We start from the raw sequence: 115343 nt of genomic DNA on the forward strand, positions 1-115343 counted from the left end.
CTTGGTTTGATTGAAGAAGGCAAGCAACAAGGGGCGGTGTGTGAACTTGATGGTAGCCAATGTGAAGTGGAAGGCTTCCCAGAAGGTAACTGGGTCGGTCCGACTTTATTCAGTGGCGTCACTACCGAGATGTCGATTTACACCCAAGAAATCTTCGGGCCTGTTTTGGTGTGTATTGAGGTCGACACGTTACAAGAAGCGATAGAGCTCGTGAATCGCAACCCATACGGCAACGGCACTTCCATCTTCACTGCGAATGGTGCGGCGGCGAGAAAGTATCAACATGAGATTCAAGTCGGGCAGGNNTGCCAATTCCAGTGCCTTTGCCATTCTTCTCGTTTACGGGTTGGCGCGGCAGCTTTTACGGTGATTTGCACGCCTACGGCAAACAAGCGGTGCGCTTCTACACAGAGACCAAAACCGTGACGGCTCGTTGGTTTGATGACGATATCCCAACCGGTCCAAACTTGACTATTAATTTGCGCTAACGAAGTAAGGAGATCATATGGATTTTGAACTCAACGAAGATCAACGTATGTTTGCCGACACCGCGCAGCAGTTTGCGGCAGAGCGTTTAGCGCCAATGGCAGCAGAGTGGGATGAGAAACAAATCTTCCCCAAAGACATTCTACGAGAGGCAGGAGAGCTTGGCTTCTTGAGCCTCTACACCCCAGAAGAGCAAGGCGGTTTGGGCTTAAGCCGTTTGGATGCGTCTATCATCTTCGAGCAACTCTCGATGGGGTGTACGTCGACCACCGCATTTATGACCATTCACAACATGGTGACTTGGATGGTCGCGAGCTTTGCTAGCGAAGAGGTAAAAGACGCGTTCTGCCCCAAACTTATTACGGGTGACTTTCTCGGTTCTTACTGTTTAACCGAGCCAAACGCAGGTTCGGACGCGGCATCTCTAACGACTTCTGCAACTAAACAAGGCGATAACTACATACTCAACGGCGGCAAAACCTTTATCTCTGGCGCAGGCGATACCGACGTTTTAGTCGTGATGGCGAGAACCGGCGATGCAGGTGCGAGAGGCGTATCCGCGTTTGTTGTCCCCGCCGATGCAGATGGCATTAGCTACGGACGTAAAGAGCCGAAAATGGGCTGGAACAGTCAGCCAACACGCGCGGTAACGTTCGACAATGTTTCTATTCCTGCGTCACATTTGCTCGGTGAAGAAGGGCAAGGGTTTGTGTTCGCCATGAAAGGTTTGGATGGCGGACGCATCAACATTGCGACCTGCTCTGTCGGTACGGCTCAGCAAGCGTTGAATCAAGCGGCGCAGTACATGCAAGAACGTAAACAGTTCGGCAAATCATTAGCTCAATTCCAAGCATTGCAGTTCAAACTGGCAGACATGGCAACCGAGCTTGTCGCTGCTCGCCAACTGGTGCGGTACGCCGCTAGCAAGTTAGACCGAGGTGATCCAGACGCCACGACTTATTGTGCCATGGCAAAGCGCTTTGCAACCGACGTCGGCTTTCAAGTCTGTGACCAAGCACTGCAACTTTACGGTGGCTACGGTTACATCAAAGAATACCCAATGGAGCGCTATTTCCGTGATGTTCGAGTGCACCAGATTTTGGAAGGTACTAACGAGATCATGCGGTTGATCATCGCGCGTCGATTGCTCGCAGAGGAGTCGGCATTGCTATAAATGCGCCGACAAGCTCTGCTTTTATTCATAAAGCTCAGGTCATTTTCATCAAGAAAGGATTCAGAGATATGTCACTAACAGAACAACAAGCGATTCAACATACCATCAGCAATCATGTTGCGGTGGTGACCATGAACAACCCGCCCGCTAATACTTGGACGTCACAAAGCTTAACCGCATTGAAAGAGCTAGTGCTGGCGCTAAACGACAATAAAGACGTTTACGCTCTAGTGCTCACTGGGAATGGAGAGAAGTTTTTCTCTGCAGGTGCAGACCTCAAGTTGTTTGCTGATGGCGATAAAGCGGTTGCGTTAGAGATGGCGCGTATCTTTGGTGAAGCCTTTGAAACGCTCTCTGCATTTCGAGGGGTTTCCATCGCAGCCATCAACGGCTATGCCATGGGAGGCGGATTAGAAGTCGCATTGGCGTGTGATATTCGTGTAGTGGAAGAGCAAGCCGTACTGGCACTGCCAGAGGCGAAAGTGGGCTTACTGCCTTGTGCTGGTGGTACGCAAAACCTAACCGCATTGGTCGGTGAAGGTTGGGCGAAACGCATCATATTGTGCGGTGAACAAGTCGGTGCAGCACAAGCGCGAGAACTTGGCTTAGCGGAAGAAGTGGTGGAAAAAGGTGGAGCGCTTAATAAAGCCATTGAGCTTGCAGAATCGGTTGCCAATCAATCGCCGTCCTCGGTAACCGCATGTAAAGCACTTATCCAAAACATGCGTTCAGCGCCACTCAAACATGGTCTGATTAAAGAGCGAGAACTATTTCTAAACTTATTCGATACCGAAGATCAAACCGAGGGGGTTCGTGCCTTCTTAGAAAAACGTAAACCCAACTGGAAGAATCAATAGGAGGTCGCATGACAGGGAAAGTAACCATTAGCGAAATAGATTGCTTAGACGGCGTGCACCGAATTGGTATCGCTACGTTAGACAACACGGCTTCTTTGAATGCGTTGACTTACGACATGTTGGCAGAGCTCAACGACCAACTTATCGAATGGCAAGATGACCCTGATTTGGTGTGTGTCATCCTCTACGGGGCGGGTGAAAAAGCGTTTTGTGCAGGGGGCGATGTACGAACCATGTACCACGTCATGCACGACAAAAGCAAAGAAGAGACTGCCGAGTTCTGTTCTAACTACTTCTCGCTCGAATACGAATGCGATTACCTGATTCATACCTACCAAAAGCCAATCATTGGTTGGGGAGAGGGCATTGTGATGGGCGGTGGCATGGGCTTATTTATGGGCACCAGCCATAGAGTCGTCACGCCTAAATCTCGTCTCGCGATGCCAGAGATCAATATCGGACTTTACCCGGACGTGGGTGGTACTTGGTTCTTAAGCCAAATCGACCCAGAGGTTGGTTTGTTCCTTGGGTTAACCGGTGCAATGGTGAATTCAAGTGACGCTGTCACTATAGGGTTGGCGGAATGGTTGCTGCTGGAAGAGCAATATCCGGAACTGTTAGAAGAGCTGAAACAAGTCGATTGGAGCTCTGCCGATGCCAAATCGCTTGTCAGTGCGTTACTTCAATTGATGGAAGATCAAGTCATCGACAGTAAGCCGACAACTCAGATTTGCCCTTATCTCGACCAAATTAAAGAAGCCTGCAAAGGCTATGACTTAAATCAGATTGCCCAACGTATTCAAGCAATGGAAGGCGAGACTCAATGGCTTGAGAACGCACAAAAATCGTTTGTTGCGGGCAGTCCGATCACCGCACATATCTGTTTTAGACAAGTCAAAGAGTACCACCGTTTGTCGTTGGCGGATTGTTTCCGTCTAGAGCTAACCTTGTCAGTTCGTAGCGCATTACTCGGTGAGTTTGAAGAGGGCGTGCGCTCTCGATTAGTTGATAAAGATGGCAATCCAAAATGGATGTTTAACAGCGTCAGTGAAGTCGATGAGAGCGTCATCGAGACCTTGTTCACTTCTCTTTGGTCAGAAGAGGAACATCCACTTGCACAGCTAGGAAAATAAGGAGAAACAACATGAGTACCATTGCATTTATTGGCTTGGGCAACATGGGCAGTCCAATGGCACAAAACCTATTGGCGTCAGGGTTTCACGTGCAAGTGTTCGATGTGGATGTGAACGCGGCGAAGCAACTTGAACCGTTTGGCGCAGTGGTTGCCAGTACGTTAGAAGAAGCCGTAGATGGCGCAGGAACGGTCATCACCATGCTACCAGCAGGTGCACACGTGCGCGCGGTGTACTTAGGGGATTTACACGGTGGTGTTGGTTTGCTCAACATTGTGCAGGACAACGCATTGCTGATTGACTGCTCGACCATCGATCCAGATTCCGCACGCTTGGTGGCGAACGAAGCTCAGAACAAACGATTGTTGTTTGTCGATTCTCCCGTCTCTGGTGGTGTAGCAGGCGCAAAAGCAGCAACGCTGACCTTTATTGTTGGTGGTTCGGACGAAGCGTTCTCCAAAGCCAATGCGATCTTGCAATACATGGGTAAGAACGTGTTCCACGCTGGTAAAGCGGGCGACGGTCAGATGGCAAAAATCTGTAATAACCTGATGTTGGGCATTTTGATGTCAGGAACCTGTGAGGCGCTCAATCTCGGCATTGATCATGGTCTCGACCCGAAAGTCTTATCCAATATCATGCTGCAAAGCTCTGGTCGAAATTGGGCGTTAGAGCTCTATAATCCATGCCCCGGCGTAATGGATTCTGCGCCAGCGAGTAATCAATACAACCCAGGCTTTATGAGCAAGTTGATGCTAAAAGATCTTGGCTTAGGCTTGGATGAGGCGCTGCAAACCAACTCTTCTGTCCCGATGGGGTCTTTGGCTCGTAATCTTTATGCATTTCATAACGCAGCAGGTCATGCCGAACTCGATTTCTCAAGCTTGTTTGAATTCTATAAGAACCAGAAGGGCTAAAAGTGAGATTCCCTATCAGGCGTTTAAACATGGAAGTTATCCAGTAATGGAGTACAGATATGGATTTAAAAAACAGTGTCATTGCAATTACAGGTGCGGGGCAAGGGTTAGGGCAGATGATGGCGGTCAGCCTTGCTCAAGCGGGCGCGGATTTAGCATTGCTTGACGTTAACGAAACGGGACTGCTGAATACCCAAGAACAATGCCGGATGCTCAGTGCCAAGGCGTTGATCTATCGACTTGATGTGACCAATGAATCTGAAGTGGAGGATACCTTTAATGAGATTCTTCAAGACTTTGGGCAGCTAAATGGCTTAGTTAATAACGCTGGCGTCTTGCGAGATGGGTTATTAGTCAAAGCCAAAGACGGTGAGATCACCAAGATGTCGCTTGAGCAGTTTAACCTAGTGATGAACGTCAATGTCACGGGCACCTTCTTGTGTGGTCGAGAAGCGGCAGTCAAAATGATCGAGAGTGGCTCGAAGGGCGCCATCATTAACATCTCCAGCGTCGCAAGAGCGGGCAATATTGGGCAAACCAATTACTCTGCATCGAAAGCTGCCGTCGCAACCATGGCAACAACATGGGCAAGAGAACTCGCCAGATATGGTATTCGCTCTGCGGCTATTGCGCCCGGTGTCGTCAAAACGGCAATGGCAGATCAAATGAAACCAGAAGCCATAGACCGGCTGCAAAAGATGATACCCGTCGGTAGGATGGGGGAGACGAGTGAGATTGCTCATGCTGTGAAATACATTCTTGAAAACGACTACTTCACAGGGCGAGTGCTCGAAGTGGATGGCGGGATGAGAATGTGAAGAAAGAGCCGATTACGGCTCTTTCTTGTTTTTGAGTGTCTCAATTTTGTGTGTGTAATAAGCATTTTGGAAGAATGCCATTCCGAACACGAAATAAAACAAACCAGTTTTAGTCGAGTCGTCTGCATCAGACCAGAACCACACTGTAAAAGAAAAAATGATGACGTAATTAAACGTTATAATAAGAAGTTTGGACATGACCGTAATGCCTGATTTTTCACCGTAATCAAACAATAAACTCATCGTAAGCCTAACAAAGACTGTTAGCTTCCTAGCCTCGAATGAACTCACAAATTTAAATGTACAGAATGAAATGTTCTCAAGCTAAAGACGTCGCTACTTAGTGTTAAATTGAGTTAACAGTTCAGTGGGCGTTTTCCCCGTTACTCGTTAAAACATAGAGTTCGTGAATGATATGTCGTTCGCGGTGATTGAAATTTGAAATGCCATGTAAATAGTATGTGAATTCATAACTATGATACTGGTCACGCTTTCCTTAATTCGTACTTTCTAATGTAGCTCACACTCTCGTGCCGAATACGCAACTGATTACTCTCCTCGTTTACATTGCTTAAGTTACTGTAAAGAAAAGAATATGTGCTGTAGTACGTTAATGTTGTGCACCTGTTTTGCTATTCCTTTATCAATATTAGCTTTCATAAATGGAACGTTAGTTTCCATCTGTGGCTAATGAGCTTTCCTCTTTCCCTCCGCATAATGCGCTCGAATGTAACAATGTATTTCAAAGTGTAACAATAAACTCACGTTGTGAGTGTGGTTTTAACCATCAAGCAACTTGATACCTCCCACCAAGAAGTCCATTGCTGCACAAGCTCAACACAAAAATATTCTAATGACCAAGACAACCAATCGCAGGGCTTGCTCTGTTGTTGGCTAACCATCGAGAAAGTTAATGGAAGCTTCAAGATACAAACGCATCTTAGCGAGGATAAGTTTGGCAGGAACCATTCTTATGCTTTCAGGGTGTAACTCTGCTCTACTTGATCCGAAAGGTAGTATTGGCGTTCAGGAAAAAGAACTGATCATTACAGCGCTTTTACTGATGCTGATTGTCGTGATCCCCGTGATTTTAATGACAATCTATTTTGCTTACCGCTACCGAGAGTCGAACACTGGCGAGGAATACGCTCCAGAGTGGGCGCACTCGACCAAGATCGAAGTGGTGGTGTGGACTATTCCAATCATCATCATTGCGATTCTGGCAACCATCACTTGGCGTTCTACTCACGAGTTAGAGCCATCCAAGCCCATCGCAAGTGACGTCAAACCCATCACTATTGAGGTGGTGTCACTCGACTGGAAATGGTTGTTCATCTACCCAGAAGAGAACATTGCGACAGTGAACTACGTGGCGTTTCCGAAAGATGTGCCGGTTCAGTTCAAACTGACCTCAGACAACATCATGAACGCGTTCTTTATCCCGCGTCTCGGTACTCAGATTTACGCGATGCCAGGCATGGTGACCAAGTTAAATCTGATTGCGAACCACACTGGGGATTACAAGGGCTTTGCTTCTAACTACAGCGGTAAAGGTTTCTCGCAAATGAAATTTACCGCAGCAGCAATGGAAGATCGCACTGCATTCCTGAGTTGGGTACAGCAAGTGAAAGCCAGCCCTGATCGAATCGAAGACTGGGAGCAATTCCGTGCGCTTGCATCACCAACGGTGGCGGAGCCTGTGAAGATGTTCTCTAGTATTCCACCATTTTTGTTCACCGACGTCGTGACCCAGCATCCGGGTTCAATGAACTGTTTGCCGGAAAATCTAGGATAATCGCAATGTTTGGAAGATTAACACTTGAATCAATCCCTTATCACGAGCCGATTATTGTCGTCACTCTAGCGGTGATCGCGATAGTTGGTTTGGCTGTCGTTGCGGCGATAACCAAAGCGGGTAAGTGGCAATACTTATGGAATGAATGGTTTACTTCGGTAGACCACAAAAAACTAGGCTTTATGTACATCGCCGTGGCAATGGTGATGTTGATTCGTGGCTTTGCTGATGCGGTCATGATGCGCAGCCAACAGCTGCTTTCTGCGGCAGGCGAGAGCGGTTATTTGCCACCACATCACTACGACCAAATCTTTACTGCCCATGGCGTAATCATGATTTTCTTCGTGGCAATGCCGTTGGTGATTGGTTTGATGAACATCATCGTACCGCTGCAAATTGGTGCGCGTGATGTGGCATTCCCTTACCTAAACAACCTGAGTTTCTGGCTGTTTGTTGTGGGCGTTATCCTCACTAACATGTCACTTGGCTTGGGAGAGTTTGGTCGTACTGGTTGGTTGGCGTATCCACCACTGTCTGGTATTGAGGCAAGCCCCGGAGTTGGGGTGGATTATTGGATATGGGCGCTGCAAATATCCGGTGTCGGTACCACGCTGACGGGCGTGAACTTCTTTGCAACTATTTTGCGCATGCGTACGCCGTCTATGCCAATGATGAAGATGCCAGTGTTCACGTGGGCGTCCCTGTGTGCCAACATCCTAATCATCATTTCATTCCCAATCCTAACCGTAACCATCGCGCTACTAACGTTGGATCGCTTCATCGGTACGCACTTCTTCACCAATGACCTTGGCGGCAACGTAATGATGTACGTCAACCTGATTTGGGCATGGGGTCACCCAGAAGTGTACATCCTGATCTTGCCTATTTTTGGTGTGTTCTCTGAGGTAACGGCAACCTTCTCACGCAAGAAGCTATTCGGTTACACCTCGCTAGTATGGGCAACCATCGTAATCACGATTTTGGCGTTCGTCGTTTGGCTGCATCACTTCTTCACCATGGGCTCAGGTGCAAATGTGAATGCATTCTTCGGCATCGCCACCATGATTATTTCCATCCCTACCGGGGTGAAGATCTTCAACTGGCTATTCACCATGTACAAAGGGCGTATCCGCTTTACCACGCCGATGATGTGGACAGTTGGCTTCCTGATTACCTTCTCTGTAGGTGGTATGACGGGCGTACTAATGGCGGTTCCGGGCGCGGACTTTGTTCTGCACAACTCCGTGTTCCTGATTGCGCACTTCCATAACGTAATCATTGGTGGTGTGGTATTCGGTTGTTTCGCGGCGATCACTTACTGGTTCCCGAAAGCGACAGGTTTCACCATGAACGAAACATGGGGCAAACGTGCATTCATTTGCTGGATTGTTGGTTTCCTAATGGCGTTCCTACCGCTTTATGCGCTGGGCTTTATGGGCATGACGCGTCGTCTAAGCCAAGATCTTAACCCAGAGTACTTCCCACTGTTAGCAGTTGCTGCAGCGGGTACGGCAGTGATTGCGCTTGGCGTAGCTTGTCAGTTCATTCAAATCTACGTGAGTGTTCGTGACCGCGAGCAAAACCGAGACCTAACAGGTGACCCATGGGGCGGTCGAACCTTTGAGTGGGCGACGTCTTCACCACCGCCGTTCTACAACTTTGCCCACCTACCAAAAGGTGATGTGCTAGACGCGTTCTGGTACCAAAAGCAGAGTGGCGAATTCGATCCAACCAAAGAAGTGGAATACGAACGCATTCACATGCCGAAGAACACACCAACAGGTATCTATGTGTCTGCATGGGCATTGGTATTTGGCTTCGCGATGATCTGGTACATCTGGTGGCTGGCAGCAGCAAGCTTTGTTGGCATTATCGTGACGTGTATCCAACACAGCTACAACGACGACGTGGATTACTACGTTGAAGTAGAAGAAATCAAAGCGATTGAAGCGGAGCGTCGAGCTCAACTTGAAGAAGCGAAGAAAAACGAAGTGAAAGACAACGATAAAAAAGACGATCTGGAGGTGACCTATGCAAGCTAATGTAGCGGTTCACGACCACGATCATCACCACGATTCTGCTGGCATTAAGCTGTTTGGTTTCTGGATTTACCTAATGAGTGACTGTGTATTGTTTGCGACTTTGTTCGCGACTTACGCAGTGCTAGAAAGCGGCTCTATTGCGGGTCCAACCGGTAAAGACATTTTCGAACTGCCGTTCGTGTTTGTAGAAACCATGTTGCTGTTGTTCAGTAGTATCACGTTTGGCTTCGGCATGATTGCGATGAAGCGCAAAGACGTTGCAGGGTTAAAACGTTGGTTAAAAGTGACCTTCTTACTTGGTGCTGGCTTTATCGGGATGGAAGTGTACGAGTTTCATCACCTGATTGTTGAAGGCTATGGTCCACAAGAAAGTGCATTCCTGTCGGCGTTCTTCACTTTGGTCGGAACACACGGTCTGCACGTAACCTTTGGTTTGATCTGGCTAGCCGTGTGCTACCACCAACTGTCAACCAAAGGCCTGAACGATAACATGTCGATGCGATTCCAGTGCTTGAGCTTGTTCTGGCACTTCCTAGACATCGTTTGGATTTGTGTATTCACCATCGTTTACTTATTGGGGGTTATGTAATGGAACAACATCTAGATACAGGTGCCTCTGATTACGCAAAAGGCTTTATTGCGTCTCTGATCCTGACCGTGATTCCTTTCTACTGTGTGTGGGCGCAAGTGCTGCCAGATACCGCAACTTATGCTGTGTTATTTGGTTGTGCGATTGTGCAGATCTTCGTGCACTTTAAGTACTTCCTGCACATGGAAGTGAAAACGTCAGAAGGTCAGTGGAACGTGGTGTCACTGATGTTTACCGCCATTGTTGTGTTGATTCTGATCGCTGGCTCGATCTGGATCATCTACAACATGAACGTCAACATGAAGTTGTAGGCTAGGGTATGCTGAAAAGTTATTTGTCTATTACTAAACCGGGCATCATTTTCGGCAACCTGATTTCTGTTGCGGCGGGGTTCTTCCTCGCCGCAAAATCAGAACCCGCTAACTTTCTGTTGTTGCTGACAACGTTAGTTGGTGTCGGGCTTGTGATTGCATCAGGGTGCGTGGTGAACAACATCTTCGACCGCGATATCGACCAAAAAATGAAGCGCACACAAAACCGTGAATTGGTGATGGGAAACATCAACATCGACGCGGCGTTTGTCTACGCTTTGGTGTTGCTGCTTAACGGCACAGCGTTATTGTTCCAATTGGTGAATCCGCTCTCGGCTGTGGTTGTACTCTTGGGTTACGTGTTTTACGTCTTCTTCTACACCATGTGGTACAAGCGAAATTCGGTCTACGGCACTTTAGTCGGCAGCATTTCTGGCGCGGTTCCTCCGCTGGTGGGCTACCTTGCTGTGACGAACTACATCAGCTTAGAAGCGATTTTACTCTTCATTATGTTTTGCCTCTGGCAGATGCCGCACTCTTACGCGATTGCCATGTTCCGCATGCAAGATTACCGCGATGCAGGCATTCCTGTTCTTCCCGTTAAAGAGGGCATTACCAAAGCGCATCAACATATGAAGGCGTACGTGGTTGCTTTTGGTGTGGTTGCTATCGGGCTGTTTATGTTGGGTGAAGCTGGGTACGAGTATTTAGCAGTCTCGGCGGCGGTGTGCTTTATGTGGACACGAGTGACATTCCAAAAAGTGAATTACAACAACTACATCCAATGGTCCAAAGCGGTGTTTAAGGTGTCGTTATTGGTTGTAATGAGCATCAGTGGCGTGCTTGGTTTAGAGTTGATTCCACTGCCGTTTATTCATTAAAGGACAGTAAATCTGAGTTAACGATTGATGCCATCAGTAGTAGTGATGAGAACAAAACCAATGAATGCGGAATCGGTGAGCTATCTCACCAAACCTTAATCCAGATTAAAGTTTTGCCGCAGTTTCGGCGGTAAGGTTCGCGTCGCTCATCGCACTGAACAGAAATTCAGAGAAGGAACAGCCATGCTTTGTGTATCGCTGTTCCTTTTTCGTTCCTGCTCGGAAGTGATGCATCTAAAAAGACAGATTATAAGAGGACTGGACTTGAGCATTTTGTTTTCAGAAGCCCGCATTGGTAACATGACACTAAAGAACCGCTTTGTACGTAGTGCAACGTGGGAAAATATGGCGACAGAAGACGGTCACATGACCGAGAAGCTGTACGACATTTATGAAGAACTTGCCAAAGGTGAAGTGGGGCTGATCGTTACTGGCTACGCAAACATCGTAGAAGAAGAGAAGCCTAACGCAGGCATGATGGGGATCTACAACGACTCTTTCATCGATGAATACAAAAAGCTGACTGACCTTGTTCATGAGCATGATGCTAAGATCGTTATGCAGATCGCTTACGGCGGCACAAAAACAACATTCAACGTTGGCGAGCGTGTGATTTTTGCTCCAAGTGAAGTGCCAGAGCGTGGCACCAAAACGGAAGGCAAAGCGATGACTCAAGATGAGATCGACTACATCGTTAAAGCATTTGCGCTAGCGAGCAAGCGTGCGCAAGATTCTGGCTTTGATGGTGTAGAAATCCACGCAGCGCACACGTACTTGATCAACCAGTTCTTAAGCCCATATTACAACCGTCGCGAAGACCAATACGGCGGCAGCCTTGAGAACCGCATGCGTTTCCTTATGGAGATCTATGCCGAAACACGCAAGCTAGTTGGTGATGACTTCCCAATTCTGGTGAAACTGACAGCAACGGAGTTCTTCGATGGTGGTTTGACGTTCGATGAAACGCGCATTGTTTGTAAGAAGCTAGAAGAAGTGGGCGTGGATGCGATCATCGTATCGGGTAACATTCACGGCAACGCAAGCACCATGGTAGGTGAATCGTTCGACGGTTACACGCTACAAGAAGAAGGCTACTTCCACGAGTACGGTCAAGTGATCAGCCAAGATGTGAACGTACCGGTAATTACTGTAGGTGGCTTAAACGACTTCTGCGCGATTGAAGACTTGGCTGAAAATACCAAGATTCAGTTCTTCGCGCTTTCTCGTCCGTTATTGGCAGAGCCACAATTGATCAAGCGCTGGAAAGACGGCAATCGTGCTGAAGTGGACTGCGAACGCTGCTCTAAGTGTCGTACCAAGCGCGGCAACTTCTGCGTGGTTTACAAGCGCAGAAAGTAACGTGTTCTGACTCATGAAATTTTAAAAGCTCCTGATGCTTAACGTGTCAGGGGCTTTTTTATGCCTATGCAGTTTCGACTTCTTCTTGGTAGTTCAAGTAGTGAATGCACAAATCATGAAATGCTTTTGCCTGAGGGGAGATGGTTCTATCCGTCAGAGTAAAGATGCCAACTTGCCTCTCCAAAGGCGGATCGATCAGTGGAATCCAAACCAGCCGAGTTTCGTTGGTCGGAAACGCTAATTTTGGCAAGGTGGTGACACCAATACCAAGCTCAAGAACGGAGAACAAAGACGTGATGTTTTCAACAGAATACAAAGCTTGTTCACTCAACGCGCGCGCAGGAGTGGGATCGAGTAGGGTGCAAGTTCCGTTTCGAATAAAAGGTTGTTCCAGCAGCGTTTGCCACTCAATCCCTTCTGGATGCTGAGCAATAGGGTTATCCTTCAAACACACCACGCCAATGGGGTCAGAGATTAACGGGGTAAACTCGATACCGCCTTCGTCTAAATGTGATGGGTTACCCAGCGCTAAATCGACTTCGCCTGATAACAAACGCGCTTCAACCCCAGCGGCGTTATCATCAATCAAGCTGACTTCTACATTCGGGTATCGTTCGCAGAATGCGCCGAGCACACTAGGAATCAACTTGGCTGCAACAGAAGGGACACTGGCGATGCGCACTCGACCTTGTTGTCCTGCGGCGGCGGCTTTTAGATCGTTATCTAGAGCGTTATAGATGTTGAGAAACTGAATGATCTTAGGCAGGCAGATCTCACCGAATGGAGTGAGTTTGGATTTATTGCCCGGCTCAAATAGGGTTTGACCGAGTATTTTTTCCAGTTCTTTGATTGACGTTGACAGCGCAGCCTGAGAACGGTTCGCTCGATGTGACGCTGCTCTAAAACCACCTTCCTCGACCACCATCACAAAATGCTTTAATTGTTGAAGCTTGATACTCATAGCGAAACCTCTGCAATCCCTTTATTTACCTTAGTTTTAATAAGGTGATAGATTTTTCTTATCAAATGTAAAAAATTTACCGTTCGATTTATCGCCTGTCAATGTGCAGTATTTAACCATCTTGAAACAAGGTTGTTACAAAGGTTGAAAGGCACGTGAATACTTCTACGAAAAAATACCCAGTCAAAACCGCATTGTTTGCCTCTAAAGCGCCGCTGGAATGGGCAATTGTTAACAATGGCACGTTATACACCGCGCAAATCCCGATTGATGATACCGGAGCTGTCGTGGAAGGCGGTATCGAAGCCCAAACTCGTCAAACCTTTAATAATCTCGTTCACACGTTGGAGTGTGCAGGGGAGCCTTTAGATTCCGTTCTGCAGGTGCTGATTTATGTGACGGATCGTGAGTACTTAAAAACGGTTAACCAAGTCTACGCTGAGTATTTTGAAGCGCCTTACCCTAATCGCGCCGCTATGGTAGTGGCGGGACTAGCTCGTGAAGAGATGCTGGTGGAGTTTGTGGTGTACGCATCAGCGACTCAGCCAGAGTAAAGAATAATAATCAAAGCCTTATTACCGGGCTTTGTCAGTGAGATTAGTGAGCTGGTGTCGATCACCAGACGTCAGGAAGAATAAGGACAGAGCAATGACTATTATCAATAATGTTCAAGCAGAGAAATCTCTCTACATTGCAGGCGAATGGCAATCTGGCATTAATACGGTTGCGAACATTAACCCTTCAGACATCAGTGAAAACTTAGGCAATTTTGCTCAGGCGAGTGAAGGTCAAGTAGAGCAAGCTATTCAAGCCGCCAAAGTTGCGCAGCCAGAGTGGGGAAAAACGCCAATTGAGCGTAAACAAGCGGTTTTGCAGGCGATTGGCGATGAGCTGATTGCTCGTTGTGATGAGCTTGGCACGCTGCTTTCACGTGAAGAGGGAAAACCTTTTGCTGAAGGTCGTGGTGAAATCTACCGCGCCGGTCAATTCTTCCAGTATTTCGCGGCGGAAGTGCTGCGTCAAATTGGCGATAACGCAGCTTCTGTCCGTCCAGGTGTTTCCGTTGAGGTCACTCGTGAAGCCGTCGGCGTTATCGCCATTATCTCTCCTTGGAACTTCCCAACTGCTACGGCTGCATGGAAAATCGCGCCAGCGCTTGCGTTCGGTAACAGCGTAGTATGGAAGCCCGCTAACCTAACGCCTGCTAGTGCGGTTGCACTGACAGAGATTATCCATCGTCAAGGTTTACCGGCAGGCACATTCAACCTTGTGTTGGGCAGCGGCTCTCAAGTGGGTAACACGCTTATCAACTCGAAAGACGTAAATGGTGTGAGCTTTACTGGCTCTGTTGATACCGGACGTAAAGTAGCGGCAGCAACGGCACCGAATTTTGTTCGTTGCCAGTTAGAGATGGGCAGTAAGAACGCACTTGTGGTTGCCGATGATGCAGACATTCAAATCGCAGTTGAAGCGACCATTGCAGGCTCTTTCTCTGGAGCAGGTCAGAAGTGTACCGCGTCTTCTCGTCTTGTCGTCATGGACGGTATTCACGATGCCTACGTGGAAGCACTGATCAAACGTATGAGCGAGCTTAAAGTCGGTCACGCTTTAGAAGACGGCGTTTTCATGGGACCCGTTGTTGATGGAAACCAATTGAATGCGAACTTCGAATGGATTGAGAAAGCCCGCCAAAGTGGCGCAGAGTTAGCATTCGGTGGCGAGCGTTTGAACTTAGAACATGACGGTTTCTACATGTCACCAACCCTTTTCCTCAATACGCAAAACAGTTGGGAAGTGAACCAAGAAGAAGTGTTTGCGCCAATGGCAAGCGTGATTCGAGTTTCTGACTTGGATGAAGCCATTGCAGTAGCAAACGATACTCGCTTTGGCTTGACAGGCGGCATCATCACGCAAAGCCTTTGTAATAGCGCCATCTTCAAACAACAAGTGCAAACTGGCTGTGTCATGGTCAACCTACCAACCGCAGGAACGGATTACCACGTGCCGTTTGGTGGTCGTAAAGAGTCGAGCTTTGGTCCTCGCGAGCAAGGTCAATATGCAAAAGAATTCTACACCGTGGTGAAAACCGCTTATCAACGTCCTTACTAAGTGAAATAGGGCAGCCGAGGATTCCGCTGCCCACCCTTAAAGGCTCATTAACGTTTAAGGAGTGGTTATGTACCAACAACGGATTGTGATTGATGGATTGCAGTACTGCAATTGGGATCGAGAATACTTCCAAACGCTGAAGGCGAGCGGCATTACGGCTGTGCATGCGACGATCGTTTATCACGAAAATGCACGCGAGACCTTAACTCGCTTTGCTGAATGGAACCTGAGATTCGAACAAAATGCAGACCTGATTATGCCTATTTACTCGATGGTTGACGTCGAGAAAGCAAAGGCTGAGGGTAAGGTCGGCGTCTTTTTTGGTGCGCAGAATTGCTCTCCAATTGACGATGAAATCGGCTTAATAGAAGTCATGCGCCGTCAAGGTTTGCTGATTATGCAGCTGACCTATAACAACCAAAGCTTGCTGGCGACAGGGTGCTATGAGCAGAACGACTCTGGTGTCACGCGTTTTGGTAAACAAGCCATCGAAGAGATGAACCGTGTCGGGATGATCATCGATATGTCCCACAGTGCAGAGCGCTCAACGTTGGAAGCGATTGACCTTTCTTCACGTCCCATTTGTATTAGTCACGCGAACCCAACGTTTGCTCATGATGCTCTGCGCAACAAATCGAACAAGGTCATTAAAGCGCTCACCGAACGTGGCGGCTTGATTGGCTTTAGTCTTTACCCATTCCATCTTCCAAACGGAAGCCAATGCACGCTAGAAGATTTCTGCCAAATGGTCGCGAAAACTGCCGATCAGTTCGGTGTGGATCACTTAGGCATCGGCAGTGATCTTTGTTTAAACCAACCACAGCAAGTGCTTGAGTGGATGCGCAACGGTCGTTGGTCCAAAGCAATGGATTATGGTGAAGGCTCCGCCAGTAATGCGGGGTGGCCTGATGCTTTGCCTTGGTTTAGTGGCAGTAAAGGGATGGAGAACATTTACAACGGCTTAATGCGTCATGGATTCAGTGAATCCGAGGCAGGAAAAATCCTAGGTGAGAACTGGTTTAACTTCCTTAAAGAAGGGCTGGAGGCGAGCTAGGTCGTAACCCAAATAAACATGGAATATCTCGCTCAAAAAATAATAACAAGGCGAGTGTTAAAGTCACTTTTTGTAGCCGTTATGGCAGCTGCAATAAACCTCTGGAGTCAGAGTATGTCTGATCTAACCAATAGCATGAAAGCTTCAACGATGAGCGTGTCATCAAAGAAGCAACAAGCAAAACACAACGACACTTCAGCAACGGAAAATTCACCGGATAAGTTAGGGTTAAGTAACCCGGCACTTTGGTATAGCGGTGGCTTTATTGCCTTGTTCGTCGCTATCGCGCTTTACGATGGAGAGTTGCTATCAACGTTAGTTAATACGGGATTTGCGTGGTCAGTAAAAGTCTTCGGTCCGTACTGGCAGATACTGCTTCTTCTCACTTTTCTTATTGGTCTTGGCTTGGCTGCAGGGCGAACAGGCAAGGTGATTTTAGGCGGAACAACGAAGCCTGAAATGGATGGTTTTCGTTGGATGGCAATCATCTTCTGTACGCTTTTAGCTGGCGGCGGCGTATTTTGGGCGGCGGCAGAGCCTATCGCGCACTACGTGAGTCCTCCACCTTTGTATGGTCCGCAAGACAATCCTCAGCAAGGTGCCATTAATGCGTTGTCACAGTCGTTTATGCACTGGGGTTTTCTCGCGTGGGCTATTGTTGGCAGCTTAACGTCTATCGTGGTCATGCATTTACACTACGATAAAGGACTGCCGTTAAAACCTCGTATCTTGCTTTATCCAGTGCTGGGTGAGCGAGCGCTAAAAGGTCAAACGGGTGCGCTGATTGACGCATGTTGCATCATCGCCGTAGCGGCTGGAACCATTGGACCGATTGGGTTCCTAGGTTTACAGGTTAGCTACGCGTTAAATGCACTGTTTGATATCCCAGATGGCTTTACCACACAGTTGATCATCATCTTATTTGCGATTGTGTTGTACACCGTATCTGCTTTGAGTGGCTTAAACCGCGGCATGCAAATGCTAAGTCGCTACAACGTGATTCTTGCGCTGGTATTGATGGCTTACATCCTTCTATTTGGCCCGACAGACTTTATCTTCAATGGTTACATTCAAGGCGTGGGCAGCATGTTGGATAATTTCATCCCAATGGCAACCTACCGTGGTGATGAAGGTTGGCTGAGCTGGTGGACAGTATTCTTCTGGGGCTGGTTCTTGGGCTACGGACCGATGATGGCAATCTTCATTGCACGTATCTCTCGCGGTCGCAGTATTCGTCAAATCATCTCGACGATCAGCATTGTTGCTCCGCTTACCACGTGTTTTTGGTTCACCATTGTTGGTGGCTCTGGCCTAGCGTTTGAAATTGCCAATCCGGGCAGTGTGAGCGCGGCATTTGAAGGCTTCAACTTACCGGGCGCGTTACTCGCAGTGACTCAACAACTGCCGATGCCAATGTTGGTTTCCATCTTGTTCTTGATTTTGACCACCATCTTCATCGTAACCACCGGTGACTCAATGACGTACACCATCAGTGTTGTGATCAGTGGTGAGACAGAACCAAATGCGATTATTCGTACCTTCTGGGGCGTGGCTATGGGTATCACGGCGTTGATTCTCATCTCACTTGGCTCTGGCGGTATATCAGCCCTGCAATCCTTCATCGTGATTACAGCCGTTCCAGTGTCATTAATACTGTTACCGTCACTTTGGAATGCTCCGCAGATCGCTATGAAGATGGCAAAAGAGCAAGGGCTATAACAACGGTTATAACAAAAAGATCAAACCCAATAACGTGGCGCTTGTGTGGGTGAATCCTCCCCACACCCTCACAAGCCCTTATTCTTACAATAAAAAATAAGTGGTGAGCAAAATGGATGCACATCGTTCTACTTACACTGAAACAAAACTTCGCAACGCTGCAATTGTGATGGCGCCAGACAGGCTAGGGGCTATGCACCAAAATCGAATCAGCTTTGTGCGAAGCTTGATCCGAAAAATGGCGAGTCAGGAATGGCAAGTGAGCAAACATGAGTGGCAATTGTGTCCATGCGGTTTTGGTCATGTGATTTACAAATTAGCGACGCCGGAACACGTTTATCACTTGGTTGTGTTTTGCGATGAAATTGCTGATGAAGAGCGTAACGACCGAGTCATTGCTGAGAAATGGGACGTAACCTTTGCGTTGGTCAAAGGCGAGGTTAATGTTGAACTGTTAGAGCAACTTCGAGCCAATGTACCTTTGCAAGAAGCGGGGCGCAATCCAAACAACGTGCTTGTTCTTGCTCGTGCGAATAAGAGCGTTCGTGTGTTTGAGCACATTGTAAATTCGCTTTCTAAAGGTGAGCAGCCAGAGCCTTCAGAGCTGGCAGAAGTGGGGTATATCCTAAGAACCACCGCCGTTTATGGTAACGGTAAATTTGGCATTGCCGATTTTAAACTGCTAGAGAACAACCCTGATTTCAACCAGTCATTTAGTGCACAGATGTGTGCCGTTTATATGCTACGTGAATTCAGCTTAGATTGGGTTCATTACCTTGCTGCGCAAAAGGGCGGAGATAACGCCATTGCACTTCACAAAGGTTTGCAGCGCTATCTTGGTGTGGGGAATGCAACTGGCTTGGGTATGGCGCCATATTTAATCAATCATCCATGCATCGTCGACCAATGGATGACATCACGTGAGCGTGCGATTGCCAACGTGATTGCTATGCCATGTGAACCTACCGAGCTGGAGCAACCATTAAAAGCTCTGCTTAAAAAAGCACAGCGACACTTAGAGCAAGTGATAACAATCAATGAACATCAAGATCAGCTTAACCATCAAGCCATTGCTGATCTCCAAGCGCTACAAATCAACTTAAATGCTTTGATGGCAGAGCATTCGAATTGGGCAAGCTTGATCAAACAAACCACAACAATGAGTTTGGAAGCCCAAGAAATCCTAACTTCATGTTTGATCGAGCTTTACCCGTCTTTGGTTGATGAATTTGAAAACCAAATGAACACCGACGAATCACTCTCTATTCCAGGCGGAAAAAGCGTTCAAGATGTTTTGCAAATACTAGAGAGTAAGTACCGATGGTCAATCGATGCTGACTACACGTTACCAGAGAACAACTATTGGTTCTGGTATCGCTCGCAAGACAAAGAAGAACCAAGGCTAGGCGTTCGTGGAGAAGAAATCGGTGAAGAACGTGAGTTGCCACTCGATATAGGGCGACAAGTGAACCGCCTCTACCATGCGCTGCAAACGTGCCAGCCAGAAACATCGTTGGCGGAGTTCTTACTGCAGCATCCGCAGTATCGTGCAATCACTCGTCGTGTATGGACGCTCGGCAACCGAGAAATGGGTGATATCCAGATGAACGTGCTACGTGAAGACGCACTGCCTATGCATCTACTGCGTTGTAAGTTGGCTATCTTTGGGGCGACCAAGTTCGATCCACGTTCAGACCGATGGGTGCGTGTGACCTTCTTTCAAGGCGCACCGCTGCTTGATGAGATTCAGGACCCGCGTTTCAGCGATACGTGGATTTTCCCAACTATGCCAGAGCGTGAAGAAATCGCGCAAAGCGACAATCAAAAAATCAGTGGAGGTTTTGCATCATGATCGTCTCGCATAACGAGCTGGTAGCAGCAGTAAACAAAGCTTTTCTTGGTATGCGCCGTCATTGCGGTGAAGCTGATGTGATTGCCAATATGGTTGCGGATCTGCAAATGGTGGGTTTGCACGGCGTGCGTCACTTCAACAACGCCAGCCTGTTTCTCAACTTAGATTCAGATTGCGCGGTCAGCATTACGAGTAACACGGACTCTCATATCGAAGTTGAGTTACACAATGGCAGTATCGCCTGTCATTTACCTGCGGTGTTGGATTTTGCGCTTGAGAAAATGGTCAGCAGCAAGAGCGTTACCATCACACTGAAACAATGCCACAATCGCTGGTTAGCATTTAGTGAGCTAGTTAGGCTCTCTGCCAAAGGCATTGCATGCCGTGCTCAGTGGGTTAATGGCACTAGTCCAAAGCGAACTTTGTATGTGTTAAACCGTGGGCGGATTGCACCAGAGGTATTCTTTTCTGACCAGATTGAAGATAACAGTACCGACTATCACAGTATGACGATAGAGCTTGCCGTAACGGATTTTGATATCGAAGCGAGCTCTCAAGGTTACGCAATTCATATTGATGGTGAAGAGCTGAGCCGTGCGCAGAAAACATCATGGGAAGAGGGCATCTTTGTTGAGGACGCAGAGTGGAACGCGCTTAAACAAACTGCCACGGTTTTCCTTGTCGAGAACAGTGAACGCTCGGTACAAGGTGCTGGCGAATTAGCCTGATATTGATGCATTAACGAATTAAAGTGTGAGGCTGCCCAAGGGTAGCCTTTTTTATTGTCCTAACCTTGCTCTCTGGTTTATGTGTCTTTAACCTCGTTTATAATATTAAATATAACGTTTTTGATTCATTATTATTACATTGGATTTATTTGTTTTTGTTCTAACCAATAAATATGAGCGTTGTTATTATTGGTCTCGCCAAATTTTTTCTGTTACCTATTGTTTAAAACGTTGTTTATTATCATCTCATTTGTAATTTATCTATTCATAATTAATGCCTTTATATTCTGTTTGCTGTTGTTCTTGGAAAATACCCTTTATTTTAATGTGGAATTTGGTGGGCGGTATAAACTATAGTATTACTTGATCCTTTCAATTAAATAGGCTCCAGTGCTGTTAAAACTCTTGCTTTATAGGCGTTTATTCAATTGGGATGGCATTCATTCTAAGTTCAAATGCAATATTTGAATTTTGATTGTTATATTTGAAATCATAAAGTTAATTGTGCTAAATTCCCCGTCCAGCCTAAGGCTACTCCTCATTGTATTCATCTAATCATTTAGTCGTAGTAGTATTGTTTGTTTATAATTAGATAAAATAAACAATATTTTTAAACAAAAATATCTAGTGATAAAAATAGTATTTCTTGATTTTATAAATGAGATCTTCTTTCCTAAAAAAAGCCATTGAAATAAAATTGTAATTTTCATTTTTACCAGTTTCATGGATTTATTTAATTGATGTATCACAACTATTTTATTGATCTTAATTATCGACTCCGGTGTGTTTTTTTCTGATAGATTCGACGCGAACACATCAAGGAGATAGATAAATGAAAATCAAAAAACGTCTGATAGCTATCGCTGTTGCAGGTGTCATGACGATGTCAGTTCATGCCGGTGAATCAGTGACATTGAATAAGCCAGTCAACTTTACCAACTTCTCTGGGCTTAATTCACAATTGGGTGTTAATAATGCATCGAGCTTTAAACAGGTTAAGAGCATTCACCTTAAAAACCGCGGTGTTTATAAGGTAAAGATTCAGCAAAATGTTTGGGGTATTCCTGTTTGGGGACATTCACTGAACGCAACCCAAAGCTTTAAAGGCGGCGCTTTAAAAGCCTTGCAAGGCAATTATTTGCGTGTAAATGACTTAGATCGAAGCTTTGTAAAACCTAAGTTGAACCGAGCAGAAGCGCTAAAGGTTGCGTCAAAGAACCTTGAGAATAAAGGCATCGCAGGTAAGTTTCTAAGAAATGTCGAAGATGAGTTATTCATTTATCAAGATGGCAAACAAACACGATTGGTTTACGTGGTTTCTTATCTGCTAGCAAACAGCCTTCAACCTTCTCGCCCATTTACCATGTTAGATGCGCACAGTGGTGAAGTTATCGACCGTTGGGAAGGGATTGCTCATGCGCAAATCGGTACGGGCCCTGGCGGCAACGAAAAAACAGGCATGTATGAGTATGGTACTGACTACCATTATCTCGACGTACAAGAAGATGGCAACAATTGTGTGATGGAGTCGGAGAACGTCATCACGGTTAACCTAAATGGTGCCACTGAAGGTTCTACACCATACAGCTACGAGTGTCCTCGCAATGAATTCCAAGAAATTAATGGTGCTTACTCTCCACTGAACGATGCTCATTACTTTGGCAATATCGTATTCGACATGTACAAAAATTGGTTCGATACTGCGCCGCTCACTTTCAAATTGATGATGCGTGTTCACTACGGCACGGGTTATGAAAACGCCTTCTGGGATGGCCAAGCGATGACGTTTGGTGACGGTGAGAGTTATTTCTACCCATTGGTTAGTCTGGATGTTTCAGCCCACGAAGTGAGCCACGGCTTTACTGAGCAAAACTCGGGGCTAGTGTACGCAAACCAATCAGGTGGTATGAACGAAGCTTTCTCGGATATTGCAGGTGAAGCCGCAGAGTTCTACATGAAAGGTGAGAATGACTGGATGGTTGGCAAAGACATCTTCAAAGAGGAAGGGGCATTGCGTTATATGGATGATCCTTCACGAGATGGTTCGTCTATCAACCATGCGCAAGACTACTATGACGGCTTGAATGTGCATTACAGCTCGGGTGTTTTCAACAAAGCTTTCTATCACTTAGCAACGACATCCGGTTGGGATACCAAAAAGGCGTTTGAATTATTTGTGCTCGCGAACCAAATTTACTGGTCACAAGACAGTGATTTTTGGCAAGGCGCATGTGGTGTGAAGAACGCAGCAAACGACCTAGGGTATGACGCATCTGCGGTTGTGGATGCTTTTGCTGTTGTCGGTGTCGAGCCATGTGCAGAGCCACCGCTGCCGCCAGAGCCAGAATATCAGCGTCTTGAAAACGGCCAATCAGTCACAGTAAATGGCGCTACTGGGTCGAAAACCTATTTTGATATCGAAGTCCCAGAAGGCCAACCGCAGCTTACAATCAATCTTACCGTGCCAAATGGTGACCCAGATATTTACGTAGGCTTCGATTACGCGCCTTCTTCAACTGAAAATATTTGTTCTAGCTTGTCCGTTAGCGATGAAGTGTGTGTGATTGAGAACCCAGAGCAAGGTCGCTACACGGTGAACGTATTTGGTTACGCTGAATATGACAACGCAGAACTAACGGCAACGTACGACGATAGCAGTGCAAACCTTCCTCCAGTCGCCGCGTTTGATCAGTCTGTATCTGGTAAGACTGTGACACTTCACAGCACCAGTAGCGATAGCGACGGCAGCATTGTTTCTTACCAATGGAACCTAGGTGATGGCAGTTCGCAAACTGGCGAAATGGTGACGCACACTTATGCCGCAGCAGGTGATTATGCGGTGACGTTAACCGTAACGGACGATGCAGGCAGTGCGACATCAACCACACAAACGGTGACGATTGAAGAAGGCCAAGCAGAGGCGTTCCCGCTGAAACTCAACTTCGGTAACAAGTTCCCGAATGGTAAGGCTCGCGTGAAGTTGTCTTGGAAGTACGACACCAACGATTACTTCATTGTTAAACGTAACGGTAAGAACGTTGGTGCAACAGACTTTAAGTCTTATGTCGACCAGTTTGAACACAACGGCACTATCGACGTGGAATACCAAGTGTGTACTTCGGGCAACGTATGTTCTGAAACCAAGCGTTACCGATTCATCAAACCAAACAAATAACAACACAATAGCAAAGGGCTCCAGACGGAGCCCTTTTTTCGTCAGTAAGGTTAGTAAAGGAAAATACCAACATGAAAAAGAGTCTTTTAGCATTGGCATTGTTGAGCAGTACGTTGAGCAGCAGTGTTGTAGCCAATGAATTGACCGAGCAAGAACAAGTTTGGATCACCACCGATGCGGATGCGTTGGATCTGATTACCAAACACGGAGCCACGGTTTATTCTGATTTCTTTGGTGCTCGTCCCGCCGTGGTCGCGAAAATATCGCCAGATCAGTTAGCGACGCTATCCAGTCACATGCATCATGAAAAGCATCGCTGTGGTGGTTATATGGTGCATCCAGACAAAGCCAGTGCATTGAAAGCCGCAACCATGCCAACCACATTGAAGACGTTTACCAAACCGGTGATCAGCCACCATGACACGGTTGAAGCTCTCATCAATCAAGTAGAGCCGACGAACTTGGTGAAGACCATAGAAGGCATGACGTCATTTACCAATCGTTTTTATACCACCGTTACGGGTGTTGAAGCCTCTGATTGGTTGCTGGCGCGTTGGAGCCAAGAAATTGAAGGTGTTTCTTATGCTTCTGCGGAACAAATTTCCCATCGCGGATACCCCCAAAAATCCGTCGAAGTGACGTTGTTGGGTGCGAAATATCCCGAAGAAATTGTTGTCGTGGGTGGGCATCTCGACTCTACAGCTGGCGCATGGACAGAAGAGGGAACCATCTCTCCGGGCGCAGATGACGATGCTTCTGGTATTGCAACGGTGACTGAGTCACTTCGCTTAATGATTGCCAGCGGTATCCAACCAGACAGAACCATCAAATTCTATGGCTATGCCGCAGAAGAAGTTGGGCTGAGAGGCTCGCAAGACATTGTTGAAATGCTGAAAGACGAAAAAGCCAACGTGTTATCCGTTTTGCAATTAGACATGACTAACTACAGCGGTTCTGCGCATGATATTACTTTCATCACCGATTATACGGACAGTAACCTGACGGCATTTTTGTCGGAATTGATTGATGTGTACACGCCTGAAGTCACCTACCAGTTTGATCGCTGTGGCTATGCATGTTCTGACCATGCCTCTTGGCACAATGCTGGCTATCCGGCGGCCATGCCATTCGAAAGTTTGTTTGAAGACTACAACCCGAATATTCATACCCAATTTGATACGTTGGAAAATTCAGACCCGACCGCCTCGCATGCCAGTAACTTTGCCAAGCTTGCTATCGCCTATTTGATTGAATCAAGCATGGACAGCACGACTGGCGTGACCCCCTTACAAGATGGTGAGCCCGTTGAGAATTTACGAGCAGGCTATGGAGAGGAACAGTTCTTTAGTTTTGAAACTCAAGAGGAGGGTAAGGTGACCATTTCCTTGTCTGGGCCAAGAAGTGGCGATGCGGATCTCTTTGTGAAATACAACGATCAAGTGTCAGTCAGCAACTTTGATTGTCGTCCATTCCAAAATGGGAGCAATGAACAATGTGTTCTAAATAAACCGGCAGGAACGTTCAGCATTATGGTGCGAGGTTATCGTAATTTCGACCAAACCAGCCTTGTTGCGAGATTTGAAAAAACGACCAACTGATCGTAAAGAGCACTTCTCATAAAACTCTTAAATGCCGCATGACACAGTGCGGCGTTTTTGTGAATTCGCTATGAAGGATACGCTCCGCGCTTTGATTCTCGACTACGCTTTGTAGACGATCGCGAGTTGAATAGGAGAAACCCATGAGCACCTTGCAAATCGATATTGAAGAAAACAAACGCAATGCTATTGCTTTCTATGAGATGGCATATCGAGGAAACCCAAGAAAAGCGGTCGAGCTTTATGTCGGGGACGAGTATATTCAGCACAACCCATTAGTGGGTAATGGCCCTGATCCTTTTATCGCTTACTTCGAGCGAATGCAGGAAGAGTACCCAGAGAAAGACATTACGTTTGTTCGAGCCGTCGCAGAGGGCAATTTAGTGGCGCTGCATACGCACCAAACGTGGCCTGATGACGTGGAATACGTAACGATGGATTTCTTCCGCTTTGATTTAAACGGCAAGATTGTCGAGCATTGGGATGCCTTGCAAGAAATCCCGAAAGAGTCAGCAAACGGGAACACCATGTACTAACTTAACGTGCTTTGCCATGCAATTTAGTAATGTGACAATGTAAGCAAGGCAAAGCACTATAAACCGCGTAAAGCTTGTTAGCGCTGGTTGTCTAACCACTCACGTGTCACCGTGTCTAACTCTCGTCCTTCACGACTGATTTTGTAATCCAATTCCGCAATGATGTCGTTTGAGAAACGTAGCGCGTCCAATCTATTCAACTCATCTTGAGTAAACTTATCTGATTTTTCTTGGCGCAATAGCAAAACGGCTTTATCGACAATACCCAGCAATCCTTTTGGTTCTGCGATTTCTCGAATTGCGTACTTATAGTGAAGAAATTGAGGCTTCCAAAGTGGCACGACAACCCACTGTTTGTTCTCTACCGCCTTCTCAAATGCAATAAAGCAATCTTCTTCCGTCCCCGTATGGAAACGGTAACCCGCTTCGGTCAGCGAGTATTCGTCCATCATCTTAATCGAAAAGCGCGTAATGCCCGCTCCAGGGTTGATGCCTTGAATATCAGATTTCATCTTCGTCACGACTTCTGGTTTTGTCAGGTCGCTTACTTCTGATACCAGTTCTTCAGGCACGTAATCTGGCACACCCCAAAGCGCGTATGGCTCGTAGTGTAAGCCCAGTTCTAGCAAGGGTTGTACTTCCTCTACCGATGCTTTGTAAATGCCGTGACTTGATGGTAACCAAGCCGAAGAAAGCATATCGATTTCAGCGGATTTGAGTTTTGAAAAGTTCTCTTCATGCGGAGAGTAAACGCGCGCAACCTCAAAGCCCATATCATTGAGCACGTGGCTAACAAGCGATGCGGTAACGCGGTGGAAAGAGAGGTTAGTGACACCAAGTTTTATCGTTTTTGACGCGTGAGTACCAGTCATACTGAAATCCTTATTATGGAGCAGTGCGAAGGGGAGTCATGCACTGCTTTGTGACGGAAATAGTAGGCTTACGGTGAAGAGGGATAAACAGCGCTGTCTTTGAGTCACTGTCAAAAATGATTTGATAATGACACATAGGGAAAGCGCTGACAGCTCAGGAATTGACTTGGTGTTTATTCGATTGTGCTGCGTTTAGCGCATTCACTAACGAAGCTTGAATCAATTTCCCCAACTGGCTCGCAGCAAATTGATTTGAGTAAAAAAGACCAATCTTCATGGATGGAAGATAGCTGTTCATATCGAATTTGGTGTTGATCGTCGTGTGTTCTGTCGATGCTTTTTGGGCAAACAAATGATTAACGGGCATTAAGGCATCGGAATGCTTGAGCGTTGTCAGGCAGAGGTTGGCGTTGTCGCTGCGCAGAATAATGTTCGAGCTAAGTTTGAACTTACGAAGCGTGTGCTCAATTTTACTGTTCTTGGCCGTGAAGTTAGGAATGATGGATACCACGAGTGGATACTGGGAGATTTCTTCCAGAGTGACAGAGTTATCGCAAAGAGGGTGAGACTTTCGGGCTATCAAACGAAAGTCGGCAGGCAAAACAGACTGGTGAACTAAGTCCTTAGAAACATCTATCGGATAATAATTGATGCCAACCTGAATTTTGGTGTTGAGTAATTGTTGTTCCGTGGATTCCGACCAATTGACCAATCGAACCGTGGCATTAGGAAAGTCCTGTTTTAGTTGCAAATACACGTCATCGGCAAGGGCATAGTACATTGCTGAGCTTATCGCGATGCTGATTTCACCCGAATACGCCTGCGTTGATACTTGGTTGGAATCAGCATAAATGCTCTCTAGCTCAAGCAGCAACGGGGTGACTCGTGAGACCAATTCATCGCATTTCTCTGTTGGTATAAAGCCTTCTCTCGTACGAACAAACAATGGGTCATTAAGCTGCTCACGAAGCTTCTTCAATCCTTTACTCACGGCCGATTGGGTGACGAACAAACGCTCTGCGGTTCTTGCTGTACTTTGCTCTTCGTGGAGCGTAATCAACAACAGCAATAAGTTTAAGTCTTTATGAATAAACAATTTTTCGTTGAGCATCTCGATTCTCTTTTGGAATTAGCGAGGTGAAAATAAGTCCCTTATGGAATGTTATTGCTTAGGTTAAGGTTGGTCAACAGATAAACATTGGAACCTTAATACTCCTACCTAAAGCACTTAACATGAGTACGCTCTCCATGAAAAAGAAACTATTAACGCTTTCACTCTCCACACTTGCCTTAACGGGTGCAAGCCATGTATTGGCTGAAACGCTTGTCCCTGTTACTGAGAAAAACTACGAGTTTGCGGAATCTGATCTCGCGTTCAAAAACATCACTAAACTGGTTGGGTCTAACAAGTGGTTTCACTTCCCAGGTCTGACGCCTTTGGATAACCAAACGGTTGTTCGTATGAATCGTGACACCATTTACTCAGGTTATGTGGCTGATTTATCGAAAGGCGGGAGTATTACCATTCCAGACACGGGCGAGCGTTACATCTCGGTGATGGTGGTGCAAAACGATCACTACATCGACCAAGTTTTCTCGACGCCGGGAACGCATAATATTGAGAGCCAAACTGACTTTGCGATGATTGTTGCTCGTGTGCAGATAGACCCAAATGACCCTGCTGATTTGCTTCGAGTAAAAGCCATACAGAATAAACTCAAAGTGACGACAGGTTCGCATCAAGAGCACATCATGCCGAACTACGATATGACCCAACTTGTCTCTGTCCGTGATGCGTTGACAAAAGAAGGCGCCAAACTGGGCAATCAAAAGAACATGCAAGGTGCTCATGGTGAGGTGGATCCTCGCATGCATATGTACGGCACCGCCATTGGTTGGGGAATGTTGCCTGATGCCGAAGCGCAATACTTTTCCTACTACAGTTCTGGCGAGGTTGCTAATCCAGACAGCTGCTCTCAAGCCACTTACCAAGCACCAAAAGTAAAAGGCAATGGCTTCTACTCTCTGACCTTGTACAACCACCAAGGTTACATCGCCTTTGATAAAGCGGTTCTGAACAAAAACAACATCGAGTACAACCAAGATGGCTCATTCACGGTGAACTACGGTCACTGTCCTAAAGGCGCTAAGAATGCCATGCCAGTGGCGAAAGGGTGGGATGTCATGATGCGAATCTACAAACCGGATCTTACTCAAACGGAATCCTACCAGTTACCAGAACCGAAAGTGGTTTCTCAATAACTCATCAAACCCTCAGATTTAGGAGTCACCATTATGAACAAAACGATACTTGCGCTATCGACCCTTACTTTGATGTTTACGACTGGGTTACAAGCGAAAGAAGCAACTTTGGACAATGTTGTCACTGATTTTGCCGATCAACCAACGAAAGAAACAGATTGGTATATGACGCGTTTGCAAAAAGAAGTGCCAGTTAATACCTATAAGCACAATCGCATCCCATCGAGCAAAGAGCACCAGTTCGTTATTCGTGAAAACGAAGACACGATGTACAGCCATGCAATACTGGACGTCACCAAATCGGCAACCATTACCATGCCTGAGTACGATGAATATGCCATTGTTCAGGTGATCGACGAGAACCACTTTACGATTGCAGAAGTCTATCCGGGTCAGACACTGCGTTTGACGCCAGATATGCTGAGCTCTGGTACTCATGTATTCCTAAATACGCGAGTAGCGGCTGCGGATAACCACGACCCGAAGGCCTTGAAGAGGGCGCATGATTACCAAAACGCGATTAAGTTGTCTGCTGAAACTCGCCACCCTTACGTCTCAAAAGGGTTTGATGAAAAAGAAGTATTGGCTGCGCGAGCGACGGTGCAAAAGTTACGTCCGTTCATCCCTAAACCCTTCGATATTTTTGGCAACAAAGGTCAAGTTGACCCGACCTCGTTTGTGATTGCCTCTTCGGCAGGATGGGCGGGCTTACCCTCAGATGCGGCTGTGTACTTGCCACAAATTCCGGGAAACAAAGGGGAAACGCAATGCAGTTCTTTGACCATTAACCCGCCACCGCTTCAGTACGATCGTCACGCATTCTTCAGCATGACGGTATACGACAAAGATGGCTGGATTGCAGATGATGATTTTGCGATTTCGAACAAGCGTATGACGCCAAATGAGGACGGTACTTACACATTCCGCTTTAACTGTGAAGGACAAGCAAACAACTTAACCGTCAGAGAAGGGTGGAGCGGGTTATTAAGAATGTACTTGCCGACGTCTAAGCAAGCGATTCAAAACTATGTGGTGAACGACTACTTGAAGAATTCTCGCTTGGTGAAAGGGACAGGGAAGCAGTAGTTCTGTTTCTTGCTGCCAATAGCCGGTAACCAATTAGCAATAACCAACGAATAATGAGTCACTGTTTTTGGCAGTGGCTCGCTTTCGTTTTAATTCAATACACGCGAAGCAAATGCTCATGTCAAAGCCCATTGATTTGAACCTAATCAACACCTTTCTCGTCGTAACGGAGAGTCAATCTTACACTAAAGCGGCTGAGCAACTTGGTGTCACACAACCTGCCGTCAGTGCATCGATTCGGCGATTGGAACAGGCCTCCAATAAAAAGCTATTTGTAAAAAGCGGGAGAAGTATTGAGCTGACGCATACGGCACGAGAGTTACTGCCACAACTCAGACAAGCGCTGAGTATCATTGATAATGCGATGACGAAACCGCAATCATTTAAAGCCTATTGCTGCGACTTACCTTTATTGGGGCTAAGCCCTATCGACAATGTGATCTTTCACGAATCCACACAAGATGCTGGTGAGCTGTGTGATTTCCTATACCACCGAAAAGCCGACATTATTATCGGCAGCATTGGTAATAAACCCACTTCAATCATTGTGGAAGATCTTCATCAAGAACCGTTTGTAATTATTGGTCGAGCGGATCATCCAAGGCTTAGTAAAAGGCTTGATATCGATGCGTTCCACAACGAAAAGCATTGTGTTCTCTCATCCACTTGGAGTGTGGAAACTGAGCATGAAGCGGCGTTAAACGTGACGATTAAAGCGAATCAAATCGAAGTGGTGACGTCATCTTATCTTGGTGTGCTGACTAACGTAGCTCAGAGAGATTGTTTGGGTGTTGTGCCTTTGTCGGTGGCGAAAAAGTGGGGAGGTGCTCTCAACATTCGTTATTTTCAAAGTCCGTTTCCAAGTGGCCAATTTACGTTTCAGATCGCTTATCACAAACGACACGCGAACTGTGCAGAGCATCGGGCAATGCGGCGAGTGCTAAAAGAAAGGCTAAGTCTCCCCCTGTCATCACAGCATTATTCTTGAGCCGTTAACAGGAGGAGTGAGTAAAGCGTTAAATGGCTTTTTCTACCTTCGCAGCCACGTCTGCCGATACCCATGTTTTCCATAGCTCAGGATAGGTTTCGAAGAAGTAGTACATCGCTTCTTTTGCGTCTGCTTGGTTATCTTCCATCCACGCAAGTAATTGGCTCATCTGTTGATTGGTGAACCCGCGTTTTTGCAAGTAGGCGTAAGCTTGTGGCTCCTTATTGGCAAAGGCTTCGGTTGTAACGGTATGAACCGGTGAAGGTGGGTACATAGTCACTTTTGGAGATTCACAGTCAGGTTGCGTTGTACAGGTGCGGTATTCTTCCACATCAGTACCGCTGCCGAAGTCGACTTTCACCATGTCGTACTTGCCCAATACAGGCGTCGGTGACCAGTAATACCCGAACCAAGGTTTCTCACGTTCATAAGCTTTCGCGATAGTGCCAGCTAGCGCTGCGCCCGAACCTGGGTCAATCATATCGAAGCCGTATTTCTCGAGTTCCATAGCATCAAATAAGTGACCAGAGGTGATTTGGCATGTCCAACCGGCAGGGCAGCTGTAGAAGGCGAATTTCTCATCATCTTCTGGGTGCTCAAACAACTTGGCGTGTTTAATCACACCTTCAATGGTTGCTAATTCCGGATACTGCTTTACCAGATAAGAAGGAACCCAAAAGCCTTCCTCGCCGCCATTGACCAAAGATTCTCCAGCGATACGCAAGCGCTTATCCGCAATGCCTTTGTCTAACGCTTCCTTAATTCCGTTGGTCCATAGCTCAGGAGCAACATCCGGTTGGCCTTTCTCAATCATTGAGGTGCCAGTCGGTACGCTATCACCCGGGATAAGTTCTGCATCGCATTGGTAGCCTTCATTAAGAATGAACTGGTCGATGTGCGCCATCAAACTCGCCGAGTTCCAGTTCATATCCGCTATGGTGATTTCACCACATTCACTTGCATAAGATTGAGCAGAAAAAGCGGATAGCAGCAAAACGGAAAGAACGGACGGTGTTGTCTTCATGTGACTGAATTCCCTTATCATTGTCATTTGATTCAGTATATACACAAGGTTTATGAAGATTCAGAGAATAGGACGTTATCTGTGAAGTTGAAAACGAAGTGATTCGGAAGATTAAAACGTGAGACCCACGCTCTCCCGTTAACGCCGAAATCAGCAATTAGGATTGGGAGAGAGTGGAAGCAAACGCTATGTCTGGTAAGCCTCATCAGTACAACAAGAACAGACCTTCGTAACCACCGATTTCGATTTGCGACACGTAGTCACCAATGTTGCCGTCCTCGTCTACGGGTCTCATCGGCTCATCTAACGTGATGGTGATTTTAGGCGCAGTGAAATAATCCGCGCTCTTGCCGAAAAAGTCGGTGCGGTACAACACTCTGCCTTTGCTAAACTCGCGTGCTAATACCATCTCTGCAGGGCCTTGAGGAACCACATTGCTCTCAGAGCGATACGCAAAGTAGGTGAACGTGGGAGAAACGTAAGTAATGCCATCGGGTAGATCTGCATGTACCACTTCGTTCATCGACGAATCACCAATAACCGTGTAATCCGCTGGGGAAGGCGTGCTGGTGGACATCATCAGTGGGATGGCCTCTGCGTCCTCGGGGAGCTGATTGGCAGGTTCGCCCAAATCAACGGCAAGTAAAGTACTTGGTTGGTAGGCAATATTCTTTGGCACGCCTGCTTTCCAGAAGTTATCACTTGTAGTGTTATTACTTCCATATAGGTAACCATTGTTCCACTGATTAAAGTAGCTGCGCTCAGGGTGATGATTCAAGTAGAACGCTGCCAGTGCAGAGTATTGGTCTTGCTTCCAGTTATCTTCAGTGTTGCCAAAGTATTGAACTCGACCATAACGCGTGGTCGCTTGATAAATCACTTTCTGGCCAGCTTTGGCGAGTGCAGAGTTATCCCAAAACTTAGCTAAGCCAGCATAGCCACTAAAGCCAGTAGAAGGGAAAAGGTAATGCTCGCGTAAGTACAGAGAACCAGCTTCAACTAAGTGGTTCTGTCCATTGCGACCGAATAAGTTTGCCGTGCCGATGTTGAGGCCAATTAACGCATACGCATCCAGCGTCGCCAGTTTGTTTAAAAACGCCGAGAATTGCGCTTTGTAAGCATCGTCAGCAGCTTGGCTACCAGCGACTAAACCAAGTTCATCCACCGTACCACCGGAATAAACGTAGAACTGATTTGCTCCGAGTAACTTATTCGTATCGTCGTTGTACGCACCGTTTAAACCTTGCTTCGCCCATTCTGCTTGGTAATAGTGGTGCATAGCGTTGGCAAAGTCGGGATTGCCGAGATTGGTTAACGCCCAAGAAGAGGTTTGGTTCCACATACGACCAAATGGAATAACGCGTGACTCCCAAAGAAATCGTGCTGTTGCGTTCTTATTCGAACGGTTTTTGTATTCATTCCAAGAAAGATAATTGTCTTGGTTGAGATCCGCAGACTTGTCAAAGCCACGAATTTTACGCCAGCGTTGAATGGTTTGACCTTCAGGTGTTGCCGTTGGAGCATCGGTCAACTTAACGGTTTGGAAGCTGTTTTTGAGCTTTACTTCTTTTAGACGAGGGCGATTCTCGATGTTTTCGTCATGCCAAGTAATTTTCGCAACGTAAAGACGGCCGCCATCGCGCAAAAAGGTGGAACCAAAATACTGACCACCACCATAGGTTTGCCCGCTGCCATCGTGTGTTGTAGCGCGAACCCAATCCGAAGGAACAGACCAGTTTACCGTTTGGTTTTTAGTCATGTTCTCAGTTTTGTCTTTTTTAATCGCGAAGCTTTTCCACTCTGTTACCTGACCAGAGGAGTCGATGGCAGAAGGGTATTCAATCGTGAAGCTGCCGCCTTGAGCAAACTGAGAGAACTTAAAGGTTAAGCGGTCGAACTTCTCTGAGTGATAAACATAGAGCGCACCACCATTATTCGCCTGACCAAATACGTCAGCATCCCATGGTGGTTGTTGATATAGCCAAAAACCGGCGTGGTCAGCGCTGGCGGTATAGCCAACGATCATCGGTTTTCGATTGAGTAAGGTATTTTCACCATGGCTAGAGTCGACCTCTGCGATGATGGTGTCTTCAGCAAAATGGAGAAAGTAATCCTCGTAATCAATCCCATTCAGCTCTGCCTCGTTGCGAATATCGTTTTCTACCCAACCCGCATTGAGCTCAAGCTTTTGGTTGTACATATAACCGATGGCTTGGACACGCTCGTTGTCAGCCTTGTTTGGGTAAGCACCAAACACAATATCGGCATTGTTAATTTCCCAATCGATCACATCATCGGCAGAGAGCGGAGCATCTTGTAAATCGACACCTTGCACATGCAATCCCGGTAAAACGACAGCAGTACTAGCCCAAGTAGTAGGCGAAAACAGGTTCAAAGAACCAAGCGCAAGCAGCGCAAAACGATATGGCTTCATTATTGAGTTGTCCCAATCAAAAAACTTCGATTACTCAAATTGCGAGTCAAATTACGAGGAAGTATTAGCGATCGGTCAGACCAATTCAAGAAAGTACTAGAACATCTCTCTTTTGATAAATTCTTTATAAGATGAATACGCTAAGCAAATCAGCTTTTTACAAAATGAGTCCTGTTTGTCTCAATTTTGAGTCTTGAAGAAGTGAAGAAAAGCTACGCGAGATTTTTCTCAAAATGAGAGAGGGAAAGTGCTTATACAACCAGTTACTGTCTTTCGGACTGATGCTCTCAATGAATGGCGCTGCAGAGCATTGGCTTAAGTGTCCAATGGAATTCTAAGCTATCGAAATTATGGGCTTTTTTGATCAACAAATACCGTTAAAACCTCACTCATTGCACCAGTCATATACTCTGCTGAGCTGGTTGTTTCTTATACAAAAAATTAACAATCTATATTTTTATACATTTTTATTGCATAAAATCTCTTTCTTGCTAGTATAAGCTCCAGATGACAATTAATGCAGTATGGCAGCATGAGTATTCAAGTTAAAAGTATCAATAAGTCTTACGGCGATACCCAAGTTCTACACGATGTCAGTTTTAATTGTGAAAGCGGTGAAACGTTGGTGTTACTCGGTCCAAGTGGTGCAGGGAAGAGCTCTCTACTACGTGTTCTTAACCTTCTCGAAGGGGCGGATAACGGCCAGTTAAACATCGCTAATGACGCATTCGACTTTTCAACTGAAATCAAAGAGAAGCAAGGTTTAGCGCTTCGTCGTAAAGTGGGCATGGTGTTCCAACAGTACAACCTATGGCCACACATGACAGTGATGGATAACCTGATTGAGGCTCCGGTAAAAGTCTCTGGCATGGATAAAGAAGAAGCGAAGAAGCAGGCAATGCAAATTCTCGCGACGCTGCACTTGGCAGACAAAGCGGATGCATGGCCGATGCAACTTTCTGGCGGTCAGCAACAACGTGTGGCGATTGCCCGCGCGCTGATGATGAAACCAGAAGTCTTGCTTTTTGATGAGCCTACCGCGGCGCTTGACCCTGAAATCACGAACCAAGTGGTCAAAATCATTAATGATTTAAGCGAAACCGGAATTACACAAGTAGTTGTGACCCACGAGGTGGATTTCGCCAAGAAAATCGCTAGCCATGTTCTATACCTAGAACAAGGACACATCGTAGAACACGGCACGCACGACGCATTTGTTAATCCGCAAACCACTCAGTTTGCCGATTACCTAAATCACTAAATTACGTTTTTAAAGTTCAATCTATTTAACAGATAAGCTCGGCTGTCATTGCGAGTGTCAGCCCACTAAGTACACACGGAGTATTGCAATGAAAAAGATTTTACTAGCTTCACTAATCGGTCTTGTCTCAGCTAACGCAGCAGCACAAGAAGAGATCAAATTCGCGATGGAAGCGACTTACGCACCGTTCGAATACATGGATGAAAACAACCAAATCCAAGGTTTTGATGTGGATCTGGCGAACGCACTATGTAAAGAAATGGAAGCAAAATGTACCTTCCACAATCAATCTTTTGACAGCCTGATCCCTGCATTAAAATTCAAGCGTTACGATGCGGCTATCTCTGCAATGGATATTACTGACGCGCGTTTGGAGCAAGTGAACTTTTCTGACCCTTACTACGACAACTCAGCAGCGTTTGTTTCTATCAAAGAAAAAGTGGTCGATCAAAAAGCACTAGAAGGTAAGCGTGTTGGTGTTCAAAACGGTTCAACACACCAAAGCTACCTGATTGAGCAAATGCCTGGCGTAACAGCGGTTCCTTACTCAAGCTACCAAGACGCATTCATCGATATGAAGAATGGCCGTATTGATTCTGTATTCGGTGATACAGCAGTCGTAGCAGAATGGTTCAAGAAAGAAGACAACCTAGCGTACGTTGGTGAGCACGTTACTAACCCTAAATACTTCGGTAACGGTTTCGGTATCGCAGTAAACAAAGGTAACGACGAGCTAGTGAACAAGCTGAACACGGCACTGAAAACAGTGAAAGCGAACGGCGAATACGACGTAATCTACAACAAGTACTTCGGTAAGTAATATGGCACTAACGGGTTACTCTTTATCGCTTGTTCAAGCTAGTTGGATGACTGTCCAGCTGGCCTTCACAAGCCTTTTAGTCGGTTTGATTCTGGCAGTGGTATTCGCCAGTGGTGAAATGTCTCGCCGCGTTTTCGTTAAATGGCCAATGACGGCGTTTGTGACGATTGTACGTGGTTTGCCAGAAATCCTTGTCGTGTTGTTTATCTATTTTGGTTCGACGCAGGTTCTGTTTTTAATCACCGGCGACTTTATTGAAGTTAGCCCGTTCTTGTCTGGCGTGGTGGCGTTGTCATTGATCTTCGCTTCTTATGCTTCTCAAACTCTACGTGGCGCATTAAAAGCCGTTGGAAGAGGGCAGAGAGAAGCAGCAAGTGCACTCGGCATCAGTCAAGCACACGCTTTCGTTCGCATTGTTTTGCCACAAGCAGTAAGACACGCGCTACCAGGCTTAACGAACCAATGGTTGGTTTTGCTGAAAGATACCGCGCTTGTATCACTAATTGGCGTAACGGATTTATTGAAGCAAGCGCAGCTAACATCTGCAGCGACCCATGAAGCGTTTACATGGTACGCAACCGCTGCGGCGATTTACCTAGGCATTACTTTGATTACACAACGTGCCGTCAAACTGATTGATAAGAAGTTCTCAATTCAAGGCATGAGCATGGGACAGGAGGCAACCGCATGAACGAACAACACGTTTGGCAAATGCTGGATGGCTTAGGCTCTAGCCTCCAATTGACCGCCGCTTCTTTAGTGGTGGGCTGTCTCTTAGCTCTGATGATGACGCTGACTCTGATCCTACGTACTCCGGGTTTGCATTGGGTCAGTCGTGGTATCATCACCTTGTTCACAGGTACGCCTTTGTTGGTACAGATCTTCTTGGTGTACTACGGTCCGGGTCAGTTTGATGCAGTAAGAGAAAGCGTATTTTGGACATGGTTAAGCCAACCGTGGTTCTGTGCGATGTTAGCGCTAGCGCTCAATACCGCGGCGTACAGTACTCAGTTGTTCAAAGGTGCATTCAACGCGATTCCTTCCGGCCAATGGCAAGCGTGTCGTGCATTAGGCATGAACAAAACCGCAACGCTGAAAGTGCTGCTGCCATACGCTATTCGTCGTGCGGTTCCGGCTTACTCGAACGAAGTGATTTTGGTCTTCAAAGGTACGTCACTAGCAAGCACGATTACGATCATGGATCTAATGGGTTACGCGCAGCGCATTAACGCACAAACCTACGATACGTTGACGGTATTTGGTATTGCAGGCGCATTTTATTTAACGGTAAATGGTGTGCTGACTCTCATTTTCCGTCAGGTAGAGAAGAAAGCACTAGCGTTCGAAGCCGCATAAACCTTCAATCAACACTCAATTTAGTTCCACAGTGCCCCTGCAAATGACTCTCTTGCAGGGGCATTTTTTATATTCGTCATGGCAAAACCCTCAAGTTCCACCAAACTTAATTCAACGTAATTGCATTGGTAGCACCATGGAAAGAAGACACTTTTTAGCGCTGTGGACATTGTTGCTCGCACCCTCTTTAAAAGCGAAAACACCAATGCGGCCAACGCCAGCACAAACAGAAGGGCCATTTTATCCAGTAGTGGATATTCCTCTTCGTCAAAACTTGATTCTGCAATCAGAAGGCTTGGTCGGTGAACCTATCGTGTTGCAAGGCAAAGTCGTAGATACATCTGGAAACCCAGTTTCAGGCATCAAAGTAGAAATCTGGCAATGCGATGGGCAGGGGATTTACGATCATCCTAAGCAGCCAAATAATGATAAGTTTGATGCCCACTTTGCAGGCTTTGGCGCGTCAGAAACCCAATCGGATGGTCGCTACTTGTTTCAGACTTTGTACCCCGTGCCTTATGCCTCTCGTCCGCCGCACATTCACGTTAAGTTGTGGCGGGATAACCAAGAGCTTCTGACCACTCAATTATACTTAAAAGGCAATACTGGTGATGAATGGTGGGGTGGCAAAGTCCGTGATTATCTGCAGTTTGAAACCATGCGAATCGACGGGCGGTTAACGGGCGAATTTAACTTTGTGATTGGTTAGCGAATTCGGTTAAGCCATCAACTCAACCAATTGCGCCAAGCATTCTTTATCCAGTATCGGATGAGGCTCGACGCCCGTGACCAACACGATATCCACTGAAGGCAGCGATGGCATATCGTCTAAGATCTTAAGATCCTCGCTAACGCTAATACTCCCCATCGCACCGATAGCCATGCTTGAACGTACAATCGCTCGTTGTGCAGAGGCCGTATTGCAACATGCCAGTAGTTGATAAGGAGTGCCACGTTTGGTTAATCCGTCTACTGCTGCCGCGTGGTATTTGCAGTCGGTTTGGAATAGGGCGAGAGGGAGAGGTTGGGCGTTCTCGATGTCAAAATCAGGGTGAGCAATCCACACACCTTTGTCGCTTGCTAGCCAGTAACCTTCCTCACTGTCCGGTGCTCTTGTCACAATAGCGGCGTCTAGCTTTCCTTCATCAAGTTTTTCTCTCAAGGTGATGCTTGGCTCACTGAAGACTTGAATCGAACATGTTGGCTCAGATTGCTGTAATACGCGGATGACTTTAGGCAGGATATTATCGTTGTAATCCTCGGGGCAACCCAAGCGAAGAGGGCGCTTATTTTCATAGCGTTTCACTTGTTTCAGTGCTTGATTGTGCAAGCTGACCAATTGCTCGGCGTGAGAGCGCAGTGCCAGCCCTGCTTCACTCAATACTAGGTTGCGACCTTCTTTTTCAAACAAGCTGACGCTGAGTTCGTCTTCCAGCTTACGCATTTGTGCACTGAACGCTGATTGGGTGCGATTGATCTGCTTGGCTGCTCGAGTGAAACTGCCCGTTTCTACAAAAGCAAGAAAGCTGCGTAACGCATCGATATCCATATCTAAAACTCATCCATCGTTTTTGTTGAAGTGTTCCATCAAAACTATCCGTTAGTCCCCTTAAATACAATCAGATATTGTGAATGGGTACTCAAAACACGAACCGCATGGAGGCGTCATGAAACTGTTTATTGCTAATCAAAACTACTCAAGCTGGTCACTTCGCGCATGGCTGATCTTTTCTCAATTCAAACTGGATGTGAAAGTCACCAAGCTCAAATTATTCACGGAAGATTTTTATAAGACCTTGGAAGGTATTACACCAACCGCGAAAGTACCGACCTTGGTGGATGGTGATGCAACCGTGTGGGATTCATTAGCGATTTTGGAATACGTTAACGAGCAATACTTGCAAGGTAGAGCATGGCCAAGCAACTCCGCAGAACGAGCTAAAGCACGCGCAATTGCATCAGAAATGCATTCGGGTTTCTTTGACTTAAGAAACGAACTCCCAATGAACATCCGCGCACGCAGAAATGTCGATCTAACGGATGGTGCGCGTAAGGATATTGCGCGTATTGATGCCATTTGGGCTGAGCAAGCCAAACTGTATCCCAACGGTTGGCTATTTGGAGAATGGTCTATTGCAGATGCCATGTATGCACCTGTGGCATTGCGTTTCCAAACTTATGGCATCGAGCTATCGGAAGGTGCCAAAGCTTACCAACAGAAGGTGCTAGCAAGTGAATCTCTACAGCAATGGCTCGAAGAGGCGAGTCAAGAAACGGATATCGTAGAAGAAGATGAAGCAGGGGTAGAAATTTAAACATAAAAATACGGAGTACAGATACCAGCGATAATATCCATACTCCGTAGGCTTAATGCTTTTTAAGTGGAGTAAATGTACTTAAGTTCGTTTTGCCTAATTCCGTTGCGGTTGCGTCATTGCATCAACGACTTGTTCGATACTCAAAGAGCTGCCTTTTGTCGCTGGGAACTCTTTAAAGGTTTCGAGGAATTTGCGAACGATCGCTTGGGCTGGCACAAACATCCACATTTGATCTGCGTAGAAGTGGCGAACATAAAGAGCGGAGTCTGGGCCTACTTCAAATGGGTCCATACGCAGGTTAACAATCAACGGCCAGCTAGGCGTTTTACGGTAAGCTTCGTTAATTGCACCTTCCATAATCGTAAAGTGGATTTTCCAATCTTTGTAACGCAGTGCATTTAAGTGACCGCTGGCATCGAAGTAGAAGATCTCGTTACGTGCGCCCGTTTCGGCTTTACCAGTAAGTAGATCCAACTGGTTGTAACCATCTAGGTGCGCTTTAAAGGTCTTGTTGTTTGCCTTATGGCCTTTTAGCAGTTTCTCTTTGATATCTGGTTCACCAACAGCAGCAAGCAGTGTTGGCATCCAGTCTTCTTGAGAGAAGATATCGTTGATCACCGTACCCGGTTTGATTTGACCCGGCCAGCGAACCATCATAGGAACACGGAAACCACCTTCCCAAGTCGTACCTTTCTCGCCTTTAAATGGTGTTGTACCACCATCTGGCCAAGTGAATTTCTCTGCACCGTTGTCGGTACTGAAAATTACAATGGTGTTGTCAGCGACGCCAAGTTCGTCGAGCTTTTTCAGCATCACGCCAACTTGGTCATCCAAATCCATCATGCCATCTGCATATAGGCCATAACCTGATTTGCCTTTGTACTCGTCGCTTAGGTGAGTCCAAACGTGCATACGAGTTGAGTTGTGCCAGATGAAGAAAGGTTTGTCTTCTTTTACGGCTTTTTCCATAAAGGCAAGGCTGGCTTCCATAAACTCGCGGTCTACGTTTTCCATGCGTTTACGAGTCAGTGGACCTGTATCTTCGATCTTGCCGTCTGCTGTGGATTTTAGAACACCACGAGGGCCGAATTTTTTACGGAATTCAGGATCTTTAGGGTAGAACTCTGATTCAGGCTCTTCTTCTGCATTCAAGTGGTAAAGGTTACCGAAGAACTCATCAAAACCGTGGTTAGTCGGTAAGTGTTCGTCTTGGTCACCCAAGTGGTTTTTACCAAACTGACCCGCGACATAACCGTGGTTCTTCAGCAGTTCGGCGATGGTTGGATCTTTAGCTTGAATCCCTTCCTTTGCGCCTGGCATGCCAATGGTAAGAAGACCGGTTCGGAATGGGTGCTGACCAAGAATGAAGGATGCACGACCCGCAGTACAACTTTGTTGCGCGTAGGCATCTGTGAAAATGGCACTTTCCTTTGCGATGGTATCAATGTTTGGTGTACGACCACCCATCATGCCGTTGTGGTAAGCGCTAATGTTGTAAACACCCACATCGTCGCCCCAAAATACCAAAATGTTGGGTTTATCTGCTGCTAGCAAACTGACAGGCGCGACCGCGCTTATCAATACAAGAAACTGTCTCAATATCCTGTTCATCGAGTCCTCCTGGACAATAAATAGAGTTCATTTCTTTTGGAGTAAGAGAATGCGAATTAACCGTAAAGCTGATCAGTGAATTGCCAAGTAAGCATAGTACACCTGATTGATTTTTAGGCTTTAGATACGTTTTTCTTATGGATAGCAAGAGGAAGAAAAGTAGAACAATCACAATGAAACTGTGGTGGGCAAAGGATTTGAAGCGTTAAACAGCGTTAAAAATCATTTTTTATTTTGTTGGAAGTCGGTGTTTTTATGAGTCTCTGTACTTTTCTTTGTCTATCGAATTTGATGACAGGCACTTCTATTTTCAAACTATTTCTTCGCAAGCCCGAAGCTTAAATTACCTATTAAATTCTCGATCAGAAAAGGCTTAATGCCTAATTAAACATTAAGGCGTCGCGCTTCATCTCCTGCCGTTTTTACCATTCAAATCAAACCACTTAGTCTTTAATTAATGCGTATCAATCATAGCTAAAATGCAAAGTATTCATTTTACTCATACGGTCAAATCAATAATATTTTTGTGGTTATCGAATGGAGACATTGGTTTTCATATCAAAAACACTTGTGGTGCGCTGGCCGAACTGGAGGTGCCTTTGATATGAGAATTAATCTGTTGAAGGAAACTATTTATGGCTCAGTTAGTCGATGAAATTGTATTTCAATCAGGGGTCAAACTGCATAATCGCATCGTGATGGCACCGATGACGATTCAGTCTGCATTCTTTGATGGCGGCGTAACGCAAGAGATGATCAATTACTACGCGGCTCGTTCTGGTGATGCTGGGGCGATCATTGTCGAGAGTGCGTTTGTAGAGAATTACGGTCGTGCTTTCCCTGGTGCGCTTGGTATTGATACCGACAGCAAAATCGCAGGTTTAACCAAACTTGCCGATGCGATTAAAGCCAAAGGCTCCAAAGCGATTCTGCAGATCTACCATGCCGGTCGTATGGCAAACCCTGAGTTCAATGGCGGACACCAACCGATTTCTGCAAGCCCAGTCGCTGCGCTACGTGACAACGCTGAAACGCCACTTGAGATGACCAAAGAGCAAATCGAAGGGATGATCGATCGCTTTGGTGATGCAGTAAATCGTGCAATCCTTGCTGGCTTTGATGGCGTAGAAATTCACGGCGCAAACACATACCTGATTCAGCAATTCTTCTCGCCACACTCAAACCGTCGTAACGATAAATGGGGTGGTAACATTGAAAGACGTACTTCCTTCCCATTAGCTGTACTTGCAAAAACTAAGCAAGTGGCTGAGCAACATAACAAATCTGATTTCATCATCGGTTACCGCTTCTCTCCTGAAGAGATTGAACAACCGGGCATCCGCTTTGATGACACCATGTTCCTGCTAGACAAGCTTGCGACTCACGGCTTGGATTACTTCCATTTCTCAATGGGTAGCTGGTTACGTAACTCAATCGTTACGCCAGAAGACCAAGAGCCGCTAATCGACAAATACCGTAAGCTTCAATCTGAAAGTGTAGCGAAAGTACCAGTGATTGGTGTTGGTGGTATTGCTCAGCGCAAAGATGCAGAAAATGCCCTAGAGCAAGGTTACGACATGGTTAGTGTCGGTAAAGGTTATTTGGTTGAACCTACTTGGGCAAACAAAGCGCTTAACGATGAGACCTGTGCTGAGTTCGCGGACATCGCGCAACAAGAAGCGCTGCAAATCCCAACACCACTTTGGGAAATCATGGATTACATGATTGTGGACAGCGCAGCAGAAGCATTGAAGCACCAACGCATCAAAGAGCTGCAGAACGTTCCAATCAAATTTAACTCAGGTGAATACACGGCGTATGGTCGCGGTCACAATGGTGACTTGCCGGTTACCGTTACGTTCTCTGAAGATAAAATCCTCGACATTGTGGTGGACTCATCAAAAGAATCGGACGGCATCGCAAACCCAGCATTTGAACGAATTCCTCAACAAATTCTTGATGGTCAAACACTGAACATCGACGTGATTTCAGGTGCGACAGTTAGCAGCCAAGCAGTATTGGACGGCGTATCGAACGCGGTTGATCTGGCGGGCGGTAACTCAGAAGCACTGCGCTGCAAAGCCAAAGAAGCGGTGGCATGGTCATCGAAAACCATCGAAGAAACCGTGGATATCGTGGTTGTTGGTGGCGGCGGTGCTGGCTTGAGTGCAACCTTGACGGCACTAGACAAAGGCAAGTCGGTTGTTTTGCTTGAGAAGTTCCCTGCAATCGGTGGTAACACGGTGCGTACTGGCGGTTGGGTGAACGCGGCAGAACCAAAATGGCAAGGTGATTTCCCAGCACTTCCTGGCGAAAAAGAAACCTTGATGCTGCTAGCGAAAACAGCGGAATCCGAGTTTGCGGGTGAGTACCTTGAAGATTTCAAAGTACTTAAAGCGCAACTGGACGGTTACTTTACAGACCTTGAGAACGGCAAGCAGTACTTGTTTGATTCTGTCGAATTACACCGCATTCAAACCTACCTTGGTGGTAAACGTACCGACTTGAATGGTGAATCGATTTATGGTCAATACGATTTGGTTGAAACCCTAACATCTCGCTCTATGGAATCTATTGATTGGTTGAGTGAAAAGGGCATTGATTTTGACCGTAGCGTTGTTGAGATCCCCGTTGGTGCCTTGTGGCGTCGTGCACACAAACCTAAACGTCCAAAAGGCGTAGAGTTTGTCGACAAACTATCAAAACGCATTCAAGAGCAAAACGGTCGCATCATTACAGATACGCGTGCAACGGATTTGATGGTTGATACCGGTAAAGTGGTGGGCATCAAAGCGGTTCAAGCGGACGGCACAGAGCTTATCCTTCACGTGAATCATGGTGTGGTGTTGGCTTCTGGTGGTTTCGGCGCAAACACTCAGATGATCAAAAAGTACAACACATACTGGAAAGAAATCGCGGACGACATCAAGACCACAAACTCACCAGCATTGGTTGGTGACGGCATCGAAATTGGTGAGAAAGCAGGCGCAGAATTAGTTGGTATGGGCTTTGTGCAATTAATGCCCGTTGGTGACCCTAAATCAGGTGCGCTGCTGACCGGTCTGATTGTGCCACCAGAGAACTTTGTATTCGTGAACAAGCAAGGTAAGCGCTTTGTTGATGAGTGTGGTAGCCGTGACGTGCTTTCTGAGGCGTTCTTCGATAACGGTGGTCTGATTTACATGATTGCGGACGAAAACATTCGTCAAACCGCAGCGAATACATCAGATGAAACCATCGAACGCGAAATCAAAGAAGGCATCATTATTCAAGCTGACACACTAGAAGAGTTGGCAGAGAAAATTGGCGTTCCGACGCAAGAGCTAACTAACACCATCGCACAATACAACGTTTGTGTGGATGCGGGGCAGGATCCTGAATTCCATAAGAGTGCCTTCGGTTTGAAAGTGGAAAAAGCGCCATTCTACGCGACGCCACGTCAGCCTTCAGTTCACCATACTATGGGCGGCTTGAAGATTGATACTAAGGCGCGCGTGATTGGTAAAGACGGCGAAGTTATTCAAGGTCTGTACGCAGCGGGCGAAGTAACAGGTGGCATCCACGCGGGTAACCGTCTCGGAGGTAACGCGCTGATCGATATCTTCACTTATGGTCGTATCGCTGGTGAGAGTGCATCTGATCTTGTTTAAGCACTCATTCAAGAGCGAAACAGAGCAAGATAAGTAATCAATAAGAGGGGAGTGGAGCTTCCCTCTTTTTCCGTATTTAGTGTTTGGAGAAATCGATGAGCACCAATAAATACAACGCCAGATTTCAGATGATGGGCACCTTTATCGATGTGGTGGTGTATCACTCGAACGGTGAGCAACTGATAAGAGAAGCCTACGCGCAACTCGCCGATTACGCAGGCCGATTTACGGTCAATCAATCCGACTCTGAGCTGATGTGCGTCAACCAAAATGCGGGCATTGCGCCTGTGGTGGTAGCAGATGACCTATTTGACCTGATTAAGCTTGCTAAACAGCACAGTGAAGACACAAGAAACCCGTTTAATGTTGCTATTGGGCCTTTAGTAAAAGCGTGGCGAATTGGTTTTAAGGATGCCAAAGTGCCGTCTCATGACGTGGTTACTGACAAGCTATCCTTGGTCGATCCGACCAAGATCATTTTGAACGAAGACGACCGCTCGGTGTTCTTAAGTCAAAAGGGGATGGAGATAGACTTGGGCGCGATTGCTAAAGGTTACTTTGCCGATCAGGTAAAGCACAAACTGGTTGAAGCAGGCGTGCAAAGCGGATTTATCAGTTTGGGTGGGAACGTACTGACCATCGGCCATTCGCCAGATAACAGCAACAAAGCATGGAATGTGGGTATTCAGAACCCATTATCAGAGCGTGGTGATGTCGTTCGCGTCGTACCTTTACAAGGCATGTCGATGGTGACATCGGGTATCAATGAGCGATTTTTTGAATCCAACGGGCAGCGTTATCATCACTTGTTGGATGCCAAAACGGGGATGCCAATCTCAACCGATATCGCCAGTTTGACTATTATCTCTAGCCTGTCTGTCGATGGTGAAATCTGGAGTACCGCAGGCTTTTTATCAAGCGTAGAAGAATCGATGTCGTACCTAAATCAGCAACAGGAAATCGAGGCAGTGGTTGTTTCAAAGCAAGGTGAAGTGCACGTCACACAAGGGCTGATGGATTATAAAGGCTGTATTTTATTGCGCGAAGAGTCAGAATTCGAAGAATAACATGAGACAGAGATTCAAACCTGCCTCATATCATTAATTTATCGCGTTAGCGTTAATCGTCCGCACCGCATTTAGCGCACTCTTCGTACGTGCGTTCGCCTTCACTGATCACAACATAGCTACTCACACATTGGTCACATAGCGCCAGTTTAGGGTAGGCAATTTTCTCTTTCTTAGACGTCGTGTCGCCTTCAGTTACGTAGTATTTTCGCATTGTCATGATTCATCAGTTGGAACAAGGGCGGCATTATATCCGGAATTGATGAGGAATGGCGATAATATCGCATTACGCCACCGACTCTATCTCACTCGGATATTGGTTGTTCAGCCAAGCTAGAGCATCTAACCAGAGATCGCCTTCATGTTTCTTACGGAAGAAGCCAAAGTGTCCAACTTTGGTGCCCAGTTGTTTTGTTTTCACTGTCTCTATTTCGACGTTCGCGTTGCTGTAAAAGCTGGCAAGCTGATGGACGGATTTTGGCGGTGCAAAGTCCATATCATCATCAATCAGTTTGAACTTAATATCACAAGTCATTTTCTCGAAATTTTCGCGGATTGGCGTGCCGTTTTCATCAATGATGTAGTGCGGATCGCGTCCCCAGTATGCCCATTGTTTGGCAATGCATTCAGGTAGAGCTTCGCCGCCAAGAAAGACTCCGGGAACTTTGCCAAACAGCGTTGATAACACTGGAACGGCGAAGTACCACATGGCAAACATGCGCGGTTTAGCAATGCCTTCCCAATTTGCCCAATATCCGCTTTGAGAGGAAACACAGTAAACGCTTTTAAATACCGCGTTGTTTGCCGCTAAACCTAAGATCTGACCGCCAACGCTGTGCCCAATACAGTGCCAATCGAGCGCAGGGTGATGGGTTATCGCCCAATCAATGACGGTTGCCAAGTCCTTTTTTCCCCATGCTTGCATTGTTAAGCGAGGATCGCGCGTATCTTGAATGGCGGATTGACCAATACCGCGATAGTCATAGGTCACCACCAAATAACCATTTTGCGCGAGGAGTTGAGCAAAACGTTGATAATAGCTTTGCTTAACTGCGGTAGCTGCGTTGATGATGATGCCAGCTTTTACCTCGCTTTCTGGATGGAAAACTCTGGCATGGATGGAGAGCGCATCAGGCGTTTTCAGTACTAATTCATTATTCATTGTCGTTCTGACTTGTTGTTATTGAATTGTTAACTTACCTTGATTCAATCTTTGGTGAGTTTCAATGAATCAAAGAAATACAAGTAGATGAGTTTGAAGTAACTCAAGTTTTGCGAGGCATCACTCGTTATTGTATTGGGAAGGGGCGAGGGAACTGAATGGTCTTGGCTGAATAGTGAAATAGACGACAAACAAAAAGGAAAGCGACATGAAGGCGGCTTTCCTTTGTTCTTCGTGGGCAGAGTGTCTAGGGACTAGCTCAATAGATCTACGATCGCTTTACCTACGCCGTGTGCGCTCGTTGGGTTTTGACCTGTGATGATTCGGTCATCCACAATCACAAGCTCTTGCCATGGCTGCGCTTTAGAGTATCGCGCTGCGCCACGAGCAAGAGACTCTTCCAATAGGAATGGGATGTCGTTGATAGTGCCGAAGTCGATCTCTTCTTCGCGAGTGAAACCTGTCACTGATTTAGACGCAAGTAGCTTTTCGCCATTGCTAAGCGTGATCGGAAGAAGAGCGCCCGGACCATGACAAACTGCTGCCACAATACCGCCATCTTCATAGTGTTTTGCAGAAATCTTGGCAAAATCTTCGTTGCTCGCTAGGTCTGAAAGAAGACCAAAACCACCCGGATAGAAGATCGCATCGTAGTTGTCACCGTTGATTTGTGACACTGGAATCGTGTTGTTGATGCGGTTCTGGAAATCATCATCCGCCAAGATTTTCTCGTTCACTGCGTCGCCTTCGATGTCGGTTCCGTACAGTGGTGCTTGTCCACCTTTGATAGAGGCAATGTCGTAATCGAATCCTGCACCTAGTAGTTCGCTAAGGGCATGAGTGAGCTCTGGCGCGTAAGTTCCGTTTGCTTGGTCAGTTTCACCAAGGGTCGCATGGTTCGTCACAATGATGAGTACTTTCTTCATGATGGTTTCCTTTTTGGCTTACGTGTATTTGTTGAACACCTTCATACTAATTGCTAAACAAATAAGTGATAATACGATTAAATGGCAAAACATTATTGCTATATAGCAAAGGTAAGTATGGACAGTTTTGAAGGCATCAATGAGTTTGTTACGGTTGCTGAGAGCTTAGGGTTTTCTGCAGCGGCAAAACAGTTAGGTTGCAGTACTAGTCACGTCAGCCGCCAAGTCACAAGATTAGAAGAGCGACTAGGTGTCGCTTTGTTAGCGCGTTCGACAAGAATGGTGAGTCTAACGGAAGCGGGGCAAGCGTATTATCAACAGTGCAAAGAGTTGGTGATTGGGCTCCAGCAAGCCAATGAGCAACTTACCACGCAGCAAACTCAATTGAGTGGTACGTTACGCGTGAGCGCCGCTGGTGCGTTTTCTGAGAACCATGTAGCGCCTGCCTTGATGGCGTTTGCCAAGCAACATCCTAATCTCACGGTAGAGATCAACTTCAATACCAGCATGGTCAACTTTATTGAAGATGGTTTCGATTTTGCCATTCGTTACGGTAGGTTGAGTGATTCAGGCTTGGTTGCGAGAAAGCTGGTGGATCGTCCCATGGCAGCAGCAGCCAGTCAGCGTTATCTCGATGAACATGGTTTACCAACGCACCCCGAGCACCTCAAGCGTCATAGCTGCATTATTGCCAATAAGGACGTTTGGTTGTTTGAAAAAGACGGCAAGCCTTTAGATGGCGTAAAAGTGCAGGGCAGATGGAAGAGCAATAACGCACACACGGTCTTGCAAGCCTGTGCAGAAGGATTAGGTGTGGCGTACTTGCCGAAGAGCAGTTTCAACGATGCTATTTCGTCTGGTCGTTTGGTGCCAATCTTAGAGCCCTATTGGGGAAGTGGTAACAGCAGCTGGATTGTTTATCAGAATCGTCACTTTCTGCCACTACGAGCGCGATTGGCTATCGATTTTCTACTTGATCATTTTGCCGATTGGCAGGAGTAATGATGCTCTGCCAATCGGTTTATTTATCCATTCATTAGACTGTCAACATACCAACGTATCTACATGTTTTGATAGCTCGGTCCGCCGCCACCCTCAGGTGCTTTCCATGTGATGTTTTGCGATGGATCTTTGATGTCACAGGTTTTGCAATGCACACAGTTTGCGGCATTGATTTGAAACGTTCGCTCGCCTTCTACTTCTACCACTTCATACACGCCAGCAGGACAGTAGCGCTGGCTTGGCTCATCAAACTTCTTCAAATGGACTTGAATCGGAATATGAGGATAGGTGAGTTGTAAATGGCAAGGCTGATTTTCTTCGTGTTGTGTACCAGACAAAAACACTGATGAGGGTTTATCGAAACTGATTACACCATCTGGCTTCGAGTATTGAATAGGTTGGCACTCATCAATTGGTTTTAGCTGTTCATGATCGTGTGAAGGATCAGTGATCGTCCACGGTATTGATTTCTTAACCAGAGGTAGCCACAAATTGTGTTCGAAGGTGGAAAGTGCGCCGCCGAGTACGCTGCCGAATTTGTGAATGTTTGCACTAAAGTTACGTGTGTCACTAAGTTCTTCATACAGCCATGAATCTTCAAACTTGGTTTGGTAATCCGGTTCCGAATTGGATTGTGTGAATGCTTCGGCAATGGCTTCTGCGGCTAACAAACCGGATTTCATCGCAGTATGGCTGCCTTTGATCTTAGCGACGTTTAAGGTACCCGCATCACAACCAATCAATAAACCGCCGGGGAATTGCTGTCTCGGCAGAGAAGAGAGTCCACCTTTTGCAATGGCTCTGGCGCCATAAGCGATTCGTTGGGCGCCTTTCAAATGTTGTACGATCGCAGGGTGGTGCTTAAAGCGTTGAAATTCGTCAAACGGACTTAAGTAAGGATTGCTGTAATTCAAGTCGACAATAAGCCCGACGGCGATTTGGTTGTTCTCCATGTGATAGAGAAAACCGCCGCCCGTAGTGTTGGATTCACTCAGTGGATACCCAGCAGAGTGAATCACGCTGCCTGATTGATCTTTGGCATTGGCAGGTAACTCCCATATCTCTTTAAGCCCGAGCGCATAATGTTGCGGCTGTTTATCAGCGTCTAAACCAAATCGTTGGATGAGCTCTTTACCTAAATGACCTCGGCACCCCTCAGCGAATATGGTGTATTTGGCTTTTAGCTCAATACCGGTTTCAAAGTTGGGTTTGGCTTCTCCGTTCTTGTCCAAGCCCATATCGCTGGTGTTTACCCCTGTAACTGCGCCAAATGCATCGTAGTTAATTGTGGTTGCGGCGAAACCGGGATAGACCTCAACACCAAGTGATTCTGCTTGTTCTGCTAACCAACGACACAAGTTCGCTAAACTGATGACGTAGTTGTTTTCGTCATTGTGCATTGGGTTGGGAGTAAGAAAGTGGGGAACACGAACGTGATTAAGTTCTGTGGTTAGGTACAAGAAGGCATCGTTTTTTACGGCGGCGGAAAGCGGCGCGCCCATACTTTGCCAATCAGGAAAGAGTTCACCTAATGCACGCGTTTCGAATACCGCGCCAGATAAGATATGTGCACCAACCTCTGAGCCTTTTTCTACCACACAAATAGACAGCGGCTCACCTTCACGTTCTTGGTTGAGTTGCGCTAAGCGGCATGCTGCACTCAAACCTGCAGGTCCGGCGCCGACAATCACCACATCAAATTCCATGCATTCTCTTTCCATCTTCTTGCTTCCTTTATGCGAAACCTTTCTTTGTGTTTCAGGTGCTTCTTCTATTACGCAGTGCTCGTATAAAGAACTATAGTCCAGTTGACGTAAACGTAAACTAAACTAAGCTCAAATGGTAACGTCGTAGGGCGTGATAAAGATTTTGAGCGACAATGTCACAATGCATTTTTTGTTAGCAAGGTAATGAAAAGACTGAGCTTTAACACAAATCTTCGTCACGCATGACCCAATTGCTAGGACGCGTATCGCTTTGCGATCTGCTAGGAGGGAATGTGAAAGTACTGGTTGCGATTAAACGTGTAATTGACCCTTACGTTAAAGTAAGAGTCAAATCTGATGGTTCCGGCGTGGAAACCAACAACGTGAAGATGACGATGAACCCATTCTGTGAAATCGCGGTGGAAGAGGCAGTACGCCTTAAAGAAACTGGGGTAGCAGAGGAGGTGTTGGTGGTGTCGATTGGTGACACCAGTTGTCAGGAACAATTGCGCTCAGCGCTCGCATTAGGTGCGGATCGTGCGATTCATATTGATGTTGAACAGTCACCAGAACCGCTCGCGGTCGCGAAGTTACTCAAAGCAGTGATGGAGCAAGAACAGGCTCAATTGGTGCTGCTGGGTAAACAGTCAATCGATACGGATAACAACCAAGTCGCGCAAATGTTGGCAGCACTGACGAATCGTCCGCAGGGGACATTTGCATCGGAAGTGAAAGTAGAAGGGGAAACGGTTCTGGTTACTAGAGAAATTGACGGTGGATTAGAAACGCTCAAACTGGATTTGCCTGCGATCATCAGTACGGATTTGCGATTGAATGAACCGCGTTACGCCTCGCTACCGAATATCATGAAAGCGAAGAAGAAGCCGTTATCGGTAATGACGCCAGACTTCTTTGATGTGAGTGTTGAACGCTCTCAGCAAGTGCTGGAAGTTATGACTCCGCCTGCCCGTAAAGCCGGTGAGATGGTTGGCAGTGTGAGCGAGTTAGTCGACAAGCTCAAAAATGAAGCGAAAGTGATTTAGGAGGCATAACCATGGAAAACAAACCGTTAGCAACCTTGGTCGTGGTGGAGCACGACAACCAATCACTTTCTGCGGATACGTTACGTGCGCTGAGCGCAGCTTCTCAAATTCAACAAAACGGTGCCTCTTTGCCTGTCACCGCCTTGTTAGTTGGGCATCAGTGCGGCTCAGTATTGAATGAGTTGAAGTGTGTGCAAGGTATCTCACAGGTCATTGCGATTGATGCTTCCGAATATCAACATGCATTGGCAGAAAACTTGTCTACCTTGATTGCCGAAGTTGGTCGGGACTATTCGCATATCCTTGCCCCTGCGAGTACCTTCGGCAAGAACCTGATGCCCCGTGTCGCTGCCTCACTGGATGTTGGGCAACTGTCAGATGTGATTGCAATTGAATCGCTCGATACGGTTGTTCGCCCTATCTATGCCGGTAATGCGTTAGCCAGAGTTCGTTCGGACGATGCTACCAAAGTGATGACGATTCGAAGTTCAGCCTTTGACGCTATTGCTATGTCTGATTCACCAGTAGTTGAGAATGTCGTGACGTTAGAAACGGTCATTAAGGCAGAGCACAGTGAGTTTGTTTCACAGCAAAAAGCGGAAAGCGAAAGACCAGAGCTACCAGCGGCAAATGTCGTGGTTTCTGGTGGTCGCGGGTTAGGCAGTAAAGAGAATTTCGCGCTGGTGGAACAACTTGCCGATAAGCTTGGTGGAGCAATTGGTGCATCACGCGCTGCGGTAGACGCAGGCTTTGTCTCTAACGATTTGCAAGTAGGGCAGACGGGTAAGATTGTCGCGCCTCAACTGTACATTGCCGTGGGTATTTCCGGGGCGATTCAGCATTTGGCTGGGATGAAGGATTCCAAGGTGATTGTGGCGATCAACAGTGATCCAGAAGCGCCAATCTTCCAAGTCGCAGACTATGGTTTGGTAGGTGACCTGTTTGAGATTATGCCGGAGTTGCTGGAGAAGGTTTAATTCCACTATTTTTTGGGCGCCGTTCCCTAGAGCGAAGAATGAGCGAGTAGGGAATCTCTCATTCAAATTCATCCTCAAAACAAAAGGGCTTCCAATCGGAAGCCCTTTATTATTCATGACAAACGTTGCCTAAACACTTGGTTTTCTCAAGTGTTCTGCCAGTACTTTTGTGAACCTTGCTGCTTCACCGCCGGTACATGCGCGATGGTCAAACGTAATCGAAAGTGGCATAGCTTTCACTGCTACAGCTTGTCCGTTTCGAATTACAACCTTCTCAATGATTCGACCTGCACCGACAATCGCAACTTGTGGCGGCGTAACTACAGGCGTTGCGTAAATGCCTGCAATTGCGCCAAAGTTTGAGAGCGTAATGGTGGCGTGCTGTAACTGCTCACGACCAATCTTACGTTCACGTATGCCTTGTACGGTTTGGTCCAACCAACGGCGCACCTCTTGAGGCTCATATTCATCAGCATGTCGAAGAACAGGCACGTATAAACCGTGTCGGCTGTCTACGGCAATACCAATGTTCACCGTACTGTGAACACAACGCGTCATGGTTTCGGCATCAAACCACGCATTCATTGCTGGTTCTTCCTGACACGCATGTACAATGGCTTGGACCAGACGAATACTGATGTCTTCACCTTGCTTCCAGCCTTCCAAGACGGCTTCTTCTGTAATGGTGACCGCTGCGACATTGTGATGGGATTCCGCCATGGTCGATACCATGGTTCGGCGCGCACCTTTGAGTACTTCTGTGCCGGGGCGTTGTTTGCCTGCTTCATCGTAGATATCGGCATCGACGATCAAACCATCCGGACCGCTGCCTTTAACTAACTCTAAATCCACACCCAGTTTCTTCGCTAATAAGCGAGCAGAAGGTAGGGCAGTAATGAGGTTATCAGGCGATGGATTGTGTTCGCCCCCAATCCAGAAATCATCCACATTCACGCTGTGCGCATGTTGGGATACATTACCGACCACGGTTGCTGCATCGGCAGTTTGTTTTTTCTCGGAGACGGTTTGTTCTGCTCCCGTTTCATCGATTTCCAGAAGTAGAGCACCAATGTTGATTACGTCGCCTTCTTCACCATGACGACTCACGATACGACCGCCATAAGGCGCAGGAACATCCACGGTCGCCTTTGCGGTTTCGACAGTAAGCACCACTTGATCTAGCTTGACCATATCGCCAACACTAATATGCCATTTCACAATTTCTGACTCAGCGAGACCTTCGCCGAGATCGGGTAAGTTAAACGTCTTCATTTCCAATCCTCCACGAGTTCGCGCGCGGCGAGCACAATGTCTTCTTCCTGAATCATGTAATAATCTTCGTTGCGGTAGTACGGCATGATGGTATCCATGCCCGTGACGCGTTTTGGTGGTGCTTTGAGTAGGCACATTGCATGTTCTGCGGTTCTGGCTAGCAATTCTGAGCCGACACCACAGGTTTTGCTGGCTTCATGTACCACCAAGAGGCGTCCGGTTTTCTCAAGTGAACGGAAGATGGTCGCGGTATCAATGGGTTTGATGCTGGCTAAATCAATCACCTCAACTTCGATACCTTGATTGGATAGCGTTTGAGCCGCTTGCAGAGATTCGACCACGCAGGCGCCCCAAGTCACGAGCGTGATGTCACGGCCTTTTCGAAGGGTAAAGCAAGTGTCGAGAGGTAGTGCTTCGCCGTTATCCACCACTTCAGATTTCACTGTGCGATAGATACGTTTTGGTTCGAAAAACATCACCGGATCGTTGCTACGAATAGCTGCTATGAGCAAACCATAAGCGCGTTGAGGTGAGGAAGGAATCACAACCTTAAAGCCTGCGGTGTGAGCAAACAATGCTTCGACACTTTCGGAGTGATGCTCCGGTGCATGAATACCGCCACCAAACGGTGCACGGAACACTGCAGGGCAGGTGAGTCGACCACGGGTTCGGTTACGCATTCGCGCTGCATGACACATTAAATGCTCCAGTGCAGGGAAGACAAAGCCTTGGAATTGAAACTCTGCCACAGGTCTTAAACCTTGCGTTGCCATACCGACAGTGACACCGCCAATAAGCGCTTCAGCTAGAGGTGTGTCGATAACGCGCTTGAGACCGTATTTTTGCTTAAGCCCGACAGTGGCGCGGAATACACCGCCGTTGTCACCCACATCTTCACCTAGGACGATGACATTCGAATCGTGTTCCATTTCATGGTGCAGTGCGAGGTTCACTGCTTCAACTAACGTGAGTTCAGCCATGTTTCCCTCCCTGCATTCGCATTGCTTTGTTGATTAGCTCATCCCTTTGCGCATGAAGCTCTTGGGGTAGGGATTCATAAAGGAAATCGAAGCCCGTTTCAGGTGCTTGATTTGGCATGTTGAGATAACGTTCAACGGCGAGTTCTACTTGTTCTTTACAGTGGGCTTGCCACTCTTGTTCTTTCTCGTTACTCCAAACACCTTGATTGGTGAGAAAAGCTTTAAGGCGACGAACAGGCTCATATTGCCAAGCCGTTTGAACCTCGTCCTCGTTACGATAGCGGGTCGCGTCGTCGGCAGTGGTGTGGTCGCTCAGGCGGTAACTTACTGCTTCAATTAACGTTGCGCCTTTGCCTTTTCTGGCTCGTTCAAGGGCGGTTATTGTTGCGTCAAACACCGCAACGACGTCGTTGCCATCCACCGTAATGCCGGGGATGCCAGCACCTTTGGCTTTTTCTGAGAGAAATTCCGCGGCACATTGCAAACTGCGTGGTACGGAGATCGCCCATTGGTTATTGTTCACCACAAAGACCAATGGGATGTTCCATGCGCCCGCACAGTTAATGGATTCAAGGAAGTCACCTTTGGAAGTGCCGCCATCACCGCACATCACCAAAGCCGTATCGTGATTACCTTGGATTTTCAGTGCCGCCGCAACACCAACGGCATGGGTGCACTGGGTTGCGATTGGGACACAGAAGGGCAGATCTTTGCTAGGAAAAGGGCTGCCTTCAGGAGCGAAGTCGCTGCCGCGTTCATCACCTCCCCAGTACTGCAAGTTCTTTTCCATTCCTATACCACGACACCACATGGCGGGCATATCGCGATAATAAGGAACAAACACATCACTGGCTTTCAACGCTCTGCCTACCGCTATCCCCACGGCTTCCGAGCCAAGGTGTGATGGGTAGGTGCCTAATTTACCAGTGCGCTGCAAGGCAACGGCTTTGTTATCGTAGGTGCGAGTTAAGACCATGTCTTGATAAAACCCGACCAATATTTCGAGATCAGCCCAGTTGGGTAGTTGGCTGACGAGGTTCCCATCATGGTCGATAAACCGATGCATGGGTAATGCCTGAACGTTCATCTCAAGCTCCTTTTGACGCTGCGGGTCTTTTGGACTGCAGCTGCTCATTGTTTCGATCTCAGCCTGTATGGGTACTCAGGCTTTGATATCAGCGCAAAAGGTCATACCTAGGATTGCTGTTGTTTTGATAGTTATCGACGCTTTTGGTGCTCGTCTCTCTAACAAAAGTGTGTTCTGGTAAAACACAAGGCGTCATTTATTACTGCTGTTTACACCGCCTAATCCAGTGATGAATCTTGGTATAACCAGATACAGTAAGTGTAAACAAATTGTTAAATTATGCTTTAATTTGAGTTGTAACCCACAGTAAAGTTTCGCTTACACCGTACTTTTCTAGGATAAAATACTGCTTTTTTGAATTGTACGTTTTCGAAGTTGAAGGGAATCACTGAGTTTGACAGGAAATTTATAATAAAATTATGCTGTAAAATTCGACAGGTTGAGTAATTTATCAACCATATTCGCGCAGATCCAGTAACACGTTAATCTCTCCGTCACGCTTTGACGATAGATTTGAATTTGTCGCTTCCCTCGATAGTTGAATGCAGGTAGTGTGGCGACTAATGAAAGTCAGTGATATGCATGGAGAAGTTATGTACCACATTCATGTTTACTTCCCGCTTCAGCAGCAGGATAAAGCTCAAGCCTTGAATGAGATCATTCGTCAAGAACGCCAAGATGTTTTGCGCGTTTTCCCTTTAGTGTGCAAGTTGGTTGGTCCACATAAGATGCCGATGTTTGAGCTGCATGTTGAATCGATAAGTGATGAGTTTATCGCATGGCTTGATACCATTCGTGGCGGTTTTTCGGTTCTGATTCATCCTGTCAGTGACAACGAGCTGCGTGATCATACCGAGCGTGCGATTTGGTTAGGTCGTGAGCTTGGCGTATTTGAAGAAAAGCTCGAAGCATAATTCGTTTGGGTAGACCGTTTCTTTCCCTCCTATTTGGTCTATCCAGATTCAGCAATTCCGTCCATCGTGTGCTAAACCTTAATAACGGTAGTGATAAAGTCGTCACTGCCGTTTTGATTATATTTATGATGTTTAACAATGCGTTAAAACAAGATTAAGCACAAAAACAGGGAAGTGCAGTTTACGACCCCAACGCCATTGGTAGTGGAAAAGGACATTTCTGGAGGGGAAAGGGTATGCTTACAATACTCTTAGTAGCACTTGCGCTGTACATTTTCTGGTTGTTGTTTCGTAATGGTCCTGCGTTTGCAGAGCGAGTGCCGAACAAAAAACGTAACTGGGTCGGACCCACGTCCAATCAAAAAGAATGGCAGGGCTATTGCTCCGAGGTCTTTCAGCCATTTAGCTCTCAAACTACCTTTTATGCCATCGCGTATTTTGCCAATTTTGTCGCTGCGGCAAACGCTATTTCCTGGTCGATCGTGTACGAGGGCGATTATTCCGTCATCATCAGTCGCTTCGGTAGCTATTTCATTCTCAACACGTACGATGCCTTGGTGATATCTGGGTTCGTCGCACTGGCGTGTTTCATCATTAACTGGCAAATGGCGGTGCACTGCGCGGGGATCATGAGCCAGTATTTGGTGCGAATCTTAATCATCAATCGCACGCGCTTCGTTGCGATCAGCTTGGTGTTCTGTAGCTACTTTGCGTACTTGCTGACTGTCGGCATTTTCTGGTTGTTCCACGATGGATACTCCATTTGGCATGGGCTTACGCTCACTCCGGTATTTCTGCTGTTGGCTTTGTTGCTTGCGGTTGTGTTGCCATCAATGAAGAAAGAACCTGCCGAGAAAGAGTAAGCGCCACTTATTTCATTGAGTTGCGGTAGTAATTCCACTGAGGTTGAGGTAGGATTGCCGACCTTTTTTTCGTCAGTGGGAGGACTTATGTATATCGGCTTTGACTACGGCACCGCGAACTGCTCGGTGGCGAAAATGGAACAAGGTGAACCGCAACTTTTAAACCTTGAAGGGAATAGCCCTTACATTCCTTCCACCCTTGCTGCACCAACGCGAGAGTCGGTGTCTGAACACTTGTTCCGCCATCGCAGCATCAAACCTTTCGATCAGGTTGGTGAGCAGGTTTTGCGCCGCGCGATCAACCTTAATCGTGAAGAAAGTATTGAACTTGAGCCAGAGGACATGGCGTTTGGTCAAGCGGCATTGAATCGCTACTTGGAAGATCCTCGCGATATCTATTACGTGAAGTCTCCAAAGTCTTTCCTCGGTGCTTCTGGTCTGCGTGATGTTCAGCTGAGTTTCTTTGAAGATCTGGTTTGCGCCATGATGGACAACATCAAAGCGCAAGCAGAGAACAGTGCGCAGCAAATTATCACTGATGCGGTGATTGGTCGTCCGATCAACTTCCACGGTCGTGGCGGTGAGACGGCGAACATTCAAGCGGAAGGCATTCTTTTAAGAGCAGCAAAACGTGCTGGTTTTCAGAACATCGAATTCCAATTTGAACCGGTAGCCGCAGGTCTGGAATACGAAGCGACGCTAACCGAAGATAAAACCATACTAGTGGTCGATATCGGTGGTGGTACGACAGACTGTTCTTTGATTCAAATGGGACCATCTTGGCGAGGTAAAGCCGACCGTACAGCAAGTCTGTTGGCGCACAGTGGTCAGCGCATTGGTGGTAACGATTTGGATATCGCCTTGGCGTTCAAACAACTGATGTTCCCATTCGGTATGGAGAGCAAGATGGAATCGGGCATCATGATGCCAACCACGCAGTTCTGGAATCCAATTGCGATCAACAATGTAGAAGCGCAGAGCGATTTCTACTCACGTGAAAACTTATCGGCATTGAAACTGCTGCACAAGCAAGCGCAAGAGCCTGAGAAGTTGGCTCGTTTACTAGAGGTTTACCACGAGTCGCTAGGCTACAACATCGTACGTCGTGCAGAAGAAGCCAAAGTCGCGTTGTCTGACCAAGCGTCTTATCGTGCGGGCATTAACTTGTTGTCTGAGTTGATTGAAGTCGATGTTCAACGTGATGAGATGATTGAAGCGATTGAATCACCGAAGAATAAGATGACGGCTTTGGTTACTGAAGCAGTAGAGCAAGCGGGCGTGAAGCCGGATGCGATCTTTATGACTGGTGGTTCGGCACGTTCACCTATTTTGCGTGATGCAGTGCAGACAGTATTGCCAAACATTCCAGTGGTGAGTGGCAACTACTTTGGTTCGGTCACTGCTGGTCTAGCGCGCTGGGCAGAGGTTTGCTTTAAGCAAGACCGAGTTAGCTGTTGTTAGATTCCTGATCTCGCCTAGGCTCGTCGGAATGACGAGTAGGGAATCTCTAAAGTGCACATCAGTACAACCAAATGTGCACACGACTAGAATCATAGGTACCAAAAGAAAAACAGCCCGCTAAAGTAGCGGGCTCTTTTCGTTTAAGCGATTAATGATGGTGCGTGTGCTTTTCCATGTGGTCTTTCTTCTCAACCGCCATTTCTACTTCCACTTTGCCTGCTTTTTTGAACGTCAAAGTCACAGGGAAACGGTCGCCTTCTTTTAGCGTTTGGGTTGGGTTGAAGATCATGAGATGGAAGCTGCCTGGCTTGAATTCCACTTTCTGCTGAGGCTCTACCACGACTTCATCAATCTTAATCATCTTCATCATGCCGTCTTCTTTTGTGTGAGTATGGATCTCCACACGGTCAGCAATCGGTGTTGAAGCCGCAATTAGCGCATCATCAGCGTCACCTAGGTTGCTTAACTGAAAGAAACCGCCAATCACTGGGGCATTTGGTGGCGCTTCACGGCTCCAAGGATGATCGATGTGAATCTTGCCTGCTTCGTATTCGTGAGCAAGGCCGAGTGGGCTTGCCAATAAAGCGATAAGAGCGATGGCTGTGGTTTTCATCAGTTTGATCATTTGTGTTTTCCTTTTTAAATCTGGCTGTTCTCTATTGGTTCTTCGATAGGATTAATACGTTATGTTTATTTACCGACTACTTCGTTGAGTATTTAGGTGTGGAAAACACAAGGCGGAGACTGCTTAGGCGCTACGTATTTGTATACTTTTTTTCCGCAAGCTGCGAAATGGTAGGGAATGAAAACGTGCTTGGTGCGTCGTAACCAAGAGAGTGTGGTCAGATACAGAGCGAACGCGATAGCGATAAAGAATTGCGCCGCTTGCAATAATGGACATTCAAACTGAAACCCATCGTGCAGGTTAAGATCTTGAACAAATTCAGAATTGGGTAGTGCGTTGGCTTCAATCAGTTCGTTAATATCCACCCATTTAAAGCCATCAGCGGTACACAGCAACACCTTTTCATCTTGAACTTGGTTTAGCCAGTTTTCGCTGAGGATTTGCGTAGGGTTCAGTGCCGCAGTCGACGTTAGGTACAGCTGAAACAGCACAGCAATGATGATCATGACTGCGCTTATCGCTTTCTTTCCATGCTGTGTTCTGAGTGTATCCATACGACTTTTTATTATGAAGCGGAGATACGCTAATTGGCTGTAAGACTATGTTTCGGCGCAGGATAGTAACAAACGAACATCAAATTGTAATCGCGAGTTTATAAAAAGGTGATGTGAGTGTGTTTTATTTGTTTTGCGGTTTTTTATTCTGAGAACACATATCGTAAAGATTTATCGTTCCGGAAGCTTTCAAACCTATTGGTGCGCTGAATGTTGCAAATTGAGCTGGTGATTTTGCGTGCTAGAATCGCACTGATTCAATTCAAACTGATTATCTATTCCTCACTTGTTTTCCATTAACGGAATTATGACAGTAATTTAATAAAGGATACGGTATTCTCCGCACCTTTGTAGTTGCTTGAAGCGCCCGTCATATAAGGGCTGCGGAATCTTAAGAAATTTCTCCAATGAAATACGAACAACAGATCGGATATCGATATCCTAAAGGTCGATTTGCAATGGTGAGCGTATACGCGTTTACCGGCGCTGCGATTTTAGCATCGACTATTTTTTCTCTTTTACTGTTTTTGTCGATTGACGAAAACCCAATGATGCAGGCGCTATTTGGTGGTCTGGCGATCATCTTTGAAGCGGGTAAGTTTTACGCTTGGTATGAATACGGTGAGCGTCGTGCACACAGAAACTACACCGGAGCCCTAACGGCGTTAGTGTTCTATTTGGTGCTTGCCGCTATTTCTATCGGCGGTAGTATCGGTGGCATCAACAGTGCGACCAACAGCGCCCAAAGTCATATCTCTGTAGAGCAAGCGAAAGTGGAAGCGTACAACCGTCAGATTGCATCAATCGATAAGCAGATTGAACTGAACAACATGGCGGCGCAAAAGTACATCGAGATGGAGCGTATCGCGACTGGCGTAACGCGCATTCAAGAGCAGAACAAAAAGCTACGTGAAGAGCAGCAACGTTTAGCAACAGAGCGAGATAGCTTACCGCCAGTGGCGCAAGGCTCGGTGATTGGCCTGATCGACAGCTTAGCGAAAGCATTTGGAACGACTTCTTCTCAAGCGCAGTTGGGCTTGGTGGTGTTCTTATCTATCTTGTTAGATTTCTTTGCTGCTTTCTTTGTGGGTTTGATTGGTGAAGAGAATCGCTTCCGCCATTTCTTCCGTCGTAACGATGGTATAACGCTCGCAAACGTCCGAGATATTGAGCCAGAGCCGGCGGGGTACCTGCCTCACATCAAAGAGGAAACTGAGCCTGAAGCGCAACAAGAGCTTGAACCAGAAGAGCCAAAAACGTTATTAGAGCAGGTGAGTGATGCGTTAAAAGGTCACCAAATTACTTGCACCAAAAAAGCAGTGGCGAAGCAGTTCAGGCTCTCGGCAGAAGAAGTCGACAAAGTGTTTGAAGAACTGGCCGAACTTGGTTTAGTCGGTAAGAAAGCCAACCACCATTACCACTGGATTGGTCAGGCCGAAGCGGCTTAAGCATCGCGAACGAAAAACAAAAGAGCGTCCACATGGACGCTCTTTTTATTCGATTACTTTATACCTATATTCACTTCAAACCAATAGACACAAATCGATTCACATCAGGCTGAGATTAATCTGTGATGATCTTCTTGGTCGAGTTTTTAATTGGTTTTTTTTCTTTCTCTGGCATGGCCGCATCAACGGCTTTCCCAGCAAGCCCCTCATCCGGTAGCGCTTCTTTACCAGCTTCTACCGTCGTGTCTTTTAAGGCTTCTTTTGGTGTGCATCGACCACCGACACCCACAACCGCTTTAGTGGCTGTTGCTTTAGCTGCTTTTTCTGCATCACAGTCTGGGTCCAAAACACCTGCGTGCGCAGAGGTTGCGCCGAATAGGAGAAGAAGTAGGGCAAGGTTACGTTTGTTCATTACAGTTACCGTCTTCGTGTAAACATGAATTAAGTGTAACTGAGTGATGTGAGTTTGCAGGAAAAGAAAAGTGCCGCCGAAGCAACACTTGCGAGTTTCTGTTGTAATTTCGGAACTTTAGTCGTTCGCGAGTTCAATTTCTCTTGCGATATTTTGATCGTTAATTACTACGCCATCGACTTCGATCGTCGCACCATCTAATTGTGCTTCTTGCACGCCATTGAGCTGGGTATTGGTATCAATCACCACCGTTTTGGTTTGGAATTCGGGCCCATGATCGTTTTGGCAGGCCAGCACGAAAGTTCGGGAGTTTGCGTCGTAACTGTTTACTAAGCCTGTGCACTCAAAAGACTCCAATCGCTCTGGTGTGTTGTCGCTGTTTGTCGCCGCGAAACTGCTTGCTGAAGCACAAGCACCGAAAAGCATAATTAGAGGCAGTGTCATTTTACGCATTATTAATCCCTCATTTGGTTGTACGTATTTAAAAAGGATAATAGAGATAGCATCAATGCGTACAAACGAAAAAAGCACCACGCGGGTGGTGCTTTGATCGGGATAAATACTAGTCGTCGAGCTCTACTTCGCGAGCAATGTTTTGACCATTAATGATAATACCTTCAACTTCAACTGGAGTGCCGTTGATGTTCTTCTTATCAATATGCTCGAATCGAGTTTGTGTATCGACGATAACTTCATTGTTTGCAATCATTTGTTCTGAATCATTTTCACAGCGAGAGACTTTAAAAGATACGAGCTCGTTGGTTTTTTCGTTGAAAATAGCGTTAGAAACGCGGCCGCCACACTCAAATTCTTTGCCTTTCCAGTTACCTTGGTTGTCATCCCAATCAGGTTGGTCAAATTCAACGATAGACGCAATACGTTGACCTGATACGTTTTTAGAAGTCACCTCAACTTCAACACCTTGTTTTAGGTTTGTTTTCAGGCTTGAATCACAGCTGTAACTGTCATCTAAGCGGTAACATGTTGATGAATCAGTAGCGAATGAGCCACGGTAGTTTAGAGTGAAACTTGGCATACTTGTATGCAAGTCCTCAACTGAAGTGATAATACCCTCGATATCGCTGTCATCAAATGCATTATCGATGTCATAACTGTCTAGCTCAATTTCTGTCGCAGCAAAGTGATCCCCTGCGTTATGGCCTTCAACTTCTACCCATTGGCCAACCTTTAAACCATCCATTGGTAGACGTGCGTTACCGTAATTAACATGAATATCTGAACCTAAGACAAACATTTCTTCGTTAGTGTTGATACTCGCAATTCGACCTTCAATTTCGTAGTGATCTTTTAGAAACGGATACTCATCGTCTACATCTATCACAACAACAGAAAGGACCTTATAACCTGCGTCCGCTGTTGGTAGAGAAGACACAAATACCCAATCACCAACGCCGATATCACTTGGTAGATCTGCATACTTAAGAGTTATACCATTTACAGCAAATGAAGTGCCGTTGCGGTAAGTAACAAGACCTGCCATTGTTGGCTCTAGTGTCACAGTTGCTGAGCTTGCTTTTTGTGCCGTATTCACTTGAACCATCATATTGGTCATATTTGGTGTGAAAGTGAAGTTTGGTAGAGTCGTGTTATTGAACTTCACACTTTCAACGGTGAATGGACGACCGTTCACCGTAATTTTGTTTCCGTTAACCTTTTCAATAGAACCCGTAACTGATGCAATCGATGGCTCTGTTACTGGTGGAGTTACAGAACCACCAGTGTTGTCGCCACCGCCGTCACCAGACCCGCCACAACCAGATAATGCCAAACCCACTGCCGCTACAAGCGCTAATTTTTTCATGATATCGACCTATTTTTGAAAGCTTATTTATGAATTTGGTTGTATCTTATGACGCGTATCGTGAAGTGATCGTGAAGAAACGTGAGCCTATGAAAATATTAATTGTCGACGATAATCACAATGTTTCAGAAACCATTGCCGATTATCTAGAACTCGAAGGAATGACCATTGATTGCGCTTACCACGGAGAGGCTGCGCTAAATTTAATTCAAGAAAATCATTACGATGTCATCATCATGGACATCATGATGCCAAAACTCGATGGCATCAGTACGGTTGAGAAACTACGCCAAGAACTTCTTTGTGGTACCCCAATTTTGTTCTTAACCGCCAAAGATACCTTAGATGACAAAGTGGCTGCCTTTAACGCGGGTGGCGATGATTATCTGATGAAGCCTTTTGCCATGCAGGAGCTGAGCTTGAGAGTTCATGCTCTGGCCAATCGAGGCCCAAGACAAGACATTGGTACATTGAAGTTTGCCGACATTAGTTTGGATGCTCGCACTGATGAAGTGACGCGCATGGGCAAACACATCAAGCTGAGTCGTATTCAAACCAAAATTCTCAAGTTGCTATTGAAGCGTGCACCGTCTGCGGTTTCTCGTACTGAGGTTATTGAGAACGTGTGGGGCGATGAACCGCCGGGCAGTGATGCATTAAGAAGCCACATTTATGGTTTAAGAACGGCACTCGATAAGGGCTTTGATGATTCCAGATTAGAGACGATTCATGGACAAGGCTACCGACTCAAAGCATAAAGAATACCCGAGTATCTATCGCAAGATTCGCTGGGGTTTTGGCTTGATGACCTTTGCGATGTTCACCTTATTTTGGTCGTTGATCTACGTTGCTGAGAATAAACTCGAAGTATTGAGCTTGCACCACTGGCTTGATACCGAAGTGGCACTTTACAAAGAAAACTACCAACAGATGGGGTGGGATGCGCCATTGCCAAATGTGATGGAGTTTGACTCGTATTGGAGCGAAGCGCCAACGCCAGATTGGTTGTTGTCGTTCAAGTTTCCTGGCTTCTACGAATACTTATTAGGTGAAGAAGATAAGCACTTCGTGGTGTTCGAGCATCCGTCTGGAAAAGGGCTAATGTACATCGTCTTCCAAGATGATTCCGATGACTACTTGGACGAATACGAAAGCTCGCTGCATCAATTTACTTTCTTCTTGGGTGGCTTGTTCTCCATCATCATGGTCGGCTATGGCGTTTACATGGTGCGTATTCTGTCTCGACCGTTAGCGAAGATCGAAGACAAGATTGGCAGAATGCCGCCGGATCAACCAACGTTTGAGGTTGATACCAAGTTCAGCGAAACACGCCATATCGAACAGACGCTATTAGACAGCAAGAACGAGATCGCAGGCTACTTCAAACGAGAACAAGAGTTCAGCCGCTTTGCGTCACACGAGCTACGCACGCCAATCATGGTGATCAAAGGGTCTACCGACATTCTGAGCCGTGTTCCAGAGCAACTGCCTATCGCACAAAAGGCAATTACGCGTATGCAGTCGGCTTGTGAAGAGATGCGAGTGTTAACGGAGGCCTTTTTGCTATTGGGTAAAGAGAAGGTAGAACTACAACATTACGCGGATCATGCGCTATTGCGTTGCTTGAACCAGCAGCTCGACGAACTCGCGCCGTTATTTGCCAAGCAAGGGGCGGAGTACAAGTTGGAAGAGACCAACAGTGGTATGGTGCATGCACCGGAAAGCTTCGTAACGATTGTCATCAATAATCTGATAAAAAACGCTTTCAGCTACAGTGTGGGTGATATAGAAATTGCTCTCAATGAGACACAGCTTATTATTGTGAATCGCCACGATGGCAACGAAACCTACAACGCTGGCTATGGATGTGGCTTGGTGATTGTTGAGCGCATCTGTGAGCGAATGAGTTGGCCATTTGAACTGGATGATGATGGCGTCAGGTTTACTGCAAAAATCGATTTTCGCTCCTAAACGTGCGCAAATAATTTAAAGCCAGAGAACGTACTCTGGCTTTTTTGTATCTAACTGCCAGTGAAACAAGAAAAAAATTCGATATCGATTAGACTCAAAAGAGTCAAAGTGAATTGCAAGGAGTGGCTATGCTCTCGTATCAGGTCAATCGAAGTATCGAAATTGAAAAGACACAAAGTGACATCATCGAGTACTTGAAAGACTTTACTCATTGGCCAGAGTGGTCGCCGTGGATCATTATGGAGCCAGAATGCGAACTCACCTACAGTGATGAACAAGGTGTGGTTGGTTCTGGGTATCAGTGGAATGGTCATCGTATCGGGACAGGGGCGATGGTACTTGAGAGCACGCAAGAACACCGCCTAGATATGGAACTTCACTTCTTTAGACCATTCAAAAGTCACGCAAAAGTGACGTTTTTAGTGACGCCGTCACAGAATGGCTGCACGGTTGAATGGTTGATGCAATCGCGAGTTCCTTGGTTTTTGTTCTTCTTGAAAAGCATGTTTAAGTCAATGATTGGGATGGATTATGACCGCGGACTTCGCATGCTGAAAAGTCAGATGGAAACGGGCCAAGTGCTGTCTCAGCTTACCGACGTCGGTTCCCGCAAACAAAATGAAATTAACTACATTGGCTTAATGGGGGCCGGAACCATTCCAGAATTGGGGACCGTCATGCAAGATCATGTGGCGCGATTGTACGAGATGGCAGAGCGAGAAAGCTTACCAGTGACAGGGGAGTTATTCTGTTACTACCTTTCTATGGACATGAAGCAAGGTTACTTCGAATTCATCACTTGCTTGCCAGTGAAAGCAGGCGTCGCAGCTACTGGCGATTTTGTGGCTGGGACGATCCCTGAGTGTGAAACTTATGTGGTTGAACACAAAGGTGAGTACTGGTTCTTAGGGAATGCTTGGTCGTTTGTCATGAATCTTACTCGACAAAACGGCATCAAAGTCAAAACCAAGCCATTGGGTATCGAGCGTTACCTGAACAATCCAAATGAAACCGAAAAAGCAGATTTGTTGACGGAAGTGATTGTCTTCAAGAAATGATGTGCGTTGTAAAACTATGAAGCAACGCCATGTTTCATCTCAACTGCATGATAGTATTCGTTTATAAATTAGAACGATACACAAGTTGATGCGTGCCCTTGTTGCACCATCGTATTATGTCATGGATGAGATATGAAGCTTAAATACCCCCTAATTACTGCCTGCCTTTTTGCCACGAATACCTTTGCAGATGATGCACCAAAGAACATTATATTTATGATCGGTGATGGCATGGGCCCCGCGTTTACCACCGCTTATCGTTATTACCACGATGATCCAAAAACCGAAGAGATTGAACCGACTATCTTCGATTCCATTTTGGTTGGTATGGCGAAAACATACCCTGATGATGTCACTTATGTTACCGACAGTGCGGCAAGCGCAACGGCTCTTAGTACAGGTGTGAAAAGTTACAATGGTGCAATTGCGGTGGATACCGATAAGCAGCCAATCAAAACCATGTTAGAGATGGCAAAAGAAGAAGGGATGACGACAGGCTTAGTGGCAACGTCACAAATTAACCATGCGACCCCAGCAAGTTTTGCCGCGCACAATGAATCCCGCCGAAACTACGATGCCATCGCCAATGACTACATCGACAACAAAGTGGATGACCAACTGCCAGTAGACTTACTGCTGGGTGGTGGTGTGCGCTATTTCGAGCGTGATGATCGTAACCTTGTTGATGAGTTCAAGCAGCAAGGCTATCAGTACATCACGGATTTCAAACAACTGCCTGCGCTGCAAACCTTACCTGCATTAGGTTTGTTTGCAGACAAGGCCTTTCCGTTTGCACTGGATGAAAATCCAACACGATTAGAACAGATGACCAATAAAGCCTTGTCACTACTGCAGCGTCAGGACAATGGTTTCTTTGTCATGATTGAGGGGAGTCAGATTGACTGGTGTGGCCATGCGAATGATATTGCATGTGCAATGGCAGAGATGAGCGACTTTGCCAAGTCCGTAGAGTTAGCGAAAGCCTATGTGGATGGTCATCCCGATACTTTATTGGTGGTCACGGCCGATCACTCCACTGGCGGTTTAACGCTTGGCGCGAATGGACAGTATCAGTGGGATACTGAAGTGATCAAAGGCGTTCATAAAACCGCATGGCCTTTGGCGATGTCTCTTGCGCAGTCGAATGACATGATCGCGACATGGAATGAGTCTGTTGATTGGCCTTTGTCTAAAGAGCAAGGTAGAAAACTGGCTTATGCGAAATTGAGTGAGGAGCCGGCAAAAACGCTCTACAAGGAAGTAAAAGCCATCATCAACGAGAAGAGCTACACCGGCTGGACAACAAAGGGGCACACTGCGGTTGACGTTCAAGTGTTCGCTTATGGCAAAGGTTCTGAGCAGTTTGTTAGTTCACAAAATAACACCGACATTGCCAAGAAGTTGATTTCATTCATCCAAGATTAACAGGGTAGATTGTTACGTGAACTTGTCGCCTAGATCACCGTTTTATGGGTAATTTTGCATGACAAATAGAGCGAATTAGCATAGCTTGGTTTTTGTGCAACATGCAGTGCGGAATCTTTGATGTGATGCGTATAGAGAATAAAGCAAACCCTTATGTAACCAGTAGTCAGCTCGATTTGAAAAACGCCAGTCGTTATATGAATCTGGCGTTTAAAGCGAATCGAATTGATGTGAGTGCAGAGTTGAGTACCCAAACTGGAAAGCCAACTATGGTGATCAAGAATGAGGATGGGGCGGTTGTGCGTCGTATTGATGGTCAAAAGATCATAAATAAAATGAACCACGTCGATACTTACGTTTGATGTGACACTTCAAAGTGAAAATGAACCAAATAAAAATGCCTCAGCAATTGCCGAGGCATTATTTTTATCGCCCTATAACGCTAACTCAAGTGTTACGTCATAGTGCTCAGAGCCAACTTCTCTTTGCTAGAGAATTATTGTGCACGGAATTTACCGCTGTTTAGTTCAATTTTAGACGCTTTTACGCGACTGTCAGCATTCAAGTAATCGCTGATACCAAGCAGGTCTTGGCCCTCAGACGCTTTGAATACCGCAGACTCACCTTGTGCAAATACAACGTCAAGCTTGAGTTCTTTAGCCACGGCTTTCGCATCCGCTGGATTTTTCACGGTAACGAAAATCAGGCCAGTGGCTTTTGATACGTTGCTAAACGCGTTCTTAAACACTTCATCGCCTGCATGCAGTTCTGCCGCTTCTGAAAGGTTATTGACAGAAAGTTTGCGGTAATCTTGGCCGTTAATCTCGACGGCATCTGATGCTACAAACAGCTCAGGTGCTGGTTGTTCTGCTAGTTGTTGCTCTGCATGGACAGCGGTTGCCATAGTCGAAAGAGCCAGAATAGAAAATGTCATAAATTTCATGTGAATGACTCCTTAGTGACCGAAGATACGCATAGACCAGTTTTTAATAACACCAGGTTTTGCGTTGTTTGCCATCGGTACATCATAGATAGCTGAAGAGTTGAAATATGCAATGAATGAGAACACTTCATCACCGTTTGTATCGATAGCGCGTAGCGTCCATTCCCCTTTTGCGTCCTCGCCGTAGAACTGGTTAGAAAGCAGAAGTTGGTTCTCATAGCCTGTCACGTTTGGATCGAGCGATTGACCAACAAGGCCGTTACGCGGCGTTTGTAGAACAGAACGCGTGCCTGATGGAGAAATCAGTTCGATTGCCAAATCAGGTAGACGTGAGTGCTCAAGCGTGAGTTTCACCTGTACCGATTCAACCGTAATGTCATTGGTCACTGCGATAGCTGAAGAGCCGCCAACCAAGCTTGCATCTGGGACGCTGACTTCTGTCGCATTGCTCGCCCAAGGAGTAATGATCTGTGCAGGCAGAACATTGTTTGTCATGCGAGCACGTTTCATTGCTTCATCAAGGTTAACCGCACCAAAGCCATAGAAGGTGTGGAAGTCGACGCCCGCTGCGTTTTTCTGCCATGGTGAGATTGCTTCGTAGCTCACCAGTTCACCTTGGTTGTTTACGAACTCAAGCTGAACGCCAGGGTGATCTTTGTCAGTCACGCTTGCGGTTTCCGCGAGCAGCGCACGCACGTCACGAGCGGTTAGCGCATGGTTTGTCGACATAATTGCCGCAATCGCACCTGAAGTGTTTGGCGCAGCAGAAGAGGTACCATTCATCGTGCTGGTGTAGTTACAGCTCGGATCTCGCTCTGTACCACCGTGTAGGCCGTTGATACCAAGATCAGCGCTGGTGTTTTGACCTTCTTCACAGCCCATCAAGTCGGTTGTGACCATAGCTGGGAAATCTTGACCATATTCGCCGGCTGGTGCAGCAACCCAAACGTTAGCACCAACGGAAGAGTAACTCGCACGAGTACCGTCGGCACGAAGTGCACTAGTGACTAGGTTGTAATAACTTGAGTTGTCGTAAGATTGTGCCGAGTTGTGCATTGGTAGCCCTTGGTTACCGCCGCCTGCGAAGAAATCGCTTGGAAGCACAAAGAAACGACCAGTGTTGAAGTAGCGGTATCCATTACCTGCAGACTTCACGAAGACCGCACCTCGGCCCCAAGCATTGCTTTCGCTGACGTCCTTCATCACATCCATTTCGAGTTTGAACTGTGGATCGTTCTCATCGAAAGGAATTGGTGTGATAGGGCTAAAGCCATAGCTTTGGTTGAATACACGGACATCGCTAGTGGACGCGTCTGCACCGTGTGAAATCAACCAACCTTCAAGAGTTTGGTTAGCGAGCCAGTTAAAGCCCATTAGAGACGAGCGAGAAGCAACGCCGCGAACACCTTCACCGTTGTTACCAACCGCACTGATTAGGCCAGCAACAGCAGTACCGTGGCCATTTGCGTCTACTGGGTAATCGGCTGGGAATGGTGAATCTTCAACGAAGTTTCTGCTACCTGTGACTACGTTACCCGCAAGGTCTGGGTGGTCGATCTGTACACCAGAGTCAATGACCGCAACTTTTACGCCGACACCAGCAATGCCCATTGCTTGTGTCAGTTTGGTGTTTAAGTCGTTACCCGCAACAGCAGGGTTAGCTGCAAATGCAGTTTGACCTGTGTTATCGAGGTGCCATTGCTCTGAGTAGAGCGGATCGTAAGCCGAGACGGCAGGTGAAATGCCTACTGCTAACATCGCAGCGAATAGGCGATTAATGCGTGTTTCCATTTGTGACCTCATGTCTTTGTTTGGAATTTTTGTCCCTGTTCGATACTCCTTTAAACAGGTCTAAACAAAGCTAGCGGGTAAGAATGGAGACGAAAACTGTTTACATCTTATTTACTTTTGTTTTTCGACGCACGACATTATCTTGACGTTAAATGCTTGAAGTCACGGAAGATTCTAGATATTTGGAGAAAAGATTGCGTGTTTAAAAAGCAGGAAAATTAGAGTAATTTCCTGCTTTTTATGGAATGGGGTGATTTATATGGCAGGTTGTATGGTTGGCTCAGGTTCTGTAGGGGCTTGTTCTTTACGAGACAGCAACCCGTCAACCACTTTTTCTACATAGAACTTCTTGTATTCTTGATCGCACCAACGTTTGTTTAAGCCTCTGCGATTAAACTCAGCGCCAATGGCAACGCGAGTTTGGTTGGATGCTCGATTGTAATACAGGGTTTCACATAGCTGTATGTTGCTCATTTGTTGAGCGTATACATTCACACTGCTGCTTCTCATTCCCAATTGTGCGGCTTGTTGATTGCTGCATGCGGCCAAAATGAATGGCGACAGGGCAGCAATAATCCATGTTTTTTTCATTGTGCTTTCTATGACGTCGAGTGAATTTTGAACTGGTTTCGTCCAGCTTGTTTGGCATCATACAGAGCTTGGTCAGCAGCGAAAAACCATTGATCCCACTCTTGTTTGATGGATTGCGCGCTTAACTCGTTAACCGCGCCGAGAGAGATTGTCGCGCCTAGAGAGTCTGAGTCAACCTCTAGGTTGTTGTTTTCAACTGCAAGTCTCAAACGGTCTAAGGTTTTTGCGCAGTCGTCGGCGTGGCGGATTTCAAATAATAAGACGAACTCTTCACCACCCCAGCGTACCAGTAAGTCTCCGGAGCGAGTTGCTTCATCAAGGATACGCGCGACATGAGTCAGCATCTTGTCACCCAAGTCATGCCCGTATTGGTCGTTGAACGTTTTAAAGTGGTCAATATCAATCACGGCCAAAGCAAACTTACGCCCCGGGCTGCGTTTCGCCATGTTATCTAACCAATTCGGCAGATAACGTCGGTTATGTATCTTAGTCAACGGGTCGGTAGTGTTTTGCTGAGTGAGCTCTTCGTTGATCTTGTTCATCTGACGAATGTAGCGGAATAGCCAGAAGCCAATCGCTGCCACAATGAGAAAATAAAAGATTTCGCGATAGCGCTGCGACTCAAGTTCCGATGCTTGCAGGGCATTTTTCGCTTCAAGCAATGTCAGTTCTTTTTGAGCAAGTTTGGCTTCTAAATCGAGCTTGATATTAATCATCTCGTCGCCATGAACATGATTGTCGAAGCTTTTCTCTAAATTACGTAGACGGCCCAAGTTGTCGAACGCTTTTTCAAAGTTCTTCAATTCCTGATGAGCACGAACCAAGACCAAGTAAAGATCCATTTGTTGTTTGGTTTCTGCACTTGCAGTTTCACTTAAGCCCTCTAGCGCGAGTTTCGCACTTTCAATCGCTTGTTCGTATTTGCCATCTTTCAGATAGGCTTCGGCAAATGCCTCGTGACAAGCGGCTTTCATGCCTTTTAGTTTTTGCGGGTTAGGGAGGTCTAAGCAAGCTTGAGCTAACTTATAAGACTCTTCCATTTTACCAAGCGTGCTAAGTAGCTGCGATAAATTAGAAACGGAGTTGTGTTTTATTCTTACGGAACCAGTATCCATAGAGAGCTTAGCTGCACGCTCAAAGTAATGTTCCGATTCTTCGTATTTGCCCATTCCGTAGTTAATGACACTCAAGTTCGCATACATAATTGCAAGGAACAGGCTGTTGTCGTATTTCTCGTTGCTATTGAGATAACCACTGATCGCTTGGTCAAGATAGGCTTTAGCGCGATCCCAGTCAGACAGCTCCATGTAGAGCGATGCGATGTTATTAAGAGTCATCGCAGTCTGGATTTCAAATTCAGAGTCTTCAAGCAAATCGTAAGCGGTGCGATAGTGTTTTAAACCAGTTTGTACTTGCGCTCGTTGTACTTCCGCATTACCAAGCCAACGGTAAGCTCGGCCTTGTAGCGAGTTGTAACCGATTTGGCGTGAAATGTTGATGACGTCATGCAGCAGCAATTCGCCTTGCCAAACGTCGTCTGCTTCCACCAATTCGACGGCTTGGTTTAACTTGGCTTCAGCGATGACCCAAGGTAACTCGTGCTTTTTGCCAAACGCCACAAGATCAGGAATCTCGGGTAGGGGAACCCCTTCATAACGTTCTAGATAAATACGCGCAAAATAGTACAAGGCTTCTGAATTTGGTGAAGCATCAGCGGGAAGCGTTAAATCGCTTGATTTGATAGAACGAGGCTTGCCGATGGAGTCAAAGTAGAACTCAAGCATCGGATAGTCTTTTATGGTGAGATGGTGTCTGAGATAGCTTTCTTTATTCGCGTTATCTGCCGCAATGCTATTTGTCGAGCACATAGCGCCAAACACAATCGGAAATAGGTATCGTAACGTTTTAAACGGGAAAAGCTTTAGGCTGTTGATAAAAGCTAACTCTATAAATTGAAACACCCTAAAAGTTTATCACTTCTTATCAGTGAACACCCACAGATTTATCTATTTTATCTGTTTGAAAAAGTTAGTTATTAGATGAATGTAATTAGGCATATGAAATATGGGCGTTTTTAAAAAGACCTACTTAAAAACGAACGCCTTGATAGGGTGGTTAATCTTGGTTAGCTCGTGTTTGCTGCAATGAAAAAAAGCTTGAAACACGTTAGCGCGCAATGGTTGAAGAAGGGAAATGAGTCTTAAAAAATCGTTCGATCTCTAAAATTTCATCAGACTGTCATAAATATTTAATATTGGTATGTCTTGTGAAAAAAGGTGTTTTTAGACATAGTGTTATTAAGCCATGAAAAATTGGCTGTTCTAACAAAAAAGGAGATTGCCTATGCACAACGAAATGATTCAACCTTCCCGCTTCGGTATTATCGGCCGTACTTGCATCGCGTCAGTACTAATGATCGCAGGCGTTTTCACTCTCATGTAATGAGACAGTAATTTTTCATTACTGATTAGAAAACCATAGCAAAATTCAGGGAATTACCTTAATAAAAAATAAGGTATTCCCCTGAAAATCCCACCTAAGTCTCTTTTCTTAACTCAACAAGCTAAAAACCAACGCACTTACTGCAACAATACCCGTCATCAGTACAAAGTATGTCGATACTTTTCCACGATATTTGTGCAGTGCTTTCACTTTGTATACCGACAACATCGGCATAATGAACAAGATCATCGCGATAACCGGGCCAGATAGTGCCTCCATCATACCCAAAATGCTTGGGTTCATGATTGCCGCAATCCAAATAGACACGAATAGCACCACAACACTGATGTGATCAACACGGCGTTTCGGCATATCTGAATGCTTAGTGATCAAACCATTTAGGCTTTCACGTGCACCCAAAAAGTGGCCAAGGAAAGAAGAGGTGATCGCGACAAATGCCACAAGCGGACCAAGTGTTGCGATAAATGGGTTGTCCGTAGCGTTAGCTAAGTAAGAAAGTACAGATACGTTCTGTGACTTTGCCTCTGCCAGTTGTTCTGAAGAAAGCGCTAATACACAAGAAAACACAAACAGAAGAACAAACGCGATCAGCATGATGCTAGTACGGCGCAAGATAAGCTCTGATTTTACGTCCGCACCTTCTCCATAATGGCGACGCTGTACATTTGCAAAGCTAGAGATTGCTGCCGCGTGGCTGAACGAGAAGATCACCACAGGAATCGCTAACCACATTGTGCTTGCGAAAGATGACATTTCTGGTGCATCCATCACTGGCATGCTCCAGTTTGGCATTAGATAAAATGAAAGAAACGCCAGAATTGCAACCAATGGGTAAACCATGATGGCAAACGCACGTAGCATCACCTTTTCACCCGCCATCATGATAGCAATTAAGCTAAACACCAATACGCCAGACAGTAGGGCGCGCGGTAATGGCTCCATACCTGCTTGGTTGACCATGAAGCTGTCAACGGTGTTGGTAATACCTACACCATAGATAAGAAGAATCGGGAAGATAGAAAGAAAATACAGCAGCGAAATGGAACGGCCCGCTTTCGCGCCAAAGTGTTCTTCTACAACATCGGTAAAGTCTGCGTTTTTGATCTTTGATGACAGTACGAAACGAGCGAGGCCACGGTGCGCTAGGTAAGTCATTGGGTATGCAAGAATCGCCATGACAACCAGCGGCCAGAAACCACCAATACCAAGGTTTATTGGTAAGAACAGAATGCCAGCACCTACGGCAGTACCAAACAAGCTTAATACCCAATGAGTATCGTGTTTTGTCCAAGTATTTGTTGTGTTTAATTCACTAAAATTTAACGTATCTCGAGATTCTTTCACTTAAAACTCGCCTTTATAAAAATAATAATCGCGCGGATGTTATATGTTTTAGTGATTGTTATCACATTGGCCAAGTGGTGAATCGTGCTAGTGAAAAGGCAGGGCTGTAAACTATCGAACCATGAAAATTTGAAAAAAGCGATATATAGTTCCAATTAGGTATGTGTAAATTGAAACTATATCGCGAAATATTATGATTTTATGGTTTTAGATGTTGTGGTTAAGCTTTGTTCGATAACATTGTAAGGTGGTCAGAAAGCGGCAGTGGTCTTGCGACCCCAAACCCTTGAGCAAACTGGATATTTAGCGCTTTCAATGTATCGATGTGATCTTCTGATTCGACAAACTCGGCAACCGTGACCAACTGCATGCTGCAGGCGACTTGGCTGATGGCTTGGACGATGATTCGGTCATTTTCACTGTCGACAATGTTTTTCACGAATGAGCCGTCTACTTTCAACACGTCGAGGGGAAGGCGACGCAAATAATCGAAGCTCGCATAACCGGTGCCAAAATCATCCAGTGCGATGGTGGAACCTGCTTTTCGAAGTCTGTTTAAGTTGTGAATTGCAATTGGTTCATTACGAAGTGCATCCGACTCAGTTATTTCAAAACACAGTTTGTTCATCGGGATCTGGTGTAGCTCCGCTTCGGTTTGAATGTCTTCGGCTAAACCCTGTGAATTCAGCGCTTTGGCGGTCAGATTGATGGCACATCGTCCGATCGAGTCCCAATCTTCAATATGGTTTTTTAGCGCTTTGAAAGTGTTTTCGATTACCCATTTATCTAGCTCTTTCTCTAACCCGAATTCGTTGATCAAAGGGAAAAACTCAGCCGGAGACATAAGCTCCCCCTGTTTGGGCTTAAGGCGCAACAAAATCTCAAAGTGGGCGTTTTGAGTGTTATCCGATAGCGCTCGATAAGGCTGACAATAGAGCTCAAATTCGTTTTCGCGAAAGCACTGTTGGATGAAGCTCAATTGGTTAAGTGTCTTATTTTCTTCTTGATTGTGTGTTACCCAGTTCACGCATGCGGTGTCGCGACCTTGTTGCTCGCACAGTTTGGAGATCAAAGGATCAAGATTGTGGTTTCCGTAGATGGAAGCACACTGGATTGTACGTTTTACAAGGCTTACCGCGCTGTCGTCGAAGTAAAAATAGAATCGATCTAAAAGCCCAATCAATTTGGATAATTCGCTTTCCATCTTAGGCAGTTTTGGGGCAAAACAGAGTAACCCACTGGCAAAAGGTGGCAAATAAGCGCGTTTTAAATGCTCGGTATTGGCTGCCAAGTATTGGCTTAACTGTTTCATAAGTTGCGCGCGGCCTTGGTGCCCGAGACCGTTGAGTTTGGAAAGGGTTGGTTCAAGGTCAATGTAGATCAATGTCGCGTGAGTTTGCGTTGCGACATCTTCTTTTAATTGCGCGAGATTGTATAACCCTGTAAAGCTATCGATGCGTTCTTTTCGAATCGCATTACGTGTCGTGACATAGTTCTTTATTGTATGAGCACCAAGCATAAAAGTGAGCATGGTCAGTACAAACAAAACCAGCAACATCGCATAAACTTGTTCACGTGATATGAAACCTAGGTTGTAGCGGCTGATGATGTTCTCGACACAAACGAGCAATGTTGCAGCGCCAATCAGCATTGGACGAAGCAAGCCAAACTTTCCGAGCCCCATGCCGACCAAACACAGCAGCATTAAGCTAAGCGTATTCAGAGTCAACGGGTTTTGTGCCGAGATTCCGGCCACTAAAAACAGCGCACACACCATCAGCCACAGCCGATAATGCAAAGGGTTGGAGTAGGCTGCCATCATGGCACGATCAAGTTTTATGTAAGGCGCGTTTTCTCCATCAAGTACATAGCTAAGGCCAAGGCTTAGCAGTGGGGTAAGTACCATTTGAGTCAGGATTGCGCTTAACACTGAGTAAGCGACAAACTCGAAAGAAAAGTCAGAGGATCCACCTAGCATTACACTGATCAACATGAGCAATGCGGTGTTTGCAATTGGATAGAGTATTCCGATAAACGCGGCATAGTAGCCAAGTTTAACCGTGAAGTTATACGCAGCAACGCGCTTTAAGGCCGCACGATACAACTGGCAAAACAACAAAGGCAGTGCGGGGAGCAGCACAGAAAACAGCACCGCCATTTCCCATGGACGCTTGGAAAAGAATCCATAGTAAAACAGCAGTCCTGCCACGATAGTCGGGAGGACTCGCCAACTGTATCGCAGCGTTACGGTAACAACGAAAGCAGCCGTAAAAGAGAGTACGTGAACGCGATCTTGCGCAATCACATAGAAATTGGAGAGGCTATAGCTAACTTGTATTGCGCAAAAGATTAGGATTTGAATGCCTAAAAACTGCCACCACTTTTTATTTTTATAATCGAGCAAAGGGTTGATTTGCTCGAATCCAGACACCGACATTATCCACTCTAATTCTGACAACTAAATCGAAGCGCTGACGTAAACGCGAGTTCTTCATTTCCATGATGATTCGCCTAGCAAAATGAGCGTTGTTGCTCATGTTGGACGGTGTTCGTCCGTATTGTTTTTATTATTTTTGCATATAAGAGCGGCGATTATTCAACAAAAAAGCGCTAACAATCAAATAAAAACTGGTACGACGTTCCGTTTATATGAAAGAGCTCTCATGGAAAGTCGCGCAGAATACTTCAATTTAGAGGTACGACTATCAATAAAATCGAAAGAAGTTCATGAAATCGTTAGGTTCCGTCTCATTTCGCCACTATATTTCGTTCGTCATGCCGTAAAAAGAAGAGACCACAATGAAGATCATCTCAGCAGAAAAACAAGATTTAGTTGTACTATACGAGCTCGAACACAAGCTGTTTGGGCATCATGCATATCCAAGATTCTTCTTCAGACAAGCATTTGATTGCTGGCAACAGGGATTGGTGGTTTCCAAACACGGCGAGCAAGTCACAGGCTATGTTTTGATGGCACAAAGTGATGAACAAAACACCCATTGGATCTTGTCACTTGCGGTAGATAGTCAGCATCGAGGAAAGGGGATTGCACGTTCGCTAGTGGAGAATGTAATCGCAAAGGCAAGTTCCGGTTCTGTCATTAAGTTAACGGTCGATCCAAACAATGCGCCGGCTTACAAGTTGTACACTTCGTTAGGCTTTAAGGTTCTGGAAAAAGAAGAAGATTATTTCGGTGATGGAGAGCCGAGACTGGTTATGGCACTAGCCCGTTAATCTTGCACTTCTGTGATTCAAACTCGCACCTAATCAGTGCATTGCCAATTATAAAGTGAGAGTGGGTTTTGTTAAGTTTTTGAAATATAACGCAATATATAATTGGCATCGGGTTTGCAATTTAGATTACGTTCATCGTTAACTCGATGCGCCGCTTTCCCTTAGCAGGCGGTTAAGCGGATAGGGTATTACTTTTTTGAGCTTTTATAGGCAATGCAGCCTCTCTCGTTTCGGGAGAGGTTTTTTTTCGCTTGTAGCTCGTCATTCTAAGGAAAGAATCAGGGGGCGGAATGTCGCAAGGATGCAAAAAAACCACTTGTCCCTATTGTGGTGTTGGATGTGGTGTCGAGGTCAATGCGAAAGGAATCGTTGGGGATACGTGTCATCCTGCAAATGCGGGATCACTGTGCGTAAAGGGCGTCGCGCTGGCAGAGAGTTTGAATATGCCTTCGCGCTTGCTGTATCCAAAGCTTGTTACCAAGCAGCGACCTCAAGGGCAAGAAGTGCAATGGCAACAAGCCACGGATCTGATTGCAGAAAAGATTCATCAAGCGAAAGCGGAGTTTGGACCTGATTCCGTCGCTATGTATGTTTCTGGTCAGTTGTTGACGGAAGACTATTACGTCGCCAACAAACTCATGAAAGGCTATGTTGGCAGCGCAAACATCGATACTAACTCCCGTTTGTGTATGTCTTCGGCGGTTGCGGCTCATGTACGAGCATTTGGTGAAGATGTCGTTCCCGTCAATTACGACGATATTGATAAGACTGAGCTATTGATAATTTGCGGTGCTAATACCGCTTGGACGCATCCTGTTTTATTCCGACGTATTCAACAAGCGAGAGAAAACAATCCTAACCTCAAGCTGGTGGTCATTGACCCGCGTGAAACGGTCACTGCACAGCAAGCGGATTTGCATCTACCGATTAAAAACGATGGGGATGTATCACTTTTTAATGGGCTGCTTAAGTTTCTTATTGAGCAGCAATGCATTGATTCTGAATACATAAATTCCTATACCGACGGGTTTGATACACTTAAAGAAGAAGTCTCTGACTTGCGTTACGATGTCACTAATCTAACGTCTTCAATTGGGATTTCAGAAGAAAAACTCACGACATTCTTCCAATGGTTTGCGCAAAGCCCAACCGCAATCACGTTGTTTTGCCAAGGGGTTAACCAAGCCGAAAATGGTGTCGATAAAGGCAATGCCATTATTAATGCACACTTGGCGACAGGTAAAATTGCCAAGTCAGGTTGCGGGCCATTTTCTATTACAGGTCAACCGAATGCGATGGGTGGACGAGAAGTGGGTGGTTTGGCAAATCAATTAGCGGTTCATCGTGCTTTTGACGCAGAGTCCATCAAGCAAGTGCAGACGTTCTGGGATTCACCAGAAATTGCCACTCAGCCCGGTTTAAAAGCCGTTGAACTGTTTGAGGCGGTAGAACGTGGTGAGATTAAAGTTCTGTGGATCATGGCAACCAATCCCGTTGTCTCTTTGCCAGATAACCAATTGGTAAAACGTGCACTAGAGATTTGTCCGTTTGTGATTGTTTCCGATATCACAGCGGATTCGGATGTAGCGCATTTTGCGGATCTGTTGCTGCCCGCCGCTGGTTGGGGTGAGAAACAAGGTATGGTAACCAACTCTGAGCGTCGACTTTCTAGGCAGCGCCAGTTTCAAACGCCTCCCGGTGAAGCAAAATCAGATTGGTGGGCGATAAGCCAAGTTGGACAAGCTCTGTGTGCACTGGAAAAGACACAAATTGGCTTTTCGTTTACTTCAGAGCGGGCGGTATTCAGGGAGTATGCAGCGATGACAGGCATGAATGCAGATTCACCATTGAAGCTAGATCTTTCTCAATACGCCAACTTAACCGAGCAAGAATACGAAGAGTGGGTGCCGACACAATGGGGAGGAGAGCGTCCTTTTGCTGATGGCGTCTATTCGCACCCAGATGGTAAAGCACGTTTTGTCGTGACCAGTGAATCTCCAACGCGTTTAGAAAGAACAAAAGGCTGGTGGCTCAATACGGGCAGGCAACGTGACCAATGGCATACCATGACGCGCACAGGGCATATCGCCCACCTTGCCGCCTCTGAGTTAGAACCAACCGTGTACATGAACACTCTCTCTGCTACTCAAAATCGCTTAATAGCAGGACAACTCACCAAGCTGTTTCAGCCTACTTCAAACACCGGTATATATGCCAAAGTTGCCATTGATGAAGGTTTGGGTTTTCAGGAGCTGTTTATGTCAATGCACTGGGCGGGTCGATATGGCGGTGAAAGCGGTGTTAACGCAATAGTAAACAGCGCAAAAGACCCTATTTCTGGGCAGCCTGCGTTTAAGTCATCTCATGTTGAAGTGCAAGAGGCGGCGGTAAAAACTTACGGTATGTTCATTGGTACACAGTTTGATTCCGGCAAGTTTCTCTACAGCGCATTTCAAGCAGAAAGTAATTTAGGCATCTGGCGCTTTGCACACGACAAACGACCAAAGAAGCAGAGTTTTTGTCGAACGGAAAAGAGCCGCAGAATTACGATAGATATTGCCCAAGGTTGGCTAGCAGTGGATTACGACCTTGTTGGAGACGTTCGTATCATTCGCTCTGTTTTAGTGGTGTCTAATGAACCGATTCAAACCGACTACACCAACTTTACCGGCTTGATTGGCAAACCGATGGAGCTATCGCAACTGCTTACCATCACTCAATCGCAAAGCAGTGCCAAACTGGTTTGTAGTTGTTTCCGTGTTACCGATAAACAAATACATGACGCGATGGAGAAACAAGACTGCACTTCACTGACTCAACTTCAAAACAAACTCAAATGCGGTACTAACTGTGGCTCGTGCGTCTCTCAAATCAAACAAATGGTCGACAGCCATCAGCATCAAAAGGGCAAACAGCAAGCGAACCAACAAAGTTTGGCTATTCAAATAAAGTAAGTCATAAAGAGGATAAGCACATGGAAGCGCCTTATCAAAAGTCTTGGTTTAAGAAAGGACAAGCGAGTCAGAAACAAGAACGCTCGTCTCGCTTTTCTAAGCATGATCAAGCAAGCAAACTGAACCAACTTTTAGAAGACCATTCAGTAGACCTAGACGCGAACCACAAAGGTTTTGTCTCGATTGTCGGAGCAGGGCCGCACGATCCTGACTTGTTAACCGTGAAGGCTGTAAAAGCGATTATGTCGGCAGAGGTGTTGCTTTACGACCGTTTGGTTAACAAAGATATTTTGGAGTTGGCTTCGTCACAAGCTGATTGGATTTACGTGGGCAAAAGATGCGGACAACCCAGTATTGGTCAGGAAGAAATTTGTGACTTGATGGTATCGCTCGCTCAGCAAGGAAAGCGAGTTGTACGCTTAAAAGGGGGAGATCCTTTCGTATTTGGCCGTGGAGGTGAAGAGGCATTAGCACTCGTAAAACACTCAATCGCTTACGAAGTCATCCCCGGTATTACTGCTGCGATTGGATGTTCAGCAAACAGCTTGATTCCGCTGACTCATCGTGGCGTTGCTCGCAGCGTTACCTTTGTGACAGGGCAAGTGGTAACAGGCGCATTTGAGGCGTGGAGCCAACTGATGCAAAGCGGACAAACGTTAGTCTTCTATATGGGGTTAGAAAAGTCATCGCAAATACAAACGGGTTTAATTGGCTCTGGTTTGAGAGCAGATTTCCCAGTCGCGATCATCACTCATGGTTGCAGCCCTCAACAGCAAGTTCATGTTACCCAACTCAATCAGCTCAATGATTTATCGATTACACTTAAAGGCGTGAGCCCAGCATTGATTGTGATGGGAGAAGTTGTCAAACTGCGCGAACAACTAATAGAAACCGTACAGTCAGTGACGGAATACGAGGGAATATGAGCAGCATTTTGGAATGTATTAGAACAGTCGGTCGTGGCGAACGTGGTAGAAAACCACTGAACTTCGACCAAGCGTTTCGAGTTATGGATGAATACCTAAACGGTGAGTGCGACGACGATCAGATGGCAATGCTGTTGATGCTGATCCGTGTACAAAACGAGACTCAACAAGAAATCGCTGGCTTTGTAAAAGCATTCCAATCCCGCATGCCAGCTATTGGTGCAGACATTGACTGGCCATGTTATGCAGGCAAACGTGAAGCGGCAGGTCAACCTTGGCACCTGTTGGCAGCAAAGATCCTCGCCGATAATGGTCATAAAGTGTTGATGCACGGCTATCACGACCGCCAATCTGGTCGTTTACACGCTGAAGACTACCTCGACAAATTTGCTATTACGAAAGCGGAATCAGCAGAAGACGCAAAGCGTGTATTAGAAACACAAAACATTGTGTATCTGCCGCTCAGTGTGTTTGCTCCTCAAGCAGAAACCATGATCGGTTGGAAGAATCGTTATGGGCTTAGAACGCCGATTAATACCGTGGTTCGAGCATTGAATCCGGGGCAGGCGACGGTTGGTATTCGTGGTAGCTTCCATCCTGGGTTCCAACAACTTCATGCTGAAGTTGAATACGAGATTGGTCAAACCGCTCATGCCGTTGTGTCATTCAAAGGACAATCGGGTGAGTCCGAATACAACCCGAAAGTAAGCCAAACAGTATGGTTAAGCCAAACAAGCGGCGTGACATCGCATTACTGGACGGAACAAATGCTGTCTGAGGTGCCAATGCCTGCAAACTGCCCGTTTGGAACGTCAGAAGACGACATGAACCAAATGGCAAATACGGTTCTTGCCACCATGACGGTGGTGCTATTTGCACAAATGCACGACAGAGAAAAAGCATTCGAACGTGCCTTCTCTTACTGGCAAGCCTATTGCGGCCAACAATAACGCACTATTGTCAATTAATGTAAAACCAACGACGCAAAGTTGTTGAATCTGAATCCATTATCTATTGTTTGAAGAAGGTAAAAGATCCTAGCTCGCCAATGATGTGTTTCACCACCTTGCTCCGTATCAGAGTGGTGAAACCGCAGTTTTAGCCTCAATCGCGTTCGTTTCTCGCTTCGCTTTTGAGAATGAGAAATTCCCATATGGTAAGACACAGAGGACATGGATAATGGTTCTAAAGCATACCACTCCTAGTGAAAAGGCTTCTCACCCAATCCCGCAAGAAGCCTTCGATTGGTACGACGAATACGCCCACGGAAAAATCACGCGCCGTGAGTTTCTTAACAGGCTGGGTGGCCTTGCGGTGCTTGGCTTTAGCATGACAGCACTGGTCGATGCGTTAACCCCGAATTACGCACTCGCAGAACAAGTTTCATTTAACGATCCTGACATCAAAGCAACTTACGAAACCTTTCCATCTCCAAATGGGCATGGAGAAGGGCGTGGTTATTTGGTGATGCCACAGAAGAAGACCTTAAAATCGCCGACCGTGTTGGTGATTCATGAAAATCGAGGTCTGAACCCTTATATCAAAGATGTCGCAAGACGACTTGCAAAAGACGGCTTTATTGCTTTCGCTCCAGACGCGCTTTATCCACTCGGCGGCTACCCGGGGAACGATGATGAAGGTCGCGCAATGCAGAAAGAGATGGACAGAGCCAAGATCGAACAAGACTTTATTGCAGCCGCTAACTTCCTCAAACAATACGAGGGTGGCAACGGTAAATTGGGCGCGGTTGGATTCTGCTTCGGTGGATACATTGTCAACATGCTTGCAGCAGTTATGCCAGAAGAACTCGATGCAGGTGTGCCATTCTATGGAACACCCGCGGCGCAAGAGATCCAAAAGCAAGTCAAAGGGCCATTGATGATTCACTTTGCAGGGCTCGATAAACGTGTTAACGACACATGGCCTGCTTATGAGCAGCAGTTAATCGCGACCGACGCACAGTATCAAGCGTTAATGTATGAGAACGTCAACCATGGTTTCCATAACGACTCAACAGCACGCTACGCACCGGAAGAAGCGGCACTCGCTTGGGAACGCACACTCGGCTTCTTCAAAGAACATCTCGCTTCTAGTTAAAAGGCTTCTACTTTAGTTGGCACATTCCTTGTTATGTCTCTCTTAGTGAGTGAGATATAAACAAGGAATGTGCATGACTCAATCAACGTCAAAAACACCCATCATAGTGTGCTGTGATAGCCTCCAAGAGCAGGCTCGATTGTCCGGCTTATTGAGCAAAGATTACGACAACATCATCGGCTGCCAATTGGCACAACTAGAAACGTTAATGCAACGAGAACCGTCGGCAAGCGTTGTGGTTGGATGGCAGCAACCAACCGCGGAACTGCGTTTGATCGTCGATTTCTGCCGCCGAAAATCGGCACCACTTCTTATCGTCTTAAAGCAGTTATCATCTAATGATATCAATCGGTTATCAGAAAAAATGGACTATGTGCTCATGCCGCACGACAGTGAGTTTGCGCTTCAGCCTTGGATTGAACATGCGACACTAGTGAGAGCGAAATTCGAAAGTATGCAATCGGAAATTGAATCGCTGACCCATAAGATTGAAGAGCGCAAGCTGGTGGAAAAAGCCAAAGGTCTGCTGATGAAGATGCACAGCGTTGATGAAGAACAGGCGTATAAAGCGCTAAGAAATTCAGCCATGCAATCGAGCCAAACGCTCGCACAAGTTGCCAAGAATTTGATAACCACCTTGGAGGTCTTGGATTAGGTGTTCTACCACTTTGGGGTTAGGGTGCTTTTTCTAACGTGGTGCGTGTTGCACTATCAGCAAGCAATAACAGGGAATAACAAACGGCAATATATACTAATTTATTGTATTTACTGTGAAAAATAAGTTGGCACAGTAATTGGATTAGTAGAATTGGGTTTATTGTTGAATCGCTTATCTCAATTATCAACGGCGGTAATTGTAGACTTAGCAACGGCGCTACTGCTCTTCGGAGTAGTGGCGCTTTTTTTATGGGAGCAAACCAATGAAATGGAGTTCGATGCTGAAAGTGTCAGCAATTTCGTTATCGGTATTCACCACGGTCAGCGTAAAGGCAGAGTTGGGTGAGCCAGAAATTGAAGACCTGAAGTTTGGTTTTATTAAGTTGACCGATATGGCACCGCTGGCGGTTGCTTATGAGAAAGGTTTTTTTGAAGACGAAGGCTTGTACGTCACTTTAGAAGCGCAAGCAAACTGGAAGGTGCTATTAGACCGAGTCATCGATGGTGAGCTTGCTGGTGCGCACATGCTTGCTGGGCAGCCATTGGGCGCGACGATTGGTGTCGGCACAAAAGCAGAAGTGATTACCGCGTTCAGTATGGATTTGAACGGCAACGCAATCACGGTTTCCAATGATACTTGGGAACAGATGAAGCAATACATTCCAAAGCAACCAGATGGCAAACCTGTTCACCCAATCAAAGCGGATACGCTGAAGCCTGTGGTCGACAGCTATCTAGATAAAGGCAAACCGTTCAACATGGGCATGGTGTTCCCTGTATCGACACACAACTATGAGTTGCGTTACTGGTTAGCGGCAGGCGGGATTCATCCAGGTTTTTATGCACCAGACTCAGGTGATAACAGTGGCCAGTTGGATGCTGACGTTCTTTTGAGCGTTACACCGCCACCACAAATGCCAGCAACAATGGAAGCGGGCACGATCAAAGGGTACTGCGTAGGCGAACCATGGAACCAACAAGCCGTATTCAAAGGTATTGGTACGCCAGTCGTGACTGATTACGAGATTTGGAAGAACAACCCAGAGAAAGTATTTGGTGTTTCCAAAGCTTGGGCTGAGAAGTATCCAAACACACACATTCGCGTAGTGAAAGCCTTGATTCGAGCGGCACATTGGTTGGATGAGAACGACAATGCCAACCGCCAAGAAGCAGTGAAGATGCTATCAAAAAGCGAATACGTTGGAGCCGATGCCGAAGTTATCGCCAACTCAATGACCGGCACGTTTGAATACGAGAAAGGCGACAAACGAGACGTGCCAGACTTCAACGTGTTCTTCCGTCATAACGCCACATATCCGTACTACAGCGATGCGATTTGGTATCTGACTCAAATGCGCCGTTGGGGACAAATCTCAAGCGAGAAATCCGATGATTGGTACATGGATGTGGCCAAAGAGGTTTACCGTCCAGATATCTACCAACAAGCAGCTCAAGCGCTAATTGAAGATGGTGTGTTGAGCAAAAAAGACTTCCCAGATTTCAGCGCTGAAGATGGTTTCCGTGCGCCACAAACACATTTTATCGACAACATCGTTTATGACGGCCGTGAGCCAAATAAATATCTAGAGAAGTTTTCTATCGGGCTTAAAGGAAAAGACAAGGTTTAACCATAACGATAAACGCCACAGGCGAGGGAATTCGCTTGTGGCAACAAGGATGTAAATTTCTTAGGAGTGAGTATGTCTAGTAATGTCATTTCCCTGTTTCCTGCTAAGCAGGTAGTGAACCGAAGTCGGCTGGTGCTTTTGCCCGTCATTGGCTTGCTGATCTTTTTGGCAATGTGGCACTTAGCAGCGAGAGAAGTGCAAACCTCATTAGGTACGCTACCAGGGCCAGTGCAAACTTTTCAGCAGTTCAGCAACCTTGTCGATGACCATTGGCAAGAGCGAGAAAAGGAACAAGCGTTTATCGAGCGTCAGGAAAAGCGCAATGCTGCGAAGTTAGCGAAGAATCCAGACGCGGAAGTGAAGATTCGTCCTTACACAGGTAAACCGACGTTCTTCGACCAAATCGTCACGAGCTTAGTGACTGTAACCGCGGGCTTTTTGCTGGCGACGGTTATCGCGATTCCACTTGGCATCGTGCTTGGTCTGAATCAAGGACTGTATCAAGCGTTCAACCCAATCATTCAACTGCTCAAGCCTGTATCACCTTTAGCTTGGCTGCCTATCGTCACTATGGTTGTAAGTGCCACTTATGTGAGTGATGACCCGATGTTTGCTAAGTCGTTCATCAACTCTCTGATCACTGTAGCGCTGTGTAGCTTATGGCCGACGCTGATTAATACCGCAGTGGGTGTAACGAGCGTTGATAAAGACTTAATCAACGTGAGTAAAGTGCTTCAACTTTCGTGGTGGCAACACATTCGCACTATCGTTTTACCTTCTGCCATTCCAATGATCTTCACAGGTTTACGTCTCTCTTTAGGTATCGCTTGGATGGTGTTGATTGCGGCAGAAATGCTCGCTCAGAACCCAGGGTTAGGCAAGTTCGTTTGGGATGAATTCCAGAACGGCAGTTCGGCATCATTGGGGCGCATCATGGTGGCAGTCATCACCATTGGTTTTATCGGTTTGATGCTCGATAGAGGCATGCTGCAACTTCAAAAGTGGCTGTCTTGGAATAAACAACAAGCGTTGAGATAAGGGAAAAGATCATGGAAAAAGCATTATTAGATCTAACGCGTTTAGGGATGCGATTCCCAACGCCAGATGGCGAGTTCATCGCGCTTAAGAACGTTGATTTACAAATCAATAAAGGCGAGTTTGTATCCCTAATTGGTCACTCTGGCTGTGGTAAATCAACGGTATTGAACTTAGTCGCAGGGCTACACATGCCAACAGATGGCGGCGTGATCGTCGATGGACGAGAAGTAGCTGGACCAGGACCAGACCGCGCAGTGGTGTTCCAAAACCATTCATTATTGCCTTGGTTAACCGTGTATCAAAACGTTGAGCTCGCAGTAAAACAAATTGCCGGCAAAAGGGGCAAAGCGTGGATTCAGGAACAAGTGAATCACTATTTGGAGCTGATTCAAATGCAGCATGCCGCGCACAAAAAGCCGGATGAAATCTCGGGTGGTATGAAGCAGCGAGTCGGCATCGCCAGAGCACTGGCACTTCAACCAAAGGTTCTACTGATGGATGAGCCATTTGGCGCGTTGGATGCGTTAACTCGTGCGCATTTGCAGGATGCTCTGATGAAGATTCAAGCCGAGCTAAACAACACCGTGATCATGATTACTCACGATGTGGATGAAGCGGTGCTGCTATCCGACAAAATCGTGATGATGACCAACGGACCGGCAGCAACCATTGGTGAAGTGTTAGAAGTGAATCTACCTCGCCCTCGTGAGCGTGTAGCACTGGCAGATGATGCGCAGTATCAGAAGTGTCGACAAGCAGTGCTGAAGTTCCTTTACGAGAAGCAATCCAAAGTCGAGATTCCTGCTTCGAAAGAAGACAAACCCAAAACCGCAGCGCAAACGGCATAAGGAGGCAGCAATGAACAGTCCTTTAACGATCCCAGTAAAGAACGCATTGAGCCACATCGTTGTGGTAGGTAATGGTATGGTCGGGCAACACCTTGTCGAGCAATTGGTACAGAAAAACGCGCATTTGGAGCACCGAATTACCGTGATTGGTGCAGAGCGCTTTATCGCGTATGACCGTGTACAGTTGTCCTCTTTGTTTGCGGGCAAATCTCATGATGATTTGATGCTGAGTACCCAAGAATGGTACGACATGCATGGCATCCAACTCGTACTTGGCAGCCAAGTAACAGGCATCGACAGAGAGCAAAAGCGCATTCTGCTTGATGGTGAAGATGTGCTGGGTTACGACCAACTCGTGCTCGCGACCGGTTCGTATCCATTTGTGCCGCCAATTGAAGGTAAAGACCGAGACAACGTGTTTGTCTACCGCACGCTTGATGACCTTTCACAAATCAAAAAGGCATGTGAAGGCGCAAGAACAGGCGCAGTGATTGGCGGCGGCTTGTTGGGTTTAGAAGCGGCAAACGCTCTTAAATTATTGGGGTTAGAAACTCACGTTATTGAATTTGCACCCCGCCTGATGCCCGTGCAGTTAGACGATGGTGCTGGCTTAGTGCTAAAAGAGAAGATTGAAGCGCTGGGGCTAACTGTTCATACCTCGACGGGTACGGAGCGAATCTGCGATGGTGAAACGGCTAAGCATCGTATGGTGTTTAAAGACAAAGATCCTCTCGAAGTGGATGTGATTGTCTTTTCCGCAGGTATTCGCCCTCAAGATGAGTTGGCAAGGCTGGCTGAGCTAGAAGTAGGCGAGCGAGGCGGCATTGTGATTAATAACCAATGCCAAACCAGCGATGAGAACATATACGCGATTGGCGAATGTGCGCTGTGGGAACAGAAGATCTTTGGTTTGGTCGCTCCCGGTTACACCATGGCGAGAACCACTGCCGATGTTTTGACTGGTATGCCGAGCGAAGGCTTTAAAGGTGCGGACATGAGCACCAAACTTAAGCTGCTTGGGGTGGATGTGGCGTCTATCGGCGATGCACAAATGCAAACCGAAGGTGCTCAAGAAATGGTCTTGCAAGATGCGGTCGCAGGCATCTACAAAAAGCTGGTAGTTGATGCGAGTGGCACTCAATTGCTTGGTGCGATTCTCGTTGGTGACAACAGTGACTACGATGCGCTCTTACAGTGTTATTTGAACAAAACTGTCTTGCCAGACCACGCAGCGAACCTGCTGTTTGATACCGGAATGCTGGACGGAGAGATGCCAGACAGCGCTATCATCTGCTCTTGTCACAACGTCACAAAAGGCGACTTAGTTGCCGAGATTCAAGCCGGCACTACCAACCTGACAGACCTTAAAGCCAACACCAAAGCCGGTACTGGCTGTGGTGGCTGTAGCAATATGGTGAAGTCGGTATTGGATACTCAATTGGCAGCCATGGGGGTAGAGGTTAACAACCACCTTTGTGAGCACTTTGAGCTTAGTCGCCAAGAGATGTTCCATATTTGCCAAGTGGGACAAATCAAAGACTTCGACACCTTAATTGCACTGTATGGCAAAGGGCATGGGTGTGATATCTGTAAGCCAACGGCGGCATCTGTGTTCGCTTCTTTGTGGAATGAACACATCATGGAGCCTCAACATCAATCTCTGCAAGATTCTAATGATGCCTTCATGGCAAACCTGCAGAAAGACGGCTCTTACTCGATAGTGCCTCGTGTTCCGGGCGGCGAAATCACACCAGACAAACTTATCGTGCTAGGCGAAGTTGCTCAGCAATACGATCTGTACACCAAGATCACTGGCGGTCAGCGCGTGGATTTATTTGGTGCGCAGTTAGAACAGCTTCCTGAAATCTGGCAAACCTTAATCGATGCTGGTTTTGAAACAGGGCACGCCTACGGCAAATCGGTGCGCACCGTGAAATCTTGCGTGGGTTCTACTTGGTGTCGTTATGGTGTTGATGATTCGGTTGGATTAGCCATTGAGTTAGAGAACCGCTACAAAGGATTGCGAGCGCCCCATAAGCTTAAGTTTGCCGTATCGGGCTGTACTCGCGAGTGTGCAGAAGCGCAAAGTAAAGACATTGGGGTGATCGCTACTGAAAACGGCTGGAATCTATACGTTTGCGGGAATGGCGGTATGAGACCAAGACACGCGGATTTGTTTGCATCCGACTTATCCAAGTCAGAGTTGATCACCATGATCGACCGAGTTTTGATGTTCTACGTCAGCACCGCTGATCGCTTGCAGCGCACGTCGGTGTGGATGGAGAACATGGAAGGGGGCCTAGATTACCTTAAACAAGTGATTTTGGATGACTCTCTCAACCTATGTGATTCTTTGGATGAACAAATGGCACGAGTCGTAGATACGTATCAATGTGAGTGGAAGAGTACGTTGGATAATCCTCAGAAATTGCAACGCTTCCGTCCTTTCTTGAACAGCACGTCGGGCAGCAAAGTCTTGCCGTACCAACGTGTGCGCGGTCAGCGTATTCCAGTGAAACAGGAGGTGTAAATGGCAGCTTTAACCAAAGTGAAATTGTGTCAGCTTGATGACTTAATGCCGTTTATCGGTGCTACTGTATTGATTGAAGGCGAGCACGTTGCGCTATTCTACATTCCAGATAGCGGTGTTTACGCCGTTCAAGATTGGGACCCAATTGGTAAGGCTTATGTGATGAGTCGAGGGATTGTCGGTGATATTGATGGTGAGATGTGTGTTGCATCACCACTATATAAACAGCACTTCAGTTTAAAGAGTGGGCAGTGTTTAGAAGACGATGCGTACTGTCTAAAAACGTGGCAAGTAACGGTTGACGATAATCAGGTTTGTTATTTAGTCGAAGAATGATCTCCGAAGTTAGCTTGCTCGATATGAGTGAATTCTTCGCGTGAGAGACATGCGAATAAAGCTCCAGAGACACCACAGTATGGTTCTGGAGCTTTTTACTATTTGGAAGGATTCACTTGTAGTTCGGTATAGCCAGTCGAGTCGTCCATCGTTCTGGTGAACTCAAGTTCTGAGTAAGAATGGATGATCAATTCTGCGGTAGTATCAATCACTGTGCCTTCCAGCAAATGCCCACCCCAGACTCGTCCTTCACGATCAGACACCGAGATATGAACGTGTTGATGTTCAGGCGTTAGGGTTCCCATCACAGAGACGATTTCAAATGGCTCTTGTTTGGTTAACGTACTCTCTACACCTGCCAAACGAAGGTTGAGGTGAGAGATACAGCCAACGCATGAGGCAATCGAGCCTGCTTTGATACCATGCTGCTCGACCAATTTCGCTAGGTTCAGCTTTAAGTCCATGCCTTTGGTAAGACGTACTGCTATCACTTCAATCGACATGTCACTTCCTAATCAAAACCAGCAAGCAGGAAAGCGCCGTATCCAAATCGGCATAACGTTTGGCTTTGCCAAGCACTCGCATACCTTGCATGTTGTTGAGAACAAAACGAGCGAGCTCTTCTGGTTTCAGCGTTTTTGGCACTAAGGTTTCTTTCTGCGCATTGGTCAGCGCATCCGCAATGATGTCGATAAGATGGTCAAATAAGAAATGCCCTTTACGCAGTACGTCATCGTCTTCACCTGCATGCTCAATCAACGCATTTTGAATAAAACACCCACAGTTGCATTTGCGCTGCAGCTCAGCAAAGGATTTGAGGAACGATTCCAACTCTGGTAAAGACGCATCGTCTTTTTCCAAATCATTGAGTGACGGTAGCGAGACCTTTTTTAAGTAAGTATCGAGCGCTTCGTAGTAGAGCTGTTGCTTGTCACCATAGGTGTTATAAAGACTGAAGCGGTTGATGTTCAACTCGTCGGTGAGATCCGAGATAGACGTGTTCGCAAAGCCCTTGCGCCAAAACACATCCATAGCCACGAGAAGCTTTTCATCTCGGTCGAAGTTGGCTTTTCTTGCCATAAATTACCTGCCTGGGTCTGCTTATCGGGTAATTAAATTGCTTTGGAGGGATGGTACAGAGAACCTCTAGCGTTCGAACTGAACCAATATGATGAATACCCATCTATTCTTGGGTATCAGCCTCCAAATTCATGTGAACTCACAAACGGCATCAAAAATCTCGCTCAGCAAACAGACCCACAACTGTTTGAAAATTTTTGATAGTGAAGTTCTTGACTGATCGTTTATAAACTGGCTACAGTATATCCTAACCAATCGGTTAGAAAAAGATAAAAGGATGTGAAATGAAGCTCTATGAAACCGCAATGACTCCAAGTTGTAAGCGAGTTAGCATTTTTCTAAAGGAAATCGGTGGCGAGGTTGAGCGAATTGCGCTGAACGTTCGTGAGGGCGATAACCTATCTGAACCGTTTAAATCGAAAAGCGTGAACGGCAAAGTGCCTCTACTGGAACTGGATGATGGTACGACGATCTGTGAAAGCGTTGCGATTTGTCGCTACCTAGATGAAGCGTTTGAAAATGATCTGGCGCTGTTTGGTGCTAACCAACTCGAACGTGCTCAGGTGGAAATGTGGCATCGTGTAGTGGAGTTCCAAGGCTTGTACACGGCTTTTCAGGCGTTTCGCAATATCACAGCAATTTACCAAGACCGTGAAAACTGTGTGGCTGCGTGGGGTGACGAGTCGAAATCTCGCGTATTAGAATTCCTACCAATTCTCGACAAACGCTTGTCAGAAAGTGAGCACATCGCTACGGACAACTTCACCATCGTAGACATTACCGGCTACATTTTTGTTGGTTTTGCCATAAATGGTTTGAGTATTGAAGTGTTCGAAACTTACCCAAATATTGCGCGTTGGTTCGAACAAGTATCGGTGCGTGAAGCGTTTCAAGGTTAACTTCTAGCGTAATTTTTCTAAGCAGCAAGGCTTTTGTAGACTTGCTGCTTTTTGTCGTTTTAAGCGCAAAGATCTTCAATTTGTTCAGGTTTTCTCTTCTTTTTCTGCCTTTCTCCTATAATTAACTCTGTTAATGAAACAACCTCAATTGGCTCTCACGGCGTTTTGGAACCTTGAGTTCTTAGTTTGTAGACGTCCCAATCATTATTGGACTTCACCAAGTAATGAAGGACACCAAGCGACAAGGAGAGGTTATGCGTGTTCGAAGTAAAACCATCAATGGCGTGTTGTGTACGCTGCTCGTAGCGTCTGTGTGCGGACTCGTTGCCATGTATCAAAACCACAGTCAGCAGCATCAACAAATCGAGTTGCTGCGTGGGCAATTGATGGAAAAAGAAAACCAAATCGTCATCTCGAATGAAGCGTTGTCTTACACTCGTTATCAACATCAACTTTTAGCGGAAGATTACAGCCGTTTCAGAGATGCGCAATCCATGAGTAGCGTGCTGCCATAAAGCAAACAGGCAAGGAGAGGTATGAAGTCCATATTGTTGGTCGACGACAGCAAAACGGTCCTGCTCTACATGACCAGTGCATTGCAAAAGCAAGGGTACGAGGTCATTGCCGTTGAAGATGGTGAGTCAGCGTTAGAAGTGCTGACTCACCGAACTGACATTCAGTTTGTCCTCAGTGATTTGATGATGCCAGGCATCAGTGGCATTGAGCTTTGTCGTGAGCTTAAATCGTCGGCGTTTTCTCGTTATATCTTCTTTGTGCTTCTCTCCTCCCGTAACGATCAAGATTCCATCATCAAAGGCATGGATGCAGGCGCCGATGACTTTGTCGACAAGAAGACATCTGTAGAGGAACTACAAGCGCGCATCAGAGCGGGCTTTCGCACCTTAGAACTGCACAACACGCTCACGACAAAAAACCAAGAGCTCGATTTAGCGTATCAAACCATTCAGCAGGATTTGGACTCTGCTGGAGAGTTAATGGGGCAACTGTTGCCTGTGGAAGAACAAATTCACACGGCACAATTCAGCTTTACTTATGTTCCTTGTACTAAGATTGGTGGGGACATGTTGGGCTATGTCGAGCTAGATGAATCGCACGTTGCGTTTTATGTCTTCGATGTTTCCGGGCACGGTATTTCTTCGGCGTTGATGGCGTTCTCGATTCAACAAACTTTGTCACAACGTAACAAGTCGGAGTCGATAACGTTAGACTGGAGCGACAACGAATACCGCATTAGTGAGCCTGCTGCTGTGATTGAAAGGCTTAATCGACGCTACCAGCAAACGCAAAACAGCAAGCTCTATTTCACTATCGAATATGCCGTGTTGAACACCGAATCTGGTGAACTGAAATATTGCACTGCAGGCCACCCAAAATTCGTTTGGCAACAGACGGAACAAAACCGCTTGGAACTTGTTGGTGACAACAACTTCATCGTCGGGGCATTGGAACCGATGATGTACCAAGGTGGAAGCGTCCAACTTAAGCCTAATGACGTACTTTGGTTCTTCTCCGATGGCTTATTGGAAGCCAAGCAAGGCGAGGAGCTTTACGGTATTGACCGACTGCTATCCAACATCGAGGAGAGTAAAGCGATGCCAGAAAAGGCACAAACCAATGCCGTTTTGGAGCAAGTGCAAAACTGGCAAGGAAAACCAGAAATCGACGATGATGTGAGCTTGTTGAAAGTGCAATGGTTGGGCTGTGCACAATCGCAAGCTGTTAAGTCGACAAGTTCGGTATTCCAGAAATCCTATCAAGCGTCTTTAGAAGTTTCACGCCAAGCGAGTCTCGAATTGGTTGGGTTCCTTCAACAACATTCGGTTTCTTCTCATGTCGCGCAAACTCTAGAGTTGTGTGTGGTTGAGTTGATGAACAATGCTTTCATTCATGCCTATCAAGAACAAACCGAAAAAACGGTTGAGTTAGAATGCGAACTAACACAAGGTGAGCAGCAAAACATAGAAGTGCGTGTATTTGATTATGGCAATCGCATTTCTGAGGAAACCTTCCAAAGTTACACCTCAAAGCAAATTGAGACGCCAAATCTATTCGATGAAGAGAGTTGGATGCCTTCAGGGCGAGGTTTGATGCTCATAGCCCAAATGACAAATGCGTTTTCTGTATCACATCAAGGGGAGCGCAATTGCTTTACGGTCGCAATGGCGTCGAAATCGTAACTTCTGCTTGTGATACTGCTTAAATCTTCCTCTTACACGCATGTTTTTGTCCGTGCTAATCGATTGCTTAAACTTTATTTTTTCTGCCCGTTTTGAGTTAACCCTGCGTTAACTTTCCTCGTCGTATATTCGCCGTCAACCGGTGGAGAGTCAGGGCTTCTGCCTCTTGTCATCGTGATTTTTCTCTCGTTTGTAGTTGGGAAATAAAAAATGAAGGCGAAAGGTTTTACCTTAATTGAGTTGGTCGTGGTCATTGTCATCTTAGGTATTTTATCTGTGACGGCAGCGCCTCGATTCTTGAATTTGCAAGATGATGCGAGAAACGCGGCAATTGCTGGGTTAAGAGGGGCGATGAATGGTGCGATGGGCATTGTTTACGGCAAAGCGGCGTTGATGGGTGTAGAACGCGCAAAAGAGGCTAATCTAGATACTGATGGCACAGGTACGCTTGATTTGGCTATCGCCTACGGATACCCAAAAGCGACCTTAAATGACCTATCTATTGTGGTGCAAGGCTTGAGAGAAGACTGGGCACATAAAGAAATCCCTGGCAGCGCTTCAATTCATTTCGGCATTGCGGGTTATGACAAAACTTGTATCAAGTACACGCAAGCCGGTGCGACTAGTGCAGCAACAGCCGTGGTTATCAAAGATCCGGCAGAGTGCAGTGGGTTAACAAAATGATTCTTAGAGCCACTTTTTAAAGTGGCTTTTTTGTGCTCAAAAGTTGTGCGTATTCCCTCAAAAAGCTCCCCTAAAAGTCCCTTAAAACATACCGTTATGGTGACGATAAAAATTAATCATTAAAACGGGGGCTGGCGTTAACTTAGCGTTAACCATGAGAAATTTAAGATATGACTCATATCACACACTGTGCCTCTTAAAGCGTTGGCTTTGAGATGGAATTTAACCTTGTTAATGATTAACAGGAAGTAGAGGCGAGTGTCATTAAACGTGTTGGTCAGCGAACTACGTGAATACCAACTCAATAAAAACACTTATAAAGGTCTCTTAATGTCAGATTTCAACTTGTTGTACCAACCAAAACTAAAAGATGGCGTGATCGTTGGTCTTGAAGCTTTGCTACGACCAGTCGACGTTGAAAAAACACTACCTGAATTTTTCGCCGAAGTGAAAGACAACATGGCGCTTGATCTAGCTGTGATGAAGCGTTGTTTGGAAGACATCGCGAAGTTTGACATTCAAATTCCGGTGTCCATCAACATCTACCCAACAAGTGTTTTGAATGATTACTTCGTCTTTAGTGCGATCAAGCAGCTCAAAGGAAAGAACGTTTCTTTAGAGTTGGTTGAGCATCAAGGTGTAGAGCTGAATGACGAATTTCTTAGTCATGTGGCGCTGCTAAAAGACAACGGCATCAAGCTGTCTATTGATGATTTCGGTAAAGATTTCGCGAGAGCGGATTTGGCACTCACTATCGGTGCGGATGAAGTCAAATTTGACCGTTCGTTGGTTCATGACATTGAGAAAAACTACAGTAAATTTAAGCACCTGTCGTTTTTGTACTCAAAGATCAAAACGCTATGTACACACAAAGTTGTTTTTGAAGGTGTTGAGAACAAGCGTCAAAAAGAACTGATCGAACTGTTTGCCGAAAAGCCAACGATTCAAGGCTTCTACTTCTATCCAGCAATGCCGCTAGAGGAGATTGTTGAGCTAGATTGCTTTTCCAACCTTGAGCAAGAGGCACCCGTAGAAGCACTGCTGCGAATGAGCTTGGATTTAGATTACAAGCTTTATAACTTTCTGATTGAAAACAGTATTGAAGATGTACAGTGCGAAGAAGTGAATCGCTTTATTGAAGACCATGACATCTTGGGAGTCGTGCACAACGAAGACGTGAAAACGACTCTGAGCAACCTAAGAGACATCTATTTCAATAATACATCGATTATTGCGAATGGCGTTGTGTCGATGCTCGATTCAGCTGAGAAGCTGGTCATCATGAGAAACGAGCAAGGTGTGGTGATTTTTGATAACGCGGCACACCGAGAGTTGGTCGGAACCAGTATCGTTGGTGTGAAACCGCAAGAGATCATCCACGAAAACGAAAGCTACCGTTTGTGCTTAGAGAAAGATAAGAACTTGCTGCAAGACGAGCATCTTATGTTCCACAAAGATAAAGAGTTTTTCGAGGGCATTGAGTACGACACGATTCGCGAAAAGATGGTCTACAACGGCAAGAAATTCATCATTGCAACTGTTTGTCCGTCGAATACTGGACTAATGGATGTAACCAAGGATGAGTTGACCAAGTGTTATACCCGTTCGTTCTTAAAGTACCACTTAGCGTCATACGATAATCGTATCGTGGCTTTTCTTGATATGAATGGCTTTAAAGCGATAAACGACAACTATGGACATCGCATTGGTGATAATTGTTTGGTGGATTTCGCGTGTTTATTACGTTCATCGCTGCGCGAAAAAGATGTGGTGATTCGCTACGGTGGCGATGAATTTGTGATTGTCTTTGACTCTTCAGCATACGAAGACATTGAAAATCGATTGAACGCACTAAACGCGAAAATGGCGCGTTACTTTGCAGAAAAAGGTTTCGATTTGTCATTCGCGTACGGCTTATCAAAAGTCGTGAATCACGATATTGATGCTGCGATTGAGTTAGCTGACAAGAACATGTACTCGGCAAAACGACGCTTTAAGCGCCAATTAAGTGTGGATTACGTTATCTAAAACTTTCTAACAGGGATGTTGTAAATGTTAGGAGTTTTAAATGAAAAACAAAGGTTTTACTCTCATTGAAATGATCGTGGTGATTGTGATTTTAGGTGTGTTAGCGGTGACAGCGGCTCCTAAGTTTATGGGATTACAATCCGACGCGAGAATCGCAACACTGCAAGCGACCAAAGGTGCTATTGAGTCCTCGTTTGCTATGTTTTCTGCCAAGTCAGAAGTACCGTCTACTGAGATTCAACCTTGTGATTACCACAAGCAAATGCGCTGTATGGTCATTGATGGTCAGCAAATTCGTTTAACCAATGCTGATAATTATCCATGGTTTGATGTCTTTCCGAATCAAGCGCTGTCACAGTTCAAAGCTTTGGTGAATGTTGACGTTTCTCCTCTTAACGATGATTTGCACGGTGAAGACAAACTCAACTTTGAAACGGATTACGACGGCGGCTTTTGGATCTTCCCACAGTTTTATGGCGATTGGAGTGAACTCGATACACTGCGTTGCCGAATCCACTACACGCCAGCAACGGCAAGTAGAACAGGGCACAGTATTACAACACTGGAAACTGAAGATTGTTAATAACGAGCGAAACGTAAATGGAAGTCACGCACAAACATGTTCTGCTGGTGGACGACAATGTTGAACTAGCAAAAACCATTATGGAATATCTGGAGCTGCATGGTATTCACAGCGACCATGCAGCCAATGGGGTAATGGCATTACAGTTGGCACGATCGGATGAATACGATCTGGTGATATTGGATGTGAATTTACCTCATTTATCCGGCATCAAAGTCTGTGAAACCCTTCGAGCTGATGGCATCGATTTACCCGTGCTGATGCTCACCGCAAGAAGTGAACTCAGCGACAAGCTTAAAGGGTTCAGTGCTGGCGCGGATGATTACATGGTAAAGCCCTTCGCGCTAGAAGAGTTAATGGCACGTGTTCTTGCGCTGTTGAAGCGAAGTAGCGGTACGCCAGATCGCTTGGTAGTGGACGATTTAGTGTTGGATATCACGCAGAGGCAAGCTTATCGGGCGGGAATTGCTCTAACGTTATCGCCGACTTGCTACAATATTTTAAAAGTGATGATGAGCGCTAGTCCTTCACCGGTAAGTCGAAGTAAGATAATGCGATTGGTCTGGGGCGATGCGTCACCAGAGAGTAACAGCTTGAAAGTTCACATGTTTAAGCTGCGTCAGGCGGTGGATAAGGGGCAAAACACCAAGCTTATTCATACGCTTCCTAACTTTGGCTATGTGCTCAAGTCCGAGTCGCGGCATCAATAGGAAAATCATCAGTGAAGATCAAAGACAGTCTTAGAGTGTACGTCATCACCGTCTCTGCGGTGTTAGGGTTAATCCTTGCCGTTGTTGCGGGCTCTTATAGCACCTATAACCTCTATACTGGTATCGATCTTGTGACCAAAGGTGTCATGCTGGTGAAAGCGGAAACGGAAGAGCCGCAAGCAGGCAAACCCATCATCAACCCGCCTTTTATCATCACGGCCAACTGGGATGATTTACCCTTGGCATTTCAACTCAAGTTTGTTGAAAAAGAACTCGCGGTAGGGAAGTTATTTAAAGCGACGGAGACTGAGTATCGCGCAGGAAGAAGCGCCAACCGCTTTATCTACCTGTTGATCAAAAGCGAAGTGGATGCTCAAACCAAATTTGTCGCAGTCAAAATCAACAAAAACGCCTTCGATGATTTCGCCGACACGCTAAATATCAACTTATTACCTCAGTTAGATTACATCGTTGTGTTTGTCACTGTACTGCTGATCTTCTTTTTGGTTGGGGTATTTACCATCATCAAGAGAATCACCAAACCGGTTGAAGAGCTGAAAAACTGGGCAATCAATATTCGAGAGAAAGACGATTTATCCAAGGTTCCCGACTTTAAGTTTTCTGAGCTCAACATGATGGCACGAGTTATTAACTCCTCGGTGTCGGCGGTACGAAAAAGTGTTCGTAAAGAGCAAGATTTCATTCGTTATGCCAGCCATGAGTTAAGAACACCAATTGCGGTTATTCGTTCTAATTCGGAACTGATGAAAAAGATGATCGCCAGTGATATGCCTAAAGAGCGTTTACTGAAGAATCTACAACGAATCGAAAACAACAGTTTAGCCATGTCCGATTTGTGTGACAGTTTGTTATGGCTCAACCACGAAAAGTCGACAGAACTCAGAGAGACAATGACCAGTTTGGGTGTATTAACCGAACAGGTCGTGAACGAGCAACGATACTTATTATCTGGAAAGAAGGTAGAGGTTGAAACCTCGGTCGATAGCTTTGAATGTTTGCACTTAGAAGGAATGTGCAAAATCGTGATTACCAATCTTGTGCGCAATGCATTTCAGCACACCAATGAAGGTGAGGTCATCATTAAGCAGCAAGGACTAGAAGTACAAGTGATCAATCGAGATAAACAAAAAGACCTGACTCACGAAACGACTGGGTTTGGTTTGGGTTTGTTGATCATCAAGAAAATCTGCGACAAGTATTACTGGCAGTATGAAGAACAAGCGCTGGAAGATGGTCGCGCAGTGAAAGTGACGTTTGTTTAAAGGGCAATTCTTAGCATGAAAACAAGTGTAGGCATGAAGAACAAAGGCTTTACATTGATTGAACTCGTTATCGCTATCGTGATTTTGGGTATTCTCGCCGTGGTTGCTGCGCCGAGATTCCTGAACCTGCAAAAGGATTCAAAGGTTGCGGTTATGGAGACGGTTGAGGGAGCAATGCGAGCAGGTCTAGAAATGGTGCATACGCGTGCCATTGTCGAAGGTTTGGATCAAGGTGAGCAAGAGATCGTCATCAATGGTGTTGTGGTTCCGCTCAGAGATGGTTACCCACGCGTAGACGGTAATGATTCATTCGATGACATGAACAAACAAGTCTTAGCTCGGCTCAATATTGATGCGGTGTCTTTAACTACGGTTCAAAAAGATCCCAATGCTGCTGATCTGTTTACTGACAAAAGCACGCCAAACAACCAAATCTATATTTTCTTCACTTCTGATTTGGATAAGAAAAGCGTCAACTTCCAATGCCAAGTGATGTACCAAAACATCACCACTCCAGAAGTAAGATTACTAACTGACGCTTGCTAAATATCGTTGAGGGGTTACTTCAAGACAAACCCAAAGTTTTTGATGGTTTGGAGTAGCTTCTCTTCGTAATTATCATCAAGTGCGTGCCTTAATTTGAACATGTGCACTTTTAAGCTGTTGGTGTCTGGTTGTTCATCTCCCCATACCTTCTGGATTAAGTCTTCACGACTGATGGGGTTTGGAGTGGCGCGCAGCAAGACTTCTAGAATGCGATAGCCAGTAGGAGAGAGTTTGAGTTCATCGCTACCACGCATGACATGGCGCTCTTTCACGTTCATTTTTAAGTCTTTCAACTGCAGAAGGTTCACTTCGCCACTGCGTCGTCGAGAGAGCACTTTGACGCGCATTAACAGCTCTTCAAAGGCAAACGGTTTGGTGAGATAGTCATCAGCACCAGCTTCAAAGCCAACGATTTTGTCATCTAGTGTGTCCCGCGCAGTAAGCATAATAATAGGGACATCACTGCCTTGTTCCCGTAATTTCTTACACACCTCTATGCCGGACATGCGTGGCAAATTCAAATCCAATATCACGACATCGTGGTGCGTCTTGGCTATTAACTCTAAAGCGGCCACGCCGTTCGAGACATGATCACAGCTAATGTCTTCAAGCTCAAAGTGTTCGACAGTGGTTTCTGCCAGTTCCAAGTTGTCTTCGACCAAAAGCAATTGAAGTGTATTTGAGCGCGTCACATTTTTCTCCAGCAGAATGCGGTAAGCGAAGTATAGATTATTAAGCCAGAATCGCAGAAAAACAAATACTTAAATAGAAACTTTAGGTCACGATAACGGTCACTTTAACCAGTTGATAACCCACGAAATGCTAATTTAGCAACCAATTGAATGAATGGAGTTTGCGATGAGGCGCTCTACTAACTTTAAGGTGGCATTGTTGGCAACGTGCAATATGCTTTTTTGGGCATCGATTGCTGTGTCTACGGTTGCGCTATCAAGGCCGAACATTTCGATAGAAGTTCTTATCTCACAGCTTTTTATTGCAGGAGTCTTTACGTGGGCAACGATCTATTGGTTGGTTCATAATTGTGTGAAACCCATTACGTGCATTACCAATGATATCGAGCGTATGAATCAGACTGGAAGCGTTGTACCTATCGCCAATATTTATGGGGAAGAATATGAGGCATTGCTTGTGGCGGTGAACAAAGCGATGAGATTGGCACAGGGTGAGAAACAAGAGCGCTAAGTGACCATAATCAAACAAATTCTGGTGCTATGCTTTAACGATGACATAAGAAAGGTAAGGGGCCATTAAACATGTCGAAAATCGAAATCAAATTGGAGCGTCCACGCGTCGAATTGCTGTTTGCCAAATATAAAGATCAAATCGGAGATGACTTTCCGGGCTATCGTAATCATGTTTATCGAACCATCACTTATGCGATGCATTTCCTCGGTAATGATGAGCAATACGAGCAGTTAGTTGAAACGGCATTTGTTTATCACGACATTGGCTTGTGGACTGACCATGAATTGGCTTATCTCGAACCTTCTGAAGCTGTGGCGCTGGCAGATAATGAACACTTTGAGTGGGGGTTAGATCCTGATGCTTTACGCGGTGCGATTCATTGGCACCATAAGATTTCGCCGTATAAAGGCCCGCACCAGAAAGTCATCGAAGCATGCCGAAAAGCAGACTGGATTGATGCTACCAAAGGCAGCGTTCGTAAGGGGTTGAGTAAAGAAGTCATTGCAGAAGTGGAAGCGGCATTTCCAAACTTAGGATTTCATGACACCTTGTTACGCCTTGCAAAAGACTATGGCGGTTCAACGCTCGTAGGCGGCGTTAAAGTGACGCTAGGTATCGTTAAGTGGTAATTCGTCTTCTGCCTTAACCGTGAACAAATATAAGTGCGAAAATGTAGATAACCACAAAAAACAGGAACAACCACGAAAGCAAAAATGCCGAGGTGATGCAGTTCACTTCGGCATTTGTTTTTGGAATAGGGAGGTTATGCGCTGACTTCTTGCTGCATGATTTGTTGATTGAAAGCGAGAGGGTCTTTCAAGATGGCACGCCCAACAGCTGCCAAATCGAGCCAACCGTTGTTTACGGCTTGGTCGATGTACTCTGCGCTTTCAATTCCACCAACACCGATGATAGGAACACCCAAGTCCGCTTGCTTGAGGAAGGTGGACTCCGATACCAGATAGCCTTCGCCGCGGCGATCTTTAGGACGATTCCATCCACCAATACCAGATGACACATCAATGATGTCTATGCCTGCTTTAATCAGCAATTGGCACACTTCTACCATGTCTTCTTGGGTTAATCCTTCTGGGTAAAGGTCTTGACCGGGGATGCGCACCATCACACCAATGTTGCTATTGGCCTGGATTGCTTCGATGATTTCGACCACCAAACGAGTGCGGTTTTCTAATGAGCCACCGTATTGATCATCACGTTTGTTTGTTACTGGAGAAAGAACTTGGTTCAAGCCATACCCGTGGGCACAGTGCAGTTCGACAAAATCAAACCCAGCCTTGTCGGCACGAAGCGCAGCATCGATAAAGTTCTGACGCCAAATAAGCATGTCTTCCAACGTCATTGCTTTTGGTTGTGGTAACACGCGATCGTAAGCGGGAACGGTTATGCCGGAAGGTCCCATTAAATCTGGGCATACCTCTAACTGTGCTTTACCGCCGCAATGGGTGATTTGAAAGCCTGCTTTTGCACCGCGAGCATGAATGACTTTTGCGATCGATTGCATTCCCTTGATGCAGTCATCGCTGTGTGCACCTAACTGGTTCGGTTCACTTCGGCCAGTAAAATCCACAAAGCTGTATTCCACCATCACAAGACCTGCACCCGATTGCGCTAGTTTGTCATAGTGTTGAATGGTGGTTTGGGTGGCAATGCCATCGGTTGTCGCGGTTTGAGAGGCCATCGGTGGCACAACCAAACGGTTGTTGAGTTGGTGTTTCGCGACGTTCAATGGAGTAAAGCGAGTCATACGATCCCTCGTGTTATCGAAATAAGAGCAAACATTCTATGTCACTTTGCCAAGAATATGAGTGCGAATCTTCTGTTTCAATCCGAATACTTCGAATTTCTATCTTACATTTTCATAAATTACGCTAATTTAATTTTACTCATTACCGATCTTCGCTGAACTGAAGCATCACGTTTTTGTGCGTCAACAAAAAGCACGATGACAGAAGAAAGAACACCGGAACCCGATAAAAGAAGAGGTGTGTATGTGGAAGGTTCGTGAGGTCAGCCCGACAGATTTTGAAGCTATTAACCGGCTTAACTTCGAGCAGTTAACTGGGCACTGTATGTTTCAATCGAGTTCAATATCTAGCTCAATACTTGAAAGCGGAAAGAACGAGGAAAAGTCACGTAGGGCGCTCGATTTTAGCCAATCTCGGATCACCAACCTCTATTACACGCCAGAGACGTTTTGTGCACAAATTTTCGACCAAGGTGTGTTGTTCTGCCTTATCGAAAATGCACGTAATCGGCCAGCGGGTTATCTTTGCGTTCGGATGTGCAAACCTGATGGCAAGCAAGTTTATGCGTCAGGAGTGATGGTTTCTAACCTCTACTTTTGTGTAGAGCGTTTTTACCTCTCGCGCCGAGATAACCATCCGGAACTCGGAAAAAAGCTGTTTGAACACTTCGAACAATGGCGTGCGCAAATCTTAAATTTTCAAAAGCAATAACATAAAGAATTTGGGAAAACGCAAGATAGCTTAAGCCGTTATATCACAGCAGTACCACGTCCCGAATTCATCTCTTCCATCGTTCAATCACAAACTCTCTCAATCACCACTGTCAAAGGAGCACCATATGGTGAATACAACACAGTTAAACTCACCAGAGCAAGAACAGAGCGGCCTATCCAACGAGGAAAAGGTATCGCTCTACAATACGTTTACACAACTTGTCTATGAAATTTCATCGAATCTACCGCCAGTCTGTAACGTGAAATTGCTTCCCATCGCCAAAATCAAAGCAAATGGCTATAAGGCCAATACGATGGAGTCGGCGGAGCGCGATTTGCTGAAACGATCTTTGCTCATAGATGGCATCACATCCCCGATCATTGTGAACAAAATCGACAAAGGAAAAGCGTTTACCATTATTGATGGTGTTCATCGATTTGAGCTAATACAGTCACACCCTGTTTTACAACCTATCCCTGGTTATGCGCCTTGTGTTGTATTTGATACCTGCCTACCGAATTGTATGTCCTCGTCTATCCGGCATAACAGCGCCCGAGGAATCACGGACTATGAGGCCTTTGCGGATCTTGTCATCAACCTTGTTCAACTAGGTTGGAGTAACGAGCGTATTAACCAAGAAATAGGAATGCTCGACGGCGAAATATCAAAGATGCTTCAGGTTGGCGACCTAGGGGAGTATTCACGACAAACTAGCCTCTCTGCTTACTTGGAGTAATCTCGCTAGCACAACAGAGCAGGGTAGATTACTGCTGATCCCAATAATCGAGTTTTCCGTTGATTGTGCCGACGTGTACGTTGTATCGCGGAAAGTTCTTAAACAAATACACTTTGTCATCATGACGTTTAGAGTTATAAAAAAGCACACGATACCCTGATGTTACATGGTTGAAGTGGTCATTAGAGTCTTCCAACCGGTCATCGACTATCGGATTTCGACTGTAGATGAAATGAATGACTTGGTCGCCTAGCTTAAATTGCCTTGCCTCCACCTTCCATTTAGACAACAAGTCTCCATGCTCACTCTGCTTTGAATGCATGGCGACAACCTTGCCTCGATAGCACGTCATAAAAGTATCTCTCTCATCGGTTTTAAAGTTGATGGAATAGCGACATGTTGCTCCATTAATAAACGAGTAAAGAATCGTTAGAATAATGCTTACAGTTAAAAGTAGAGCGAGTGCCATAACGGTTCTATTAATCATTAGCTTGTTCCTCATTGTTTAATTCAATTAACCCAGAACGAGTAGAGTAAAAGTAATTCCCTGTTTTATTTTTAGTTAAGAGTGAAGGTGGATTATCTCCTTCAATATGGCAGATTTGACCTGTTTTAAGTTCTTTGCATTCTAAATTCACCCATGAAAGCCACCAAAAGAACAATATATAAACACAAACAAAAATCATGAATATCGAAAGAAAGAACTTTCGCTTTTCGCAACGACAACTTTCTACGGTATGGGTCACTAACGCATCGACTTGAACATTAGAGGGTTCACCAATAAAAGAATCTTTGTCTTTATTCTTTACGTCTGTATTTTGTTTGGGTATTTGGATCCGATAGCCTTTCTTAGGCACATTAAGGATTTTTATATTGTCGATTTCTAGCACCTTCCTTAAGTTGGTTATCGCGACCGGCAGCGAATTTGGACCGATGATCTCCGCACTTCCCCAAGCCTCTAGAATCAATTCATCCTTCACGACAACGTCACCAGGGCTTTTGCACAAACGATCTAAGATGCAACTCTCAGGTATGGTAATCGAGAACGACTTGCCATTTCCCAGAATGAGCTCAGCGCCGGATTCGGTTCGCTTCAGCGTGCAGTTTCCTATTGGCACTTCAATGCTGTCGATTTGTTGAGGTCTCATAAAGCTCCACCTTTATTATTTAGTTTTGAACGCTGATAAATGGTATGAAAGTTCACCCTTATGGTGTTGGTTTAATGTTAAATATATAAGTAATTAATCATTAATTTACATGTTCGATTGTTGTTTATAGGGATCTTGCCCACAAAAAAATGGACTATTTATTCATATTTGTTAAATGTCGTCACCCTTTATTATCCAACCGATCTCAGGCATATATATGAAGAATTTCTTCGCACAATTTCAGTCAATTGGTTGCAGTCAACAAGATGAGGAAATTAGATATGGTTATTTAATGTTTAGGAATGAATCTGAAAAGTGAAGATATTTTAGGTAATCGCAATCAGGGCATGGTCGTTGAGGGGATTACTTATCGTTCCATGCATTCTAACGTTTCAATTATTAATTCTTATTTAACGATGATTAATTACCTTTATTGAGCGAGGTAGAGGATGCTTGCATTTCTAACATAGGTTTTTGCGCTTAATAAACATGATTGTGGAATGCATATCACGGAGCGAACTGAACGAGTTATTTGTACATCTTTGTTCTGCATCCAAAGGGAGTCTCGGATGATCCAAACGCCAGAAATGACGGCTTTTCTTTTGTTGATATTTCTTTATGCCTTTATGCCTGGGCCAGCAATGCTCTATAGCGTGGGGCAAACCTTAAGTTGTGGTAAGCGAGCGGGTATCCTTTCTGTTATTGGGTTGCATTTGGGAGGGTACTTCCACGTTGTCTTATCTGCGGTGTGTTTGTCATCCGCTTTCGTACTATCACCAATGGTATTTGAGGCAATGAAACATCTTGGTGCTGTCTACTTGATATGGCTTGGCATTACCAGAATCTACAAAGCTCAAACACAAGTCTGGTGTGAGAAACAACAATCTGGTTGTCAGCATGATTCTGACCAGAGGGTCTTTGTTGATGGCATCATCGTAGATGTTCTAAACCCCAAAGCCGCGTTATTTTACTTAGCTTTTTTGCCTCAGTTTGTAAGTCGCGATATTGGGTCAGATATTTGGCCTCAACTGTTACTACTCGGCATCATCACCAACATTGTATTTAGCTGTGCTGACTTATTGAGTGTCCTACTTGCATCACGATTACGTGCTGCACTGCTTTTAAAACACAATGCATGGATTTATTTGTCGAAGTGGGCAGGCTCGATATTCATTTTATTAGGGCTCTTGGCGGTAATTAACTAGATATAAGTTTTCTAAGTGAGGTCGTGAAAATTATCTTCACGATAAGGATTTTTGGGTTTCAAAACTTGGCTTTAATCTTGGCATAAAAAATTAAAGATAATTTCATCAATAATAGGAGGGCTATTTGATTTTTTCGTTTAAATATAATAGTGCAAAATAAAAAGGGAAAAGTAATGATAAATATAAACAATGTTGAATTATTAACACCAAAAGATAAAACACTATATTGGAAGAAATGGAGTTATTGTGCAGAAGCACGAATTGATCCGCTGGGTCAGATGTGTGTAGACCATATTAAGGAGCATCAGTATGAATAAGTCTCCCTCTGTTTATGGTGGTGCTTGTATTATTGCGTGCGTTTGTGTTGGTGCTGGTATGCTTGGCTTGCCTACCGCAGCATCAGGCGCATGGACATGGTGGGCGTTGCTGATTCTATTCGGCACTATGATCATCATGACGTTCTCCGGTTGGCTTCTGCTTGAAGCGTACTCTTCCTTTCCTTACAAAGCATCGTTCAGCACGGTAACTGAAACCGTGTTAGGTAAACCTATCAGTATCATCAATAACTTAGCGGTGTATTTTGTTGGCGGTATCCTGTTGTACGCCTACATTACCTCTGCTGGGTTGGTATTGGCGGATATGTTTTCAGTCAATGCCAAAGTGACCTCATTATTGTATGTGATGGTGTTTTCTTTTTTCGTTTGGCATTCAACGCGTTGGGTGGACCGAATTTCAGTATTGTTGATCCTTTTCATGGTTATCTCGTTTGTGTTTGGGATCTCAGGATTAGCAAGCCAAATCGACCTGTCCGTGTTGTTGAATTCCGGTGACGAGGGCGCGAACTACGTGCTTTACGTGGCGCCTATGTTGCCAATTGCGCTTGCTTCGTTTGGTTATCATCACTCGGTGTCTTCCTTGCGAGACTACTACCAAAGCGAACGTAAAGCGGGTAAGGCGTTGATTGGCGGAACGGTGATTGCGTTTGTGGTTTATAGCGCTTGGCTGCTCTCAATATACGGTAACTTACCTCGTGGTGAATTCAGCCATGTCATTGAAGCGGGTGGCAATGCAGATGCGCTCTTGAATCAGCTGAGCAAAGTGATTGAAGTGACGTTTATCTCACAAGTCATCAGTGCCTTCTCTGTCGCTGCTATTTTATCAAGCTTTATTGGAGTAGGACTTGGCGTGTTTGATTTCCTTGCCGACCTATTCAAATTTGATGACACCAAAGAAGGTAGAACCAAAACTTGGTGCGTAACCTTTATCCCTCCACTGGTTCTCTCTTTACTATTCCCGTTTGGGTTTCTTATTGCCATCGGCTATGCAGCGTTCGCTGCGGCAATCTGGGCCTGTATTATTCCAGCGGCTCTGGTTGCCAAACTGAGAGCTCAGCGAAAAGCAGACGACATCCGCGAAGACTCTAACGATAAGAGTGCAGAGCCTACTTTTACGGTAAAAGGCGGAAGTGTCGTGCTGTGGGCTTCTTTACTTTTTGGTATCGCGGTCATGGTCATCCACCTGCTGACATTACTTGATGTTATCCCCATGTTCACGGGATAAATTCAATATTCATGACGAATACTCGAATATAAAAGCCAACTAATATGACCTGAATTCGTTTTACGGATTGAAATGACACCTGATGTTTCCATTAAGGTGCGGATATCTCTATTTAAATTTCGATGTCCCATTTAAATAAATAGTCTGAGAGTTTCTCATTGAAGAAGGATTTTTTATTTAAGTATTTCGTCAAGCAATAACGATAGAAACAATTAAAGGACGTTAAAAATGACAATTAATCACACGAAGAATAATCACTCGAACAGAAAATCAAAAAAACAAATAAGCGCTTTACAATACACTGGATTATTAGGTGTTTTGTTAAGTTCGGTGCCTGTGAGTGCAGCGTATGTCGACGGCAATTTGAAAATCAACGGAGATTACTTTCTTTTCGGTCTTGGCTCGGGTGCCGCGATGGAAGACAAAGACGACTATGCGGTTTCTGGTATCGGTCGTGTTACCGCAAACTGGAGGGCGTTTGAGGATCAGAGTGGCAATGTTGGGCAAGTCCAGCTTCGAGTCGACCACAAACATCGTTTAACTAATGATGTACCGCTGATGTACATATTCGATAATTTAGGTGGTTACGGCATCATTCAACCAGCATTCAGCGACATTGGTCTTCGATTAACCAATTTGTACTGGCGACAAGAGTTCAACCAACAAAATACCGAACTGATGGTCGGGTTCCTCGACAGTACGGATTATGTCGATACTTACGCGCTTGGCAATCCTTACGCTGGCTTTTCAAACCTCCAATTCAGCACCGGTGTTGGTACGATCCCCATTCCAGATGAGTCCACTTTAGGTTTCACTCTAAGGCATATTACTTCGGATAATTTTTATGGCTTAGTGAGCTTTTCGGATGCGCTCGCCGATTCAACGGAGCCGTTTGACGGGTTGAGCCAGATCGTGCGTGATAACCAGTACTTTAAGTCTTTGGAAATTGGTTGGATAGGGGCGAAAGATGCTTTCTATGTTCAGAACATCCACATGACCTTATGGCACAGTGATGGAAAACAGGAACAAGAAACGGAAAACTATGGTGTGAATGTTTCTGCAACCTACCTTATGGGGGATTGGATGCCATTTGTCAGAGCGGGTGTCTCACACGGCGACGAATCACTGTACGAATCATCGTTCACGTTCGGAACCGGATACTTAGGCTTTGATGGTAATACTTTGGGCATGGCCGTGGGATGGGCTAAGCCGAACTTACCGATGGAGATTGATGAGATAGTCAATGCGGAAGTCTACTACCGTATGCAGTTTGGCGCGCTGTCCTTGACTCCTAATCTTCAGTACGTCAGTGATTTAGCGTGGAATCCAAGCGAGGAAAATGCGTTGATCTTTGGCCTGCGAGCAAGACTAACGTTTTAATTCCGAATCGTAGAATCTTTGGTAAAAAAAAGCGCGGCGACGGCCGCGCGTGTCAAAGACCACAAGATACAAAGGAGTGTGTAGCTAATTGGATTGGAGAACTAACGTGTTGTTAGCGCCTTCATTCTCTCGTTTGGTCTTAAAGTCTCAACTAAATAATGGCTAATTAATGTGCAATGTTGTTTATCTTTATCACTGCCCCGGTAGCGGCGCACTTGCTGGGTAAGGCGACGCAGGAAAGTGGTTATCAAATCTGGAGAAACAACAAGAAATAGGGCTTATATGACTTGTGAGTAGAAACAAAAACGCCGCTAAATCAGCGGCGTTTCTATGTAGGTAATTGTCTTGTCTACTTGTAGCTAAGCTCTGTCGCTTTGCCTTTGAAGATTCGATACACCATAAAGGTGTAAAGCAAAATCATCGGCATAACGATCATTACGCCGTAGCCCACAATCATTAAGGTCGCAGGTGATGAAGCGGCTTCTTGTGCGGTCATTAACCCCGGCACAACTTCTGGGAAGAAGCTGTACGCAAGACCAAGAAAGCTCAACGCGAAAATGACGGTGACACCAAAGAAAGGCCAACGCACACCCAGATCATTCACCATTGGAACCTGACGCAAATAGCGATCAACGAGGAAGATGGTCGTCAACACAATCAATGGGAGTGGGGCAAGCAACAAGACTTCTGGGAAGCTGAACCAACGCAGGGCAACTTGTTGATTTACAATCGGGTTTACAACGCTCACCACCAAAATTCCCAAGGCTGCTAACCAACCCGCACGACGAGACCAACGCGCCGAGCGTATTTGCAAATCACCTTCCGTTTTCAGTACCAACCATGCGCCACCGATGTAAACATACGCCGCCGTTACACAAAGTGCACTTAACCAAGCAAAGCCAAATGCTTCGGCTGATTGTTCAAATCCCATGATGTAACGGCCGACCATGTAACCTTGGGTTAGCGCGGTGACTAGAGATCCAATTCGGAAGCACCAATCCCAATGAGGTTTATGATCCGAGTTTGCTTTGGCTCGGAAGTCGAACGCTACGCCACGCATGATCAGAGCGATCAGCATAATCGCGGTCGGCATATAAAGCTCAGTCAAAATCAAGCTATGAGCGGTAGGAAAGGCAATCAGCAGAATACCGACGGCTAACACCAACCACGTTTCATTCGCATCCCAGAACGGGCCAATAGACGCTATCATTCGGTCACGTTGCGCTTCATTATCACTTGGCAACAGGATACCGACGCCAAGGTCGTAGCCGTCGAGCACGGCATACATAAAGACCGAGAAGCCAAGCAGCAGAAGATAAATTTCTGGTAGATAGTCGAGCATGATTAGGCCTCTTGTTGTGTCAGTGGGACTTCATGGGCTGCAACGTCTTTGCGCGCCAAATAGAACAGGGTATGGATGTACGCAACCAGCAATGCCGCGTAAATGGCTAAGTACATAATGAGCGAAGTCATCACACTACTGCTCGCAACCGTAGTGACGGCTTCTGATGTACGCAATACACCGCTGACTAACCAAGGCTGCCGACCAATCTCAGTAACATACCAACCCGCAAGTGTGGCTATCCAACCAGAGAACGTCATGGTCAATACCGTGTACAGGTAAGGTTTAGGTAGTGATTTTTTACGTGCTAGCTTCACCGCTCCATACCAGCTAACCAGCAGCATAAGAACACCCACACCAACCATCACGCGGAAACCAAAGAACAAGGGCTTCACTGGCGGGTGGTCAGGTGCAAACTCGTTAAGTCCTTGGATTTCCCCGTCTAAGTCATGCGTAAGAATCAAACTCGCCAGCTTTGGGATGCCCACTTCAAAATCATTGCTGCGAGTTTCTTCATTTGGCATCGCAAACAGAAGAAGAGGCGCGCCTTGCTCGGTCTCCCACACACCTTCCATCGCTGCAATTTTTGCAGGTTGATGTTCAAGCGTGTTTAACCCGTGAAGGTCTCCGACAAAGATTTGAATTGGGATGAATCCAGCCGCCGCGAACAACGCGACTTTTAAGCCAAGTTTGGCTGAGCGGTGATCTGGCTTTTTCATTATTTGATAAGCCGAGATACCCGCAATCAAGAAGCTGGCAGTCAGCGCCGATGCTAATAGCGTGTGCAGAAGACGGTAAGGTAAAGAAGGATTGAAAATGACTTCTTTCCAACTGGTTACATGCACAATACCGTCAATCACTTCATAGCCACTTGGTGTGTGCATCCAGCTGTTAAGAACCAGAATCCAAAATGCGGACATACTTGTCCCAACAGCAACCAGAACGGTGGCGAGAGTATGAACCCATTCCGGTACTCGCCCTCGTCCAAAAAGCATCACGCCAAGGAAGGTGGCTTCCATAAAGAAGGCGGTCATCACTTCGTATCCGAGCAATGGTCCTGCTACGTTTCCGACTCGTTCCATAAAGCCTGGCCAGTTGGTACCAAACTGGAAACTCATCGTAATGCCGGATACCACACCTAAGGCGAAAGTAAGAGCGAATATCTTGACCCAGAAGTAATAAACATCGAGCCATACGGGAGCTTGTGTGCGGTTATATCGCCACTTGAAAAACACCAACATCCACGCTAACGCGATGGTGATGGTCGGGAAGAGAATATGAAAGCTGATATTGGCCGCGAACTGGATCCGCGACAGCATGAGGGTATCTAACATCTTGGTTCCT

The 115343-nt window shown here is 46.0% G+C and carries 103 protein-coding genes and 2 pseudogenes; 72 read left to right on the plus strand and 33 right to left on the minus strand.

Annotated features, from left to right (window positions below):
• From H735_RS16095 to H735_RS16155, 12 genes and pseudogenes are all read left to right on the plus strand, one after another.
• Nucleotides 1–488, plus strand: a pseudogene (locus tag H735_RS16095) (aldehyde dehydrogenase family protein); the annotation flags it as partial.
• Nucleotides 489–505: 17 nt separating this feature from the next.
• Nucleotides 506–1660 (plus strand): acyl-CoA dehydrogenase family protein, encoded by a 1155-nt coding sequence (locus H735_RS16100; RefSeq protein WP_020197245.1) that lies wholly within the window; start codon nucleotides 506–508, stop codon nucleotides 1658–1660.
• A gap of 68 nt (nucleotides 1661–1728) precedes the next feature.
• Nucleotides 1729–2517 (plus strand): enoyl-CoA hydratase, encoded by a 789-nt coding sequence (locus tag H735_RS16105; RefSeq protein WP_020197246.1) that lies wholly within the window; start codon nucleotides 1729–1731, stop codon nucleotides 2515–2517.
• Nucleotides 2518–2525: 8 nt separating this feature from the next.
• Nucleotides 2526–3650, plus strand: a complete 1125-nt coding sequence (locus H735_RS16110) for an enoyl-CoA hydratase/isomerase family protein (protein ID WP_020197247.1) — start codon at nucleotides 2526–2528, stop codon at nucleotides 3648–3650.
• An 11-nt stretch (nucleotides 3651–3661) separates the two neighbouring features.
• On the plus strand, nucleotides 3662–4567 hold the full coding sequence (mmsB, locus tag H735_RS16115; protein WP_020197248.1) for a 3-hydroxyisobutyrate dehydrogenase: 906 nt from the start codon (nucleotides 3662–3664) through the stop codon (nucleotides 4565–4567).
• Nucleotides 4568–4626: 59 nt separating this feature from the next.
• On the plus strand, nucleotides 4627–5385 hold the full coding sequence (locus H735_RS16120) for an SDR family oxidoreductase (RefSeq protein WP_005443821.1): 759 nt from the start codon (nucleotides 4627–4629) through the stop codon (nucleotides 5383–5385).
• A 913-nt stretch (nucleotides 5386–6298) separates the two neighbouring features.
• Nucleotides 6299–7180: a ubiquinol oxidase subunit II gene (gene cyoA, locus H735_RS16130; RefSeq protein ID WP_080628706.1), complete on the plus strand. Its 882-nt coding sequence runs from the start codon at nucleotides 6299–6301 to the stop codon at nucleotides 7178–7180.
• 5 nt (nucleotides 7181–7185) lie between these two features.
• Nucleotides 7186–9222 carry a cytochrome o ubiquinol oxidase subunit I gene (cyoB, locus tag H735_RS16135; RefSeq protein WP_020197250.1) on the plus strand — a complete coding sequence of 679 codons (2037 nt, stop codon included), beginning with the start codon at nucleotides 7186–7188 and terminating at the stop codon, nucleotides 9220–9222.
• Nucleotides 9212–9811, plus strand: coding sequence for a cytochrome o ubiquinol oxidase subunit III (cyoC, locus tag H735_RS16140; RefSeq protein WP_005451611.1), 600 nt, complete (start codon nucleotides 9212–9214; stop codon nucleotides 9809–9811). Before cyoB ends, cyoC begins: the two co-directional genes overlap by 11 nt.
• Entirely contained in the window at nucleotides 9811–10122 is a 312-nt protein-coding gene (gene cyoD / locus H735_RS16145) for a cytochrome o ubiquinol oxidase subunit IV (RefSeq protein ID WP_020197251.1), read from the plus strand. The genes cyoC and cyoD overlap by 1 nt, the downstream gene beginning before the upstream one ends.
• Before the next feature lie 8 nt (nucleotides 10123–10130).
• On the plus strand, nucleotides 10131–11003 hold the full coding sequence (gene cyoE / locus H735_RS16150) for a heme o synthase (protein WP_005451612.1): 873 nt from the start codon (nucleotides 10131–10133) through the stop codon (nucleotides 11001–11003).
• 264 nt (nucleotides 11004–11267) lie between these two features.
• On the plus strand, nucleotides 11268–12362 hold the full coding sequence (locus H735_RS16155; RefSeq protein WP_020197252.1) for an NADH:flavin oxidoreductase: 1095 nt from the start codon (nucleotides 11268–11270) through the stop codon (nucleotides 12360–12362).
• A gap of 64 nt (nucleotides 12363–12426) precedes the next feature.
• Here the strand turns inward: H735_RS16155 and H735_RS16160 are convergent, their stop codons facing one another.
• Complete coding sequence (locus H735_RS16160; protein ID WP_020197253.1) at nucleotides 12427–13323, minus strand: LysR family transcriptional regulator; 897 nt, start codon at nucleotides 13321–13323, stop codon at nucleotides 12427–12429.
• A gap of 155 nt (nucleotides 13324–13478) precedes the next feature.
• Here H735_RS16160 and H735_RS16165 point away from each other — a divergent pair, with 155 nt between their 5' ends.
• From H735_RS16165 to H735_RS16205, 9 genes are all read left to right on the plus strand, one after another.
• Nucleotides 13479–13877 carry a RidA family protein gene (locus tag H735_RS16165; RefSeq protein WP_020197254.1) on the plus strand — a complete coding sequence of 133 codons (399 nt, stop codon included), beginning with the start codon at nucleotides 13479–13481 and terminating at the stop codon, nucleotides 13875–13877.
• 94 nt (nucleotides 13878–13971) lie between these two features.
• Nucleotides 13972–15432 (plus strand): aldehyde dehydrogenase family protein, encoded by a 1461-nt coding sequence (locus H735_RS16170; RefSeq protein ID WP_020197255.1) that lies wholly within the window; start codon nucleotides 13972–13974, stop codon nucleotides 15430–15432.
• 67 nt (nucleotides 15433–15499) lie between these two features.
• On the plus strand, nucleotides 15500–16486 hold the full coding sequence (locus H735_RS16175; RefSeq protein WP_020197256.1) for a membrane dipeptidase: 987 nt from the start codon (nucleotides 15500–15502) through the stop codon (nucleotides 16484–16486).
• A gap of 150 nt (nucleotides 16487–16636) precedes the next feature.
• Nucleotides 16637–18205, plus strand: a complete 1569-nt coding sequence (locus H735_RS16180) for a BCCT family transporter (protein WP_373364762.1) — start codon at nucleotides 16637–16639, stop codon at nucleotides 18203–18205.
• A gap of 112 nt (nucleotides 18206–18317) precedes the next feature.
• Entirely contained in the window at nucleotides 18318–20057 is a 1740-nt protein-coding gene (locus H735_RS16185; protein ID WP_020197258.1) for a hypothetical protein, read from the plus strand.
• On the plus strand, nucleotides 20054–20785 hold the full coding sequence (locus H735_RS16190) for a DUF3726 domain-containing protein (RefSeq protein ID WP_020197259.1): 732 nt from the start codon (nucleotides 20054–20056) through the stop codon (nucleotides 20783–20785). The genes H735_RS16185 and H735_RS16190 overlap by 4 nt, the downstream gene beginning before the upstream one ends.
• A gap of 832 nt (nucleotides 20786–21617) precedes the next feature.
• Nucleotides 21618–23960, plus strand: a complete 2343-nt coding sequence (locus H735_RS16195) for a M4 family metallopeptidase (protein WP_020197260.1) — start codon at nucleotides 21618–21620, stop codon at nucleotides 23958–23960.
• A 71-nt stretch (nucleotides 23961–24031) separates the two neighbouring features.
• The gene (locus H735_RS16200; protein ID WP_020197261.1) at nucleotides 24032–25558 is read left to right on the plus strand and encodes a M28 family metallopeptidase; all 1527 of its coding nucleotides are present in this window, start codon (nucleotides 24032–24034) and stop codon (nucleotides 25556–25558) included.
• A 143-nt stretch (nucleotides 25559–25701) separates the two neighbouring features.
• Nucleotides 25702–26094: a nuclear transport factor 2 family protein gene (locus H735_RS16205; RefSeq protein WP_005443841.1), complete on the plus strand. Its 393-nt coding sequence runs from the start codon at nucleotides 25702–25704 to the stop codon at nucleotides 26092–26094.
• Between the two features lie 77 nt (nucleotides 26095–26171).
• On the opposite strand, the gene H735_RS16210 is transcribed toward H735_RS16205, so the two are convergent.
• Nucleotides 26172–26966 (minus strand): glycine betaine ABC transporter substrate-binding protein, encoded by a 795-nt coding sequence (locus tag H735_RS16210; protein ID WP_020197262.1) that lies wholly within the window; start codon nucleotides 26964–26966, stop codon nucleotides 26172–26174.
• A gap of 154 nt (nucleotides 26967–27120) precedes the next feature.
• On the minus strand, nucleotides 27121–28077 hold the full coding sequence (locus H735_RS16215) for a LysR family transcriptional regulator (protein ID WP_020197263.1): 957 nt from the start codon (nucleotides 28075–28077) through the stop codon (nucleotides 27121–27123).
• 137 nt (nucleotides 28078–28214) lie between these two features.
• Between H735_RS16215 and H735_RS16220 the strand changes: the two genes are divergently transcribed.
• The 3 genes from H735_RS16220 to H735_RS16230 all read left to right on the plus strand — a co-directional run bounded on the left by H735_RS16220 (nucleotide 28215) and on the right by H735_RS16230 (nucleotide 31302).
• A complete protein-coding gene (locus H735_RS16220) occupies nucleotides 28215–29228 on the plus strand; it encodes a DUF1254 domain-containing protein (protein WP_020197264.1) in 1014 nt (337 codons plus the stop codon).
• Between the two features lie 33 nt (nucleotides 29229–29261).
• Nucleotides 29262–30314: a DUF1254 domain-containing protein gene (locus H735_RS16225; protein WP_020197265.1), complete on the plus strand. Its 1053-nt coding sequence runs from the start codon at nucleotides 29262–29264 to the stop codon at nucleotides 30312–30314.
• A 118-nt stretch (nucleotides 30315–30432) separates the two neighbouring features.
• Nucleotides 30433–31302, plus strand: coding sequence for a LysR family transcriptional regulator (locus H735_RS16230; RefSeq protein ID WP_027726794.1), 870 nt, complete (start codon nucleotides 30433–30435; stop codon nucleotides 31300–31302).
• A 28-nt stretch (nucleotides 31303–31330) separates the two neighbouring features.
• Here H735_RS16230 and H735_RS16235 read toward each other — a convergent pair whose 3' ends face one another.
• Together H735_RS16235 and H735_RS16240 are read right to left on the minus strand one after the other, a co-directional pair.
• Nucleotides 31331–32326, minus strand: coding sequence for an ABC transporter substrate-binding protein (locus H735_RS16235; protein ID WP_020197267.1), 996 nt, complete (start codon nucleotides 32324–32326; stop codon nucleotides 31331–31333).
• 205 nt (nucleotides 32327–32531) lie between these two features.
• Nucleotides 32532–34760 (minus strand): hypothetical protein, encoded by a 2229-nt coding sequence (locus H735_RS16240; RefSeq protein ID WP_020197268.1) that lies wholly within the window; start codon nucleotides 34758–34760, stop codon nucleotides 32532–32534.
• 532 nt (nucleotides 34761–35292) lie between these two features.
• Between H735_RS16240 and artP the strand changes: the two genes are divergently transcribed.
• From artP to H735_RS16265, 5 genes are all read left to right on the plus strand, one after another.
• Nucleotides 35293–36021: an arginine ABC transporter ATP-binding protein ArtP gene (artP, locus tag H735_RS16245; RefSeq protein WP_152447665.1), complete on the plus strand. Its 729-nt coding sequence runs from the start codon at nucleotides 35293–35295 to the stop codon at nucleotides 36019–36021.
• Nucleotides 36022–36109: 88 nt separating this feature from the next.
• Entirely contained in the window at nucleotides 36110–36841 is a 732-nt protein-coding gene (locus H735_RS16250; RefSeq protein ID WP_020197270.1) for an arginine ABC transporter substrate-binding protein, read from the plus strand.
• Nucleotide 36842: 1 nt separating this feature from the next.
• Complete coding sequence (artQ, locus tag H735_RS16255; RefSeq protein WP_005388570.1) at nucleotides 36843–37532, plus strand: arginine ABC transporter permease ArtQ; 690 nt, start codon at nucleotides 36843–36845, stop codon at nucleotides 37530–37532.
• Nucleotides 37529–38197 carry an arginine ABC transporter permease ArtM gene (gene artM / locus H735_RS16260; RefSeq protein WP_020197271.1) on the plus strand — a complete coding sequence of 223 codons (669 nt, stop codon included), beginning with the start codon at nucleotides 37529–37531 and terminating at the stop codon, nucleotides 38195–38197. Before artQ ends, artM begins: the two co-directional genes overlap by 4 nt.
• 136 nt (nucleotides 38198–38333) lie before the next feature.
• Complete coding sequence (locus H735_RS16265) at nucleotides 38334–38906, plus strand: dioxygenase family protein (protein WP_020197272.1); 573 nt, start codon at nucleotides 38334–38336, stop codon at nucleotides 38904–38906.
• 9 nt (nucleotides 38907–38915) lie between these two features.
• Here H735_RS16265 and H735_RS16270 read toward each other — a convergent pair whose 3' ends face one another.
• Nucleotides 38916–39746: a LysR family transcriptional regulator gene (locus H735_RS16270; protein WP_020197273.1), complete on the minus strand. Its 831-nt coding sequence runs from the start codon at nucleotides 39744–39746 to the stop codon at nucleotides 38916–38918.
• Between the two features lie 118 nt (nucleotides 39747–39864).
• Here H735_RS16270 and H735_RS16275 point away from each other — a divergent pair, with 118 nt between their 5' ends.
• Nucleotides 39865–40512, plus strand: coding sequence for a glutathione S-transferase family protein (locus H735_RS16275; protein ID WP_020197274.1), 648 nt, complete (start codon nucleotides 39865–39867; stop codon nucleotides 40510–40512).
• A 96-nt stretch (nucleotides 40513–40608) separates the two neighbouring features.
• Here H735_RS16275 and H735_RS16280 read toward each other — a convergent pair whose 3' ends face one another.
• Complete coding sequence (locus tag H735_RS16280) at nucleotides 40609–42126, minus strand: arylsulfatase (RefSeq protein ID WP_020197275.1); 1518 nt, start codon at nucleotides 42124–42126, stop codon at nucleotides 40609–40611.
• A gap of 635 nt (nucleotides 42127–42761) precedes the next feature.
• On the opposite strand from H735_RS16280, the gene H735_RS16285 reads away from it, so the two are divergent.
• Both H735_RS16285 and H735_RS16290 read left to right on the plus strand, forming a co-directional pair.
• Nucleotides 42762–45776 (plus strand): flavocytochrome c, encoded by a 3015-nt coding sequence (locus tag H735_RS16285; protein WP_020197276.1) that lies wholly within the window; start codon nucleotides 42762–42764, stop codon nucleotides 45774–45776.
• A gap of 95 nt (nucleotides 45777–45871) precedes the next feature.
• Nucleotides 45872–46843 (plus strand): FAD:protein FMN transferase, encoded by a 972-nt coding sequence (locus tag H735_RS16290; RefSeq protein WP_020197277.1) that lies wholly within the window; start codon nucleotides 45872–45874, stop codon nucleotides 46841–46843.
• A 52-nt stretch (nucleotides 46844–46895) separates the two neighbouring features.
• Here H735_RS16290 and H735_RS30955 read toward each other — a convergent pair whose 3' ends face one another.
• From H735_RS30955 to H735_RS16305, 3 genes are all read right to left on the minus strand, one after another.
• Nucleotides 46896–47063, minus strand: a complete 168-nt coding sequence (locus tag H735_RS30955) for a hypothetical protein (protein ID WP_155399400.1) — start codon at nucleotides 47061–47063, stop codon at nucleotides 46896–46898.
• Between the two features lie 66 nt (nucleotides 47064–47129).
• The gene (locus tag H735_RS16300) at nucleotides 47130–48005 is read right to left on the minus strand and encodes an alpha/beta hydrolase family protein (RefSeq protein WP_020197279.1); all 876 of its coding nucleotides are present in this window, start codon (nucleotides 48003–48005) and stop codon (nucleotides 47130–47132) included.
• Between the two features lie 254 nt (nucleotides 48006–48259).
• Entirely contained in the window at nucleotides 48260–48931 is a 672-nt protein-coding gene (locus tag H735_RS16305; RefSeq protein WP_020197280.1) for a type 1 glutamine amidotransferase domain-containing protein, read from the minus strand.
• 117 nt (nucleotides 48932–49048) lie between these two features.
• Between H735_RS16305 and H735_RS16310 the strand changes: the two genes are divergently transcribed.
• Entirely contained in the window at nucleotides 49049–49933 is an 885-nt protein-coding gene (locus H735_RS16310; RefSeq protein ID WP_020197281.1) for a LysR family transcriptional regulator, read from the plus strand.
• A 59-nt stretch (nucleotides 49934–49992) separates the two neighbouring features.
• Here H735_RS16310 and H735_RS16315 read toward each other — a convergent pair whose 3' ends face one another.
• Nucleotides 49993–51654, minus strand: a complete 1662-nt coding sequence (locus H735_RS16315) for an electron transfer flavoprotein-ubiquinone oxidoreductase (protein WP_027726795.1) — start codon at nucleotides 51652–51654, stop codon at nucleotides 49993–49995.
• 278 nt (nucleotides 51655–51932) lie between these two features.
• Here H735_RS16315 and H735_RS16320 point away from each other — a divergent pair, with 278 nt between their 5' ends.
• Nucleotides 51933–52682 carry an electron transfer flavoprotein subunit beta/FixA family protein gene (locus H735_RS16320; protein WP_020197283.1) on the plus strand — a complete coding sequence of 250 codons (750 nt, stop codon included), beginning with the start codon at nucleotides 51933–51935 and terminating at the stop codon, nucleotides 52680–52682.
• 11 nt (nucleotides 52683–52693) lie between these two features.
• Nucleotides 52694–53659 carry an electron transfer flavoprotein subunit alpha/FixB family protein gene (locus tag H735_RS16325; RefSeq protein ID WP_020197284.1) on the plus strand — a complete coding sequence of 322 codons (966 nt, stop codon included), beginning with the start codon at nucleotides 52694–52696 and terminating at the stop codon, nucleotides 53657–53659.
• 129 nt (nucleotides 53660–53788) lie between these two features.
• Here H735_RS16325 and H735_RS16330 read toward each other — a convergent pair whose 3' ends face one another.
• From H735_RS16330 to pdhA, 3 genes are read right to left on the minus strand one after another with little or no spacing between them, the layout of a single operon-like run.
• Entirely contained in the window at nucleotides 53789–54931 is a 1143-nt protein-coding gene (locus tag H735_RS16330) for a dihydrolipoamide acetyltransferase family protein (protein ID WP_020197285.1), read from the minus strand.
• Nucleotides 54928–55911: an alpha-ketoacid dehydrogenase subunit beta gene (locus H735_RS16335; RefSeq protein ID WP_020197286.1), complete on the minus strand. Its 984-nt coding sequence runs from the start codon at nucleotides 55909–55911 to the stop codon at nucleotides 54928–54930. The genes H735_RS16330 and H735_RS16335 overlap by 4 nt, the downstream gene beginning before the upstream one ends.
• Nucleotides 55904–56998 carry a pyruvate dehydrogenase (acetyl-transferring) E1 component subunit alpha gene (pdhA, locus tag H735_RS16340; protein WP_020197287.1) on the minus strand — a complete coding sequence of 365 codons (1095 nt, stop codon included), beginning with the start codon at nucleotides 56996–56998 and terminating at the stop codon, nucleotides 55904–55906. Before pdhA ends, H735_RS16335 begins: the two co-directional genes overlap by 8 nt.
• Nucleotides 56999–57591: 593 nt before the next feature.
• On the opposite strand from pdhA, the gene H735_RS16345 reads away from it, so the two are divergent.
• From H735_RS16345 to yegD, 3 genes are all read left to right on the plus strand, one after another.
• Nucleotides 57592–57912, plus strand: a complete 321-nt coding sequence (locus H735_RS16345; protein WP_005450131.1) for a DOPA 4,5-dioxygenase family protein — start codon at nucleotides 57592–57594, stop codon at nucleotides 57910–57912.
• 236 nt (nucleotides 57913–58148) lie between these two features.
• A complete protein-coding gene (locus H735_RS16350; protein ID WP_020197288.1) occupies nucleotides 58149–58775 on the plus strand; it encodes a hypothetical protein in 627 nt (208 codons plus the stop codon).
• 87 nt (nucleotides 58776–58862) lie between these two features.
• Nucleotides 58863–60236, plus strand: a complete 1374-nt coding sequence (gene yegD, locus H735_RS16355; protein ID WP_020197289.1) for a molecular chaperone — start codon at nucleotides 58863–58865, stop codon at nucleotides 60234–60236.
• A gap of 148 nt (nucleotides 60237–60384) precedes the next feature.
• Here the strand turns inward: yegD and H735_RS16360 are convergent, their stop codons facing one another.
• The gene (locus tag H735_RS16360) at nucleotides 60385–60861 is read right to left on the minus strand and encodes a copper chaperone PCu(A)C (RefSeq protein ID WP_020197290.1); all 477 of its coding nucleotides are present in this window, start codon (nucleotides 60859–60861) and stop codon (nucleotides 60385–60387) included.
• Between the two features lie 92 nt (nucleotides 60862–60953).
• Entirely contained in the window at nucleotides 60954–61415 is a 462-nt protein-coding gene (locus H735_RS16365; RefSeq protein WP_027726796.1) for a hypothetical protein, read from the minus strand.
• A 407-nt stretch (nucleotides 61416–61822) separates the two neighbouring features.
• Between H735_RS16365 and H735_RS16370 the strand changes: the two genes are divergently transcribed.
• Entirely contained in the window at nucleotides 61823–62863 is a 1041-nt protein-coding gene (locus tag H735_RS16370) for a hypothetical protein (RefSeq protein WP_020197292.1), read from the plus strand.
• A 115-nt stretch (nucleotides 62864–62978) separates the two neighbouring features.
• On the opposite strand, the gene H735_RS16375 is transcribed toward H735_RS16370, so the two are convergent.
• The 3 genes from H735_RS16375 to H735_RS16385 all read right to left on the minus strand — a co-directional run bounded on the left by H735_RS16375 (nucleotide 62979) and on the right by H735_RS16385 (nucleotide 65097).
• On the minus strand, nucleotides 62979–63275 hold the full coding sequence (locus H735_RS16375) for a hypothetical protein (RefSeq protein ID WP_020197293.1): 297 nt from the start codon (nucleotides 63273–63275) through the stop codon (nucleotides 62979–62981).
• Between the two features lie 117 nt (nucleotides 63276–63392).
• Nucleotides 63393–63728, minus strand: a complete 336-nt coding sequence (locus H735_RS16380) for a hypothetical protein (protein ID WP_020197294.1) — start codon at nucleotides 63726–63728, stop codon at nucleotides 63393–63395.
• A gap of 109 nt (nucleotides 63729–63837) precedes the next feature.
• The gene (locus H735_RS16385) at nucleotides 63838–65097 is read right to left on the minus strand and encodes a DUF5666 domain-containing protein (protein WP_020197295.1); all 1260 of its coding nucleotides are present in this window, start codon (nucleotides 65095–65097) and stop codon (nucleotides 63838–63840) included.
• A gap of 89 nt (nucleotides 65098–65186) precedes the next feature.
• On the opposite strand from H735_RS16385, the gene H735_RS16390 reads away from it, so the two are divergent.
• From H735_RS16390 to H735_RS16410, 5 genes are all read left to right on the plus strand, one after another.
• On the plus strand, nucleotides 65187–65855 hold the full coding sequence (locus H735_RS16390; protein ID WP_009704613.1) for a response regulator transcription factor: 669 nt from the start codon (nucleotides 65187–65189) through the stop codon (nucleotides 65853–65855).
• Nucleotides 65827–67068 carry a sensor histidine kinase gene (locus tag H735_RS16395; protein ID WP_020197296.1) on the plus strand — a complete coding sequence of 414 codons (1242 nt, stop codon included), beginning with the start codon at nucleotides 65827–65829 and terminating at the stop codon, nucleotides 67066–67068. The genes H735_RS16390 and H735_RS16395 overlap by 29 nt, the downstream gene beginning before the upstream one ends.
• A 128-nt stretch (nucleotides 67069–67196) precedes the next feature.
• Nucleotides 67197–68126, plus strand: coding sequence for an SRPBCC family protein (locus H735_RS16400; protein ID WP_020197297.1), 930 nt, complete (start codon nucleotides 67197–67199; stop codon nucleotides 68124–68126).
• 132 nt (nucleotides 68127–68258) lie between these two features.
• A complete protein-coding gene (locus H735_RS16405; protein WP_020197298.1) occupies nucleotides 68259–69551 on the plus strand; it encodes an alkaline phosphatase in 1293 nt (430 codons plus the stop codon).
• 101 nt (nucleotides 69552–69652) lie between these two features.
• Nucleotides 69653–69913 (plus strand): hypothetical protein, encoded by a 261-nt coding sequence (locus H735_RS16410; protein ID WP_005439292.1) that lies wholly within the window; start codon nucleotides 69653–69655, stop codon nucleotides 69911–69913.
• Between the two features lie 134 nt (nucleotides 69914–70047).
• Here the strand turns inward: H735_RS16410 and H735_RS16415 are convergent, their stop codons facing one another.
• The 6 genes from H735_RS16415 to H735_RS16440 all read right to left on the minus strand — a co-directional run bounded on the left by H735_RS16415 (nucleotide 70048) and on the right by H735_RS16440 (nucleotide 79120).
• Nucleotides 70048–70494: a hypothetical protein gene (locus H735_RS16415; RefSeq protein WP_020197299.1), complete on the minus strand. Its 447-nt coding sequence runs from the start codon at nucleotides 70492–70494 to the stop codon at nucleotides 70048–70050.
• A 12-nt stretch (nucleotides 70495–70506) separates the two neighbouring features.
• Nucleotides 70507–72285 carry a S8 family peptidase gene (locus H735_RS16420; RefSeq protein WP_020197300.1) on the minus strand — a complete coding sequence of 593 codons (1779 nt, stop codon included), beginning with the start codon at nucleotides 72283–72285 and terminating at the stop codon, nucleotides 70507–70509.
• A 255-nt stretch (nucleotides 72286–72540) separates the two neighbouring features.
• Entirely contained in the window at nucleotides 72541–72876 is a 336-nt protein-coding gene (locus H735_RS16425) for a hypothetical protein (RefSeq protein ID WP_005439286.1), read from the minus strand.
• Between the two features lie 8 nt (nucleotides 72877–72884).
• Nucleotides 72885–74837, minus strand: a complete 1953-nt coding sequence (locus tag H735_RS16430) for a tetratricopeptide repeat-containing diguanylate cyclase (RefSeq protein ID WP_080641617.1) — start codon at nucleotides 74835–74837, stop codon at nucleotides 72885–72887.
• A 589-nt stretch (nucleotides 74838–75426) separates the two neighbouring features.
• Nucleotides 75427–76683, minus strand: a complete 1257-nt coding sequence (locus H735_RS16435; RefSeq protein WP_020197303.1) for an aromatic amino acid transport family protein — start codon at nucleotides 76681–76683, stop codon at nucleotides 75427–75429.
• Between the two features lie 220 nt (nucleotides 76684–76903).
• Nucleotides 76904–79120, minus strand: a complete 2217-nt coding sequence (locus H735_RS16440; RefSeq protein WP_020197304.1) for an EAL domain-containing protein — start codon at nucleotides 79118–79120, stop codon at nucleotides 76904–76906.
• Between the two features lie 362 nt (nucleotides 79121–79482).
• Between H735_RS16440 and H735_RS16445 the strand changes: the two genes are divergently transcribed.
• The 11 genes from H735_RS16445 (at nucleotide 79483) to nirD (ending at nucleotide 92931) form a co-directional block, all read left to right on the plus strand.
• The gene (locus tag H735_RS16445) at nucleotides 79483–79917 is read left to right on the plus strand and encodes a GNAT family N-acetyltransferase (protein ID WP_020197305.1); all 435 of its coding nucleotides are present in this window, start codon (nucleotides 79483–79485) and stop codon (nucleotides 79915–79917) included.
• A gap of 290 nt (nucleotides 79918–80207) precedes the next feature.
• On the plus strand, nucleotides 80208–82871 hold the full coding sequence (locus tag H735_RS16450; protein WP_027726797.1) for a nitrate reductase: 2664 nt from the start codon (nucleotides 80208–80210) through the stop codon (nucleotides 82869–82871).
• A 20-nt stretch (nucleotides 82872–82891) separates the two neighbouring features.
• Nucleotides 82892–83797, plus strand: coding sequence for a uroporphyrinogen-III C-methyltransferase (gene cobA / locus H735_RS16455; RefSeq protein WP_020197307.1), 906 nt, complete (start codon nucleotides 82892–82894; stop codon nucleotides 83795–83797).
• On the plus strand, nucleotides 83794–84747 hold the full coding sequence (locus H735_RS16460) for a glycosyl transferase family protein (protein WP_020197308.1): 954 nt from the start codon (nucleotides 83794–83796) through the stop codon (nucleotides 84745–84747). Before cobA ends, H735_RS16460 begins: the two co-directional genes overlap by 4 nt.
• Before the next feature lie 229 nt (nucleotides 84748–84976).
• Nucleotides 84977–85894, plus strand: coding sequence for a dienelactone hydrolase family protein (locus H735_RS16465; protein WP_005375880.1), 918 nt, complete (start codon nucleotides 84977–84979; stop codon nucleotides 85892–85894).
• Nucleotides 85895–85967: 73 nt separating this feature from the next.
• Nucleotides 85968–86549 carry an ANTAR domain-containing response regulator gene (locus H735_RS16470; RefSeq protein ID WP_012842515.1) on the plus strand — a complete coding sequence of 194 codons (582 nt, stop codon included), beginning with the start codon at nucleotides 85968–85970 and terminating at the stop codon, nucleotides 86547–86549.
• Between the two features lie 265 nt (nucleotides 86550–86814).
• Nucleotides 86815–88179 (plus strand): CmpA/NrtA family ABC transporter substrate-binding protein, encoded by a 1365-nt coding sequence (locus H735_RS16475; protein WP_027726798.1) that lies wholly within the window; start codon nucleotides 86815–86817, stop codon nucleotides 88177–88179.
• A gap of 72 nt (nucleotides 88180–88251) precedes the next feature.
• Nucleotides 88252–89217 (plus strand): ABC transporter permease, encoded by a 966-nt coding sequence (locus tag H735_RS16480; protein WP_012842517.1) that lies wholly within the window; start codon nucleotides 88252–88254, stop codon nucleotides 89215–89217.
• Between the two features lie 11 nt (nucleotides 89218–89228).
• Nucleotides 89229–90065, plus strand: a complete 837-nt coding sequence (locus H735_RS16485) for an ABC transporter ATP-binding protein (RefSeq protein ID WP_020197310.1) — start codon at nucleotides 89229–89231, stop codon at nucleotides 90063–90065.
• A 10-nt stretch (nucleotides 90066–90075) separates the two neighbouring features.
• Nucleotides 90076–92595 (plus strand): nitrite reductase large subunit NirB, encoded by a 2520-nt coding sequence (gene nirB / locus H735_RS16490; RefSeq protein ID WP_020197311.1) that lies wholly within the window; start codon nucleotides 90076–90078, stop codon nucleotides 92593–92595.
• Entirely contained in the window at nucleotides 92596–92931 is a 336-nt protein-coding gene (gene nirD / locus H735_RS16495; RefSeq protein WP_020197312.1) for a nitrite reductase small subunit NirD, read from the plus strand.
• Nucleotides 92932–93029: 98 nt separating this feature from the next.
• Here the strand turns inward: nirD and H735_RS16500 are convergent, their stop codons facing one another.
• Nucleotides 93030–93434, minus strand: coding sequence for a PPC domain-containing DNA-binding protein (locus tag H735_RS16500; RefSeq protein ID WP_020197313.1), 405 nt, complete (start codon nucleotides 93432–93434; stop codon nucleotides 93030–93032).
• A 1-nt stretch (nucleotide 93435) separates the two neighbouring features.
• The gene (locus tag H735_RS16505; RefSeq protein WP_020197314.1) at nucleotides 93436–94011 is read right to left on the minus strand and encodes a TetR/AcrR family transcriptional regulator; all 576 of its coding nucleotides are present in this window, start codon (nucleotides 94009–94011) and stop codon (nucleotides 93436–93438) included.
• 284 nt (nucleotides 94012–94295) lie between these two features.
• Here H735_RS16505 and H735_RS16510 point away from each other — a divergent pair, with 284 nt between their 5' ends.
• The 9 genes from H735_RS16510 to H735_RS16550 all read left to right on the plus strand — a co-directional run bounded on the left by H735_RS16510 (nucleotide 94296) and on the right by H735_RS16550 (nucleotide 102942).
• Entirely contained in the window at nucleotides 94296–94910 is a 615-nt protein-coding gene (locus H735_RS16510; protein WP_020197315.1) for a glutathione S-transferase, read from the plus strand.
• Nucleotides 94911–95164: 254 nt separating this feature from the next.
• Complete coding sequence (locus H735_RS16515) at nucleotides 95165–95425, plus strand: hypothetical protein (RefSeq protein ID WP_020197316.1); 261 nt, start codon at nucleotides 95165–95167, stop codon at nucleotides 95423–95425.
• A 21-nt stretch (nucleotides 95426–95446) separates the two neighbouring features.
• Nucleotides 95447–97108 (plus strand): SpoIIE family protein phosphatase, encoded by a 1662-nt coding sequence (locus H735_RS16520; RefSeq protein ID WP_020197317.1) that lies wholly within the window; start codon nucleotides 95447–95449, stop codon nucleotides 97106–97108.
• Nucleotides 97109–97318: 210 nt separating this feature from the next.
• Nucleotides 97319–97792, plus strand: a complete 474-nt coding sequence (locus H735_RS16525) for a type II secretion system protein (RefSeq protein ID WP_020197318.1) — start codon at nucleotides 97319–97321, stop codon at nucleotides 97790–97792.
• A gap of 330 nt (nucleotides 97793–98122) precedes the next feature.
• Complete coding sequence (locus tag H735_RS16530) at nucleotides 98123–99820, plus strand: GGDEF domain-containing protein (protein ID WP_238320686.1); 1698 nt, start codon at nucleotides 98123–98125, stop codon at nucleotides 99818–99820.
• Nucleotides 99821–99860: 40 nt separating this feature from the next.
• Nucleotides 99861–100403: a type II secretion system protein gene (locus H735_RS16535; protein WP_020197320.1), complete on the plus strand. Its 543-nt coding sequence runs from the start codon at nucleotides 99861–99863 to the stop codon at nucleotides 100401–100403.
• Between the two features lie 17 nt (nucleotides 100404–100420).
• Nucleotides 100421–101113 (plus strand): response regulator transcription factor, encoded by a 693-nt coding sequence (locus tag H735_RS16540; protein ID WP_020197321.1) that lies wholly within the window; start codon nucleotides 100421–100423, stop codon nucleotides 101111–101113.
• Between the two features lie 11 nt (nucleotides 101114–101124).
• On the plus strand, nucleotides 101125–102396 hold the full coding sequence (locus H735_RS16545; protein ID WP_020197322.1) for a sensor histidine kinase: 1272 nt from the start codon (nucleotides 101125–101127) through the stop codon (nucleotides 102394–102396).
• 15 nt (nucleotides 102397–102411) lie between these two features.
• Nucleotides 102412–102942 (plus strand): type II secretion system protein, encoded by a 531-nt coding sequence (locus tag H735_RS16550; RefSeq protein WP_020197323.1) that lies wholly within the window; start codon nucleotides 102412–102414, stop codon nucleotides 102940–102942.
• 14 nt (nucleotides 102943–102956) lie between these two features.
• Here the strand turns inward: H735_RS16550 and H735_RS16555 are convergent, their stop codons facing one another.
• Nucleotides 102957–103634: a response regulator transcription factor gene (locus H735_RS16555; RefSeq protein ID WP_009704583.1), complete on the minus strand. Its 678-nt coding sequence runs from the start codon at nucleotides 103632–103634 to the stop codon at nucleotides 102957–102959.
• 166 nt (nucleotides 103635–103800) lie between these two features.
• Here H735_RS16555 and H735_RS16560 point away from each other — a divergent pair, with 166 nt between their 5' ends.
• Nucleotides 103801–104145 (plus strand): hypothetical protein, encoded by a 345-nt coding sequence (locus H735_RS16560; protein WP_020197324.1) that lies wholly within the window; start codon nucleotides 103801–103803, stop codon nucleotides 104143–104145.
• A 71-nt stretch (nucleotides 104146–104216) separates the two neighbouring features.
• Nucleotides 104217–104777, plus strand: a complete 561-nt coding sequence (locus tag H735_RS16565) for a hypothetical protein (protein WP_020197325.1) — start codon at nucleotides 104217–104219, stop codon at nucleotides 104775–104777.
• 134 nt (nucleotides 104778–104911) lie between these two features.
• On the opposite strand, the gene H735_RS16570 is transcribed toward H735_RS16565, so the two are convergent.
• Nucleotides 104912–105913 carry an NADH:flavin oxidoreductase gene (locus tag H735_RS16570; protein WP_020197326.1) on the minus strand — a complete coding sequence of 334 codons (1002 nt, stop codon included), beginning with the start codon at nucleotides 105911–105913 and terminating at the stop codon, nucleotides 104912–104914.
• A gap of 244 nt (nucleotides 105914–106157) precedes the next feature.
• Here H735_RS16570 and H735_RS16575 point away from each other — a divergent pair, with 244 nt between their 5' ends.
• Together H735_RS16575 and H735_RS16580 are read left to right on the plus strand one after the other, a co-directional pair.
• The gene (locus tag H735_RS16575) at nucleotides 106158–106625 is read left to right on the plus strand and encodes a hypothetical protein (RefSeq protein ID WP_020197327.1); all 468 of its coding nucleotides are present in this window, start codon (nucleotides 106158–106160) and stop codon (nucleotides 106623–106625) included.
• 127 nt (nucleotides 106626–106752) lie between these two features.
• A complete protein-coding gene (locus H735_RS16580) occupies nucleotides 106753–107364 on the plus strand; it encodes an IbrB-like domain-containing protein (protein ID WP_020197328.1) in 612 nt (203 codons plus the stop codon).
• 28 nt (nucleotides 107365–107392) lie between these two features.
• Here H735_RS16580 and H735_RS16585 read toward each other — a convergent pair whose 3' ends face one another.
• The gene (locus tag H735_RS16585) at nucleotides 107393–107851 is read right to left on the minus strand and encodes a hypothetical protein (protein WP_020197329.1); all 459 of its coding nucleotides are present in this window, start codon (nucleotides 107849–107851) and stop codon (nucleotides 107393–107395) included.
• A complete protein-coding gene (locus H735_RS16590; RefSeq protein WP_020197330.1) occupies nucleotides 107844–108512 on the minus strand; it encodes a winged helix-turn-helix domain-containing protein in 669 nt (222 codons plus the stop codon). Before H735_RS16590 ends, H735_RS16585 begins: the two co-directional genes overlap by 8 nt.
• A 569-nt stretch (nucleotides 108513–109081) precedes the next feature.
• On the opposite strand from H735_RS16590, the gene H735_RS16595 reads away from it, so the two are divergent.
• The 4 genes and pseudogenes from H735_RS16595 to H735_RS30190 form a co-directional block, all read left to right on the plus strand.
• Nucleotides 109082–109717, plus strand: coding sequence for a LysE family translocator (locus H735_RS16595; RefSeq protein WP_020197331.1), 636 nt, complete (start codon nucleotides 109082–109084; stop codon nucleotides 109715–109717).
• Between the two features lie 309 nt (nucleotides 109718–110026).
• Nucleotides 110027–111277: an aromatic amino acid transporter gene (locus H735_RS16600; RefSeq protein WP_020197333.1), complete on the plus strand. Its 1251-nt coding sequence runs from the start codon at nucleotides 110027–110029 to the stop codon at nucleotides 111275–111277.
• Between the two features lie 330 nt (nucleotides 111278–111607).
• The gene (locus H735_RS16605) at nucleotides 111608–112657 is read left to right on the plus strand and encodes a carbohydrate porin (protein ID WP_227741556.1); all 1050 of its coding nucleotides are present in this window, start codon (nucleotides 111608–111610) and stop codon (nucleotides 112655–112657) included.
• A 176-nt stretch (nucleotides 112658–112833) separates the two neighbouring features.
• A pseudogene (locus H735_RS30190) lies at nucleotides 112834–112932 on the plus strand (monovalent cation/H(+) antiporter subunit G); the annotation flags it as partial.
• Nucleotides 112933–113006: 74 nt separating this feature from the next.
• On the opposite strand, the gene H735_RS16610 reads toward H735_RS30190, so the two are convergent.
• Both H735_RS16610 and H735_RS16615 read right to left on the minus strand, forming a co-directional pair.
• Entirely contained in the window at nucleotides 113007–113999 is a 993-nt protein-coding gene (locus H735_RS16610) for a cytochrome d ubiquinol oxidase subunit II (RefSeq protein WP_020197335.1), read from the minus strand.
• A 2-nt stretch (nucleotides 114000–114001) separates the two neighbouring features.
• Nucleotides 114002–115333, minus strand: coding sequence for a cytochrome ubiquinol oxidase subunit I (locus H735_RS16615; protein ID WP_020197336.1), 1332 nt, complete (start codon nucleotides 115331–115333; stop codon nucleotides 114002–114004).
• Nucleotides 115334–115343 lie beyond the last annotated feature (10 nt).

Source organism: Vibrio owensii CAIM 1854 = LMG 25443, assembly GCF_000817815.1.
Taxonomy (GTDB): domain Bacteria; phylum Pseudomonadota; class Gammaproteobacteria; order Enterobacterales; family Vibrionaceae; genus Vibrio; species Vibrio owensii.

Bases quoted from the DNA above. Each gene is read 5' to 3' on its own strand.
- H735_RS16250 (WP_020197270.1), top strand. From the start codon at position 36,110: ATGAAAAAGATTTTACTAGCTTCACTAATCGGTCTTGTCTCAGCTAAC.
- H735_RS16375 (WP_020197293.1), bottom strand. From the start codon at position 63,275: ATGAACAAACGTAACCTTGCCCTACTTCTTCTCCTATTCGGCGCAACC.
- H735_RS16475 (WP_027726798.1), top strand. From the start codon at position 86,815: ATGAAATGGAGTTCGATGCTGAAAGTGTCAGCAATTTCGTTATCGGTA.
- H735_RS16100 (WP_020197245.1), top strand. From the start codon at position 506: ATGGATTTTGAACTCAACGAAGATCAACGTATGTTTGCCGACACCGCG.
- H735_RS16180 (WP_373364762.1), top strand. From the start codon at position 16,637: ATGAGCGTGTCATCAAAGAAGCAACAAGCAAAACACAACGACACTTCA.
- H735_RS16345 (WP_005450131.1), top strand. From the start codon at position 57,592: ATGTACCACATTCATGTTTACTTCCCGCTTCAGCAGCAGGATAAAGCT.
- H735_RS16315 (WP_027726795.1), bottom strand. From the start codon at position 51,654: ATGGAAAGAGAATGCATGGAATTTGATGTGGTGATTGTCGGCGCCGGA.
- H735_RS16510 (WP_020197315.1), top strand. From the start codon at position 94,296: ATGAAGCTCTATGAAACCGCAATGACTCCAAGTTGTAAGCGAGTTAGC.
- H735_RS16110 (WP_020197247.1), top strand. From the start codon at position 2,526: ATGACAGGGAAAGTAACCATTAGCGAAATAGATTGCTTAGACGGCGTG.
- nirD (WP_020197312.1), top strand. From the start codon at position 92,596: ATGGCAGCTTTAACCAAAGTGAAATTGTGTCAGCTTGATGACTTAATG.
- cobA (WP_020197307.1), top strand. From the start codon at position 82,892: ATGGAAGCGCCTTATCAAAAGTCTTGGTTTAAGAAAGGACAAGCGAGT.
- H735_RS16420 (WP_020197300.1), bottom strand. From the start codon at position 72,285: ATGGAAACACGCATTAATCGCCTATTCGCTGCGATGTTAGCAGTAGGC.
- H735_RS16325 (WP_020197284.1), top strand. From the start codon at position 52,694: ATGGAAAACAAACCGTTAGCAACCTTGGTCGTGGTGGAGCACGACAAC.
- cyoC (WP_005451611.1), top strand. From the start codon at position 9,212: ATGCAAGCTAATGTAGCGGTTCACGACCACGATCATCACCACGATTCT.
- H735_RS16560 (WP_020197324.1), top strand. From the start codon at position 103,801: ATGAGGCGCTCTACTAACTTTAAGGTGGCATTGTTGGCAACGTGCAAT.
- H735_RS16550 (WP_020197323.1), top strand. From the start codon at position 102,412: ATGAAAACAAGTGTAGGCATGAAGAACAAAGGCTTTACATTGATTGAA.
- artP (WP_152447665.1), top strand. From the start codon at position 35,293: ATGAGTATTCAAGTTAAAAGTATCAATAAGTCTTACGGCGATACCCAA.
- H735_RS16190 (WP_020197259.1), top strand. From the start codon at position 20,054: ATGATCGTCTCGCATAACGAGCTGGTAGCAGCAGTAAACAAAGCTTTT.
- H735_RS16120 (WP_005443821.1), top strand. From the start codon at position 4,627: ATGGATTTAAAAAACAGTGTCATTGCAATTACAGGTGCGGGGCAAGGG.
- H735_RS16390 (WP_009704613.1), top strand. From the start codon at position 65,187: ATGAAAATATTAATTGTCGACGATAATCACAATGTTTCAGAAACCATT.
- H735_RS16225 (WP_020197265.1), top strand. From the start codon at position 29,262: ATGAACAAAACGATACTTGCGCTATCGACCCTTACTTTGATGTTTACG.
- H735_RS16270 (WP_020197273.1), bottom strand. From the start codon at position 39,746: ATGGATATCGATGCGTTACGCAGCTTTCTTGCTTTTGTAGAAACGGGC.
- H735_RS16365 (WP_027726796.1), bottom strand. From the start codon at position 61,415: ATGGATACACTCAGAACACAGCATGGAAAGAAAGCGATAAGCGCAGTC.
- H735_RS16350 (WP_020197288.1), top strand. From the start codon at position 58,149: ATGCTTACAATACTCTTAGTAGCACTTGCGCTGTACATTTTCTGGTTG.
- H735_RS16300 (WP_020197279.1), bottom strand. From the start codon at position 48,005: ATGAATAATGAATTAGTACTGAAAACGCCTGATGCGCTCTCCATCCAT.
- H735_RS16380 (WP_020197294.1), bottom strand. From the start codon at position 63,728: ATGCGTAAAATGACACTGCCTCTAATTATGCTTTTCGGTGCTTGTGCT.
- H735_RS16440 (WP_020197304.1), bottom strand. From the start codon at position 79,120: ATGTCGGTGTCTGGATTCGAGCAAATCAACCCTTTGCTCGATTATAAA.
- cyoA (WP_080628706.1), top strand. From the start codon at position 6,299: ATGGAAGCTTCAAGATACAAACGCATCTTAGCGAGGATAAGTTTGGCA.
- H735_RS30955 (WP_155399400.1), bottom strand. From the start codon at position 47,063: ATGACAATGCGAAAATACTACGTAACTGAAGGCGACACGACGTCTAAG.
- H735_RS16615 (WP_020197336.1), bottom strand. From the start codon at position 115,333: ATGTTAGATACCCTCATGCTGTCGCGGATCCAGTTCGCGGCCAATATC.
- H735_RS16215 (WP_020197263.1), bottom strand. From the start codon at position 28,077: ATGCTCAACGAAAAATTGTTTATTCATAAAGACTTAAACTTATTGCTG.
- H735_RS16580 (WP_020197328.1), top strand. From the start codon at position 106,753: ATGGTGAATACAACACAGTTAAACTCACCAGAGCAAGAACAGAGCGGC.
- H735_RS16460 (WP_020197308.1), top strand. From the start codon at position 83,794: ATGAGCAGCATTTTGGAATGTATTAGAACAGTCGGTCGTGGCGAACGT.
- H735_RS16235 (WP_020197267.1), bottom strand. From the start codon at position 32,326: ATGAAGACAACACCGTCCGTTCTTTCCGTTTTGCTGCTATCCGCTTTT.
- H735_RS16310 (WP_020197281.1), top strand. From the start codon at position 49,049: ATGGACAGTTTTGAAGGCATCAATGAGTTTGTTACGGTTGCTGAGAGC.
- H735_RS16575 (WP_020197327.1), top strand. From the start codon at position 106,158: ATGTGGAAGGTTCGTGAGGTCAGCCCGACAGATTTTGAAGCTATTAAC.
- mmsB (WP_020197248.1), top strand. From the start codon at position 3,662: ATGAGTACCATTGCATTTATTGGCTTGGGCAACATGGGCAGTCCAATG.
- H735_RS16370 (WP_020197292.1), top strand. From the start codon at position 61,823: ATGAAATACGAACAACAGATCGGATATCGATATCCTAAAGGTCGATTT.
- H735_RS16200 (WP_020197261.1), top strand. From the start codon at position 24,032: ATGAAAAAGAGTCTTTTAGCATTGGCATTGTTGAGCAGTACGTTGAGC.
- H735_RS16405 (WP_020197298.1), top strand. From the start codon at position 68,259: ATGAAGCTTAAATACCCCCTAATTACTGCCTGCCTTTTTGCCACGAAT.
- H735_RS16185 (WP_020197258.1), top strand. From the start codon at position 18,318: ATGGATGCACATCGTTCTACTTACACTGAAACAAAACTTCGCAACGCT.
- H735_RS16395 (WP_020197296.1), top strand. From the start codon at position 65,827: ATGGACAAGGCTACCGACTCAAAGCATAAAGAATACCCGAGTATCTAT.
- H735_RS16305 (WP_020197280.1), bottom strand. From the start codon at position 48,931: ATGAAGAAAGTACTCATCATTGTGACGAACCATGCGACCCTTGGTGAA.
- H735_RS16600 (WP_020197333.1), top strand. From the start codon at position 110,027: ATGAATAAGTCTCCCTCTGTTTATGGTGGTGCTTGTATTATTGCGTGC.
- H735_RS16480 (WP_012842517.1), top strand. From the start codon at position 88,252: ATGTCTAGTAATGTCATTTCCCTGTTTCCTGCTAAGCAGGTAGTGAAC.
- H735_RS16505 (WP_020197314.1), bottom strand. From the start codon at position 94,011: ATGGCAAGAAAAGCCAACTTCGACCGAGATGAAAAGCTTCTCGTGGCT.
- H735_RS16280 (WP_020197275.1), bottom strand. From the start codon at position 42,126: ATGAACAGGATATTGAGACAGTTTCTTGTATTGATAAGCGCGGTCGCG.
- H735_RS16265 (WP_020197272.1), top strand. From the start codon at position 38,334: ATGGAAAGAAGACACTTTTTAGCGCTGTGGACATTGTTGCTCGCACCC.
- H735_RS16160 (WP_020197253.1), bottom strand. From the start codon at position 13,323: ATGAGTATCAAGCTTCAACAATTAAAGCATTTTGTGATGGTGGTCGAG.
- H735_RS16285 (WP_020197276.1), top strand. From the start codon at position 42,762: ATGGCTCAGTTAGTCGATGAAATTGTATTTCAATCAGGGGTCAAACTG.
- artQ (WP_005388570.1), top strand. From the start codon at position 36,843: ATGGCACTAACGGGTTACTCTTTATCGCTTGTTCAAGCTAGTTGGATG.
- H735_RS16485 (WP_020197310.1), top strand. From the start codon at position 89,229: ATGGAAAAAGCATTATTAGATCTAACGCGTTTAGGGATGCGATTCCCA.
- H735_RS16170 (WP_020197255.1), top strand. From the start codon at position 13,972: ATGACTATTATCAATAATGTTCAAGCAGAGAAATCTCTCTACATTGCA.
- H735_RS16205 (WP_005443841.1), top strand. From the start codon at position 25,702: ATGAGCACCTTGCAAATCGATATTGAAGAAAACAAACGCAATGCTATT.
- H735_RS16525 (WP_020197318.1), top strand. From the start codon at position 97,319: ATGAAGGCGAAAGGTTTTACCTTAATTGAGTTGGTCGTGGTCATTGTC.
- H735_RS16610 (WP_020197335.1), bottom strand. From the start codon at position 113,999: ATGCTCGACTATCTACCAGAAATTTATCTTCTGCTGCTTGGCTTCTCG.
- H735_RS16595 (WP_020197331.1), top strand. From the start codon at position 109,082: ATGATCCAAACGCCAGAAATGACGGCTTTTCTTTTGTTGATATTTCTT.
- H735_RS16515 (WP_020197316.1), top strand. From the start codon at position 95,165: ATGCGTGTTCGAAGTAAAACCATCAATGGCGTGTTGTGTACGCTGCTC.
- H735_RS16105 (WP_020197246.1), top strand. From the start codon at position 1,729: ATGTCACTAACAGAACAACAAGCGATTCAACATACCATCAGCAATCAT.
- H735_RS16275 (WP_020197274.1), top strand. From the start codon at position 39,865: ATGAAACTGTTTATTGCTAATCAAAACTACTCAAGCTGGTCACTTCGC.
- H735_RS16450 (WP_027726797.1), top strand. From the start codon at position 80,208: ATGTCGCAAGGATGCAAAAAAACCACTTGTCCCTATTGTGGTGTTGGA.
- H735_RS16540 (WP_020197321.1), top strand. From the start codon at position 100,421: ATGGAAGTCACGCACAAACATGTTCTGCTGGTGGACGACAATGTTGAA.
- H735_RS16330 (WP_020197285.1), bottom strand. From the start codon at position 54,931: ATGAAGACGTTTAACTTACCCGATCTCGGCGAAGGTCTCGCTGAGTCA.
- cyoD (WP_020197251.1), top strand. From the start codon at position 9,811: ATGGAACAACATCTAGATACAGGTGCCTCTGATTACGCAAAAGGCTTT.
- H735_RS16360 (WP_020197290.1), bottom strand. From the start codon at position 60,861: ATGATCAAACTGATGAAAACCACAGCCATCGCTCTTATCGCTTTATTG.
- H735_RS16230 (WP_027726794.1), top strand. From the start codon at position 30,433: ATGTCAAAGCCCATTGATTTGAACCTAATCAACACCTTTCTCGTCGTA.
- H735_RS16590 (WP_020197330.1), bottom strand. From the start codon at position 108,512: ATGAGACCTCAACAAATCGACAGCATTGAAGTGCCAATAGGAAACTGC.
- H735_RS16465 (WP_005375880.1), top strand. From the start codon at position 84,977: ATGGTTCTAAAGCATACCACTCCTAGTGAAAAGGCTTCTCACCCAATC.
- H735_RS16500 (WP_020197313.1), bottom strand. From the start codon at position 93,434: ATGTCGATTGAAGTGATAGCAGTACGTCTTACCAAAGGCATGGACTTA.
- H735_RS16470 (WP_012842515.1), top strand. From the start codon at position 85,968: ATGACTCAATCAACGTCAAAAACACCCATCATAGTGTGCTGTGATAGC.
- cyoB (WP_020197250.1), top strand. From the start codon at position 7,186: ATGTTTGGAAGATTAACACTTGAATCAATCCCTTATCACGAGCCGATT.
- H735_RS16520 (WP_020197317.1), top strand. From the start codon at position 95,447: ATGAAGTCCATATTGTTGGTCGACGACAGCAAAACGGTCCTGCTCTAC.
- nirB (WP_020197311.1), top strand. From the start codon at position 90,076: ATGAACAGTCCTTTAACGATCCCAGTAAAGAACGCATTGAGCCACATC.
- H735_RS16425 (WP_005439286.1), bottom strand. From the start codon at position 72,876: ATGAAAAAAACATGGATTATTGCTGCCCTGTCGCCATTCATTTTGGCC.
- cyoE (WP_005451612.1), top strand. From the start codon at position 10,131: ATGCTGAAAAGTTATTTGTCTATTACTAAACCGGGCATCATTTTCGGC.
- H735_RS16240 (WP_020197268.1), bottom strand. From the start codon at position 34,760: ATGAAGCCATATCGTTTTGCGCTGCTTGCGCTTGGTTCTTTGAACCTG.
- H735_RS16400 (WP_020197297.1), top strand. From the start codon at position 67,197: ATGCTCTCGTATCAGGTCAATCGAAGTATCGAAATTGAAAAGACACAA.
- H735_RS16535 (WP_020197320.1), top strand. From the start codon at position 99,861: ATGAAAAACAAAGGTTTTACTCTCATTGAAATGATCGTGGTGATTGTG.
- H735_RS16530 (WP_238320686.1), top strand. From the start codon at position 98,123: ATGTCAGATTTCAACTTGTTGTACCAACCAAAACTAAAAGATGGCGTG.
- H735_RS16195 (WP_020197260.1), top strand. From the start codon at position 21,618: ATGAAAATCAAAAAACGTCTGATAGCTATCGCTGTTGCAGGTGTCATG.
- H735_RS16335 (WP_020197286.1), bottom strand. From the start codon at position 55,911: ATGGCTGAACTCACGTTAGTTGAAGCAGTGAACCTCGCACTGCACCAT.
- H735_RS16570 (WP_020197326.1), bottom strand. From the start codon at position 105,913: ATGACTCGCTTTACTCCATTGAACGTCGCGAAACACCAACTCAACAAC.
- H735_RS16220 (WP_020197264.1), top strand. From the start codon at position 28,215: ATGAAAAAGAAACTATTAACGCTTTCACTCTCCACACTTGCCTTAACG.
- H735_RS16385 (WP_020197295.1), bottom strand. From the start codon at position 65,097: ATGAAAAAATTAGCGCTTGTAGCGGCAGTGGGTTTGGCATTATCTGGT.
- H735_RS16585 (WP_020197329.1), bottom strand. From the start codon at position 107,851: ATGATTAATAGAACCGTTATGGCACTCGCTCTACTTTTAACTGTAAGC.
- yegD (WP_020197289.1), top strand. From the start codon at position 58,863: ATGTATATCGGCTTTGACTACGGCACCGCGAACTGCTCGGTGGCGAAA.
- H735_RS16175 (WP_020197256.1), top strand. From the start codon at position 15,500: ATGTACCAACAACGGATTGTGATTGATGGATTGCAGTACTGCAATTGG.
- H735_RS16210 (WP_020197262.1), bottom strand. From the start codon at position 26,966: ATGACTGGTACTCACGCGTCAAAAACGATAAAACTTGGTGTCACTAAC.
- artM (WP_020197271.1), top strand. From the start codon at position 37,529: ATGAACGAACAACACGTTTGGCAAATGCTGGATGGCTTAGGCTCTAGC.
- H735_RS16565 (WP_020197325.1), top strand. From the start codon at position 104,217: ATGTCGAAAATCGAAATCAAATTGGAGCGTCCACGCGTCGAATTGCTG.
- H735_RS16445 (WP_020197305.1), top strand. From the start codon at position 79,483: ATGAAGATCATCTCAGCAGAAAAACAAGATTTAGTTGTACTATACGAG.
- pdhA (WP_020197287.1), bottom strand. From the start codon at position 56,998: ATGAACGTTCAGGCATTACCCATGCATCGGTTTATCGACCATGATGGG.
- H735_RS16415 (WP_020197299.1), bottom strand. From the start codon at position 70,494: ATGAAATTTATGACATTTTCTATTCTGGCTCTTTCGACTATGGCAACC.
- H735_RS16290 (WP_020197277.1), top strand. From the start codon at position 45,872: ATGAGCACCAATAAATACAACGCCAGATTTCAGATGATGGGCACCTTT.
- H735_RS16410 (WP_005439292.1), top strand. From the start codon at position 69,653: ATGCAGTGCGGAATCTTTGATGTGATGCGTATAGAGAATAAAGCAAAC.